Source organism: Hoeflea sp. CAU 1731 (assembly GCF_039888615.1).
Taxonomy (GTDB): Bacteria; Pseudomonadota; Alphaproteobacteria; order Rhizobiales; family Rhizobiaceae; genus Flavimaribacter.
This window is the reverse complement of sequence record NZ_JBDQQS010000011.1, coordinates 56338-168430: the sequence shown is the minus strand read 5'-3', so window position 1 is coordinate 168430 and position 112093 is coordinate 56338. Positions and strand designations below refer to the sequence as shown.

Annotated in this window: 116 protein-coding genes (2 of these 116 running past the window's edge); 54 read left to right on the top strand and 62 right to left on the bottom strand. The window is 59.8% G+C overall.

Annotated elements, in window-relative coordinates; all coding sequences use genetic code 11:
* On the bottom strand, nt 1-241 hold the 5' portion of the coding sequence (gene pdxH, locus AAFN47_RS18490; protein ID WP_499810721.1) for a pyridoxamine 5'-phosphate oxidase. It extends 383 nt beyond the left edge of the window; 241 of the gene's 624 nt are visible here — the first part of the coding sequence; it begins with the start codon at nt 239-241; the stop codon falls past the left edge of the window.
* A 76-nt stretch (nt 242-317) separates the two neighbouring features.
* On the opposite strand from pdxH, the gene AAFN47_RS18485 reads away from it, so the two are divergent.
* The 5 genes from AAFN47_RS18485 (at nt 318) to ribB (ending at nt 4620) form a co-directional block, all read left to right on the top strand.
* Nucleotides 318-740, top strand: a complete 423-nt coding sequence (locus AAFN47_RS18485; RefSeq protein ID WP_499810720.1) for a hypothetical protein — start codon at nt 318-320, stop codon at nt 738-740.
* A 128-nt stretch (nt 741-868) separates the two neighbouring features.
* Nucleotides 869-1690, top strand: a complete 822-nt coding sequence (fabI, locus tag AAFN47_RS18480) for an enoyl-ACP reductase FabI (RefSeq protein WP_499810719.1) — start codon at nt 869-871, stop codon at nt 1688-1690.
* Nucleotides 1691-1710: 20 nt separating this feature from the next.
* Nucleotides 1711-2331, top strand: coding sequence for a histidine phosphatase family protein (locus AAFN47_RS18475; RefSeq protein ID WP_499810718.1), 621 nt, complete (start codon nt 1711-1713; stop codon nt 2329-2331).
* Nucleotides 2332-2391: 60 nt separating this feature from the next.
* The gene (aroC, locus tag AAFN47_RS18470) at nt 2392-3495 is read left to right on the top strand and encodes a chorismate synthase (protein WP_499810717.1); all 1104 of its coding nucleotides are present in this window, start codon (nt 2392-2394) and stop codon (nt 3493-3495) included.
* Between the two features lie 9 nt (nt 3496-3504).
* Complete coding sequence (gene ribB, locus AAFN47_RS18465) at nt 3505-4620, top strand: 3,4-dihydroxy-2-butanone-4-phosphate synthase (RefSeq protein WP_499810716.1); 1116 nt, start codon at nt 3505-3507, stop codon at nt 4618-4620.
* Between the two features lie 6 nt (nt 4621-4626).
* On the opposite strand, the gene AAFN47_RS18460 is transcribed toward ribB, so the two are convergent.
* Genes AAFN47_RS18460 through AAFN47_RS18450 form a run of 3 tightly spaced genes read right to left on the bottom strand, consistent with a single transcriptional unit; the run spans nt 4627 to nt 6552 of the window.
* Nucleotides 4627-5421, bottom strand: a complete 795-nt coding sequence (locus tag AAFN47_RS18460; RefSeq protein WP_499810715.1) for a DUF1206 domain-containing protein — start codon at nt 5419-5421, stop codon at nt 4627-4629.
* Nucleotides 5405-6085 carry a phosphatase PAP2 family protein gene (locus AAFN47_RS18455; RefSeq protein ID WP_499810714.1) on the bottom strand — a complete coding sequence of 227 codons (681 nt, stop codon included), beginning with the start codon at nt 6083-6085 and terminating at the stop codon, nt 5405-5407. The genes AAFN47_RS18460 and AAFN47_RS18455 overlap by 17 nt, the downstream gene beginning before the upstream one ends.
* A gap of 56 nt (nt 6086-6141) precedes the next feature.
* Nucleotides 6142-6552 (bottom strand): hypothetical protein, encoded by a 411-nt coding sequence (locus tag AAFN47_RS18450; RefSeq protein WP_499810713.1) that lies wholly within the window; start codon nt 6550-6552, stop codon nt 6142-6144.
* Between the two features lie 119 nt (nt 6553-6671).
* On the opposite strand from AAFN47_RS18450, the gene AAFN47_RS18445 reads away from it, so the two are divergent.
* The 3 genes from AAFN47_RS18445 to dxs all read left to right on the top strand — a co-directional run bounded on the left by AAFN47_RS18445 (nt 6672) and on the right by dxs (nt 9926).
* Nucleotides 6672-7598, top strand: coding sequence for a histone deacetylase family protein (locus tag AAFN47_RS18445; RefSeq protein ID WP_499810712.1), 927 nt, complete (start codon nt 6672-6674; stop codon nt 7596-7598).
* Between the two features lie 3 nt (nt 7599-7601).
* Nucleotides 7602-7859: an exodeoxyribonuclease VII small subunit gene (locus AAFN47_RS18440; protein ID WP_220230880.1), complete on the top strand. Its 258-nt coding sequence runs from the start codon at nt 7602-7604 to the stop codon at nt 7857-7859.
* A gap of 147 nt (nt 7860-8006) precedes the next feature.
* Nucleotides 8007-9926 (top strand): 1-deoxy-D-xylulose-5-phosphate synthase, encoded by a 1920-nt coding sequence (dxs, locus tag AAFN47_RS18435; protein ID WP_499810711.1) that lies wholly within the window; start codon nt 8007-8009, stop codon nt 9924-9926.
* Here dxs and nagA read toward each other — a convergent pair whose 3' ends face one another.
* From nagA to AAFN47_RS18420, 3 genes are read right to left on the bottom strand one after another with little or no spacing between them, the layout of a single operon-like run.
* Nucleotides 9927-11090, bottom strand: a complete 1164-nt coding sequence (nagA, locus tag AAFN47_RS18430) for an N-acetylglucosamine-6-phosphate deacetylase (protein ID WP_499810710.1) — start codon at nt 11088-11090, stop codon at nt 9927-9929. It lies immediately after the preceding gene.
* Nucleotides 11087-12109, bottom strand: coding sequence for an SIS domain-containing protein (locus tag AAFN47_RS18425; RefSeq protein WP_499810709.1), 1023 nt, complete (start codon nt 12107-12109; stop codon nt 11087-11089). The genes nagA and AAFN47_RS18425 overlap by 4 nt, the downstream gene beginning before the upstream one ends.
* The gene (locus AAFN47_RS18420; protein ID WP_499810708.1) at nt 12106-12984 is read right to left on the bottom strand and encodes a glucosamine kinase nucleotide-binding domain-containing protein; all 879 of its coding nucleotides are present in this window, start codon (nt 12982-12984) and stop codon (nt 12106-12108) included. The genes AAFN47_RS18425 and AAFN47_RS18420 overlap by 4 nt, the downstream gene beginning before the upstream one ends.
* A 328-nt stretch (nt 12985-13312) precedes the next feature.
* Between AAFN47_RS18420 and AAFN47_RS18415 the strand changes: the two genes are divergently transcribed.
* Genes AAFN47_RS18415 through AAFN47_RS18405 form a run of 3 tightly spaced genes read left to right on the top strand, consistent with a single transcriptional unit; the run spans nt 13313 to nt 16420 of the window.
* Nucleotides 13313-14455 (top strand): MFS transporter, encoded by a 1143-nt coding sequence (locus AAFN47_RS18415; RefSeq protein ID WP_499810770.1) that lies wholly within the window; start codon nt 13313-13315, stop codon nt 14453-14455.
* Nucleotides 14439-15197: a TlyA family RNA methyltransferase gene (locus tag AAFN47_RS18410; RefSeq protein ID WP_499810707.1), complete on the top strand. Its 759-nt coding sequence runs from the start codon at nt 14439-14441 to the stop codon at nt 15195-15197. The genes AAFN47_RS18415 and AAFN47_RS18410 overlap by 17 nt, the downstream gene beginning before the upstream one ends.
* Nucleotides 15191-16420, top strand: a complete 1230-nt coding sequence (locus tag AAFN47_RS18405) for a class I SAM-dependent RNA methyltransferase (RefSeq protein ID WP_499810769.1) — start codon at nt 15191-15193, stop codon at nt 16418-16420. Before AAFN47_RS18410 ends, AAFN47_RS18405 begins: the two co-directional genes overlap by 7 nt.
* A gap of 19 nt (nt 16421-16439) precedes the next feature.
* Here the strand turns inward: AAFN47_RS18405 and AAFN47_RS18400 are convergent, their stop codons facing one another.
* The 3 genes from AAFN47_RS18400 to AAFN47_RS18390 all read right to left on the bottom strand — a co-directional run bounded on the left by AAFN47_RS18400 (nt 16440) and on the right by AAFN47_RS18390 (nt 19554).
* Nucleotides 16440-16826: a hypothetical protein gene (locus tag AAFN47_RS18400; protein ID WP_499810706.1), complete on the bottom strand. Its 387-nt coding sequence runs from the start codon at nt 16824-16826 to the stop codon at nt 16440-16442.
* A 147-nt stretch (nt 16827-16973) separates the two neighbouring features.
* On the bottom strand, nt 16974-17750 hold the full coding sequence (locus AAFN47_RS18395) for a crotonase/enoyl-CoA hydratase family protein (RefSeq protein ID WP_499810705.1): 777 nt from the start codon (nt 17748-17750) through the stop codon (nt 16974-16976).
* A 10-nt stretch (nt 17751-17760) separates the two neighbouring features.
* Nucleotides 17761-19554 (bottom strand): acyl-CoA dehydrogenase family protein, encoded by a 1794-nt coding sequence (locus tag AAFN47_RS18390; protein WP_499810704.1) that lies wholly within the window; start codon nt 19552-19554, stop codon nt 17761-17763.
* A 184-nt stretch (nt 19555-19738) separates the two neighbouring features.
* Between AAFN47_RS18390 and AAFN47_RS18385 the strand changes: the two genes are divergently transcribed.
* From AAFN47_RS18385 to AAFN47_RS18370, 4 genes are all read left to right on the top strand, one after another.
* Complete coding sequence (locus AAFN47_RS18385; RefSeq protein WP_499810768.1) at nt 19739-20713, top strand: L-threonylcarbamoyladenylate synthase; 975 nt, start codon at nt 19739-19741, stop codon at nt 20711-20713.
* A 46-nt stretch (nt 20714-20759) separates the two neighbouring features.
* The gene (locus AAFN47_RS18380) at nt 20760-22178 is read left to right on the top strand and encodes an FAD-binding oxidoreductase (RefSeq protein WP_499810767.1); all 1419 of its coding nucleotides are present in this window, start codon (nt 20760-20762) and stop codon (nt 22176-22178) included.
* Nucleotides 22179-22294: 116 nt separating this feature from the next.
* Nucleotides 22295-22897, top strand: coding sequence for a HupE/UreJ family protein (locus AAFN47_RS18375; protein WP_499810703.1), 603 nt, complete (start codon nt 22295-22297; stop codon nt 22895-22897).
* Nucleotides 22894-23475, top strand: a complete 582-nt coding sequence (locus AAFN47_RS18370; RefSeq protein ID WP_499810702.1) for a HupE/UreJ family protein — start codon at nt 22894-22896, stop codon at nt 23473-23475. Before AAFN47_RS18375 ends, AAFN47_RS18370 begins: the two co-directional genes overlap by 4 nt.
* A gap of 6 nt (nt 23476-23481) precedes the next feature.
* On the opposite strand, the gene AAFN47_RS18365 is transcribed toward AAFN47_RS18370, so the two are convergent.
* The 4 genes from AAFN47_RS18365 to AAFN47_RS18350 form a co-directional block, all read right to left on the bottom strand.
* Nucleotides 23482-24474 carry a HupE/UreJ family protein gene (locus AAFN47_RS18365; protein ID WP_499810701.1) on the bottom strand — a complete coding sequence of 331 codons (993 nt, stop codon included), beginning with the start codon at nt 24472-24474 and terminating at the stop codon, nt 23482-23484.
* Nucleotides 24471-25343, bottom strand: coding sequence for a peptidyl-prolyl cis-trans isomerase (locus tag AAFN47_RS18360; protein WP_499810700.1), 873 nt, complete (start codon nt 25341-25343; stop codon nt 24471-24473). Before AAFN47_RS18360 ends, AAFN47_RS18365 begins: the two co-directional genes overlap by 4 nt.
* A 77-nt stretch (nt 25344-25420) precedes the next feature.
* Nucleotides 25421-27361, bottom strand: a complete 1941-nt coding sequence (locus AAFN47_RS18355; protein ID WP_499810699.1) for a DUF3604 domain-containing protein — start codon at nt 27359-27361, stop codon at nt 25421-25423.
* 181 nt (nt 27362-27542) lie between these two features.
* Nucleotides 27543-28496: a LysR substrate-binding domain-containing protein gene (locus AAFN47_RS18350; protein WP_499810698.1), complete on the bottom strand. Its 954-nt coding sequence runs from the start codon at nt 28494-28496 to the stop codon at nt 27543-27545.
* Nucleotides 28497-28690: 194 nt separating this feature from the next.
* Between AAFN47_RS18350 and katG the strand changes: the two genes are divergently transcribed.
* From katG to AAFN47_RS18325, 5 genes are all read left to right on the top strand, one after another.
* The gene (gene katG / locus AAFN47_RS18345) at nt 28691-30865 is read left to right on the top strand and encodes a catalase/peroxidase HPI (protein ID WP_499810697.1); all 2175 of its coding nucleotides are present in this window, start codon (nt 28691-28693) and stop codon (nt 30863-30865) included.
* A 283-nt stretch (nt 30866-31148) separates the two neighbouring features.
* The gene (locus tag AAFN47_RS18340; RefSeq protein ID WP_499810696.1) at nt 31149-31559 is read left to right on the top strand and encodes a metallopeptidase family protein; all 411 of its coding nucleotides are present in this window, start codon (nt 31149-31151) and stop codon (nt 31557-31559) included.
* Nucleotides 31560-31720: 161 nt separating this feature from the next.
* Complete coding sequence (locus tag AAFN47_RS18335; protein ID WP_499810695.1) at nt 31721-31873, top strand: hypothetical protein; 153 nt, start codon at nt 31721-31723, stop codon at nt 31871-31873.
* Between the two features lie 230 nt (nt 31874-32103).
* Entirely contained in the window at nt 32104-32226 is a 123-nt protein-coding gene (locus AAFN47_RS18330) for a hypothetical protein (protein WP_499810694.1), read from the top strand.
* A 330-nt stretch (nt 32227-32556) separates the two neighbouring features.
* Nucleotides 32557-33309 carry an ankyrin repeat domain-containing protein gene (locus AAFN47_RS18325; protein ID WP_499810693.1) on the top strand — a complete coding sequence of 251 codons (753 nt, stop codon included), beginning with the start codon at nt 32557-32559 and terminating at the stop codon, nt 33307-33309.
* A 3-nt stretch (nt 33310-33312) separates the two neighbouring features.
* Here AAFN47_RS18325 and AAFN47_RS18320 read toward each other — a convergent pair whose 3' ends face one another.
* Nucleotides 33313-33912: a TetR/AcrR family transcriptional regulator gene (locus tag AAFN47_RS18320; protein ID WP_499810692.1), complete on the bottom strand. Its 600-nt coding sequence runs from the start codon at nt 33910-33912 to the stop codon at nt 33313-33315.
* A 158-nt stretch (nt 33913-34070) separates the two neighbouring features.
* Here AAFN47_RS18320 and AAFN47_RS18315 point away from each other — a divergent pair, with 158 nt between their 5' ends.
* From AAFN47_RS18315 to AAFN47_RS18295, 5 genes are all read left to right on the top strand, one after another.
* Complete coding sequence (locus tag AAFN47_RS18315; RefSeq protein WP_499810691.1) at nt 34071-34565, top strand: (2Fe-2S)-binding protein; 495 nt, start codon at nt 34071-34073, stop codon at nt 34563-34565.
* On the top strand, nt 34562-35620 hold the full coding sequence (locus AAFN47_RS18310) for an FAD binding domain-containing protein (RefSeq protein WP_499810690.1): 1059 nt from the start codon (nt 34562-34564) through the stop codon (nt 35618-35620). Before AAFN47_RS18315 ends, AAFN47_RS18310 begins: the two co-directional genes overlap by 4 nt.
* Nucleotides 35613-37874 carry a xanthine dehydrogenase family protein molybdopterin-binding subunit gene (locus AAFN47_RS18305; protein WP_499810689.1) on the top strand — a complete coding sequence of 754 codons (2262 nt, stop codon included), beginning with the start codon at nt 35613-35615 and terminating at the stop codon, nt 37872-37874. Before AAFN47_RS18310 ends, AAFN47_RS18305 begins: the two co-directional genes overlap by 8 nt.
* A 155-nt stretch (nt 37875-38029) precedes the next feature.
* Nucleotides 38030-38989 (top strand): MBL fold metallo-hydrolase, encoded by a 960-nt coding sequence (locus AAFN47_RS18300; RefSeq protein ID WP_499810688.1) that lies wholly within the window; start codon nt 38030-38032, stop codon nt 38987-38989.
* 235 nt (nt 38990-39224) lie between these two features.
* Nucleotides 39225-39791, top strand: a complete 567-nt coding sequence (locus AAFN47_RS18295; RefSeq protein WP_499810687.1) for a DUF6101 family protein — start codon at nt 39225-39227, stop codon at nt 39789-39791.
* Here the strand turns inward: AAFN47_RS18295 and ubiA are convergent.
* Nucleotides 39788-40741, bottom strand: coding sequence for a 4-hydroxybenzoate octaprenyltransferase (ubiA, locus tag AAFN47_RS18290; RefSeq protein ID WP_499810686.1), 954 nt, complete (start codon nt 40739-40741; stop codon nt 39788-39790). The two genes, AAFN47_RS18295 and ubiA, sit on opposite strands and share 4 nt — an antisense overlap.
* Before the next feature lie 146 nt (nt 40742-40887).
* On the opposite strand from ubiA, the gene purD reads away from it, so the two are divergent.
* Entirely contained in the window at nt 40888-42162 is a 1275-nt protein-coding gene (gene purD / locus AAFN47_RS18285; RefSeq protein ID WP_499810685.1) for a phosphoribosylamine--glycine ligase, read from the top strand.
* Between the two features lie 79 nt (nt 42163-42241).
* Nucleotides 42242-42766 (top strand): hypothetical protein, encoded by a 525-nt coding sequence (locus AAFN47_RS18280; protein WP_499810684.1) that lies wholly within the window; start codon nt 42242-42244, stop codon nt 42764-42766.
* Here AAFN47_RS18280 and AAFN47_RS18275 read toward each other — a convergent pair.
* From AAFN47_RS18275 to pdxR, 11 genes are all read right to left on the bottom strand, one after another.
* Nucleotides 42741-43745, bottom strand: coding sequence for a ribonuclease T2 family protein (locus tag AAFN47_RS18275; protein WP_499810683.1), 1005 nt, complete (start codon nt 43743-43745; stop codon nt 42741-42743). The genes AAFN47_RS18280 and AAFN47_RS18275 overlap by 26 nt on opposite strands.
* Before the next feature lie 5 nt (nt 43746-43750).
* Complete coding sequence (gene glyS / locus AAFN47_RS18270; protein ID WP_499810682.1) at nt 43751-45889, bottom strand: glycine--tRNA ligase subunit beta; 2139 nt, start codon at nt 45887-45889, stop codon at nt 43751-43753.
* Nucleotides 45890-45908: 19 nt separating this feature from the next.
* A complete protein-coding gene (locus tag AAFN47_RS18265) occupies nt 45909-46859 on the bottom strand; it encodes a glycine--tRNA ligase subunit alpha (RefSeq protein ID WP_499810681.1) in 951 nt (316 codons plus the stop codon).
* Nucleotides 46860-46955: 96 nt separating this feature from the next.
* Complete coding sequence (locus AAFN47_RS18260) at nt 46956-47153, bottom strand: hypothetical protein (RefSeq protein WP_499810680.1); 198 nt, start codon at nt 47151-47153, stop codon at nt 46956-46958.
* 49 nt (nt 47154-47202) lie between these two features.
* A complete protein-coding gene (locus AAFN47_RS18255) occupies nt 47203-48063 on the bottom strand; it encodes a S49 family peptidase (RefSeq protein ID WP_499810679.1) in 861 nt (286 codons plus the stop codon).
* Between the two features lie 91 nt (nt 48064-48154).
* The gene (locus tag AAFN47_RS18250) at nt 48155-49777 is read right to left on the bottom strand and encodes a GMC family oxidoreductase (RefSeq protein ID WP_499810678.1); all 1623 of its coding nucleotides are present in this window, start codon (nt 49775-49777) and stop codon (nt 48155-48157) included.
* Between the two features lie 16 nt (nt 49778-49793).
* Nucleotides 49794-50654, bottom strand: a complete 861-nt coding sequence (locus AAFN47_RS18245) for an ABC transporter permease (protein WP_499810677.1) — start codon at nt 50652-50654, stop codon at nt 49794-49796.
* A 3-nt stretch (nt 50655-50657) separates the two neighbouring features.
* Nucleotides 50658-51527: an ABC transporter permease gene (locus AAFN47_RS18240; RefSeq protein ID WP_499810676.1), complete on the bottom strand. Its 870-nt coding sequence runs from the start codon at nt 51525-51527 to the stop codon at nt 50658-50660.
* Nucleotides 51524-52633, bottom strand: coding sequence for an ABC transporter ATP-binding protein (locus AAFN47_RS18235; protein ID WP_499810675.1), 1110 nt, complete (start codon nt 52631-52633; stop codon nt 51524-51526). Before AAFN47_RS18235 ends, AAFN47_RS18240 begins: the two co-directional genes overlap by 4 nt.
* A gap of 87 nt (nt 52634-52720) precedes the next feature.
* Complete coding sequence (locus tag AAFN47_RS18230) at nt 52721-53791, bottom strand: extracellular solute-binding protein (RefSeq protein WP_499810674.1); 1071 nt, start codon at nt 53789-53791, stop codon at nt 52721-52723.
* A gap of 104 nt (nt 53792-53895) precedes the next feature.
* On the bottom strand, nt 53896-55395 hold the full coding sequence (gene pdxR / locus AAFN47_RS18225) for a MocR-like pyridoxine biosynthesis transcription factor PdxR (RefSeq protein WP_499810673.1): 1500 nt from the start codon (nt 55393-55395) through the stop codon (nt 53896-53898).
* A gap of 123 nt (nt 55396-55518) precedes the next feature.
* On the opposite strand from pdxR, the gene AAFN47_RS18220 reads away from it, so the two are divergent.
* Both AAFN47_RS18220 and AAFN47_RS18215 read left to right on the top strand, forming a co-directional pair.
* Nucleotides 55519-56616, top strand: a complete 1098-nt coding sequence (locus AAFN47_RS18220) for a mandelate racemase/muconate lactonizing enzyme family protein (RefSeq protein ID WP_499810672.1) — start codon at nt 55519-55521, stop codon at nt 56614-56616.
* A gap of 194 nt (nt 56617-56810) precedes the next feature.
* The gene (locus AAFN47_RS18215; protein ID WP_499810671.1) at nt 56811-58265 is read left to right on the top strand and encodes a uracil-xanthine permease family protein; all 1455 of its coding nucleotides are present in this window, start codon (nt 56811-56813) and stop codon (nt 58263-58265) included.
* A gap of 264 nt (nt 58266-58529) precedes the next feature.
* On the opposite strand, the gene AAFN47_RS18210 is transcribed toward AAFN47_RS18215, so the two are convergent.
* Both AAFN47_RS18210 and AAFN47_RS18205 read right to left on the bottom strand, forming a co-directional pair.
* The gene (locus AAFN47_RS18210) at nt 58530-59306 is read right to left on the bottom strand and encodes a tRNA1(Val) (adenine(37)-N6)-methyltransferase (RefSeq protein ID WP_499810766.1); all 777 of its coding nucleotides are present in this window, start codon (nt 59304-59306) and stop codon (nt 58530-58532) included.
* Between the two features lie 20 nt (nt 59307-59326).
* Nucleotides 59327-59497 carry a putative signal transducing protein gene (locus tag AAFN47_RS18205; RefSeq protein WP_499810765.1) on the bottom strand — a complete coding sequence of 57 codons (171 nt, stop codon included), beginning with the start codon at nt 59495-59497 and terminating at the stop codon, nt 59327-59329.
* A 260-nt stretch (nt 59498-59757) separates the two neighbouring features.
* Here AAFN47_RS18205 and AAFN47_RS18200 point away from each other — a divergent pair, with 260 nt between their 5' ends.
* The 4 genes from AAFN47_RS18200 to moaB all read left to right on the top strand — a co-directional run bounded on the left by AAFN47_RS18200 (nt 59758) and on the right by moaB (nt 64334).
* Entirely contained in the window at nt 59758-60774 is a 1017-nt protein-coding gene (locus AAFN47_RS18200; RefSeq protein WP_499810670.1) for a polyprenyl synthetase family protein, read from the top strand.
* 117 nt (nt 60775-60891) lie between these two features.
* Complete coding sequence (locus AAFN47_RS18195; protein ID WP_499810669.1) at nt 60892-62883, top strand: tetratricopeptide repeat protein; 1992 nt, start codon at nt 60892-60894, stop codon at nt 62881-62883.
* Nucleotides 62884-62904: 21 nt separating this feature from the next.
* Nucleotides 62905-63792, top strand: a complete 888-nt coding sequence (locus AAFN47_RS18190; protein WP_499810668.1) for a 4-(cytidine 5'-diphospho)-2-C-methyl-D-erythritol kinase — start codon at nt 62905-62907, stop codon at nt 63790-63792.
* Nucleotides 63789-64334, top strand: a complete 546-nt coding sequence (gene moaB, locus AAFN47_RS18185) for a molybdenum cofactor biosynthesis protein B (protein WP_499810667.1) — start codon at nt 63789-63791, stop codon at nt 64332-64334. Before AAFN47_RS18190 ends, moaB begins: the two co-directional genes overlap by 4 nt.
* A 3-nt stretch (nt 64335-64337) precedes the next feature.
* On the opposite strand, the gene AAFN47_RS18180 is transcribed toward moaB, so the two are convergent.
* On the bottom strand, nt 64338-65114 hold the full coding sequence (locus AAFN47_RS18180) for a crotonase/enoyl-CoA hydratase family protein (RefSeq protein ID WP_499810666.1): 777 nt from the start codon (nt 65112-65114) through the stop codon (nt 64338-64340).
* 211 nt (nt 65115-65325) lie between these two features.
* Here AAFN47_RS18180 and AAFN47_RS18175 point away from each other — a divergent pair, with 211 nt between their 5' ends.
* Both AAFN47_RS18175 and rnhB read left to right on the top strand, forming a co-directional pair.
* Nucleotides 65326-66483 carry a PA0069 family radical SAM protein gene (locus tag AAFN47_RS18175; protein WP_499810665.1) on the top strand — a complete coding sequence of 386 codons (1158 nt, stop codon included), beginning with the start codon at nt 65326-65328 and terminating at the stop codon, nt 66481-66483.
* A 324-nt stretch (nt 66484-66807) separates the two neighbouring features.
* Complete coding sequence (gene rnhB, locus AAFN47_RS18170; RefSeq protein ID WP_499810764.1) at nt 66808-67398, top strand: ribonuclease HII; 591 nt, start codon at nt 66808-66810, stop codon at nt 67396-67398.
* A gap of 101 nt (nt 67399-67499) precedes the next feature.
* Here the strand turns inward: rnhB and AAFN47_RS18165 are convergent, their stop codons facing one another.
* From AAFN47_RS18165 to AAFN47_RS18125, 9 genes are all read right to left on the bottom strand, one after another.
* Nucleotides 67500-67979, bottom strand: coding sequence for a F0F1 ATP synthase subunit B (locus AAFN47_RS18165; protein WP_499810664.1), 480 nt, complete (start codon nt 67977-67979; stop codon nt 67500-67502).
* Nucleotide 67980: 1 nt separating this feature from the next.
* Nucleotides 67981-68544, bottom strand: coding sequence for a F0F1 ATP synthase subunit B (locus tag AAFN47_RS18160; RefSeq protein ID WP_499810663.1), 564 nt, complete (start codon nt 68542-68544; stop codon nt 67981-67983).
* A gap of 122 nt (nt 68545-68666) precedes the next feature.
* The gene (locus tag AAFN47_RS18155) at nt 68667-68894 is read right to left on the bottom strand and encodes a F0F1 ATP synthase subunit C (RefSeq protein WP_035521724.1); all 228 of its coding nucleotides are present in this window, start codon (nt 68892-68894) and stop codon (nt 68667-68669) included.
* A gap of 62 nt (nt 68895-68956) precedes the next feature.
* Nucleotides 68957-69706, bottom strand: coding sequence for a F0F1 ATP synthase subunit A (locus AAFN47_RS18150; protein WP_499810662.1), 750 nt, complete (start codon nt 69704-69706; stop codon nt 68957-68959).
* Nucleotides 69707-69720: 14 nt separating this feature from the next.
* Nucleotides 69721-70131 carry an AtpZ/AtpI family protein gene (locus AAFN47_RS18145; protein WP_499810661.1) on the bottom strand — a complete coding sequence of 137 codons (411 nt, stop codon included), beginning with the start codon at nt 70129-70131 and terminating at the stop codon, nt 69721-69723.
* Nucleotides 70132-70402: 271 nt separating this feature from the next.
* Entirely contained in the window at nt 70403-71578 is a 1176-nt protein-coding gene (locus tag AAFN47_RS18140; RefSeq protein WP_499810660.1) for a cell wall hydrolase, read from the bottom strand.
* A gap of 150 nt (nt 71579-71728) precedes the next feature.
* Nucleotides 71729-73141, bottom strand: coding sequence for a ribosome biogenesis GTPase Der (gene der / locus AAFN47_RS18135; RefSeq protein ID WP_499810659.1), 1413 nt, complete (start codon nt 73139-73141; stop codon nt 71729-71731).
* 57 nt (nt 73142-73198) lie between these two features.
* The gene (locus AAFN47_RS18130) at nt 73199-73873 is read right to left on the bottom strand and encodes a tetratricopeptide repeat protein (protein WP_499810658.1); all 675 of its coding nucleotides are present in this window, start codon (nt 73871-73873) and stop codon (nt 73199-73201) included.
* 374 nt (nt 73874-74247) lie between these two features.
* Complete coding sequence (locus AAFN47_RS18125) at nt 74248-74826, bottom strand: NnrU family protein (protein WP_499810657.1); 579 nt, start codon at nt 74824-74826, stop codon at nt 74248-74250.
* A gap of 101 nt (nt 74827-74927) precedes the next feature.
* Here AAFN47_RS18125 and AAFN47_RS18120 point away from each other — a divergent pair, with 101 nt between their 5' ends.
* Nucleotides 74928-75266: a TraR/DksA family transcriptional regulator gene (locus AAFN47_RS18120; protein ID WP_499810656.1), complete on the top strand. Its 339-nt coding sequence runs from the start codon at nt 74928-74930 to the stop codon at nt 75264-75266.
* A gap of 157 nt (nt 75267-75423) precedes the next feature.
* Complete coding sequence (locus tag AAFN47_RS18115; protein ID WP_499810655.1) at nt 75424-76413, top strand: polysaccharide deacetylase family protein; 990 nt, start codon at nt 75424-75426, stop codon at nt 76411-76413.
* Between the two features lie 24 nt (nt 76414-76437).
* On the opposite strand, the gene sbmA is transcribed toward AAFN47_RS18115, so the two are convergent.
* From sbmA to AAFN47_RS18100, 3 genes are all read right to left on the bottom strand, one after another.
* Entirely contained in the window at nt 76438-77715 is a 1278-nt protein-coding gene (gene sbmA, locus AAFN47_RS18110) for a peptide antibiotic transporter SbmA (protein WP_499810654.1), read from the bottom strand.
* An 86-nt stretch (nt 77716-77801) separates the two neighbouring features.
* Nucleotides 77802-79004, bottom strand: a complete 1203-nt coding sequence (locus AAFN47_RS18105) for a YbfB/YjiJ family MFS transporter (RefSeq protein WP_499810653.1) — start codon at nt 79002-79004, stop codon at nt 77802-77804.
* Between the two features lie 103 nt (nt 79005-79107).
* Nucleotides 79108-79569: a MarR family winged helix-turn-helix transcriptional regulator gene (locus AAFN47_RS18100; RefSeq protein WP_499810652.1), complete on the bottom strand. Its 462-nt coding sequence runs from the start codon at nt 79567-79569 to the stop codon at nt 79108-79110.
* Nucleotides 79570-79640: 71 nt separating this feature from the next.
* Here AAFN47_RS18100 and AAFN47_RS18095 point away from each other — a divergent pair, with 71 nt between their 5' ends.
* The gene (locus AAFN47_RS18095) at nt 79641-79787 is read left to right on the top strand and encodes a hypothetical protein (RefSeq protein WP_499810651.1); all 147 of its coding nucleotides are present in this window, start codon (nt 79641-79643) and stop codon (nt 79785-79787) included.
* 83 nt (nt 79788-79870) lie between these two features.
* On the opposite strand, the gene AAFN47_RS18090 is transcribed toward AAFN47_RS18095, so the two are convergent.
* Nucleotides 79871-80350, bottom strand: a complete 480-nt coding sequence (locus AAFN47_RS18090) for a PaaI family thioesterase (RefSeq protein WP_499810650.1) — start codon at nt 80348-80350, stop codon at nt 79871-79873.
* Between the two features lie 126 nt (nt 80351-80476).
* Between AAFN47_RS18090 and AAFN47_RS18085 the strand changes: the two genes are divergently transcribed.
* Nucleotides 80477-81034: a TetR/AcrR family transcriptional regulator gene (locus AAFN47_RS18085; RefSeq protein WP_499810649.1), complete on the top strand. Its 558-nt coding sequence runs from the start codon at nt 80477-80479 to the stop codon at nt 81032-81034.
* Here the strand turns inward: AAFN47_RS18085 and AAFN47_RS18080 are convergent, their stop codons facing one another.
* On the bottom strand, nt 81035-81580 hold the full coding sequence (locus AAFN47_RS18080) for an NADPH-dependent FMN reductase (protein WP_499810648.1): 546 nt from the start codon (nt 81578-81580) through the stop codon (nt 81035-81037).
* 126 nt (nt 81581-81706) lie between these two features.
* Between AAFN47_RS18080 and AAFN47_RS18075 the strand changes: the two genes are divergently transcribed.
* Nucleotides 81707-82165, top strand: a complete 459-nt coding sequence (locus tag AAFN47_RS18075) for a DUF3237 domain-containing protein (protein WP_499810647.1) — start codon at nt 81707-81709, stop codon at nt 82163-82165.
* Nucleotides 82166-82201: 36 nt separating this feature from the next.
* On the opposite strand, the gene AAFN47_RS18070 is transcribed toward AAFN47_RS18075, so the two are convergent.
* The 4 genes from AAFN47_RS18070 to AAFN47_RS18055 all read right to left on the bottom strand — a co-directional run bounded on the left by AAFN47_RS18070 (nt 82202) and on the right by AAFN47_RS18055 (nt 84886).
* Complete coding sequence (locus AAFN47_RS18070) at nt 82202-82360, bottom strand: hypothetical protein (RefSeq protein WP_499810646.1); 159 nt, start codon at nt 82358-82360, stop codon at nt 82202-82204.
* A gap of 123 nt (nt 82361-82483) precedes the next feature.
* On the bottom strand, nt 82484-82888 hold the full coding sequence (locus AAFN47_RS18065) for a YciI family protein (RefSeq protein ID WP_499810645.1): 405 nt from the start codon (nt 82886-82888) through the stop codon (nt 82484-82486).
* A 27-nt stretch (nt 82889-82915) separates the two neighbouring features.
* Entirely contained in the window at nt 82916-84061 is a 1146-nt protein-coding gene (locus AAFN47_RS18060; protein ID WP_499810644.1) for a CaiB/BaiF CoA transferase family protein, read from the bottom strand.
* A 3-nt stretch (nt 84062-84064) separates the two neighbouring features.
* The gene (locus tag AAFN47_RS18055) at nt 84065-84886 is read right to left on the bottom strand and encodes a citryl-CoA lyase (protein ID WP_499810643.1); all 822 of its coding nucleotides are present in this window, start codon (nt 84884-84886) and stop codon (nt 84065-84067) included.
* A gap of 137 nt (nt 84887-85023) precedes the next feature.
* On the opposite strand from AAFN47_RS18055, the gene AAFN47_RS18050 reads away from it, so the two are divergent.
* From AAFN47_RS18050 to AAFN47_RS18040, 3 genes are all read left to right on the top strand, one after another.
* Nucleotides 85024-85971, top strand: a complete 948-nt coding sequence (locus AAFN47_RS18050) for an IclR family transcriptional regulator domain-containing protein (RefSeq protein ID WP_499810642.1) — start codon at nt 85024-85026, stop codon at nt 85969-85971.
* A gap of 233 nt (nt 85972-86204) precedes the next feature.
* Entirely contained in the window at nt 86205-87065 is an 861-nt protein-coding gene (locus AAFN47_RS18045; protein ID WP_499810641.1) for a DODA-type extradiol aromatic ring-opening family dioxygenase, read from the top strand.
* Nucleotides 87062-87427: a hypothetical protein gene (locus tag AAFN47_RS18040; protein WP_499810640.1), complete on the top strand. Its 366-nt coding sequence runs from the start codon at nt 87062-87064 to the stop codon at nt 87425-87427. The genes AAFN47_RS18045 and AAFN47_RS18040 overlap by 4 nt, the downstream gene beginning before the upstream one ends.
* Before the next feature lie 71 nt (nt 87428-87498).
* Here the strand turns inward: AAFN47_RS18040 and AAFN47_RS18035 are convergent, their stop codons facing one another.
* Nucleotides 87499-88119, bottom strand: a complete 621-nt coding sequence (locus tag AAFN47_RS18035) for an alpha/beta hydrolase (protein WP_499810639.1) — start codon at nt 88117-88119, stop codon at nt 87499-87501.
* Between the two features lie 22 nt (nt 88120-88141).
* Nucleotides 88142-89071, bottom strand: coding sequence for a VOC family protein (locus AAFN47_RS18030; RefSeq protein WP_499810638.1), 930 nt, complete (start codon nt 89069-89071; stop codon nt 88142-88144).
* A gap of 129 nt (nt 89072-89200) precedes the next feature.
* Between AAFN47_RS18030 and AAFN47_RS18025 the strand changes: the two genes are divergently transcribed.
* Complete coding sequence (locus AAFN47_RS18025) at nt 89201-90124, top strand: LysR family transcriptional regulator (protein ID WP_499810637.1); 924 nt, start codon at nt 89201-89203, stop codon at nt 90122-90124.
* Nucleotides 90125-90146: 22 nt separating this feature from the next.
* Here AAFN47_RS18025 and AAFN47_RS18020 read toward each other — a convergent pair whose 3' ends face one another.
* Complete coding sequence (locus AAFN47_RS18020; protein WP_499810636.1) at nt 90147-91037, bottom strand: helix-turn-helix domain-containing protein; 891 nt, start codon at nt 91035-91037, stop codon at nt 90147-90149.
* A gap of 94 nt (nt 91038-91131) precedes the next feature.
* On the opposite strand from AAFN47_RS18020, the gene pobA reads away from it, so the two are divergent.
* On the top strand, nt 91132-92304 hold the full coding sequence (pobA, locus tag AAFN47_RS18015) for a 4-hydroxybenzoate 3-monooxygenase (protein ID WP_499810635.1): 1173 nt from the start codon (nt 91132-91134) through the stop codon (nt 92302-92304).
* 7 nt (nt 92305-92311) lie between these two features.
* Here pobA and AAFN47_RS18010 read toward each other — a convergent pair whose 3' ends face one another.
* Entirely contained in the window at nt 92312-93334 is a 1023-nt protein-coding gene (locus AAFN47_RS18010; RefSeq protein WP_499810634.1) for a permease, read from the bottom strand.
* 94 nt (nt 93335-93428) lie between these two features.
* On the opposite strand from AAFN47_RS18010, the gene AAFN47_RS18005 reads away from it, so the two are divergent.
* The gene (locus AAFN47_RS18005; RefSeq protein ID WP_499810633.1) at nt 93429-94265 is read left to right on the top strand and encodes a LysR family transcriptional regulator; all 837 of its coding nucleotides are present in this window, start codon (nt 93429-93431) and stop codon (nt 94263-94265) included.
* 61 nt (nt 94266-94326) lie between these two features.
* Here the strand turns inward: AAFN47_RS18005 and AAFN47_RS18000 are convergent, their stop codons facing one another.
* The 9 genes from AAFN47_RS18000 to AAFN47_RS17960 form a co-directional block, all read right to left on the bottom strand.
* Entirely contained in the window at nt 94327-95622 is a 1296-nt protein-coding gene (locus tag AAFN47_RS18000) for a TRAP transporter large permease (RefSeq protein ID WP_499810632.1), read from the bottom strand.
* On the bottom strand, nt 95609-96094 hold the full coding sequence (locus AAFN47_RS17995; RefSeq protein ID WP_499810631.1) for a TRAP transporter small permease: 486 nt from the start codon (nt 96092-96094) through the stop codon (nt 95609-95611). Before AAFN47_RS17995 ends, AAFN47_RS18000 begins: the two co-directional genes overlap by 14 nt.
* On the bottom strand, nt 96078-96938 hold the full coding sequence (locus AAFN47_RS17990; protein ID WP_499810630.1) for a VOC family protein: 861 nt from the start codon (nt 96936-96938) through the stop codon (nt 96078-96080). The genes AAFN47_RS17995 and AAFN47_RS17990 overlap by 17 nt, the downstream gene beginning before the upstream one ends.
* Nucleotides 96931-98733, bottom strand: a complete 1803-nt coding sequence (locus AAFN47_RS17985) for an AMP-binding protein (protein WP_499810629.1) — start codon at nt 98731-98733, stop codon at nt 96931-96933. The genes AAFN47_RS17990 and AAFN47_RS17985 overlap by 8 nt, the downstream gene beginning before the upstream one ends.
* Nucleotides 98730-99743: a zinc-binding dehydrogenase gene (locus AAFN47_RS17980; protein WP_499810628.1), complete on the bottom strand. Its 1014-nt coding sequence runs from the start codon at nt 99741-99743 to the stop codon at nt 98730-98732. Before AAFN47_RS17980 ends, AAFN47_RS17985 begins: the two co-directional genes overlap by 4 nt.
* Nucleotides 99740-100432 (bottom strand): aspartate/glutamate racemase family protein, encoded by a 693-nt coding sequence (locus AAFN47_RS17975; RefSeq protein WP_499810627.1) that lies wholly within the window; start codon nt 100430-100432, stop codon nt 99740-99742. Before AAFN47_RS17975 ends, AAFN47_RS17980 begins: the two co-directional genes overlap by 4 nt.
* Before the next feature lie 15 nt (nt 100433-100447).
* Nucleotides 100448-101557, bottom strand: a complete 1110-nt coding sequence (locus AAFN47_RS17970) for a type 2 periplasmic-binding domain-containing protein (RefSeq protein WP_499810626.1) — start codon at nt 101555-101557, stop codon at nt 100448-100450.
* An 86-nt stretch (nt 101558-101643) separates the two neighbouring features.
* Nucleotides 101644-102159 (bottom strand): MarR family winged helix-turn-helix transcriptional regulator, encoded by a 516-nt coding sequence (locus AAFN47_RS17965; RefSeq protein WP_499810625.1) that lies wholly within the window; start codon nt 102157-102159, stop codon nt 101644-101646.
* Between the two features lie 295 nt (nt 102160-102454).
* The gene (locus AAFN47_RS17960) at nt 102455-103405 is read right to left on the bottom strand and encodes a LysR family transcriptional regulator (RefSeq protein WP_499810624.1); all 951 of its coding nucleotides are present in this window, start codon (nt 103403-103405) and stop codon (nt 102455-102457) included.
* Between the two features lie 100 nt (nt 103406-103505).
* Here AAFN47_RS17960 and AAFN47_RS17955 point away from each other — a divergent pair, with 100 nt between their 5' ends.
* The 4 genes from AAFN47_RS17955 to AAFN47_RS17940 all read left to right on the top strand — a co-directional run bounded on the left by AAFN47_RS17955 (nt 103506) and on the right by AAFN47_RS17940 (nt 107634).
* Nucleotides 103506-104372, top strand: coding sequence for a dioxygenase family protein (locus tag AAFN47_RS17955; protein ID WP_499810623.1), 867 nt, complete (start codon nt 103506-103508; stop codon nt 104370-104372).
* A complete protein-coding gene (locus AAFN47_RS17950; RefSeq protein WP_499810622.1) occupies nt 104369-105436 on the top strand; it encodes a maleylacetate reductase in 1068 nt (355 codons plus the stop codon). Before AAFN47_RS17955 ends, AAFN47_RS17950 begins: the two co-directional genes overlap by 4 nt.
* Before the next feature lie 29 nt (nt 105437-105465).
* Nucleotides 105466-106353 (top strand): intradiol ring-cleavage dioxygenase, encoded by an 888-nt coding sequence (locus AAFN47_RS17945; RefSeq protein ID WP_499810621.1) that lies wholly within the window; start codon nt 105466-105468, stop codon nt 106351-106353.
* 132 nt (nt 106354-106485) lie between these two features.
* A complete protein-coding gene (locus AAFN47_RS17940) occupies nt 106486-107634 on the top strand; it encodes an NAD(P)/FAD-dependent oxidoreductase (protein WP_499810620.1) in 1149 nt (382 codons plus the stop codon).
* Here the strand turns inward: AAFN47_RS17940 and AAFN47_RS17935 are convergent.
* Complete coding sequence (locus tag AAFN47_RS17935) at nt 107594-108013, bottom strand: nuclear transport factor 2 family protein (protein WP_499810619.1); 420 nt, start codon at nt 108011-108013, stop codon at nt 107594-107596. The two genes, AAFN47_RS17940 and AAFN47_RS17935, sit on opposite strands and share 41 nt — an antisense overlap.
* 125 nt (nt 108014-108138) lie before the next feature.
* On the opposite strand from AAFN47_RS17935, the gene zigA reads away from it, so the two are divergent.
* The 4 genes from zigA to AAFN47_RS17915 form a co-directional block, all read left to right on the top strand.
* Complete coding sequence (zigA, locus tag AAFN47_RS17930; protein ID WP_499810618.1) at nt 108139-109368, top strand: zinc metallochaperone GTPase ZigA; 1230 nt, start codon at nt 108139-108141, stop codon at nt 109366-109368.
* A gap of 65 nt (nt 109369-109433) precedes the next feature.
* On the top strand, nt 109434-110564 hold the full coding sequence (locus AAFN47_RS17925) for a CobW family GTP-binding protein (protein ID WP_499810617.1): 1131 nt from the start codon (nt 109434-109436) through the stop codon (nt 110562-110564).
* Nucleotides 110561-110866: a hypothetical protein gene (locus AAFN47_RS17920; protein WP_499810616.1), complete on the top strand. Its 306-nt coding sequence runs from the start codon at nt 110561-110563 to the stop codon at nt 110864-110866. Before AAFN47_RS17925 ends, AAFN47_RS17920 begins: the two co-directional genes overlap by 4 nt.
* 106 nt (nt 110867-110972) lie before the next feature.
* A protein-coding gene (locus tag AAFN47_RS17915; protein WP_499810615.1) for a thiolase family protein crosses the window boundary here: on the top strand, nt 110973-112093 show its 5' portion. It continues 61 nt past the right edge of the window; 1121 of the gene's 1182 nt are visible here — the first part of the coding sequence; its start codon is at nt 110973-110975; its stop codon lies off the right edge, out of view.

The following is a 112093-nucleotide window of genomic DNA, read 5'->3' as shown; positions in this document are numbered from 1 at the left end:
GCAGTTCCTCGCCCTTGGCGCTTTCAAAATTCGTGTAGATCGTGAAGCCGGCGTCATCGAAGCCTTTCAGCAAGACCATTCTGACATTCGGCATGCCGGCGTTGTCGACGGTTGCAAGCGCCAGAGCCGTCGGGTCGTTCACCTCGCGCTCGGCTGCATCCGCCAGCCATTCGCCAAACAGCTTGATTGGTTCTTCCGACAGGGTAAAGTCACAAGTCTGGGTGTCAGTTTCGGTAGCCATGACTTCTTCCATCATTAAATCCAAAACCGCGGTCCGGCCGCAGAGTAGCCCAATTCGATTGGGCCGCTCAGAAATAATGCGGGCGCCTGCAAGAGACAACCGGAAATTCTGCATCGCCGTATTGTTGGCCGTCGACGTAATTTCGCCCGGATGCGCGGCAAACGGACCAGACCACGCATCCCTCGCCGACACCTTGGTTCAACCGGCGCCCGCGGGAATCGCGATCGAACCGGGCAGCGACGAGAATTCCATTCTCACGACCGTCGCCGGAGCCGAAGCCGGAACGCCTCCAACTGTCGCTCTTGCCTGGACAAACGAGCAGAACGGCAATTCAGGCTCCGTTACGATAGTAGAAGAAGAAGGAAATGACACGCAACTATGCAGGTCTTTCATCGCTTCCAGGCAATCCTATGACGGCGTTTCACAATTTACCGGGGAAGCGTGCCGGAACAGCCGCGGCGCAAACTGGTTCCTGAATTCCATAGAAATGCGAGAATAGGAGTTGAGGTCGGCGCGTTCTGACCGCTCTCGAAATTCTCAGATCCGCCGCCGGTTATGCCGCCCTTCAGCTTGAACCCTTTTGCCGGCTGTGCCATAGGCTTTGCACGAACAATCGAGGAGCTGAGCATGGGTCTGACCGCCGGTTTGATGAAGGGTAAGCGCGGCATCATTCTAGGAGTCGCCAATAACCGCTCCATAGCCTGGGGTATCGCCAAGGCGTGCGCCGACGCCGGAGCCGAGTTGGCCATGACCTACCAGGGCGACGCCTTGCGCAAGAGGGTCGAGCCTCTGGCCAGCGAATTGGGCGCATACGTCGTCGGCCATTGCGACGTCACCGATCCGGATACGATGGACGCCGTATTCGCCGAGGTTGAAAGACGGTGGGGCAAAATCGATTTCATGGTCCACGCCATCGCCTTTTCCGACAAGGACGAGCTGACGGGTCGCTATGTCGACACCAGCCGCGAGAACTTCAACCGCTCGATGGAGATCTCGGTCTATTCGCTGACGGCGCTTGCCCAGCGCGCGGAAAAGATCATGAATGACGGCGGATCGATCCTGACGCTTACCTATTACGGCGCAGAAAAGGTCATGCCCCACTACAACGTCATGGGCGTCGCCAAGGCCGCGCTTGAAGCGAGCGTGCGCTATCTTGCCGTCGATCTCGGAGACCGCGGCATTCGGGTTAACGCCGTTTCGGCCGGCCCGATCAAGACACTGGCGGCTTCCGGGATCGGTGATTTTCGATACATTCTCAAATGGAACGAATACAATTCGCCGCTGAAACGCACGGTGACCATAGACGAAGTCGGCGAATCGGCGCTCTATCTGCTCTCCGATCTATCGCGCGCCGTGACCGGCGAAGTGCATCACGTCGACTCGGGCTATCATACGATTGGCATGAAATCGGTGGATGCTCCCGACATTTCCGTCGTCAAGGACAGCTGAGCGAAACTCAGGCTCCAAACATGCTGAACTTCACATCGCCGATCTACGTGATTCGGCACGGCGAAACGGACTGGAATGCCGAGGTCCGGTTCCAGGGCGCCAAGAACATCGACCTGAACGCCAAGGGGCGGATTCAGGCTCGACAGTATGGCGAGGCGCTGTCCCGTCTTCTGGGTGAGGAGGCAACCGATTTCGACTATATTTCGAGCCCGCTCGCCCGCGCCCGCGAAACGATGGCGCTGTTGCGGCAAGCCATGCGGCTGCCGCCGGACGCCTACAAGATTGACGAACGGCTGATTGAAATAAGTTTTGGAGACTGGGAAGGTCGAACCCTTTCCGAGCTCGAAAAGAACAGTTCCAAAAAAATAGCCGAACGGGCGGCAAACAAATGGAGCTTCCTGCCTCCCGGCGAGAATGCGGAAAGCTACGAGATTTTAAGCTGGCGCGTGGCCGCCTGGCTGCAATCCCTGGAGAAACCCGTCGTCTGCGTTTGCCATGGCGGCGTTATCCGCACACTGTTTCATCTGATCGCCGGGCTCGACGGCGACAAGGCGGCGGAGATTTCGACGCCGCAGGATCAGATCCTGAAAATTGAAGGCGACTCGATGAGTTGGCTTGCCGCCAATGCCGACGGGGTTTGACCAGAACCTCAAAACTGCATAGATCAGGCGATCTTTTGTCGACAACCTCCGGACACCTGCATGTCGCACAACACTTTCGGTCATCTGTTCCGCGTCACGACATGGGGTGAAAGCCATGGTCCGGCGCTCGGTTGCGTCATCGACGGCTGCCCGCCAGGAATCGTCTTTACCGAAGCGGAGATCCAGCATTGGATGGACCGACGCAAGCCCGGCCAGTCACGATTCGTTACTCAGCGCCAGGAGGCTGACCAGGTGCGCGTCCTTTCCGGCGTGCTTGCTCGCGAGGACGGCGCCCTGATCACCACCGGCACGCCGGTCTCGATGATGATCGAGAATACCGACCAGCGGTCGAAGGACTATTCGGAAATCGCAAGGCGCTATCGCCCGGGTCACGCCGACTACGTGTATGACCAGAAATACGGATTGCGCGACTATCGCGGCGGGGGTCGCTCCTCCGCGCGCGAAACGGCGGCGCGCGTGGCCGCCGGAGGGCTGGCCCGCAAGGTGCTGCCGCAGGTGAGGATTCGCGGCGCACTCGTGCAGATCGGCAAGAAAACGATCGACCGCCACAACTGGAACTGGGACTGCGTCGACCAGAATCCGTTTTTCTGTCCCGATCCCAAAATGACATCGGAATGGGAATCCTATCTCGATGACATTCGCAAGCAGGGCACTTCCGTCGGCGCAGTGATCGAGGTTGTGGCCGACGGGGTTCCGGCCGGGCTCGGCGCCCCGATCTATGGCAAGCTCGATCAGGAAATCGCCGCCAATCTGATGTCGATAAACGCGGTCAAGGGAGTCGAAATCGGCAACGGCTTCGAGGCGGCCGAGATCACCGGCGAGGAAAACGCCGACGAAATGCGAATGGGCGATGACGGCAAGCCGGTTTTCCTTTCCAATAATTCCGGCGGCATTGCGGGCGGCATTTCCACCGGGCAACAAATCGTCGCACGCTTTGCCGTCAAGCCGACTTCGTCTATCCTGACCGAGCGCAAGAGCATTGACGCAGACGGTAATGAAGTGGACATACGCACCAAAGGCAGGCACGACCCCTGCGTTGGCATTCGCGCGGTTCCGATCGGTGAAGCCATGCTTGCCTGCACGTTGGCGGACCACTATTTGCGACACAGGGGCCAGACCGGGCGTTCCGGATTCAAGGAGTAGACCTTTCCAATGACGTTTGATTCAAAACGTGTCGTGGAGGCGTTGCGAGCCTTCGAAGCTGGCGAAATCGTCGTCGTCACGGATGATGACGGCCGCGAAAATGAAGGCGACCTTATTGTCGCCGCCGCACACTGTACACCGGAAAAGATGGCCTTCATCGTGCGCCACACCTCAGGCATCGTCTGCGCGCCGATGCCTAGATCGGAGGCAAAGCGGCTAAACCTCACCGCCATGGTCGCCGAGAATGACGCGCCGCATGCAACGGCGTTTACCGTGTCTGTCGATTACAAACATGGCACGACGACCGGAATTTCGGCGGATGACCGGACTCTGACCGTCCGCAATCTGGCCAATCCCAACTCTGGAGCAACGGATTTCGTACGACCGGGCCATATCTTCCCCCTGGTCTCCCGCGAGGGCGGCGTTCTGATGAGATCCGGACACACGGAAGCGGCCGTCGATCTGTGCCGGCTCGCCGGACTGCCGCCGGTCGGCGTCATTTGTGAACTCGTCAACGATGACGGAACCGTGACGCGCGGGCCTCAGGTCGCTGAGTTCTCGAAAACGCACGGCCTGAAGCAGGTCAGCGTCGCCGATCTCATCGCCTATCGCCAGCGCAAGGAAACGCTGGTTAACAGGGGCGATGTGATGCCTGTGGAGACGGCGTGCGGACCCGCGATGGTGCATACCTATTCCCTGACCTGGGACCCGATGCAGCATGTCGCCGTCGTCTATGGCGATATCCGTGACGGCGTCGACGTTCCCGTCAGACTGCATCTGGAAACGGTGGTGGACGACGTTTTTGGCAAGAAACCGCCTATCCATCACTACATGCGTACGATTGCAGAGCGCGGACGCGGCGTCATCGTATATTTGCGGGAAGGATCGGTCGGAGTCGGCAATTTCGGCAATGAGAGAACGGCTGCTGGCGAACGCGATAACGCCGAGGAACATCGGCAGGCACAGGAACGCAAGGGCGAATGGCTGGAGATTGGCCTCGGTGCACAAATCCTCAAGGATCTCGGCATATCGTCAATCGAACTTTTCTCCTCCAGAGAGCGACATTATGTCGGCCTGGAAGGGTTCGGCATCGCGATATCGAGAACGATCCTCGTGGACGACTGACAAGCGTCAGACGGATACCCGTCGCCATCGCGCTTCAACCAGTGAATACGATGCGAACAGCGCAATGCCAACTGCCAGCAACGCCAAAAGCAACCATCCCATTGGCAGCGACTGGACGTAGTCCAATGCGGACTTCAGGTCTGGAACGCTGACTTCGCCAACGCCAATGTGCGGCAGGCGGGTGAAGAGTATGATCGCAATAACCGCAAAGATCAGGCCGCGCGAGGCCAGGCCGATGATCGAAATCACATCGACCAGGATTTGATACTTGGTCGGCGCCTGTATGTGATCGTTATATTTCTTCATCCAGGCCTTGCGAAAATGCGCAAAGGCGACCCCGCTGAACACGAGTCCAAGAGCCAGGGTGACGATGATCGGCCCGACGGCGTTGACCGCCGTTGAAACCACGCTGCTTTTTCCACTGGAACTGGATAACGACCACAGGCCGAGAAGCGACAAGGCGTAGAACGAAAGAGCCAGGTAGGTGAAAGCGCTCACCAGCAATGCCCCGCGGATGACGAGGCCCTTGGGATCCACGCCGTGATTGTCGGCGTCGGCGATCGCCTGCAGGAGGCGCCAGGCCGCATATCCAAAGAAGCCCAATACAACAAGCCCGAGCAGAATAGCGCCGAAGCTTTGTTCCATGAGGGTCTGCAGCGCGCCTTCTGTGCCCGTCTTGCCGCCATTGCCGATGGCTGCGAGAAAGGTGAAAAAGGCAATAATCAGATAGACGACTCCGCGGGTCGCATACCCGGCTCTCGCCGCGACCTGTATGCCGCCATTGTCAGTAAAGGCGTTCATTGGAAACACCTATCTTGCTGCGCGCGATGAGCCAGGCGGCTCCCGCCCAGGCAAGTCCAATGCACCAACCGGCAAGAACATCGCTCGGCCAGTGAACGCCAAGATAGACCCGGCTCAGCCCGATGATGATGGCGAGGAGAAATGCGGCGCAGAGAATGAAGACGCGCAACGCGCGTCGCGGCACATAGCAACTGACCACCACGGCTAACGTCATCCAGGACACCATGGAAATCATGGCGTGACCGCTCGGAAAACTGGCCGTAAATGTTCGATCCATCGGCTCCGCGAAATCGGGCCTTGAGCGATCAAACATCAGTTTCAGAAGGGTGGAGGCCAATGCGCCGCTCGACAGGGCGGCGACAAGCAGGATAGCCCCTGACTGTTTGGAGGCGAGCCACAGGACAATCGCCGCAATAACCGTCGCCAGCACGATCACAGGATAGCCGCCGAGCGCGCTGATCTCGACGACCGTTTCCTCCAACCAGGGCGGCCCCCAGGGATCGGAGCTCATCACGGTTTCACCCATCGAATCCAGGATCGCTTTATCGATCGGATCCATCCAACCACGGTCGACAGCCAGGGCAATGGCGACGAAACAAAGCAGAGCAGAGACGATCATCAGCAGAATAATCCACCGAGCCGGTCCGAATTTGGATCCCGCCATGTGTACAGCACGGAATTCATTGCTTTGTCCGATTTTTGATTGCGCCATGTGCCCGGTCAGTTGACTGTGGTATCCGGATTAAGCGTCATCGAAAGGCGCTTCGGCTGCTCTTTTGTACCGGCAATCTTCAGTTCCGCCGTCCTGAGCGGTTCCTGCTTCACGGTTTCAGCCTCTGGCGCCGTTGAAGACCCCGCGTCGGCGGTCTGTATGGAAGCCCGTTCGACAAAACCGATCGAATCTCCCGCCCAGTTCAATGCCCACTCCTTTTCAATGGTCTCTTGTTGCATCGCAACGCATTTGCCGACGATTTTGTATCCCGGAGCCAACGGTTCGCTTGCGAGGATGTTCAGTTCTTCTGTGCACCGTTGAACAGTTTCATATGTCGATATACCTTGCGGATCTTCCCGACAAACGAGATTGTTCTGCGTGCAGATGAGAGCGATGAGTGCTATTGCTGTCGTTTCCATGACACAAAAACGCCAGAATTTGAAATTGGTTGCACGGCCCGGCAGCGAAAGACATTCAATCTCCTACCTGGCATGCTGAATATGCTATGTGGTTGGCCCCCGATCACCAGCGAGGTCTCATGACGACCAGGCTCTATACCAACGCTATCCATGCAGAACACCTGACGCCGCCCGGTCATCCTGAAAGACCCGACCGGATGAAATCCTTGGAAGCCGCTTTCGCCGACGAGGCGTTTGCAGACTTGCAGCGCGCGGAGTCCGCCGTAGCCGACAGGGACGTCGTTCTGCTCGTCCACACAGAGGATCATCTGCAAAATATCGCAGGCAGTATTCCTGACGAGGGAATCGTCGCGATCGACGCCGACACCAGCGTCAGTCCGAAAAGCCTTGAGGCCGCGCTGACGGGCGTCGGCGCGGCGCTGGAAGCCGTCGACAGCGTTTTTGCGGGAGAGGCGGACAACGTTTTCGTAGCGGCGCGCCCGCCCGGGCATCACGCTGAAAGGCATCGGGCTATGGGTTTCTGCCTGTTCAACCAGGCCGCCATCGCCGCCCGCTACGCACAAAGAACCCATGGTGTCGAACGCGTCGCCATCGTCGACTGGGACGTGCATCACGGCAATGGCACGCAGGACATATTCTACGACGATCCGACCGTCGCCTATTTCTCGACCCATCAGATGCCACTTTTTCCGGGCACCGGCGCATTGTCGGAAACTGGCGCCGGCAACATTTTCAACGCGCCGCTCTCTCCTAGAACCGGAAGCGATCATTTCCGGGAAGCATTCCGCACCCGAATCCTTCCCGAACTCGAAAACATGCGTCCCGACCTGATTATCATATCGGCCGGGTTTGACGCGCATCATCGTGATCCGCTCGCCGAGATCAACCTGACCGTCGACGATTTCGACTGGGCCACGGGCAAGATCATGGGGGTCTCCGAACGCCGGTGCGATAACCGGGTCGTCAGCCTGCTTGAGGGCGGTTATGATCTTGAAGGCTTGGCCGAGTCGGCCGCCGTGCATGTGACGCGCCTGATGAGAGGATAGGATATGGCCGAAGCCGCGAAGAAGAACGAAGACATAGCGGCGATGAGCTTCGAGCAAGCGCTCGCCCAGCTTGAGACCATTGTCGGCGACCTTGAAAAGGGGGACGTGCCCCTGAACCAGTCGATCGAAATCTACGAACGCGGCGAAGCGCTCAAACAGCATTGCGAGAAACTGCTGAAGGCGGCGGAAAGCCGTATCGAAAAGATCCGACTCGACCGGTCTGGCCGTCCGGAAGGCGCAGAGCCTCTCGATCCGGAATAGTGGCCGTCCGTGTGTTCGGCATGCTGCAAACGCCGACGCGACAGCCTGTCAGGGGGCTTGACCTTGCTCTTGGGGCTGCATTGCATTACCTGAACCTTTAGCAGCGGCCCTTGAACAGGCTGCAGGCCAGCGAAGCAAGGCGAACATTTGAGCACCAGGCCGGACACACCACTCCTCGATCGCGTGAAAATTCCCGCCGATCTCAAACAGATCGAAGACAGGGACATGAATCAGCTTGCAAGCGAATTGCGGGCGGAAATGATCGACGCTGTTTCGATTACCGGCGGGCACTTGGGCGCAGGCCTCGGCGTGGTGGAATTGACGCTGGCGATCCACAAGGTTTTCGATACCCCAGAAGACCGGCTGATATTCGATGTCGGCCACCAGTGCTATCCGCACAAGATTTTGACCGGACGCCGCGATCGCATCAGGACATTGCGCCAGGAAGACGGATTGTCCGGCTTTACGAAACGCGATGAAAGCGAATACGACGCCTTCGGCGCCGCCCACTCCTCGACGTCGATATCGGCGGGCCTCGGCATGGCTGTGGCCGCACAAATCCAGGACAGGCCGCGCAACGTAATCGCGGTGATCGGCGACGGCGCGATGTCGGCCGGCATGGCCTATGAGGCCCTTAACAACGCCGGCGCTCTCGACGCGCGGCTGATCGTCATCCTCAACGACAACGACATGTCGATCGCTCCGCCGACCGGCGCCATGAGCGCCTATCTGGCGCGGCTTGCCTCCGGCAGGACCTATATGGGCTTTCGGGAATTCGGAAAGAAACTGACCGGATATCTCGGCAAGGCCGTCGACCGCGCGATCACCCGCGCCGTGGAGCATGCGCGCGGCTATGTCACCGGCGGCACCCTGTTCGAGGAGTTGGGCTTCTATCACATAGGCCCGATCGACGGTCACAATTTCGAGCATCTGCTGCCCGTGCTGCGTAATGTGCGGGACAACGCGCAAGGTCCCGTGCTGATTCATGTCGTGACCCAGAAAGGCAAGGGCTATGCGCCCGCCGAAGCCGCCTCCGACAAGTATCACGGCGTTTCCAAATTCGATGTCATCACCGGCGCCCAGAGCAAGGCGAAGGCGAATGCGCCGAGCTACACGAAGGTCTTCGCACAGGCGCTGATCCGCGAAGCCGACGAGGACGACCATATTGTCGGGATTACCGCAGCCATGCCGTCCGGCACGGGGCTAGACCTGTTCAAGGACGCGCATCCGGGCCGCTGCTTCGATGTCGGCATAGCAGAGCAGCACGCCGTCACCTTTGCGGCGGGGCTCGCCACCGAGGGCTTGAAGCCGTTCGCGGCGATCTATTCCACCTTTCTGCAGCGCGCCTACGACCAGGTGGTGCATGACGTGGCGATCCAGAAGCTGCCTGTGCGTTTTCCGATCGACCGCGCCGGTTACGTCGGCGCCGACGGCGCGACGCACGCCGGCTCCTTCGACGTGACTTATCTTGCCACCTTGCCGGGGTTTGTCGTCATGGCAGCCGCGGACGAAGCCGAACTGAAGCATATGGTGCGCACGGCCGCGGCCTATGACGAAGGCCCCTGCTCCTTCCGTTATCCGCGTGGCGAAGGCGTCGGCGTCGAATTGCCGGAGCGTGGCTCCATACTGGAAATCGGCAAGGGTCGCATCGTCAGGCAAGGCGGCAAGATCGCCCTGCTTTCGCTTGGAACCCGGCTCGCCGATTGCCTGCTGGCTGCTGAAGACCTGGACGCCGCGGGACTTCCGACGACGGTCGCGGACGCCCGCTTCGCCAAGCCGCTCGACACCGATCTGATCATGCAACTGGCGCGTCATCACGAGGTGCTTGTCACGGTCGAGGAAGGCGCGATTGGCGGCTTCGGCGGCCACGTGCTGCACTTCCTGGCGCATCAGGGTCTGCTTGAAAACGGACTGAAGGTCCGCCCTCTAATAATGCCGGACGTCTTCATGGATCAGGCGAAGCCAGAGACCATGAACAGCCGCGCCGGCCTCGACCGCACGGGCATCGTCGACACCGTGTTTCGGGCGCTCGGTGATTCCGGAAAGCTTACCTCCACGCAGGCCTGATCAGGCCGCTTCGAACACCGCCGTTCCGCCGATCCAGGTCCTCATAACCTGCAAATCGTCGTCGAGTTCGATGAAATCGGCGTCGAAGCCGGGTTCCAGCTTTCCCTTCCGGTCGGCGACGCCGACGGCCTCGGCCGGATATTGCGAGGCCATTGCAATCGCCTCCTCCAGCGGCAAACCGATCTCGGTCATCAGATAGCGGACAGACGAGGCCATATCGATGTCGGCGCCAGCCAGCGTTCCATCTTCCAGTGTCAGACGTCCATTCTCCCTGCGAATATGGCGTCCGTTCAGTGTCAAGGATTTAAGATCCGTTCCGATCGTCGACATGGCGTCCGTGACGACAAAAATCCGGCCCGGGCCTTTTTTTGCGCGCAGCGCCGCGCCGAATGCAGCCGGGTGGACGTGGAAACCATCGGCGATGATACCGGCGTAAAGAACGCCACTGTCGAGAGCCGCGCCGACCAGTCCCGGCTCGCGATGGGCCAGCGGACTCATGGCGTTGAAAAGATGCGTGACCATGTTGGCTCCGGCGGCAAAGTACTCCATGGCCGTGGCGTAGTCGCAGTCGCTGTGGCCCAGACTGACGGAAACGCCAGCCGCCGCCAGCCTTTCGACTTGCTTGAGCTTCGTGTTTTCAGGCGCAATGGTGGTTATCAACACCGGCAATCGCGTCCTTGCGTCAATAAGGCGTTTCAGGTCGCGCTCGGTCATGGCGCGAATAAGGTCTTTGCTGTGCGCGCCCCTCTTCGCCTTCGACAGGTGCGGGCCTTCCAGGTGCAAGCCGAGAAAACCCGGGACGCCTGTGCGATGCGCCTCGAAGCCTGCTTTGAGCGCTCGCCGAGTCACATCCGTATCATCGGTGATCAGCGTCGGCAGGATCGCTGTCGCGCCAAAGCGCGCATGGGCCGAACAGATTGCCCTGATACCGTGGACGTTCGGCTTATCGTTGAAAAGTACGCCGCCGCCGCCGTTAACCTGCAGATCGACGAAACCCGGAACCAGCATCGCGCCGGCTGCCTCGACGGTTTCAAAATCCGCCGGAGCCAAGCCTGCGGACGCGATGCCGACGCAGCGGTCGCCATCGACGAGCAGAACCGCCTTTTCATGCCACGCGCTTCCGTCGTAGATTCGCGGGCTCGATATGGCGCGTTTCACCGTCATAGCGTCACCGTGACCTTGCTCAGACGTTCCGGCCGATCGGGATTACGTCCAAGACGCCGAGACAGTGCTTCAATCAGGCCGTAATATGGCGCGATTGGCAGCAGCGCGTTGAGCAGCGGGTGGCCGCTGTCCGGAACCGGCAAAGAACGCGCATTTTTGCACAAGAACGAGGTTGCGAATACCGAGGCGCCCTGCGCCGCCAAGGCGTCGGCTGTAACGACGATGGAAGTTTCGGCGCCGTCCCGCGCGGCGATCGCGAGAACAGGAAAGGCAGGCTCGACCAGTTCCACCGGCCCGTGCATGACTTCCGCCGCTGAATAGGCTTCCGCATGCACGCCGCAGGTCTCCTTGAATTTCAGAGCCACTTCGCTGGCGATCGCCAGCGTCGGACCGCGGCCAAGAACGAAGACGGAGCGCGCGTCCTGAAGCATCTGCTCCATTCCGCTCCAGTCGCAGACAATCGCCTCTCTCAAACGATCGGGAAAACGGTCCAGCGCCTGGCCCAGCGCCGGCGACGGCGAAAGCCGCGCGATGATCGCAAGGCCGGCGACAACGGAGCAGACGAAAGATTTTGTCGCCGCGACACTGCGCTCCGGGCCGGACACAAGGTCAATGACGTAATCAGCCGCATCGGCCAGGGGCGACGGCAGTGTGTTGACGAGGGCGATCGTCGTGGCGCCGCCTCGCTGCAAGGCGTTTGTCATGGCGACGATGTCCGGACTCTGTCCTGACTGCGATATTGAAAAGCTTACAGCGTTCGCTGCTTTCGGCGTGACGCCGTACAGGGAGGAAAGCGACGGCCCGACGGAAGCGCCGAGAAGTCCAAGCTCGATTTCGCAGGCAATCTTCAGGAAATGCGCCGCGTGGTCCGACGATCCGCGGGCGACCGTAACAATATAGCCAGGGTCCGCGGCGCGGAATGCGTCAGCCGCATTCATAATCGCATCCGCAGACTGTGTAAGCATTCGCTCGACGACGTCCGGCATCTCATCGATTTCACGCCTCATATTTGTCGTCATTTGGCTTGTCCGGTTTCTCGGAATTCATGCACCGCAAGCTGTACGGCGCCGACAAGCGCATCGGTTTTCGGCGGTTTGAGAATTGCTCTGAAGCGCGCTCCGATGCGGGACTTATAAAGCTCTGCAAGCCCACCAAGCAAACAGAGCGCTTCGCATTCGGGCCACAAAAACGCTTGCAGTTGCGCTTCCACCTCCACAAGCGTCGCATCCAGAATGTCCAGCGCCACGGCGTCGCCTTCATTGGCAGCCGAGAACACCCGCGGAGCGAAGCGCGCGAAATCGGCAGGCCTGGCCTGCTGGGCGAACTCGGCGAGGCGCATTGGATCGCGATCGAATTCCGCCAACACCGCGGTCGTCAGGGGCGTATGCGCCCGGACATGGTCATAAGCCAGCAGTGTCTCCTGCAAGAGCTCCCGACCGATCCTGGCGCCGCTTCCCTGATCGCCGACGGCGAAGCCCCAACCTCCTGCGCGGAAAATCGAACCGTTTCGGCGTCCAAAAAGCACCGAACCGGTTCCCAGCACAATGACCGCTCCGTCCATGTCGCCAAGCGCGCCCTGCAGGGCAGTTCCGGCGTCGTCTTCAATAACGCACCGCTCGAACGGCAGATGCCCCCTGACCGCTTCGGCCGCGGAGGCAAGGTTGGCGCCGGCGAGCCCCAGAAAGGCGGGAAGCGAGGTGAGCGTCGCATCACCGTGTCCGGCGTCGGCGAGCGCCGCGCGCGCTGCTTTCACGATATTCGCCGCAGCGCCTTGCGGGTCGGTTGAAACATTGGCCGGACCGGAAACGGCGCGCCCGAGGATCGCGCCGCCATGATCGGCCACGGCGGCCCTGCAACTTGTGCCTCCACCATCCACTGCCAATATCAATGTCATACGAATCCTCGATTACGCGGCGATACTATCAAAGAAATACCCACCACCAAGTGGGAAAGCGCGCGCCTACTTATTTTTACCCTTAAATTTCATGGATTTGGCTTCTTTTCCATAGTGCGAATACTCTGCACTTACGCCACTCTGAACTGACAGCAAGAAACTGGAAATTTGGTCAAAGGGAATCTCTTGCAAAACTGAATATACAATGATGCGGGACTCGGAGCAGCATCGAAGGCGCGCTATCGACATGCATAGACCCGTCTGCTAAACGTTCCGCCCTCCGCGACGCCATGTCCGCGACACCCCAAACCGGCTCCTACACACGATGATGAACAACGCCCGCGTCCACGTGTCATTGCTGTTTCTCGTCAACGGCTTCCTGATCGGCAACTGGGCGCCCAAGATTCCGGAATTCGCCGAAAGGCTGCTGCTCGACGAAGGGCAGCTCGGCGTCATGATCGCGGTATTCGGCATGGGCGCCCTTGTCACCATGCCGATGACAGGCGTCGTGATCGCCCGCATCGGACCCGTTTTCGCCGTACGGCTTACGGCGCTCGTCGCAGCATCAACACTGTTGTGGGTGACATTGGCGCCCAACCACGGGCTTGCCGCCCTGTCGCTGTTCGTGTTCGGCGGTTCGATCGCCGGCATGGATGTGGCGATGAACGCCGTGGCAGTGGAAGTCGAGCGCAGGCGCGGTGCGCCGATCATGTCTTCGTGCCACGGCTTCTGGAGCCTCGGCGGACTTTTCGGCGCGGTCGCAGGCGGCTATCTCTTGCAATATTCAGGCGTCATGCAGCATACGCTGTTCGTCACCGCGATTTCGGTGGCTCTGGTCGGATTCGTCCTGCTCGGCCTGCGCCTTGAGGATGCGCCGGCGGAAGCCGAACAACGCCAGCCGATCCGTTTTCCGCGCACGCTGCTACCCTACATGATCGGGCTGCTGGCGCTTTTTTCAGCAATGCCAGAAGGCGTCGTCATCGACTGGAGCGCTCTCTATCTACGACAGGAGTTGAACGCCGACGCCTTTGTTTCCGGACTGGCGTTCGGCGCATTTTCGGCGGCCATGGCGACTGTGCGATTTTTCGGCGATCCCGTTCGCAAGCGGCTCGGCGCCGTCAGGACTGTCCAGATCTGCGCCAGTTCCGCCTTTGTTGGCTTCCTTATCGCCGGCACGGCGACATCACCCGAAATAGCAGTCGCGGGCTTCCTGATTACGGGCCTTGGCCTCTCCAACCTCGTGCCAATCGCCTTCTCCGCAGCCGGCAATCTGCCGGGCATCGCTCCCGGAATTGCCCTGTCGTTGACCACGACGATCGGTTATTCCGGCATACTCGTCGCTCCGGTGTTGATCGGCTATGTCGCGGAATACACCAGCTTCAGCGCCATTTTCACCGGGCTCTCGCTGATGCTGTTCGCAATTCTACTCATGGCCCACAATTCCCGTTACGCCGATGTCGGAAAAACATGACGCCAAACGCCAACGGCTCGACCAGTTGCTGACCCAACTCGGCCATTTCGACAGCCGCGCCCGGGCGCGCGACGCCATTCTTCGCGGCACGGTTTCGGTTGATGGCGGGGTCTGTGCGAAACCCGGCGCCAAAACCCCGGAGAACGCCGTGATTGCTATCGATGACCCTGCGCGGGGTTATGTGTCACGCGCCGCTCTGAAGCTGGTCGCAGCGCTCGATCATTTCGATTTCCAACCGGCTGGACGTTGTTTACTCGATATCGGCGCGTCGACTGGCGGTTTCACCCAGGTGCTCCTCGAACGGGACGCTTCACATGTGATCGCCGTGGACGTGGGACACGGACAGCTCCATGGTTCGCTGCTTGCTGACGAGCGGGTGACAAACCGCGAAGGCGTGAACGCCCGCGATTTGCCGGAGTCTATTGCCGACGGACGAACAGTGAGCGGCGTTGTCAGCGATGTCAGCTTCATCTCGCTGCGTCTCGCCCTGCCCAAGGCGCTTGGAATGGTTGCGCCGGGAGGTTTTTGCGTGCTGCTGGTCAAACCACAATTCGAAGCCGGAAAGGAGGCGATCGGCAAGGGCGGTATTTTGCGTGATCCCAACGCGGGTCTAAAGATCGCAGACGACCTGTCTACGTGGCTCGATAGCCTGCCGGGATGGAAGAGCTTTGGCTTTATCCCCTCCCCCATAGAAGGCTCCGACGGAAATCGCGAGTTCCTGCTTGGCGGCGCAAGATTATGACTGAGACGGTTTTGATTGACGCCATGGGCGCACAGGGTGACGGCATCGCCGAAAACGGCGGTTTCGTTCCCTTTACACTGCCGGGAGAAACCGTCTCGATCGAACGTCACGGCAAGGAAGTCATCCTGACTGACATTGTGAAGGCTTCGGAAAGCCGCAGGGAACCGCCCTGCTCACATTTCGGACCATCTGGCGATCTGTGCGGCGGATGCGTTACCCAGCATGCCAATGACAGCTTCTACCGACGCTGGAAACGCCAACTCGTCGTGGACGCGCTCGCATCCAGAGGCATCCAAACCGAAATCGCTGACCTGCATATCTGTGAACCGGGCGAACGGCGGCGCATCGTGCTGACGGCGCGCAAAACCGGAGAAGGCCCAGTGCTCGGATTCAATCAGGCGGGAAGCCACACTGTCTTTGCGCTTGAGCGATGTCACGTCGCGACCGACGGTCTTAACCGCAAACTCGGAGATCTCAAGGCGCTCGTACAGCACATTCCCGGAAAGTCGCTACGGCTTACGGCCCTGGAAACAGAGACCGGTCTGGATGTCGCGATTTCTGGCGGACCTGCATTGCGCGCGCCCCAACGACAAGCGGCCGTCGCCGAGGCGTTGAAGCGTGATATCGCGCGTCTTTCCTGCAACGACGAAATTCTGATCGAGCCGCGCAAACCAGTTCTGCAATTCGGTAAGGCTTCGGTGACCCCGCCGCCCGGCGGCTTCGTCCAGGCCGTATTGCAGGCTGAAAAGACCATGACCAGCCTCGTGCTCAGCCATCTGAATAAGTCGAAACGCATCGCTGATCTCTTTAGTGGCTGCGGAACCTTTGCGCTGACTCTTGCCGCACAGTCAGCAGTCCACGCAGTTGAGAGCGACACCGCGTCACTCGCCGCGCTCGATCGCGCGGCGCGTCATACGCCGGGACTGAAACCTGTCACGAGCGAAAGGCGAGACCTCTATCGTCGGCCGTTGACAAGAAATGAATTGAAGACCTTCGACGGCGTGATCCTTGATCCGCCGCGAGCTGGCGCCGAGCAGCAGTGCCGGGAACTTGCAGCGTCAACGGTCCGAAGGATCGCGGCCGTCTCCTGCAATCCGGTGACGCTCGTCCGCGATCTCGAAATCCTGACGGCGGCAGGTTTTGCAGTGAGGTCCGTCACGCCGATCGATCAGTTTCTCTGGACGCCTCACGTGGAGGCAGTAGCGCTGCTCGAACGGCGTTGACCGATCAGGCCGCGCGTCGTCATGTCTTCTTGTGATCAACGCTTTCCATGTCAGCAGGAATACAATTGATCGCGATCGTCTCCATGCCGGTGTCGGCCTTGCCGTCGCAGTCAAGAGCGGTGGGGGCGCCGGATGGCGGATCGATATTGAACACCGTGTGCCCCGGGTCGTCTTCCGGTTCGCTCGACCGCAGCCCGGAAACGCCGTTATCGCAGGTGACTTCACTGTGCTCGCTGAAAATTGCAGCGGGCACCACAAAGATGTGCGCGGCCTCGTGGCTGGCGGAGCAGAAAGCACTGCTGAAACTTTCGAAACTGTCAGCTTCCGCGACGATGGACTGTGCTAATGATGGCGTTGCAGCGACAACTGACAGAACCATCAAGGATGTACAGACTGCTCGTGACATCGCGTCACCCTCCCTAGCTGTTCGATACTTACGAAAGAACTATCTAGGCGTGCAATGTTCGCACATAAGCTCAGAAAATCAAGCACAGGTCTCGCCAGCGCCGCTCTTGGACAGGGCGAGGCGAGAATCCTTCTCGTAGAAAGACCGTCAGCCCGCCTTTCGGCTCTTTGCGAGAAACGCCTCGAACGCGGCGCGCGCCTCGGCGGAGCCCAGCCGTTCGCTGAACCTGGTCGATTCTTCTCGTATCCGCCCGACTACCTCTTCACGCGTTCCACCGCGCATCAATTCACGGGCGATCTGCATGGCTTCCGGCGGTTTGGACGCAATGGTTTCCGCCGCAGCAAGCGTCGAAATCTCGAGTTCTTCCTCGCCCACGACCTTGTAGACCAAACCCGCGTCACGGGCGTCTTCGCCGCTAAACCCGACACCGGCGGCAAGCATCGCGAAGGCGCGCTGATAGCCCATCACGCGCGGTCCGAGCAAACTGGAGCCGGCCTCCGGCACCAGCGCCAGGTCTACGAAGGGCGTTCGAAATTCAGACCGCGCGGTGGCGAAGGTCATGTCGCAGTGGAAATGCATCGTTACACCGACGCCAATCGCCAGACCGTCCACCCCGGCGACGATCGGTTTTTTGGCGTTCGCAAGCCACATCAGGAAACGGCCGACCTCGCCTTCGCCAATGCGTCCATTCATGGCGTAGCCTAGAAAGTCTGACAAATCGTTGCCGGCGGTAAAGCAGCCCGGCGTGCCGAGAAAGACGTGAACGCGAACGGCGTCGTCTGCGTCGCCGGCCTCAAGCGCGTCGGCCATGATGCGGTACATGTCTTGCGTTATGGCGTTCTTCTTGTCAGGCCGGTTGAAGCGGATTACCTGAACCGCGCCGCCATATTGCTGTGGTCGCTCGACCAGAACGTGTTCACTCATCATCTTCCCCCTAGACAGCCAGCGCCAGTCGCGCGTTGAACAGACTTTCAGCGCCGCCGGTCACGGCCTGACGAAGCGCCGCCGTTTCACCGAGAAGATTTTCGGCGCAGAACCGGCAAAGAGCGATGCGGCGCGGCTCGTTTCCGTCTCCTGCATCGGCAAGCGCGCCCTTCGCCAGGTAGACGGAGCCGGCGGCAAGACCGAACAGACGCTGAAAAGGTGTGGCGCCAGCGAGCGCTTCGCTCATCTTGCCCTCGCTATGCGCCGTCATCAGCCAACGCGTCGCGTCTTCCAGATCATCGAGCGCAGCTTCCAGGCGATCGGCGGTGGTGCCGAACTCCGGATTGTTACGCCGCGCCACATCTGCAGCGATCTCGCGGAGTTCGGCGATATATCCAAGAACGTGCTCGCCGCCGGACTGCGGCAGCTTGCGCATGACAAGATCGATCGCCTGAATGCCGTTTGTGCCTTCATAGATCGGAGCAATGCGCGCGTCGCGCAACAGGCAGGCCGCGCCCGTTTCCTCGATGAAACCCATGCCGCCATGAACCTGCACGCCGATAGACGCCGCCTCGACGCCGATATCGGTCGAAAAGGCCTTGGCGATCGGCGTGAGCAGGTTCGCCCGTTCCTGCCAGAACTTTTGCGCATCAGCGTCGCCCTGCTCTTTGGATGCGTCCGCCATATCGATTGCGTGGGCGCAACAATAGGAAATGGAACGCGACGCCTGAACCATCGCCTTCATCGTCAGCAGATCGCGCTGGATGTCCGGATGTTCGATGATAGGGCTCATGCCATCACCGGTCCAGCCGGGCGCGCGGCCCTGGGTGCGTTCCTGGGCGTAGGCCAGCGCATGCTGGTAGGCGGCATCGGCCACGGCGACGCCCTGGATGCCGACATTGAGACGCGCATTGTTCATCATGGTGAACATGCAGGCGAGGCCCTTGTTCTCCTCGCCGATCAGCCAGCCTATAGCGCCGGGTGTATCGCCCCGGCTGCCGTCGCCATAAATCATCGTGCAGGTTGGCGAGCCGTGAATGCCAAGCTTGTGTTCCACGCCGCTGCAGAAAAGATCGTTGCGCGCGCCGGGAGCGCCGTCTGCGTCGGGAATGAATTTCGGGACGAGGAAAAGCGATATGCCGCGTGTTCCGGCCGGCGCATCCGGCAGACGGGCAAGAACGAGATGGACGATGTTGTCTGCGAAATCATGTTCGCCATAGGTTATGAAAATCTTCTGGCCAAAAATACGATATGTCCCGTCGCCGACAGGTTCAGCGCGGGTTTTGAGCGCGTTGAGATCGGAACCTGCCTGCGGCTCGGTCAGGTTCATCGTGCCTGTCCATTCGCCGGTCACCAGCTTTTCAAGATAGATGGACTTGAGCTCGTCGGTGGCGTGTTTTTCCAGCGCCTCGATCGCGCCCATGGTCAGAAGGGAGCAAAGACTGAAGGCCATCGAACTGCCGTTCCACATTTCGCTCGCCGCGATCGAAAGCATCATCGGCAGACCCTGCCCGCCGAAATCCGGTGATCCGGTCAATCCGTTCCATCCGCCGTCGATCCAGTTGCGGTAAAGTTCCTTCCAACCTTCCGGCGTTGTCACAACGCCGTCGGACAGCGGCGTGCCAGCCTCACCGGCGAGCGCCAGCGGTGATATCTCTTCAGATGCAAATCGCCCCGCCTCGGTCAGGATTGCGTCCACCAGATCGTCGGAAAGATCGCCGAGCCGTCCTTCGTCCAGCGCGGTTTGCAGGCCGGCGACATGCTTGAGCGTAAAGGATATTTCGTCAACGGGCGCGCGGTACATATGCCGATCCTCTGCCTTGTCGACGCTTTGATGCGCGCCGATGTCTTGCTTCCGGTTTTGCGAACCGGCCTAAGTTATTTTTACGTAAACGTCAATCAGCGGCTTCACTGACGACGCCTCCCTGAAGCAGCCGCTTTTAACGTTGAGCAGCCGCCGCAAGGCTGCTATCAGCCTCAACATAGATATGGTAAAAGTCTCCATCATCCACAACCGATCTGAAGCGCTTGATGAAGCCTGCTCTATGCTCGCCAACGGCGAACTGGTGGCGCTCCCCACGGAGACCGTTTACGGGCTTGCCGGTGACTCGACCAATGGTGAAGCCGTGGCGCGTATTTTCGAAACCAAGGGACGCCCGCGGTTCAATCCGCTGATCTGCCACATGTCGGGCATCGACATGGCGCAGCGCCACGTTGTGTTCAATGATCTGGCTCGCAAGCTCGCCGAAACATTCTGGCCAGGCCCGCTCACATTGGTGGTTTCAAAACGGCAGGATTCCCTAGTTCATCCCCTGGCGAGCGCGGGTCTGGAAACACTGGCCGTAAGGACGCCAACCGGCTTCGCCAACGAACTGATCGACCGCTTCGGCAAACCGCTCGCCGCGCCCAGCGCCAATCGCTCCGGCAAAGTCAGCCCGACATGGGCCGATCATGTCGAGGCCGATCTGGGAGATAGCGTTGGACTGATCCTGGACGCGGGACCTGCGACCGTGGGCGTGGAATCGACGATCGTAAAGGTGGACGGCGACGAGATCTCGCTGCTGCGGCCAGGCGGACTGGAAGCCGAAAGCATCGAGTCCGTCGCCGGCGTACGCTTGATCCGGCCGGCATGGGGCGAAGCCGCAATCGAGGCGCCGGGCATGCTACGCTCGCACTACGCCCCGAAGGCCCGGCTGCGAATGAACGCAACGTCCATCGAGCCCGGCGAGGTGCTGATCGCCTTCGGCGGCGTCGCTGTGGGAGGTTTGGAGCATGCTGCCCGCGTGTTCAATCTCAGTCCGAACGCCGACCTGGTAGAAGCGGCGGCGAACCTGTTCGACACCATCCATCAGGCCGACTGCATTGGCGCCGGCATGATCGCCGTTGCGCCGATTCCCGAGCAGGGGTTGGGCGAAGCGATAAATGATCGGCTGCGTCGCGCCTCTGCGCCGAGGAACACGTGAGTATTTGAGTCTCGACCAGCGGTCCCGATGCCGCTATGTCTCGGTCATGATCAGCGACGCAACCATCGAACGATTCAAGACCATTGTCGGAGACCGCTACGCCGTCACCGACGTGAATGAAACAGCGCCCTATCTGCGTGAGCCGCGCGGATTGTACCACGGCACGACACCGCTTGTTCTGCGCCCGGCGAACGCAGGCGATATTTCGCAGATCCTCGCGCTTGCCACGGAAACCGGTACTCCGATTGTCCCGCAATCCGGCAATACAGGCCATGTCGGAGGTCAAGTGCCGCTCGACGAGCAGCCGGCGATCATCCTGTCGCTGTCCCGTCTCAATGCGGTGCGTTCAATCGATCTGTCGGCGAATGCGCTGACGGTCGACGCCGGTTGCATCCTGCAGGACATCCAGAGAGCGGCGACGAACGCAGACCGGCTGTTTCCGCTGTCACTCGGATCGGAAGGCTCCTGCCAGATCGGCGGCAATCTGTCGACGAACGCTGGCGGCACCGGCGTACTCGCCTATGGCAATGCGCGCAATCTGTGTCTCGGACTGGAGGTTGTGCTGCCAACCGGCGAAATCTGGAACGGGCTCAGAACCCTGAAAAAAGACAACACCGGATACGATCTGCGTGACTTGTTCATCGGCGCGGAAGGAACGCTCGGCGTCATTACCGGCGCGGTGCTGAAGCTGCTACCGAGACCAAAAGGCAGACAAGTGGCGATCGCCGGGCTTAAGTCGCCGGATGATGCGCTTGCTTTCCTGAGTATTGCGCAGCAGCAATGCGCCGGCGAACTTACAGGCTTTGAACTGATGCCCCGGATCGGCATCGAATTCACCAGCGCCTATATTCCGGGCGTCCGCGACCCGCTGGAAGGCACGCATCCGTGGTATACGCTGATAGACCTGTCGTCCATGCGATCCGAGGAAGAAGCGGCTGCCACGATGGAAACCCTTCTTGCGACTGCATTCGAAAAGGATCTTGTTCAGGACGCCGTGATCGCCCAGTCGGAGGTCCAGAGGGACGCGTTCTGGCATATACGCGAGACCATGTCCGAGGCGCAGAAGAGCGAAGGCGCATCGATCAAGCACGACGTCTCTGTGCCGGTGTCTGCAATCCCGGAATTCTTCCGTAAGGCGGATAAGGCAGTGCATCAGGCAATGCCGGACGCCCGGATCTACGCTTTCGGCCACATGGGCGACGGCAATATCCACTACAATATCCAGCAGGCGAAAAACGCCGACGGCTCGGCGCATCTCGCCCGCCGGCACGAGATTAACGACATGGTCTACGACATCGCGCTTGGGATGGGAGGATCGATCTCGGCCGAACACGGAATCGGACAGATGAAGCGCGACAAGCTGGCGGCCATTCGTCAGCCGATCGAGATTGACCTGATGCGCCGCATCAAGACGAGTTTCGATCCGGCCAACATCATGAACCCCGGCAAGATTGTATGTCCCTGACAAACAATCGCGCGTTCTCAATAACCGAACGCGCTGGACAGCAATCGGCGCGCGGGTAAAGTACCGAATATTCGTTTGTGCTTCGCGCCAGTTATGCAGATTCAGGGTAAATGAAGATGAACAACAGCCTTTCAACCAAATTCCTGCTTCCTTCGATCGTCTGCCTGTGCGCGCTGGCGGCCAATCCGGCGATGGCCCATGAGGGCGCAGGAGTCATTGGCGGTTTCGCCTCCGGTTTCATGCATCCAATTCTCGGCTGGGATCACGTGGCGGCAATGGTCGCCGTCGGCCTGTGGGGCGCATTTCTGGGCGCTCCGGGAATATGGCTTCTTCCGATTGTCTTTCCACTCGTGATGGCGGTGGGCGGCGCGATGGGAGTCGCCGGTGTACCGCTTCCGGCGGTCGAGACCGGCATCGCAGCCTCGGCTGTCGTGCTCGGCATCATGGTCGCGCTCGGCGCGCGGCCGCCTCTTTGGGTCGCTGCGATCATTGTCGGCGCCTTCGCGATATTTCACGGCCACGCCCACGGCACGGAGCTGCCAGCGGCGGCGGACGCTGTTTCCTATGCGGTCGGTTTTGTCATCGGCACAGGTCTCCTGCATCTGGCAGGAATCGCCCTTGGCATGACGACGCGCTGGGAGACCGGCAAGGTGGCCGTGCGCGCCGCCGGCGGTGCGATCGCGGTCGCCGGACTTGCTTTCCTGACCGGAGTTGCATGAGCCGACTTCTTTTTCTGACGGTCTTTTTGGGCGGGGGCGTTGTCTCCGCTCGAGCGCACAGTCCGGTTGCGGGCGTCGGTGAATTCTACAACGGCATGCTGCATCCGCTTCTTGTGCCGGCCCAGCTTGTCACGCTTCTGGCGCTCGGGCTCGTCGTCGGACAACACGCGCCGAAATCCAGCAATATTGCCCTTCCGGCCTTCGTTTTCGTTTTGCTCGCCGCTCTGGCCATTCCGACGCCGCCCGTGTCGGAAGTCACTCTTCTCTATCTCGCCCTCGCCTGCGGTCTTGCAGCCGTCCTGGCCTTTGACGCCGGCGCCATCGGACCCGCGGCATTCGCGGTAGTCGTCGCTGCGATCATTGGCAATACGGTCAACGCAGACATTCCCTCGGAACAGTCGCCCTGGTTGCTGCGGGCCGGATCGGCGCTCGGCGCCACATTGATCCTCATCATTTTCGGCGGAGTGGCGGCGCTTCTGAAAAGCCGCTGGAACGGAATTGCGACCCGGGTTCTCGGATCGTGGGTCGCCGCCGTCGCCCTGATGATCATCGCGCTGAGCTTTGCTCCCGGCGCTTAATCCGGTTCAAAAGGCCGCGACCCGCTCCACGAACCAGAATGCAGCGACCGAACCGACGCCGTATGCCGCAATCATCTGCGGCATACGACTGTTCAGGACGACAAGCTTGCGGATCAGAGCGATAGCGATCAACACGACAAAAATGAACAGGAGTTGCCCCGCTTCAACGCCGAGATTGAAGGACAGAAGCGCCATCGGCACATCCTTCTGCGGCAATCCGATTTCCCTCAGAGCGCCTCCGAAACCAAAACCGTGCAGCAACCCGAAGGCAAAGGCGATCAGCCAGGGATAGCGGATCGAGATATCCCGGCGTCCGCGCTCCCGGTTGATGATTTTGGCCGCGACTATGACGATGCTCAAGGCAATCAGGGCCTCCACAGGCTGTTGAGGAGCGCTCGCCCAACCGAAGGCGGCGAAGGCAAGCGTGATGGAATGCGCCACCGTAAAGGCGGTAACTGTCTCGACGAGTAGCCTGACACTCGGAATCAGCAGGAGCAAGGCCAGCACGAACAGCAGATGATCGACGCCTTGCAGGATATGCTCCATACCCAGCAGGAAATAGGTTCTTGCAGTATCGAGCAGCGACGGGCTGGATGCGACGGTTATTTCAGGTCTTTCAGGCGTCAGCCGAGACGTCTGGACCGTGCCGTCGCGCCGTGTAAATCGAAAGAGCACATCGGTATATGTCGCCGAGAGGCCGCCAATGCCAATCGTCCGGTTTTGCAGCCCGTCGACGCATCGAATACGCCAGCGATTGACACGGGCGCTGTTCGTTCGTTCGCTGGTCACGGGCGATACGTCTTCGCACGCTTGCGGAAACTCGACATCGAGCGACAGGCGGAAATCGCCGCGCGCCGGCGTTTTCCAAAGCACGTCGTACAGATTTGCACCCTCTTCACGGATATCCAGAAAGGCCGGCCGCAACTCATGCGCGGCGGCCGCGCTGGAGAGGGACAGAGCCAGCATCAGTCCGGCCAGCCGCAGCAGAGAAGATTTCACTGTCTCGCCTCTTCGGCGGAACCTTGCGGCCAGTCGACAATGACTTCGTAGTTCTCCTTCATGGCATGGTAACGCTGCTCGGCGATTTTCCTGCGGCGCTCGTCACGCCAGTCTCGAAGAACTATTTCCCGAATTTCATCGAGACCGGGTTGTCTTTCAGGCTCGAACGCACCCAGACGCACGAGGTGAACGCCATAATCCGACCTGACCGGTCCGGACCACGCGGCGAGCGGCAATGTCTCGAGCGCAGACGCGAATTTCGGTCCGAACAAGGCTTCGATCTGGCGGCGGCCGCTCAGCGCCATCGACCGAGGAAGCATGGTCGCGTCCCCCAAACCGCTGTTTCCCGTCGAGACGTCCTCTTCTTCCAGTGACGACAGCAAGGCGCGGGCGTCGACCATGGCTTCACCGTCGCGCCGCGCAGGGTCGAAATAGACCTGTCGAAAGGATGCACGATAGGGAACAACGTAATTCTGTCGGTTCTTTTCGAGCCATGCAGCGAGTTCACCCTCGTCCGGAATCATTTCCTGCTCGTCGGGTTCGACAAGGAACTCCATTTTCTGCTGCAGACGCCGCCGAAAGATCGTGTCGTCCTGGTCGAGCCCAAGTTTCCGGCCTTCACGGTAATAGATTTCCTCCTTTACGAAGGCCTGGACAAGGCCCTGCAATTCCTCCTCGGTCGGCGGTCTCTGCCATGTTCGCGCGAAGATTTCCGAGATCTGGGCAATTCGACCGGCTCCGACCTGTACGATTTCGCGTGGAGGTTCGGGCGGCGCGCGGTCGAGATAAAGATACGCGCCAAACGTTGCTGCGCCGATCAGCAGGAACTGGACGACAGGTTCGCGAAGCATCTGGCGCAACAAACTCATGAGAACACCATTTCCGACGGTGGACACAATTCGCCAGTCAGTCCTTCATCTCCGCGCGGAAGCAGGACCTCGCAGCGTCATTCCTCCGGATTGTACCAGATCGGCGAGGTGTAGGCGCGTTCCTGCAGCGTCATGCGTGTGCCCTCCAGAGGTGTGGAGCCAAAGCGATTCGCATCGTAGGCGGTCCATCGCGGTGTCGGTATCTCGATAACGCGGCCGTAGTAGAATGCGGGTTGGGCGGGATCGAAATCGGGGTCTTCCCAAACCGCGATCAGTTCGGGCGCGCCGATGGTATTGGTCCAGTTTGCAGCTTCAACGTCGACGGTGCTGCCAACTGCGGGAACCTTCCCGTCGTCTCCGGGCTCACGGTCGCCCGACCACGCCACATCATAGATCTTTTCGTGCAGGTCTCCATTGGCGTCCATCCAGCCCTTGATAATCTGATAGCGATCGAGATTCGCGCCAATCGGGTCTTTCAACGCGGCGATAAGGAATGTCGGCGCTTTGCCGTCAGGCGCATTTCCGAGATCGCCTCCCATCGGCACGCCCTTCGTGTAACCAATATCGGCCGGCAGACGGTCCTCGGCGTCAGCCTGTGCGAAATCCCATCCTCCGAAAAATCTTACGACCATTCGCGGGCCTGTGGTCGCATAGGTTTCCCTGCGATACATGGCGTCCCAGAGAGCCTCTCGGGTATTGTCCTCGGCCCAGACGGCGGCATATCCGGACGCGCCGACTTCCCAGTCCATGATCTTGATTCCTGTGGCCGGATTATCGACGAACACAGCCTTCATGCGCTCCGGGCTCGGCTCCTGCGGCGTTGTCTTGCCGAAGAAATTTTCTTCGGCCATGGCCGCTAGTCCTGTGTGCGCGTCGCTGCTGCCAATGAGGCCGAATTTGTACGGATTGACGCCAAGCTCCTTTTCCAGCTTCAGGCCGTTCTTGAGAGCGGAGCGCGAATATTCGAACTCAAGCATGGCGTCGGTCTTCGGAACGCTACCGTCGAGATTGCCCTTGTCCCAGAGTTCGAAATCCGCGAATTCGTCATTGGGAGAAAGATAGGGGTGGGCTTCGCCCGTACCCTTGGTCTGCGTCGTCTCGTAAAGGCGCTCCCATTTCGCTCTCGTTTCGGCGTAGCCGCTGTCGAGTTGCTTGCCGAAGGCTTCTTCGACCGGAAACATGACACCGTTGCTCAGATTTCCGTTGTGCGGAATTGCAAGCACATTGCCGCCGGTCTTGTCTTCATAGGCCGCCATCCATTCCCAGAGGTGAACCGGATTGTCGCTTCCAGGCGCATACACCGTGAACGGCACGACCTGGCTGGCCTTGTCGCCATTGTCGCGAAAGATGACGTTGCGGTGGAGGTTGTTCCCATCGGTGTTTGACGTCCATTCGTAGCCGATGAAAGCCGTGAAGCGTCCGGGATCGTTGTAGGCCTCAGCGGCGTCGATCGTTTCCTGCCAGGCGTGCTTGTAGGCAGGCTGGCCAGGACCGTAGTAAATTTCTTGCGGAAAGGTGTTATGCGAAAAGGCCGTAATAATCTCAATCGCAGCTTCGTTTCCTTGGCCGTTCTTGACCATGTTGTACCATTTGCGGCCGGTGGGATCGGCGAGCACGTTCGGCTTGCCGGCGAACAGATCGGGGAAGAAACCCATATTGTCGGAATGGTCTGCAACGACCAGGAAATCGAGTGGGCGCGACAACTTCACCGGCTGTCCGGAAGACGCTGTCACCTGTTCGCCGCGGGCGAACCTGTAAGCATCGCGCGGCGTCAGACGCGCGCCAAATGCTCCCGCATCCATCGAGAAAGAGGTATGGAGATGAGTGTCGCCGAACAGAGGCCTCGTCGGGAAGTTCCGATCAGCATAGGGCGAGTACGCCTTTTTGTCCTGAAAAGCGCGCTCGGCCTTCAGGTCAGTCAGACTGCCGGAGTCCGACTGAAAATCCTGAGATACAGCGGGTAAAGGCGCCCCTATTACAAATGACGCCATTGCCAACGAAAGCAACCATCGTGTCATTGCACTCCTCCATAGATATGATCCTGTTCAAGAATATTATGAACTATAAATATACCACAATCATGGCCAAGACCAACGAGGACTATTTACAGCAAAACTCGAATAATTCGATTTTAATGTTTCATCGCCTTTGTTTCCCGCACAGAGATATGATTTGGCACGACGTGTTACGCTCATGCATCTATGCAGAAAGACCAGCAGACTCGTCAGTCTTCGTCGGAGGCGCAGCCGGCTGCTGATTACGCAACGCATCGGCTGACTCCCTCACGATTTCGGCGATCTGCATGAGTTGCCCTGCCAGCGGATTCGTTTTCCGCCAGATCATGCCGATCGTGCGGGAGGGCTGCGGATCGGCGAAGCGCACGACGGACACCGAAGCCGAGCGCGTTTCTACAGGAACCGCCATTTCAGGAATGAGCGTCACGCCTATACCGGCGCTAACCATCTGAACGAGCGTCGAGAGCGAACTTCCGTCGAGCAGTTCTCGCGACAGGCCCGTATGGATGTTGCAGAAGGAAAGCGCCTGATCGCGGAAACAATGCCCTTCCTCGAGCAGCAGCAGCCGCATTTCCCGCAGCATGTCGCGATCAGGAATGGGCTTGCCCTCGTCCTCGCCCGGTCGAACCAAAACGAAACTTTCCTTGAAAAGCGCAACCTCCGTTAATGACGGCTCCGACACCGGCAGCGCCACGATCGCCGTGTCGATCCGACCATCCTCCAGTTCCTGGATCAGCTTCTGGGTCTGGGTCTCCCGCAAATGGATATCCAGACCGTCATGCGCCCGGGCGAGATTTCCGATGATCGTCGGCAGAAGATATGGCGCAATCGTTGGGATCACACCGATCCGAAGCCGTCCCACCAAGCGGTTCTGCGAAGCGCGGGCAAGGTCGCTCAGTTCATCGACCGAACGGAGAATATCGCGAACGCGACCGGCGAACACCTCTCCGAAATTGGTCAGCCGTATCTGGCGAGCGCCTCTTTCAAAGAGTTCCGTGCCGAGAGAGTCCTCCAGTTCGCGGATCTGCATCGACAGGGCGGGCTGCGAAATTGCACATGCGTCTGCGGCATGTCCGAAATGTCCATGCTGCGCGAGCGATTCGAAATATCGAAGCTGTTTGAGTGTCAGATTTTTCATAAGAAAATCTTATCGCAAAAATCAGAAAATACAACTTTATCTAATCAACAAGAATTATTATAGTTCAAAGGAAGTCAGGACTCAGTCGGCGCCCAGACCGGCGAGCGAGGTGGCTTTTGTTTTAACCAAGCCCGGTGTCCGGGCGCCTGACACCCTCGTAACAACAACCCACGCGACCACGACGGGAGAGAAAAATGGACAAGAAAGTCGACGAATCGGGCAAGTGCCCGGTCTTGCATGGCGGCGTCACCGCCATGGGCAGCAATGTCATGAGCTGGTGGCCAAATGCCCTCAATCTGGAAATCCTGCACCAGCACGATTCCAAGACCAATCCGATGGGCAAGGAGTTTTCCTATCGCGACGAAGTCAAAAAGCTTGATTACGACGCCGTCAAGAAAGATCTGCACGCCTTGATGACCGACAGCCAGGAATGGTGGCCGGCCGACTGGGGCCACTATGGCGGACTTATGATCCGCATGGCGTGGCACGCTGCTGGCTCCTATCGCCTCGCCGACGGCCGCGGCGGCGGAGGCACGGGCAACCAGCGCTTTGCTCCATTGAACTCCTGGCCGGACAATGTGAGCCTGGACAAGGCGCGGCGCCTGCTGTGGCCGATCAAGAAAAAATATGGCAACAAGCTTTCCTGGGCGGATCTGATCATTCTCGCCGGCAATGTCGCCTATGAATCCATGGGGCTGAAAACATTCGGTTTTGGTTATGGTCGGGAAGACATCTGGCATCCGGAAATGGACGTCTATTGGGGCGCTGAAAAGGAATGGTTGGCGCCTTCGGACGGTCGCTACGGCGATGTGGAACACCCCGAAACGATGGAAAATCCGCTTGCGGCCGTTCAGATGGGCTTGATCTACGTGAATCCCGAAGGCGTCAACGGCAAGCCGGACCCGATGAAGACCGCGGCGCAGGTTCGCGAGACCTTCAAGCGCATGGCGATGAATGACGAGGAAACCGCGGCGCTGACGGCCGGCGGACACACCGTCGGCAAGACCCATGGCAACGGCAACGCCGAGCTGCTTGGTCCCGATCCCGAAACCGCCGGACCGGAGGCGCAGGGCCTCGGCTGGGCCAACCCGGAAATGAAGGGCCAGGCGGCGAACGCCGTGACGTCCGGCCTCGAAGGCGCCTGGACGACGCAGCCGACGAAATTCGACATGGGCTTCTTCGACATGCTGTTCGGCCACGAATGGGAACTGCGCAAATCGCCGGCAGGCGCCTGGCAGTGGGAGCCGGTCGACATCAAGGAAGAAGACAAACCGGTTGACGCGAGCAATCCTTCCATCCGTCACAATCCGATGATGACCGACGCCGACATGGCGATGAAGGTTGACCCGATCTACAATGCGATCTGCCAGAAATTCATGGCAGACCCCGAGTATTTCAAGGACACGTTCGCCCGCGCCTGGTTCAAACTCACCCACCGCGACATGGGACCGAAAGTTCGCTACATCGGCCCGGAAGTCCCGCAGGAAGACCTGATCTGGCAGGATCCGATCCCGGCCGGCTCGACCTCATACGACGTCGAGGCCGTGAAGGTGAAGATCGCCGCTTCCGGCCTTTCGCTAACCGATATGGTTTCTACAGCTTGGGATAGCGCACGAACCTATCGCGGCTCGGACATGCGCGGCGGCGCCAACGGCGCGCGCATCCGGCTGGCGCCCCAGAAGGATTGGGAAGGCAACGAGCCCGCCCGCCTGGCAAAGGTGCTTTCGGTGCTTGAGCCGATTGCCGCCGAAACCGGCGCTTCGATCGCCGACGTCATCGTTCTGGCCGGCAATGTCGGCGTGGAACAGGCGATCGCCGCCGCCGGCTTCGACGTGACAGTTCCCTTCACGCCTGGTCGCGGCGACGCCACCGACGAGATGACGGATGCGGAAAGCTTCGACGCGCTGGAGCCACTGGCTGATGGATACCGCAACTGGCTAAAGGACGACTACGTTGTCAGCGCCGAGGAACTGATGCTCGACCGCACGCAACTCATGGGCCTGACCGCGAACGAAATGACCATCCTGGTTGGCGGCATGCGCGCAATGGGCGCAAACCATGGCGGCACAAAGCACGGTGTCTTCACGGACCGTGAAGGCGCGTTGACGACGGATTTCTTCGTCAACCTGACCGACATGGGCAATAGCTGGACACCGGTCGGAGATGGCACTTACGAGATCCGCGACCGCAATTCCGGCGCCGTCAAGTGGACCGCGACGCGCATGGATCTCGTCTTCGGCTCCAACTCGGTGCTGCGCGCTTACGCCGAAGTCTACGCCCAGGACGACAATGCGGAGAAGTTCGTACACGACTTCGTCGCCGCCTGGACCAAAGTGATGAACGCGGATCGTTTCGATCTGATCGACTGATCCGAACCATCGGTTTTTGAGACCATCGGGGCGGCGCTTCAATTGTTCGAAGCGCCGCCCTTTTTCGTGAGTTCTGTTGGCTCTTCAGAACACGATCGCCGTCGTCCTGCCTGATCAGATAGGCCGGCTCCTCTTCACTTGATCTCGACCAGGGAGGAATGCCTGTGAGGCGCGCAAGTTCCCTACGGCGGACGGCAATCGGCGGTGGCGTCCGAAAACGATCCGTCCCATATTGAGCATACCGGTTCAAAATACGTATGAGCCTATGCATGGATGCGAATTGATGGAATTACATCGCAACGATAGCAGTACGCCCAGCCTCGATGAATTCGAATCACTTGGCCGCGCGGCGATGAACGGCCTGCCGGAGGAATTTTCGGCTCTCTGCCGAGATGTCCAGATCGTGGCCGCAGATTACGCATCCGCAGACGTCCTGGACGAACTGGGCCTCAAGAATCCGCTGGACTTGCTGGGCCTGTTCGAGGGCGTCGGCATGGCCCAAGGGGCGATGGAAGTTCGGACTGGACAGATGCCCAACCGGATTTGGCTCTACCGCAACGCCATCCTGGAATATTGGCGTGATCATGACGATACGCTCGAGGCGATCGTTCAGCATGTCCTGGTACACGAAATCGGCCATCATTTCGGTTTCTCGGATGACGACATGGAAGAGATCGAAAACACGACTGACTGAAATCTGAGGTGCAATTTCAACGCTCTTTGCCTGAAATTACCACTACACCTTCCACGCACGCTTACACGCCTGCATTGGATTTCACCTGCAATTGGCAAGCCGCATTTGATCGGCCTGCGAGCGGCCGCCTACCAAGAGCCGCGTAGAAAGGAAAACCCAAGATGGAATGTACAACAAGAACGACAGGCTCGCTGTCAATCGTCGAGATCGCTAGCGCCGTAGACAGCCGACCGGCGGGACAACTCTACGGCGTTCTCGTGGACATTGATCGCGACAGCCAGTCAATACTGATCGTCGATCTTTCGAAGGTGTAGTCGATGACCCGCCCAGGCGTTCGGGGACTGGTCGTCGCTGCGAAACTGTATATGCCTGCAAAGTACAAGTTGCGGATTTGCGGCGCGAACCGCGCAACGGAAGACATGCGACGGGGCCTGAGGCTCGATCATCTTCTGAATATTGATCCGTCGCTTGAAACTTCCCTTGCGACGCTGTTTCCACAGGTAAACGGACCGGGCGTGTTTTCGTCTGCAGGACGCCCGCGGGCATGCCGGCGGACCGGAAACGCGTCCAGATCGACCCCGGCATGGTCTCGGTCGATTTCCACGAAGCCCGGACGCAGGCGAATGGCGAGACGGAGAAAATCTCCTCTCTCGTGCAGGCATGGTAACGCGCGAACTATCTCCTGATGGAGGATTGCGAACTGCCCAACCAGTCGGTTTTCGAAGCGTGGCTCGAACATAAGCGCGGCGGGGCCTAAAGGTTTCGCATCCGGCTGGCGAGTCACCTGGCGATGTCCGGCGACGCCGCCCCGGAAAACACGACGATCAAGGGCGATTGGAACGGCGCCGGCATGCACACCAGTTTCTCGAAGCTACAAACGCGCGCGGAAGGTGGGGCATCGACCATCAGTTCGGCCGTTGTCCAATGCCAAATGTTGATGAACCGTTAACGGCATGTTACGTCTCGTGAAGTCCTGATGTAACGAGTATCTGCCTGCATGAAAAGAAACGTTATCTGCCTTTGCGCCGCGATTGGCCTTCTGAGCGGCTGCAACACGACCACGTCAACCGGTGAACTCAACTACGCCATCATGAACGAAAATCTGGTCGCCGTGCGCGCCGGTATCGAAAACGGCGCAAACGTTAACGGGACCAACAACAAGCTCGATTCCCGACCGATCCACACGGCCGCTGGCAAGGGCAACATCGCGATTTTGCGCGAACTGGTTGCCGCAGGCGCCGAGGTGGATGTTCCCGATTGTGCGGGGCGCACGCCGCTGATGTATGCTGTCAAGGCGAATTCGCTGGCGGTGTCGCGCTACCTTGTCGAGAAAGGCGCGGAGGTCAATCGCACGGCAAAGGACAGCAATCGCACCTGCAATGTCGGCAGCCCCGAAGACACGCCGCTGGTCATTGCATCGGCGACAAATAATACCGAAACGGTCCGCTTTCTCATGAACAAGGGAGCGACAGCCGGTGGGCAGCGCGCATTCGCCTTTTCGCTGCTCGACGAGTCGCGTGAACCGGTCGCGAAACAGTTTCGCGCAGCCGGGTACAAGGTAGATGAGCAAACAGTGCGGATGGTGGCGGATATTTCAGCAGACCTGAAATCCGGCGGAGCGTCGCAACAGGCTGCGAACCAGACCCAGACTGCTCAGTCGAAACAGCCTGACGACGATTCCTACGGACTGGCGGACGCAGCTCTTGATGCGGCGGCGACAGGCGCCGTGCTCGCTCTGATCGGTTTCTGAATCCTATCCTGACTTCCTGGAGTCCCGATCCGTCGTAAGACCGTCGACGAACACATCGAGCAGCCGGACAACCGTGTCCTGCCAGCCGGGCTTTTCCGGAATGTAGCAAATGCCCAGAAAGGCGCGCATCAATTCATCGGCCGTGATGTCGTCGCGAAGTCTTCCGGCGGCGACGCCGCGATCCAGAAGACCTGAAATGGCAGACATCAACCGTTTGGACGTATCAGCGAAGAAATCCGTCGAACCGTCCATCGCAGGTGAGAGCGCGGCCAGCATGCCGCGCTTGGTCGCCACCATCCTCACGCTCGCATGCATCCAGCGCTTCAACGCATCCGCGGGATCCGCCTCCGTCGCAAGCCTGTCGGCCAATTCGACCATCTCGTCCACCTCGCGACGATAGACGGCCTGGAAAATCGCCTCACGGGTCGGGAAATGACGATAGAGCGTGCCAATCCCGACTCCAGCCTTTCGTGCTACCGCTTCGAGGCTGGCGCCTGGACCGCCGATCGAAAAAATTTCACTGGCCGCTTCAAGCAACCGCTCGCGATTGCGGATTGAATCGGCGCGCGGGCGCCTGGAAGATTTCTGCGTTTCAACGCCCATTTGACAAAATCGGAGAGACCCTCTTGATAAACGGAGGGTGCCTCCGTATATTTCCTTTCGATGGACTTCCAGCCGTAAACCCATATTGCACCGAATGAACCGGGAACGAAAGAGCCCGCGTAATCTGCTGCAAGGTTGCACCCAGCATCGGAGATACTATGCCCCTTTCCATCAGCCTCACCATAAATGGAACTAGACATAAAATGTTGCTCGAAGACGCGCGAGCGACACTGCTTGACGTGCTTCGCGAGCGCATTGGCCTGACAGGAACGAAAAAAGGCTGCGACCGCGGACAGTGCGGCGCCTGCACCGTCCTCGTCGACGGCCGAAGGATCAACGCATGCCTGACGCTCGCCGCCAGCGTTGAAGGCGTTGCCATAACCACGATTGAAGGTCTGGCTCGGAACGGTGAACTTCATCCCGTGCAGGCTGCCTTTATCGAAAATGACGGGTTCCAATGCGGCTACTGCACGCCGGGCCAGATAATGAGCGCCGTCGGCCTGATCGCCGAAGGCGACGCAGGCGATGATGCGGAACGCATCCGTGAGGGCATGAGCGGCAATATCTGCCGCTGCGCCGCATATCCCGGAATTACGCAGGCAGTGCTCGACGCACAGAGGCGTCTTGCGGACGACGAAAGGATAAGCGCATGAAAAGCTTCGACTACATCCGCCCCGCCTCCCTCAAAGACGCTATCGCCGCCGGATCACAGCCTGGAGCATCCTACCTCGCCGGCGGCACCAATCTGCTCGACCTGATGAAAGTCGACATAGCGCGTCCCGACAAGATCGTCGACATCACCCGGTTACCGGGCCTAGACCGGATCGAGATGCAAGATGACGGAACAATCCGCATTGGAGCGCTGGTGCGCAATGCGGATCTTGCCCGCGACCAGGCCTTTGCGGCTGCGTGTCCCGCTGTCGCCGAGGCGTTGCTTTCCGGCGCTTCGCCGCAGCTCAGAAACGCGGCGACCGTGGGCGGCAACCTGATGCAGCAGACGCGCTGCGCCTATTTCCAAGACCTGCGCAGCGCTTGCAATCGTCGAAAGGAAGGGACTGGGTGTGACGCTCGTGGCGGCGATACGCGCAATCATGCGGTGCTTGGCTGGAGCGACAGTTGCATCGCCACCCATCCGGCCGATTTCTGCGTCCCACTCACAGCGCTTGATGCGGTGCTCGAGATCGAGGGTCCGGAGGGCGCGCGCGAGACGCCCCTGACCCACTTCTATTCACTTCCTGACGACACGTCGCCCGGCGGCGTCGATCTTGCGCCAGGCGAAATCATCACCGCGCTGCGTTTGCCGCCGGACGTGGCCTCGTTTGCAAGCCATGCCCGCTATCTGAAACTGAGGGAGCGCACATCCTACGCCTTCGCCATCGTTTCGGCCGCAGCTATGCTGCGTATGGAAGACGGCACGATTGCCGAGGCCAGGATCGCACTTGGCGGCGTCGCCGCCCGCCCCTGGCGATCGGTGATTGCCGAAGAAAGATTGCGCGACGGCGCGCCGGACGCCGATCTGTTCGTCGAAGCCGCCGAAGCCGCCCTGCAGGGCGCTAAACCTTCGGGCGCAAACGCTTTCAAGATCGAACTCGCAAAACGCCTCGTTATCCGCGCTCTGGAGCGCGCCGCAGAGGGTACGCCCGCGCGCATGCCCGCCCTGCCCGCCTCCGTCTTCGCTTCCGACACCGGAGTTTCCGCCCATGTCTGATACCCATACGCCAACCGTCTCGACCGCCAGTCACGTCCGTCTCGGATCGAACGCCGGCCAGCCGATGTCCCGTCGCGACGGCGTCGCAAAGGTGACCGGCTCCGCCGCCTACGCGGCTGACAACCGGCCCGAGGGATTGCTTCACGCCGTTTTCGCCTCCGCTGGGATTGCCCGCGGTCGCGTGACCCGCCTGGATGTTGACGCCGCGAAATCCCATCCCGGAGTAGTCGAGGTCCTCACGCCGCAAAACCGTCCGCCGCTGCAGATAGATCCGGACGCCAAACCGCACGCCTTTTCCTGGCGCATAGAAGCACTGCAGGACGATACGGTGCGTTACGCCGGCCAGCCTATCGCGCTTGTCGTCGCCGAAACGCTGGAAGCGGCCACTGAAGGGGCAAGGTTGCTTGCGCCGACCTACGAGGAGGAACCTGCCCGCATTGGCTTCGACAGTGGAGCGCCCTACGAACCATCGGCTGTCGGGATCGGCGCCGCGCCGTCATTCACGAAGGGCGACATCGACGCCGGCCATGCAGCCGCCGAACACAGCACGGAAACCAGTATCGAGACGCCGATACAGTATCACAACGCGATGGAGCCGCACGCCATCGTCGCGGAATGGAACGGCGACCGGCTGACCCTCGATACGCCAAACCAGGCGATCATCATGGCGCGCGGCATGTTCGCGGGGTATTTCGGCGTCCCGCCGGAGAACGTGACGCTGCGCAGCCCGTATCTCGGCGGTGGTTTCGGCTCCAAGGCCATCCCGATCGGGCCACAGCTTCTCGCGATCATGGCGGCGCGCATGTTGCAGCGTCCTGTCAAGCTGGCGCTGCGCCGAGACCAGATGTTCGGCCCCGTGCAACATCGCGGCGCAACCCGCCAGACGCTGAAACTCGGAACCGACGCCGATGGGCGTCTGACCGCCCTCGAGCATCATTCAACAGGCATGACCAGCAGCTTCGACGAATTCATCGAACCCGCCGCCAATGCCTCGCTCAATATGTACGCCAGCCCGGCAATCGCCACGCGCCACATGGCTGTGCGCGCCGATATCGGCACGCCTGGCCCGATGCGGGCTCCAGGCGAAGCGTCGGGGTCTGCTGCTCTGGAATGCGCGATAGACATCGCGGCCCAGGCCGCCGGACTCGATCCCCTGGAATTCCGATTGCGGAATTATGCAGAGACTGACCCGGCAAGCGGAAAACCGTTTTCCTCCAAAGCGTTGCGTGAGTGCTACACGGCCGCCGCCAAACATTTCGGCTGGGCCTCGCGACCGCTTGCACCCGGCCAGATGCGCGACGATGCGGGGCGCCTCGTCGGCTGGGGCATGGGTTCCTGCCTGTTCCCCAATCCAATGTTCCCGGCACGGGCGCGAGCCGTATTGCGCCGCGACGGAACCGCGCTGCTCGAGACGGCAGGCGCGGACATGGGCCAAGGCGCCTGGACCGCGCTAGCCCAGATCGCCGCAGACGGCGTGGGGCTGCCTGCCGACAGGATCGAGTTCCGATCGGGCACGTCGGATCAGCCCGATGGTGGAATAGCAGGCGGGTCCGGACACACGGCGTCGGCCGGCGGAGCTCTGTACTCCGCCGGCGCCAACGTGATCGCGAAATTGGCCGGACTGGCGACCAACGACCCCGCCTCGCCGCTCTTCGGCGCTGGCAATGTCGGCGTGGAGGCCCGTGACGGCCGTCTTTTTCGCGCCGATGACGAAAACCGAAACGAAAGCTACGAGGACATTCTTGCCCGCGCAGGCCTCGACGAGATCGAGGAAACGGGCGCCGGCGGCCGCGATCCGGCTGAAGCAGAGGCGCGGGCCATGTTTTCGCACGGCGCGGTTTTCGCGGAAGTGACCATCGATCCCGACCTCTACCAGATCCGCGTTAGCCGTCTTGTCGGCGCGTTTGCAGCCGGACGCATCATCAACCCTAAACTGGCGAGGAGCCAGTTGACCGGCGGCATGATCTGGGGCGTCGGATTCGCTCTTCATGAGGAGGGTCTGCACGAAACACGCACAGGCCGTCCAATGAATGCGGACTACGCCGGCTACCATGTGCCGGTCAACGCCGATGTGCCATCGGTCGAGGCGTTCATTGTCGAGGAGGAGGATCCATACGTGAACCCTCTGGGAATCAAGGGCGTCGGAGAAATCGGCATAACCGGTACAGTCGGCGCGATCGCAAACGCTGTCTGGCATGCCACCGGTGTGCGAATAAAGTCCTTCCCGATACACATAAACGCGCTGATGCGGTGACATCGCAGCACGCCCCGGCGTCAATAGCGCCGGGCGTTTTCTGGCTGGGTTCATCTCGGCATTGTGAACGCCAATGATCCGGTTCCAATGGAACCGGTCGGCATATCCCGCTAGTTTCATTCCAGATGCGTCAACATTCATCAGGAGAAATAATCATGCGCAACGCTACCAGACGGGAAGTACTGTATCTCTCAGGCGGCGCGGCGGCGCTCGGCCTGTCCGGCTCGCTCTCTTTCATTCCAAGCGCCATTGCAGATGAAATCCGTGAAAAGGGCTATCACAGTTACGCGGTCGGCGACATTGAAGTGACGGCCATCTATGACGGCGTCTGGGAGAAGGGTCACGATGACGGCTTCATCCGCAACGCCACGGTCGATGACGCCAGGGCGGCGCTCGAGAAGGGCGGTCATTCGACGGATTTCATCCCGATCGAGTTCACTCAAACGGTGATCCGCTCCGGCGACGACGTCATTCTGATCGACGCCGGCACCGGAGGACAACTCAGTCCGAAGGCTGGCGCGATGATGGACAACATGAAGGCCGCCGGCATCGATCCGGCCAGTGTGAACAAGATTCTTGTTTCGCACTTCCATCCGGACCACGTCTTTGGCCTTATGGAAAAGGAAACGAACGCGCAGATATTCCCCGACGTGGAAATAATCGTTCCCGAAACGGAATATGCATTCTGGAGCGATCCGGCGACGCTCGAAAAGATGCCCGATTCCGCCAAACCGCTCGTTCAGCGGCTCCAGGCGACTTTGGCAAAGTGGGACAACGTCACGCGTGTCGATGGTGAAAAGGAAGTTGCCCCCGGCATCAGCATGCTGCCGGCCTATGGTCACACGCCAGGACATACGGCCTATCTTGTCGGTTCAGGGTCTGACGAACTCATCGTCATGGGCGACATTTCCAACATCCCTGCTCTATTCGTAGCAAATCCGGGTTGGCACGCAGTCTTCGACATGAACCCCGAACTTGCGGAACAAAACCGCCGGGCGATGTTCGACAGGGCGGTCGCTGACGGAGCCACCGTCGCAGGATATCATTTCGGCCTGCCAAACGCCGGCAAGATAGAAAAGGACGGCGACGGCTACGCATTCGTGCCGCTTTCATAAAATCAGGCGGCGCTGCGTACGATATACCGTGGCGCCGTCGCATCACCGCTCGCCGACCAATTTTCCTCAAACCTTCATCACCGCGGTTCCGTTTTGATAACCATTTCAAAATTCAGTCTTTTCTTAACCCAAAACGTTAAGACGGGCGGTAACCGTTTGCGCTAGAGTAGCCGTCACAAGAGGACAGAAGTCCCGCGCCGGGCAACCGGCTCTCAGAAGTGACAGAGGCTACATAATGAAGAACACGCTGCGCAAACCCGCCTGGGCGGGCGATCTGCTTCGGCTGGATCCTACAAATCTTCCGCAACAGGTGAGCTATGCATCCCGTCACGACGCCGCGGACGTCACCTTTACGCTCAGCCATCGTGGCGCGGTGGTTCGTAAAGTGCTGCCGCAGAGCGGTCTTCCGCTTTCGATCGCGCTGCCTGCGCGTGCTTTTGAAGGCGTCGCTGCCCGCGCGATCGATCACGGCGACGGACAGATCACCGTTACGCTGGAACTGCACCACAAGGACGCCGACCTCTGCGTGCCGCTTCTCGTCGCGCATGATCTCTGCGACATCGCAGCCGACTGGCGATCCTGGACGAGCCTCTACAATCTGCCGATGCTGATGATCGAGGCGGACGGAAGCGCGTCTAGGCTCGACAAGCCTCTGACGCCGGTCAGCAAGGCGATGGTACAACCGCGCCGGAGAAAGACAGTGCTCAAGTCGCGCAAGCCCGGCATCCGCATGCGCCGCGGAGGCAAGCCGACAGGCGTCCGTCTGGTGATCGGCGGGATCGAGATGATCGCGCGGAATTAGAGCCAGTTCTCAACCGCGCCCGCGACAAGTCCCAGAAAAATGATCCACCCGACTATGTGATTGGCCTTGAAAAGGGCCAAACACTGGTCGGGATCTGCGATGTCGAGCACAACGATCTGGCGCGCCAGCAGGACTGCGGCCACAATGAGCCCGACATGGGCGGGCCATCCTGCGCCCGCCGCATAAACCGAAAGCGCCATCAGCGCCACCGAAGCGGCGTAAATCCCTGCAAGCCAGGGTTTTGTCTGCTCTGCAAACAGGCGCGCCGTCGATCGCACGCCAACCAGCGCGTCATCTTCCTTGTCCTGATGGGCGTAGATCGTATCGTAGCCGATCGTCCACAGAATGGCTCCCGCGTAGAGAAGCAGCGGCGCGGCGGAGAGACCGCCGAACATCGCCGCCCAGCCCATCAACGCGCCCCAGGAAAACGCCAGTCCCAGGAACAGTTGCGGCCAGTCGGTGAAACGCTTGGCGAAGGGATAGATAGCCACGATAGCGAGCGAGCAGATCCCGAGTACGATTGCAAAACCGTTGAACTGAAGCAGCACGCCGAGCCCGACGAGTGACTGCAGCGCCATGAAAATCTTGGCCTGCATGCGGCTGACCCGGCCCGACGGCAACGGGCGCGACCGGGTGCGCGCGACGCGAGAGTCGATTTTATGGTCGACGAGATCATTGTAGGTGCATCCGGCGCCGCGCATCGCGATCGCCCCGATTGCAAACAGCGCCAGATAATAGGCGATGCGCCACCGCTCCACCGGCTGTCCCGGCGCATTGGCGGCAAGCATGACCGACCACCAGCATGGCCATAATAACAATTGCCAACCAATGGGCCTGTCCCAGCGGGCAAGCTGGGCGTAGGGGCGCAAGCTCGCCGGAAGGGCGGAATAGACCCAGCTTCCCGATGTGGCGTCCGCCACGCGCCCCGTTTTCTCGTCCGAATGCGTCATCGCTTCTCGTTGCAGCCTCGCCGCCGCTTCGTCAAGAGGGCGTGGATAAGCCCAGCCGCAACGCCGCCATCCGGCCACTCGCACTTGACCCGTTGCGAGCCGCTGCTTAGGTGAACATAAACTCTGCGCTGGCACGGGGAAGACGCATGAACGTATTGCTGATCGGATCGGGCGGACGGGAGCATGCGCTCGCCTGGAAACTGGCCGCGTCCCCGATCCTGCAGATACTTTATTGCGCGCCCGGTAATCCCGGCATCGCCCATGACGCAATCTGCGTCGATCTCGACATAAACGATCACGCGGCGGTCGTCGACTTCTGCAGAGACAAGGAGATCAGCCTTGTGGTCGTCGGCCCTGAAGCGCCGCTGGTCACCGGCATCGCCGACGATCTTGCCAAAGCCGGGATTCCGGTGTTTGGACCAACAGCCGCCGCTGCGCGTCTGGAAGGGTCGAAAGGCTTCACCAAGGATCTCTGCGACCGATACAGCATTCCGACCGGCGCCTATATGCGGTTCAATAATGCGCCGAAAGCCAAGGCCTATATTAGAGCCGCGGGCGCGCCTATCGTCGTCAAGGCGGACGGACTCGCCGCCGGCAAGGGCGTAACGGTCGCCCGTACGGTTGAGGAAGCCTGCGCGGCAGTAGAGGATTGCTTCGAGGGCGCGTTCGGCGAGGCGGGCGCGGAGGTCCTGGTCGAAGAATTTCTGGAAGGCGAGGAAGCAAGCTTCTTTTGTATTTGCGATGGCGAAAACGCCCTGCCCCTGACCACGGCGCAAGACCACAAGGCGGTGGGCGAAGGCGACACCGGCCCCAATACAGGCGGCATGGGCGCCTATTCGCCGGCGCCTGTAATGACCGACGCGATGATCGAGCGCAGCATGGACGAGATCATTCGCCCGACGTTGAAGGGCATGGCCGAGATGGGCGCGCCATTCACCGGCGTTCTCTACGCCGGTCTGATGATCACGTCCGAAGGACCACGCCTGATCGAGTACAATGTCCGTTTCGGCGACCCCGAATGCCAGGCGCTGATGATGCGGCTGAAGGACGATCTGCTGCTGCTGTTGAAGGCCGCGACCGACGGAATGCTCTGGACGACCAGCGCCCGCTGGCGCGATGAGGCAGCGCTCTGCGTCGTCATGGCGTCAAAGGGGTATCCCGGACCCTACGCCAAGGGATCCGTGATCCGCAATCTGGATAAGGCCGGGGCGGCGGAGGACGTCGAGATTTTTCACGCAGGCACGGCGAGGCGGGACGGCGAGACCGTCGCCAATGGCGGCAGGGTGCTCGGCGTAACGGCGCTCGGTCGCACAGTCGGCCAAGCGCAGCGCAAGGCCTATGAAGCCGTGGACTCAATCGAGTGGGAAGACGGCTTCTTCCGCAGGGATATCGGCTGGCGGGCGATCGGTCGAAAAGACTAGACGCATCCGCCTGTTAACCATGCTTGCACACGGGATGAAAACTCTTCCGTGTTATCATGTCGGAAAACCGGAGTGTGACATGAGACGTCTTGCGCTTATCCTGATCCCAACGCTGCTCGTCCCGGCCGCGGCAGTGGCCCAGAAATCGATCATCGAGATCAAGTCGCCCGAAATTCAGGCAGGCGCAATCCTCGAATTTCACTGCAAGAGCTGCTCTTCCGATGACGAAGACAAGGACGACAACCAACCGGCCGTTCAGGTGACCGAAACGAGCGTCGACGGCGACCGGAAGGCTGTCCAGGTCGATAACATGATGGGCGGAAGCCCCGTGCGCACATTCCGCGACCTCGATGACGCCGAACCGCCGGTCGTCGTCCAGAAAACGCAGGAAAATGAAGGATCCGCCGTGACATTCAGCGGCGGCGGAGATTTCGGCGTCGAGGAAGTCGGCCCCTCGTCAGGCGAGACTGTCGATGAAGGCTCCCGAACTTCCTCCGTCAACATGGAAAACGCCGAGCACGACAATGTCGACGGCCCGTCCAATTCCGGCCCCGAAATTCTGGAACTGCGCCCCGGAGCTACTGTAGTCCCGCAGGATCAATAACGCCCTCCCTGCAGCCGATCGCCACCGGATCTGCTGCCAGAAGCAAATTCTGCACTGGCACGCTGTCATCCAGCACGCCCCGAAGATTGATCAGCACCTCATTCAGCAGAATGCGGCCATTGTAGTCCGTGCACCGAAACCGCACCCGTGCGCCCGCCCCTTCTCCGAAAGCTTCGTCGAACAAATCCCTGATATCAGCGGTCGACACAGGCCGGCCGATATTGTCCGCCAGAAACCCGCTGATCGGCGTATCGTTGATCGCTGCATGCAGCCGAAGCGTGTCTCTGTAGTATCCGTTGGCGTCTTCCTCGCCCGGATGACACGTGCCGTGCTTGTACCATTCGTGCCGATCGAGGTAACTCGCCGTGCCAGGCATCGTGAATTCCAGGGCCTTGCGCGTTTCATCATCAAGGTCGAGTTCGGGTAGCAGCCACCAGCGTCCGGCCCTGTCGTGTTCGACAAGTCTTCGCGGGACGCCGCAATATTCCTCATGGATCGGTTGCGGCCACAGGCCGTGGATCGACAACTGCGTTTGAGTCTCGGGCAGGAGGCCCCTATTGAGCTTTTTGCATTCCGACTTACCTGGCTGTACCTGACAGTAGGAGGGTTGCCAGTTCAGCGCCAGAACGAATTCGCCACCTGCTTCGCCATGTTCTGACGGCGCGTCGCGAGACGCAGCCTTTTGCGGTATTCCCTTGTCGACAAAGGTTCCGCAATCGGCGCGAACCCAGCGATCCGTAGCGCCTGGCGCATCCGGCAGCACGATCTGGACGTAATCCCCGCCGGGCGCGTTGACGCCCTTCATCTCGTAGGTCCGGCCCGGCTCCGTCATGACGTTTCCGGGATTGGTGCGCTTGTTCTTCGATTGCCAGGCTTCACACGCTTTACTGGCGACGAAATTGCCTTCGCGTTTTTCGAACGCCTGCGCCGGCAAACACGCGAAAATCAGGCAGACTGATACGACCATCAACCTGCGCATCGCTGTCACCCGCTGATGCGGGAAAAATCCGCGACCGTTTGCGTTGACGTTCGGATACGATCCAGCAAGGCAAGGCGGTTCGCCCGCACAGCTTCGTCTTCCGCATTGACAAGCACGTCGTCGAAGAAGCGATCAACAGGCGCGCGCAAACCGCCGAGCGCAGTCATCGCTGCCGTGAAATCCTCTTTTGCGACAGCATCCGCAGCATCCTTTTCGGCAAGAACGATCGCGTCCAGCAGGATTTTCTCCGCCTCGTCGCTCAACAACGCGGCGTCGACCGTATTGGCGATCCGCGTTTTCTTTTTCTCTTCGGCCGCCAGGATATTGGCCGCGCGCCTTGCGCCCGTCAGCAGGTTCGCGCCGTCTTCGGTGTCAAGCAGTACGCCCAGCGCCTCGACCCGCTTGACGATCATCAGGAGATCATCGGCCTCGGGCGAGATAACGGCGTCTATCAGATCGTGGCGCGCGCCCTTGTCGCGCAGATAGACCTTCAACCGGTCATGGAAGAAGGCCAGCAGGTCCGCATCGACCCCGGCCTTGGTCAGCGGCAGGCGCAGGTCGTTCTCGAGCGTCAGCCGGATAACGCCAAGGGCCGCGCGGCGCAGCGCATACGGGTCCTTCGATCCTGTCGGCTTTTCGTCGATCGACCAGAACGAGACAAGCATGTCCAGCTTGTCGGCCAGCGCCACGACGATGGAAACCGGCGCCGTCGGCGCATCGTCCGACGGGCCCTGCGGCTTGTAATGCTCTTCGACCGCGGCTGCGACAGCATCATCTTCGCCTTGCAGAAGCGCGTATTTGCGCCCTATCAGGCCCTGCAATTCGGGAAACTCTCCAACAACCTCGGTGGTAAGATCCGCCTTGGCGAGCAGCGCTGCCCGATCGACCTGACCGGCAATTGCGTTGAAATCCATCTGTGCGGAGCCCAGGAGCGACAGCAATTCACCAGCCATCTGCCGTATCCGTTCGACGCGCTCTCCTTGCGTTCCAAGCTTCGCATGGAATGTCACCTTCAGCGCATCGAGTTTCGCCATGCGCTGATCCAGCGGCTTTTCGAGATCGAGATCAAGCCTTTGCTGAGAACTGCGCAGGGTCTCGAGGTCGGGAAGATTGGCCTGGTCGGTCTTCCAGAAATGCAGCGCGTCTGAGAGGCGCGCCCGCACCACTTTGCCGTTGCCGTGTGCGATGACCGCGCCGCCGTCGCTTGCCTCGATATTCGCCGTGAGGATGAACCGGTTTGCAAGGGCATCCGCATCGCCCTGCGGCCGCAACACGAAGCACTTCTGATTTTCCTTTATGGTCAGGCGGATCACTTCAGCGGGAATCGCTAGGTAGGCCTCCTCGAATTCGCCCAAAAGCACCACTGGCCATTCGACAAGACCGGACACCTCGTCGAGCAATCCCTCGTCATCAACCAGTTCCAGCCCTTGCGCGAAAGCAAGATTGCGGGCGTCTGTGCGGATGATCTCCTTGCGCCGTTCGGCGTCGAGCACGACCTTCGCCTTTTCGAGCTTCTCGACATAATCGCCGAAGCGGCGAACGCTGATCGGCTCGGGCGCGTGAAACCGGTGGCCGTAGGTGACATTGCCAGCGACTATCCCGTCGACCTCGAACGCGATGACTTCCGGCTCTTCGGTCTCGGGTCCGAAGGTGCACAGGATGGACTGCAGCGGCCGGACCCAGCGCAATGCTCCGGGTTTCGCGGACGCCTCGCCCCAGCGCATTGACTTCGGCCAGGGAAAATTGCGGATGATGCCCGGCATCGCCTCAGCGATGATCTCTTCGGCCGCCCTGCCCGATTTTTCGATGACAGCGACGTAGAAATCACCCTTCTTGGGGTCGGAGCGGACAGTCACTTCCTCGACGGAGGCAAGTCCAGCGCCTCTCAGAAAGCCAGCGATCGCCTTTTCAGGCGCGTCGGTGCGCGGTCCCTTGCGTTCTTCGCTCACATCGGCTGAGCGCGCTGTCAGACCGCGCACGTCCAGCGTCAGCCGACGCGGCGTCCAGTATTCGCGCGCGCCCTCATAGGTCAGGCCGGCTTCGACCAGCGCATCCGTCACCAATTTTCTCAGGTCGCCCGCGGCTTTCTTCTGCATGCGGGCGGGGATTTCTTCGGAACGCAGTTCCAGCAACAGGTCAGGCATCGAAGGACTTCCGGTAAACTCAGAGGCGGTTGTCGAAGCCGCCTGCATCGGTCAGGAGGTAGGCCTCGCCGCACATTTTCGAAAGGTTGCGAACCCGCAGAATGTAGCTCTGCCGTTCGGTCACCGAGATCACGCCGCGGGCGTCGAGAAGGTTGAAGACGTGCGAAGCCTTGATGCACTGGTCATAGGCCGGCAGCACGCATTTGTGTACGGAATTTTCATCGTCCGCCGCGCCCAGCGCGAGAAGCGCCCGGCATTCGGCTTCTGCGTCATCGAAATGCCTGAGCAGCACCGACGTATCGGCGAACTCGAAATTGTGCCGCGAATATTCCTGCTCCGCCTGCAGAAACACGTCGCCATAGGTGACTTTGCCATTCTCGCGGCCGTTGAAATTCAGATCGTAGACATTGTCCACGCCCTGCACATACATCGCGAGACGCTCCAGCCCATAGGTCAGTTCTCCGGCGACCGGCGAACATTCGATGCCGCAGACCTGCTGAAAATAGGTGAACTGCGAAACCTCCATGCCGTCGCACCAGCATTCCCAGCCGAGGCCCCAGGCGCCGAGCGTCGGACTCTCCCAATCGTCTTCGACAAAGCGTATGTCGTGCAGCAGAGGATCAATGCCGATGGCCTTCAGCGAACCGAGATACAGGTCCTGCAGATCCGGCGGCGAAGGTTTCAGCAGCACCTGATACTGATAATAGTGCTGAAGGCGATTTGGGTTTTCACCGTAACGCCCATCGGTCGGTCGGCGTGAAGGCTGAACATAGGCGGCGTTCCAGGGCTTGTGTCCGAGCGAACGCAATGTCGTCGCAGGATGAAAAGTGCCGGCGCCGACTTCCATGTCATAGGGTTGAAGGACCACGCAACCATAGTCCGCCCAGTAGTTGTGAAGCGCAAGTATCAGTCCCTGAAAGGAACGGGTCGGCTGCATATGCGGCGGCAGGTCGCCAGCGTGCACGGTCATGGATAGGGTCCGGATTGATCTGGTCTCGTCTGGAATGCGCCGGACAGGTGCCACTTAAGCCGCGCCCGGTCAAGGCCTTCGCGCCGCAACGGCCCGTCACATATCGTCGGATTTCTCTTCCAAACGGTATTCGCCGGTTTTGGGATCCTTCACGAGCGTGCCCTGTGCGCCGGTCGTCGCTTCCTTTTCGGCGCGCCGCACGGAAGCCGAAACGCGCTTGGCCTCTGCCAGGAATTTCTTGTAGCCCCACCAGGCGACGATGCCGACTGCGGCAAGCATCATCAGTTGCGCCATGTCGCCGCCTCCTCCGTTTCGTGTGCGGCTGAACGCCGTCGGCCGGATTTTACAAACCGTAGCGGTTCCAAAGGCTCTTCTCCTCCAGTGAACCGATCAGCCCGTCCGTGGCGTTGGCGCCCAGCGCGCCGGCCCAGCTCTCCACTGACGCTCCGGTGGCGCGCCGTCCAAAGAGACCGCGCGACGCCGAAATCAGCCGCAATTCAGTCTTTTCGCCGAATTTTTTCTTCAGAACCGACCGCATGTCGCCCAGTTCGTCGACAAGACCGAGTTCCTTGCCCCGCAGGCCGGACCAGAACAGACCTGTAAACAGATCGTCATCGTCAGCGAGTTTCTCGCCGCGACGATCCTTCACCATGTCGATGAACACCTTGTGAACCTCGAGCTGCAGAGATTTCAGGTGCTCGACATCGGCCGGATTTTCCGGCTGGAACGGATCAAGCGTCGCCTTGTTCTTGCCCGCGGTATAGACCCTGCGTTCGACGCCGATCTTGTTGAGCATCTCGGGAAAACCGAAGCTTGCCGAAACGACGCCGATGGAGCCCACGATGGATGACGGGTCGGCGTAGATTTCATCGCCGGCGATGGCGATCATGTAGCCGCCCGAAGCAGCGACGTCCTCGACGAACATCAGGACCTTCTTTTCCTTTTCCGCGGCGAGATCGCGAATTCGCCGGAAAATTAGCCGCGACTGGACGGGTGAACCGCCGGGCGAGTTGATCGAAATGGCGACGGCCGGCGCCTTCTTGTCGCCGAACGCCTTGTCGAGCAAAGGCGCAACGCCTGCCAGGTTGAGATTCGGACGGAACTGGTTACCGCCGGGCATGATCGCGCCCTGCAGCCGAATGACCGGTATCACGGTTCCTTCGTTTCGAAATCGCTTCGGGACCAGTTTCTTGAATCGCGCCATCGTCAAAGTGTTCTCCGGAATCAATTGCCATCCAGATGTATGTACTATTGTCGCAAACGCAATGGTCAAAGATTACGCCAACGCTGCAACGTCAGGCGTCGCCCTGATCCTCGAGGATGAGATCGGCGGCCCGCTCTCCGATCATCATCGTAGGCGCATTGGTGTTTCCGGATATTACGGTCGGGAAAATCGAAGCATCGACGACACGCAGGTTCCGGGCTCCGTAAACGCGAAGCCGCGTGTCGACGACATCGGTTTCCGGATCCGGACCCATGCGGCAGGTGCTGACCGGATGGAAGACCGTCGAGCATCTTCGACGTATGTCGGCGAGCAAATCCGCGTCGCTCGACGTGGCGGGCCCCGGAACGATTTCCTCATCGATCACCGTTTGCATCGCCGGGCTTTCTGCGATCTTCCGCATCAGCCTGCTGCCTTCAATCATTTCGACCCGGTCATGTTCCGTGCTCAGTGAATTTGGATGGATCGCCGGCGCTGCAAGTGCATCGGCGGAGCGCAGGGCGATATGACCACGACTGGTCGGCCGTGTTGGTTGGTAGCCGAGCAGAAATCCGGGAAACGGATCCGGGCTCATGAGCGGGCGCTTGCCTTTCGGCGCCTTCGTGTAACTGACGGGAGAGAAGTAGAGTTGCATGTTCGGCCGCTTGCGTTCAGGCGACGACCGGACGAAACCGCCGGCCTGGTTGACGCTCAGCGACAGCGGACCCGAACGGGTCAAGACATAGTAAAACCCGTAGCGCATCTTGCCCCACCAGGGCCGAAGCATATTATTGAGTGTCGGCGCCTTGGACCGGTAGAGAAAGTCCAGCCCGAGATGATCCTGCAGGTTCTGGCCGACGCCCTTGCGGGCGATAGCGACCGCGAGGCCGTGGTTCTTCAGCTCCTCCGGCGGGCCGATACCGGACAGCATGAGGATCTGTGGAGAGTTGACCGCCCCGGCGCTCAAAATCACCTCGCGACGGGCCGTAACCGTGTATTGCTTGCCGCGTCTCTGAAAGGCGACGCCTGTTGCGCGGGTTCCGTCCATGATCACCCGGGTCGCATGCGCCTGGGTCACCACCGTCAGGTTCGGACGCCGCTTGGCCGGAGCCAGATAGGCGCGAGCAGTCGACATGCGATAGCCGTTTCTCGTGTTGATCTGGTAGCAGCCGATCCCTTCCTGGTCGGCGCCGTTGAAATCCGCATTGTCGCTGAAGCCGGCCTGTCGCGCGCCTTCCAGAAACACATCGCAAAGCGGATGCAACAGATCTTTCACCGTCGAAACGTGGATCGGGCCATCGCCGCCGCGATAGTCGCTCGCGCCCTGGTCGAAGGATTCGAGCTTGCGGAAATAGGGCAGGAGATCGTCCCAGCCCCAGCCGGCATTGCCCATTTCCTTCCAGTCCTCGTAATCGGCGTGCTGTCCCCGGATGAACACCATCGCATTGATCGAACTCGATCCGCCCAGCACCTTGCCGCGCGGCCAGTAACCGACGCGTCCGTTGAGCTCCGCGTCCGGCTCTGTGCGGTACATCCAGTTGATGCGCTCGTTGTAGAACGCCTTGCCGTAGCCGATCGGCATCCAGATCCAGAAGTTCTTGTCGGTGCCGCCGGCCTCCAGCAGGCATACGCTGTACCGGCCATTCTCCGAAAGCCGGTTGGCGAGCACTGCTCCAGCCGATCCCGCTCCGACAATGACGAAATCAAACGACTGCATTGTTGAGTATCCGTAATTACCGGGCGGTCTTGTCGCGCTGAACGAGAATGGAAATGATGGCCAGAAGTCCGGAACCGAGCATCAGGAAGAAGGAAACGGCGTTGAGCACCGGCGTCGAGCCACCCTTGGCCATACGATCGAACATGGTGATGGTCAGCGGCGATTCTGACCCGACAAGGAACAATGTCGTATTGAAATTCTCGAACGAGACCAGGAAGGCGACGATGCCGGCGGCGATCATGGCCGGTCGCAGGAAGGGAAGCGTGATTGACCAGAGAACCCGGACACGGCTGGCGCCAAGATTGTAGGCAGCCTCTTCCATCGTGGCGTCGAACTTCCTGAGGCGGGCTGTAATCACCAGCGACGTAATGGTCGCGATGAATGAAAACTGGCCGAGAACCACAAGCACAATGCCAGGTCTTAAAAACCCAAGATCGATACCGTAGGAATCATCGAGCGTGTTTGCGACTGTGCTGGCCAGCACCAGGATCGAGATGCCCAGAATAACGCCGGGAATGACCAACGGCAGGACCATGATGATGTAGAAGAAATTCTTCGCGGGCAGGCTGGATCGCACGAACAGAAACGCATTGCAGGTCCCGACGAAAACCGACAGCAGCGCGACCGATACTGCGATGACGAATGAATTGTAGAGGCCCTGAAGCAGCCGTCTGTCGTGGAACATACCGAGTTTCGGCTCCGACGTTCCGAAAAACCAGTCGAGCGTGAAGCCCTTCCACGGCAGAGATGGGAACACGGAATCGTTGAAAGCAAAGATCCCGGCAGCGATCAGAGGCGCCACAAGAAAGATGAAAAAGGCCGCCATATAGAGCCGGTAGCCCACTGCAAAAGCCTGGTTTCCGCCTGTGCTCGCCATATTCTAGCTCCGCGCCACGGTGCTGGAGAGCGACTGGCCGGAAAGCTTCAGTCCGATCCAGACGACCAGCGACGTGAATATCAGCAGAAGGAAGCCGAAGGCGGCGCCGGACTCCCAGTTGTAGCGGGTGATGAACTGATCGTAGATGGTCTGGGTGAACCAGCTCGAATATTTCCCTCCGAGCAGCACCGGCGTCAGGTAACTGCCGGCCGTCAGCATGAACACAATGATCGAGCCCGACACGATGCCGGGCATTGCATAGGGAATAATGATGCGCCTCAGCACGGTCAGGCCGTTTCCACCGAGATTGTATCCCGCCTCGATCATGGAATCGTCCATGCCGTCCATGGTCGATGTCAGCGGAACGATCATGAACAGCATGACCGTGTAAACCAGGCCGACGATTACGGCCGCGTCGTTGTACAGCAGTTCGATTGGCTCGCTGATCAGACCGGACCATTGCAACACGCCCGAAATCACGCCGGTTTCGCGCAAAAGCAATATCCATCCGAAGGCGCGGATCAGATCACTGACCCAGAGCGGGATCAGGCAGAACATGAACATAGCGCCGCGCGTGCGCGGACCGGCGATCTTGGCGATGTAGTAGGAGACAGGAAAACCGATAACCAGCGCCAGGGCTGTCACGATCAGCGACATGATGGCGGTGCGCGCCATGATGTGCCAGTAGATCGGCTCGATAAAGAATTCGATGTAATTGTCGAAGCCGAATTCATACTGGCGCGGGGCGATCTTTTCACGAAGCGACAAGACCCCCATGCCGATATGCGGCAACAGGATAAGAAGCAGGATCCACAGCGCAAAAGGCATGAACAGCAGGATTAGCGACAGTCGCCGGGCGTCCCGTTGGTTCATCGCCCTTCTCCAGCCGCGAAACAGATCGCATTGTCAGCCGACCAGGAAAGCGCGACTTCGTCCGTCGGCTTCACGTCGTTTGCCCCGCCCTTCAGCGTGACGTCGACTTCGACCAGTTCTCCCGATCCGAGCCGGACGAGGGCCCGGCTGTTGGCGCCGTTGAACAAAAGGTTGTCCACCCTGCCCTGCAAACTGTTCTCGCCCGACGCCTTACGACCCTGGGCGAGATGTACGAACTCGGGCCGAACGAACAGCGTGACCGTATCGCCCGCCGCGACCGAGGCTCCTTCTCCCGGACGGCAGCGAGCGCTCATGCCGCCGTCAGTCTCGACAATGACTTCATCGCCCTGAACTGCAGTCACCTTGCCGGTCCAGCGATTGGAATCACCGACGAAACCGGCCACGAAGGCAGTCTTGGGATGATGATAGAGGTCCTGCGGCGTGCCGATCTGCTCGAACCGACCATTATTCATCACTGCGACGCGGTCGGACATGACGAGCGCTTCCGACTGGTCATGGGTGATGTAGACGAAGGTCGTGTCGAACTGATTTTGCAGCAGCTTCAGTTCGATTTTCATGGCTTCGCGCAACTTCAGGTCTAGCGCGCCCAGAGGTTCGTCGAGCAGCAGCACGTCGGGATCGAGCACCATGCAGCGGGCAATCGCGATACGCTGCTTCTGGCCGCCGGACAATTGATAAATTTCGCGACCGCCGACATCCGGCAGGGCCACGCGGTTGAGCACATCCTGGACTTTGCGCTTGATTTCGTCGCGATCCGCGCCGATGCACCGCAAGCCATAGGCGATGTTCTCGAAGACGTTCATCATCGGAAACAGGGCGAGATGCTGGAAAACCATCTTCACGTTGCGCCGGTTAGGCGGAACGTTGAGAACCGAGCGCCCCTTGATGCTGATATCGCCGGAGTCAGGTTCCTCGAAGCCGGCGATCATGCGCATCAGAGTGGTCTTGCCGCATCCCGAGGGTCCGAGAATGGAGAAGAACGAGCCGCTTGGTATTTCGAACGAAACATCCTTGACGGCCTGAACGGAGCCGAAATTCTTGCAGACATTACTGCATTCGAGGTCGGAGACTGCAGAATCGGTCACGTGGCGGCCTGCTTGGATGGCGTTATATTTGCAAGTTGGCGGACGGCCCCGCAAAGGGAGCCGTCCACCGGATCGAGGAGAACCGGATTAGCCTCCGGTGGCGGCCTGAATTTTCTCCAGCGCTTTGCCTTCCATGTCCTCGACGCCCGGAGGAATGTTGGCGAAGAACTTCAGGTTGTTGATATCTTCGTCCGTAAAGGCCGCATTGACGGCTGCCTTGAGATGATCCGGCAGAAGATCCTTGCCGCCCTTGACTGCGACAATTGCGCCGGTGCTTTCAGACATCATCTGGGAGATCTCCGGCTGCAGCACGAAATTGATCCACTTGTAGGCGGCGTCATCGGCTTCGCCCTTGCGCGGAATGACGAAGGTGTCGATCCAGGCAAGCGCACCCGTTTCAGGCGGGACGAAAACGATATCGTTGTTTTCATTGTAGAGCTTGTAAGCCGTCGAATCCCACGTTTCGGAAGCAACGATCTCACCCGAAAGCATCATGGCCGAAAGGTCGTCGCCGCCCTTCCAGTAGGCCTTGATATTGTCCTTGCAGGCGCTGAGCTTCTCGACCACCTTGTCGAGCAATGCCTGATAGGCGTCGAGGTCCGAATAGGTTGCAAACGGATCCTCGCCCATAGAATAAGCGGTGCCGAGCAAAATCGTGCGCTTCAGGCGCATCGAGGTCTTGCCCTTGTACTTCGGATCACAGAGATCGCCCCAGCTTTTGAAATCCGGCGCTTTCGACTTGTCGGCCATCAAGCCGGACGTGCCCCACTGGTGCGGCACGGCGTAGACTTCGCCGTCAATCGTTGTATTCGCCTTCACGCCGTCGAGCAGTTTCGGCTCGAATACGGACGTATCGATCTTGCTTATGTCGAGCGGCTTGTAGATGTCATATTCGAGCTGCGGCGCGTAGATGCGGTCGTGGCTCGGTTGCGCGAGGTCAAAACCGGCGCCGCCAGTAGCGCGAAGCTTGGCGACCATTTCCTCGTTGTTGGAAAGCGTTACCTCGACATCGATGTCGGGATACATTTCTTCGAACTTGGCGATCACGTTCTCCGGCGCATATCCGCCCCATGTCAGCAATCTCAAGGTCTCGGCCTGTGCGCTGCCCATTCCAGCCAGCGTTGTCGCGGCCAGTAGCACAGCGGTTTTCATAGTCATCCGCATAGTCGTCTCCCTCTTGTCGTTTTCAGCACCGTCGGAGCCTAACTCCGAAACTGTATGGGCTGATTGGACTGCAAAATATATCCATTGCAGAATTTTTCTTAGACCAATTGCCGGGTTTTTCCAAGCTGGCCCATCACACGTCCAAGCGTCTCCATTCCGGATTTGATATCTTCCGGCAGCGTGCTCCCGAAACCGAAAACCAGCCCTTTTCGCCGGTAAGGGGCTATCGCATATCTCCCCAGCGGCGCAGTCGTTACACCGGCGGCTGCGGCGGCGGACACGATGTCTGCTTCCTCGATTTCCGCCCGCAGGAAGCCCGTCGTGTGAAAGCCGCCCCCTGTGGGCTGCAAATCCACCCACTCGCCAATCCTGTCTGCGGAATCCATGAGCGCTTCGTAACGCGCCTTGTAGATCTGCCGCATGGTCCGGACGTGGGTTGCAAAGAATCCTTCATCCATGAAATCGGCGACAATCGCCTGATTGAAGGTGGGCGCGCCGCTCTGCCAGGTGGTGAACAGACGTTCGAAACTCTCCACCAGTCCTTTCGGCGAGAGAATGTAGCCGAGCCGTAACGAGGGAAACAGCGATTTGGAAAACGTGCCGACATAGATGACCCTTTCCTGGGTGTCGATGCTCTTGAGGGTCGGCGGCGGCTGTTCTCCATAGTAGAATTCGCCATCATAATCATCCTCGACAATCATCGCGTCAGCGTCTTTCGCCGCCTGCAAGAGGGCAAGCCGGCGCGCAAGACTCATCACGAGACCAAGCGGCTGCTGGTGCGAGGGCGTGACGAAGGCCAGACGGAAATCGGGCTCCTCTTCCAGCGCCTCCTCGACGCAGAAGCCTTCGGCGTCGATGTCAACGGGCACAAGTCGCGCTTCGCAGGCGAGGAAAGCGTTGCGCGAGCCGACGGCGCCCGGATTCTCGAACCAGATCGCTTCACCGGGATTGACCAGCATCAGACCAATGGTGGCGAAGGCGTGTTGCGCGCCATTGACGATAAATATCTGCTCCGGACCGCACTTGATCCCGCGCGCTGCATTCAGTTGTTGCGCGATCGCCGAGCGAAGCCGACCATATCCGAACGGCTCTCCATAGCCTCCGATATGGTCACGCCCCTTGCGCCAGTGCCGCGCGGAGAGCCGGGCCCACTGCGCCATCGGAAAGGCGTCGAGCGCCGGCAGCGCGGTGATGAACGGCTCGGATTTGTGCGGAAGGCGACTGCGCGGCGTAAATGCATTCGCGGCGCGGGCCGTCATCCGCGAGAGTCTCGGGGGCGCCATAGCGCCGACATCGCCTTGCGCCGAATCCGACAGTCGGATCTGCACCGCGAGCGTTTTACTGACGAATGTGCCGGCTCCAACGCGTGATTCCAGCAAGCCTTCAGAAACCAGACGATCGATCGCATCGATCACCGTCGTCCGCGATACGCCGATTTCCAAAGCAAGCGTGCGGGTCGCGGGCATCCGGTCGCCGATGTTGAACGCGCCCGAGAGCAGAAGTTCGCGCAGAGCCATGTAAAGCTGCACCGAAAAGCGCCGGTCAGATGTCCGGTCGATGCGGATTGACGAGAGGAGCGCGCCTCCATGACGTTTCATGCATGTCTCGATTGGTATGTGATTTTATGCAAAACGGACCTACTATAGAGGCCAATTCCGCATATTTTGGCAAGCCGAAAACCGATCCGCGCTGTTGTGGGCGCCATCACGCCAGGGTCCGAAATGAAAATCAGCTCTATCGAAACCTTTACTGACGCATTTGTGTGTTTCGTCCGGGTCACCGCCGAAGACGGATCGCAAGGCTGGGGACAAGTGGCCCCCTACAACGCAGACATCACGGCTGCGGTGCTTCATCGCCAGGTTGCGCCTTATTCATTGGGTCAGGACGCATTCGACATTGCTCGCCTGATGGAGATCATTCCGGAGCGCGAGCACAAATTTCCAGGATCCTACCTGGTGCGCGCCATGGGCGGCGTCGACACCGCGCTTCTGGACCTGCGCGGCAAGCTCGAGGGCAAGCCGGTCTGCGAACTGCTTGGAGGCTCGCCGGGAACCGTTCGCGCCTATGCGTCTTCGATGAAGCGCGACATAACGCCGGCCGACGAGGCTGAACGGCTGAAAAAATTGCAGCAGGACTACGGCTTTACCGCCGTCAAGTTTCGAATTGGGTCCGAATGCGGACATGACAAGGACGAATGGCCCGGCCGCACCGACGAGATCGTGCCAGCGATCAGCAAGGCAATGGCTGACGGAACCGCACTTTTAGTCGACGCCAACTCCTGTTATTCGCCGCAAAAGGCTATAGAGATTGGCCGGTTCCTTCAGGATAACGGCGTCAGCCACTACGAGGAGCCATGCCCCTACTGGCGCTACGAACAGACAAAGCAGGTCACCGAGGCGCTCAATATCGACGTGACCGGCGGAGAACAGGATTGTTCGCTGGTCGACTGGGAACGCATGATCGATGGCCGCGTCGTCGATGTTATCCAGCCGGATGTCTGCTATCTGGGCGGCATGTACCGGACAATGCAGGTCGCGCGCGTGGCGCATGAAGCCGGCATCCCCTGCACGCCTCATTGCGCTAATCTGTCCATGGTCACGATCTTCACCATGCATCTTCTGCGAGCGATCCCGAACGCCGGAAAGTATCTCGAGTTTTCGATCGAGAAAGAGGACTATTATCCATGGCAGGAGGGTCTTTTCCGGTCATCCCCCTATGAGATCGTGGACGGCCAGGCCCGCGTCACCGACGAACCCGGCTGGGGCGTTGAGATCGAGCCGGCGTGGCTGGAACGCTCGACACGCCAAGTCAGCGAGTGAATGTCCTGACGGGCGCCGATACAGAAAATAGCGCGCTCGTTGATATAGTATCGTCTGATACTTGTTCAAAACCTGGAGTTTCCTGAGGAAAACATACTGAGATCATCAAGATTTCTGCGACTCCATTGAAAATTGGTGGTTGCATGGACTCTGACGGGCCGCATTTCTGGTCCGTGCTAAAAAGGGGAAGCCGGATGTCCACATCAACCGCACTTGGGACACCTGAACAACTCAGGGATCCGAATTACACACCACCGCTAGCATCGGCCGTGCCGCTTGGCATTCAACACGTATTGGCGATGTTCGTCAGCAACGTCACGCCGGCAATCATCGTAGCCGGCGCCGCTGGTTTCGGATTCGGATCGAATTCGCCGGACTTTCCCAACATGATTTACATGATTCAGATGTCGATGCTGTTCGCCGGTATCACGACACTGTTTCAAACCGTCGGAGCCGGCCCCATCGGCGCGCGTCTACCCATCGTGCAGGGCACGTCCTTTGCCTTCATTCCCATCATGATACCTCTGGTGGCAGGAAAGGGCGTCGAAGCCATGGGCGTGCTGATGTGCGGCGTGATTGTCGGCGGACTGTTCCACGCCTGCCTCGGCTTTTTCATCGGAAAAATCAGATTTGCGCTGCCGCCGCTCGTGACCGGCCTCGTCGTCTCAATGATCGGACTGGCGCTTGTTCAAGTCGGCATACAATACGCTGCCGGCGGCGTGCCTGCGATGAACCAGCTCGCCAATGAATTGGCTGCCGCCAAGGCAAGCGGCGATGCAGCGGATTTTTCCGCCATCGAATACGGATCGCTGCTTAACTGGTGCATTGCCTTGCTGGTGGTTGTCGTCACGCTCGGCGTCAAGTTCTTCACGCGCGGTATGATTTCGGTTTCGGCGGTCCTGATCGGACTGATCGTCGGCTATGTTGTTTCCTGGATGTTCGGCATGGTGAGTTTCGCCAATGTAGCCGGCGCCGCCGTCTTCGCCTTGCCGAACCCGTTCCATTTCGGCTTCGAGTTCTCGATCGCCGCGATCATCGGCTTCTGCCTCATGGCTTTCGTGTCCGCAGTCGAAACCGTCGGGGACGTCTCGGGCGTCACCAAGGGCGGCGCTGGTCGCGAACCGACATCCGACGAGATCCGCGGCGCAACGTTTGCAGATGGTGTCGGCACCGCGGTCGCTGGCGTTTTCGGCGCATTGCCCAACACATCCTTTTCGCAAAACGTCGGGCTGATCGCGATGACAGGCATCATGAGCCGCAACGTGGTGACGATTGGCGCGATTTTCCTGATCATCGCCGGCTTCATTCCGAAAATCGGAGCCGTCGTCTCCTCGGTCCCGATCGAGGTTCTCGGTGGCGGCGTGATTGTAATGTTCGGCATGGTCGTGGCCGCAGGCATCTCCATGCTTTCGGATGTGAACTGGAACCGCCGCAACATGGTGATCTTCGCGATCTCGATCTCCATCGGCCTCGGTCTTCAACTGGAGCCGAACGCCTTGTTCTTCATGCCGGGCACGGTGAAAGTTCTGCTGACGTCGGGAATTCTGCCGGCGGCGTTCATCGCCATCGTTCTGAACCTGCTTCTGCCGGAAGATCTGGATGAAGAACAGACGGACGAGATTGCAGGCGGACACGCCGGTCACAAGTAGACCAATCGCCCGCTTCTAACTTCGCGGGCAGATTGGCTTTGAAATGCACGGCCGCCCGGTTCGGGAAACCGGCAGCCGTCTCGTTTTGAATGATGCCAGAAGCACTTGCGCTGCCTGCGCCACACGAACCCACATGAACAGCGGCGCAACGACGAGAGGCCAGAAAAGCTCCCCGAACCATTTGAGCAGGATGGAGAAGTTGTATCCGGCAGCGGCGGTCTTCTCGCGGAACCGGATGAAAATACGGAGACGATCGGACAAATTCTACCGTCGTGGCAGATGCGCCTTGCCGTTGTTCAGGGCGGCGGCGCGTGCCGTAAACCGGTGACCGTCGCCATCGTGGACGATTAGCGGCGGGCGGAATTCCAGTCGCGCCCGGCTTCCCTTGACGCCGGAGAGCAGAAGCCGGGTGGCGTTGGCGTCGCGGCGCGGATGAACGAGCGTGATGCACAGACCGCCGAAGCGGTTCTGACAGGCAGAGAGGATTTCCGCGACAGATTGCGGGCGCGCAATCAGGGAAAGCTGACCGCCGGGCTTCGCGATGGCGTTGGCGGTTCTCAGCCATTTGTCGAACATCTCCGCCTGCATGGCGTGCGCCTCGGCCTTGAGCGCGTCGGGGGTCTTGCGATCGGCCGGCAGGTTGAATGGCGGGTTCATGATTACATGATCGTAGACGCCGTCCTGCAGACCCGACGCAGCGCGCGCCTTGCCGGTCAGCGCCACATCCGCCTCAATCACATTCATACGGGGTTTCAGCGCCGCGTTGGCCTCGAGATCGACGGAGCGTCTTGCAAACTCCGCCATCATTGCAGACCGCTCGACGAGCGTCACCTCGACAGAGGCCACGCGCGACGCCACGGCCATGCCTGCAGCGCCTGAACCCGCCCCGAGATCGGCCACTTTTCCGCGAGCGTCGCCAGGCACCATGGCTGCAAGAAACATGGCGTCGCTTCCCGAGCGATGTCCCTGCCCCTTCGGCTGGATCACATGAAAAGCGCCGTAGTGGAAGGCGTCAACTGTTTCGCTATCGACGCCTTTCAGCCGGTTGCCCGTCATCGCCGTCATTTCGGCGGCTTCAGTTCTTCCGCCAGTCCGGCGCTTTCAACAAGGCTGCGCGCCTCGTCCATTCGGTCGGGATCAACGAGTATGCGGCGCGGCAATATGCCGATGGAACCATCCAGCACGCTCATATTCTCGTCGGCGACGAAACAGGCGATGCCGGCGTCTTTCATCAAGCTTGTGACGAAAGATATGGTCACGACATTGTTGGTTCTCAGCAGTTCCTTCACCCACTTCCCTTTCCTGGCGCGGATACGCGCGACATGGATACATGATCGAGGCGCTGCCTTTCAACTGCGGGCTCGACTCAACGTTCACGCCGACGCATGGCTTTTAATACACGATAGATTGTCCGGTGGTCACTATTAACCCTTGTCGCCGCACGTGCCTGTTTCTATTGTTATCGGGTAGAGGAAACAGGAGTTTTTGAAAATTGGGCGTTGTAATACCCCTTGAGAAAAAGAACAGGCATGCCGCGTCGATAAAGAAGCTTGTCGATCTTACGAAACCCGGCATGGAAAGGGTAAACCAGCTCATCCTGTCGAAGGCCGGCTCCGACGTCGAAATGATACCGGAGGTCGCCAATCATCTGATCTCGTCCGGCGGTAAGCGCCTGCGGCCGATGCTGACGCTGGCTTCGGCGACGATGTTCGGATACGAGGGCGCAAACCACGTCAAGCTCGCAACCAGCGTCGAATTCATGCATACGGCGACGCTTCTGCATGACGACGTGGTGGACGAGAGCGACCTGAGACGCGGCAAGTCGACGGCCCGAATGATCTGGGGCAACCAGGCCAGCGTTCTTGTCGGCGATTTCCTGCTTGGACAGGCTTTCCGGATGATGGTCGATGTCGGCTCCATGGACGCGCTCGACGTGCTTTCAACAGCCGCTTCCGTCATTGCGGAAGGCGAGGTCTTTCAGCTTTCCGTAGCGAAGAACATGGAGACAACGGAAGACGACTATCTCGCCGTTATCCGCGCCAAGACGGCGGCGCTGTTTTCGGCGGCCGCGGAAGTGGGCCCGATCGTCGCGGGAACCGGCAAGGCGGAACGGGACGCGCTGCGGTCCTACGGCGCCAATCTCGGTCTGGCATTCCAACTCGTCGACGACGTGCTCGACTATGGCGGCTCGGCGGCGGCTCTTGGCAAGAATGTCGGCGACGACTTCCGGGAAGGAAAAATCACGCTTCCCGTCGTTCTGAGCTACCGACGCGGAAGCGAAAAGGACCGGACCTTCTGGCGCTCTGCAATCGAGGAAGGGAAGAACGACGATGAGGCCCTCGAATCGGCGCACAAGCTGCTTCGCGCGACGAACGCCCTGAACGACACGATCGCGCGTGCGGAGCATTACGGAGCAATTGCGCGCGATGCTCTTGCGCCTTTGCCGGAAACGGCGGAAAAAGACGCCTTGCTGGATGTGATCGAATTTTGCATCAGCCGCGTTTATTGACCAGCAACTTGCGGCGCAAAAGCAAGAGATCCGGCGTCTTGACGAAAAATAGCCATGCTTGAAGATCACGTTTGGCGAAGAATCTGTAACAAGCATGCAATTGCGGGAATAAACAATATGTTGCAACGGAAATTGAAGCGGCTACTCGGTGCAGCGACGATTGGCGCGTTCATCGCCCTTCCCGCTTCGGCCCTTGCCCAGACGTCCGACGCCGGTTTCGATACGACGATAGCCAATAGCTATGCAGGCGCTGTTCTCGCCGGCCAGAGCGCGGAAGCCGATCTTGAACTGGACACGGCGATCGACCTTTACGCAAAAGCGCTTAGCTACGAACCGGATAATATTGATATCAAGCAGAGGCTGATGCTCTTGCTTTTCAAAAACGGCCGCTTCGAGGAAGGCGTGGAACTCGCCCAGGAACTCAAGACGGAAACTGATGTCGCAACCGTCGCGGCCCTCGCGCTTGGCGTCGACGCCATGAGGAAGCGAGAATTCGGACGCGCGCAGACGCTGTTCGACCCAGGCAGCGCCGTCGATCTCGAGCGCCTGCTCAACGGACTTCTCACCGCTTGGGCGATTTATGGCGAAGGCGACGCCGATAAAGCCATTTCCCAGGTCGAATCGCTTTCGGGACCGGATTGGTACGACATCTTCAAGATGTTTCACATCGCATCGATTCGCGAACTGAACGGCGACAAGGACGCGGCGCGACGCCTTTACACGTCCCTCATTCTCGACCAGCAAGCCGCCCGGACTGCGCCTGACACCTTCATCCGCGCCACCATGGCGCTCGCCGGCATGGAAGCGCGCAGCGGAAACAAGCGCGCCGCTCTTGACGCGCTTGCGTCCGGAAGCGCTTTTGCAAATGGGTACATGCCGCTTGAAACATTGCATGACATGATCGAGGCGGACATGCCTCCGGCGGCCGAAATCGCAAGCCCCGAGCAGGGAGCAGCCGCTGTGCTGTTCACAATCGGCAGTGCACTCAACCGCGAAGGCGCGCAAGACTATGTTGCCTTGTATCTGAATTTTGCGCGGGCCCTCGATCCGGACAATGCCTCGACGCTGATCATACTTGGCGATCTTGCCGCCAAACTCGAGGATATTGAAGGCGCAAACGCGATTTACCGCGCTATACCCGATAACTCCGTCATGCACCGCGTCGCACAATTGCAGCTCGGGCTCAACCTGGCCGATCTCGGACAGGTAGAGGAGGCAAAGACCTATCTGAACGGCCTGGTGGCGGAAAACCCTGACGATCTCCGCTCCTATCTGGCTCTGGGCAGTGTCCTGTCTGAAGCCAAGGAGTACGACGAGATGGCGCAGAACTACGACAAGGCCGTCAAGGCGATCGGCGTCCTGCCGAACCGGTCGCACTGGAATATCTATTTCCAGCGCGGAATCGCCTATGAGCGGATCAAGGAATGGGAAAAGGCCGAACCGAATTTCAAACGCGCCCTCGAACTGTTTCCCAATCAGCCGCAGGTCATGAATTACCTTGGATATTCATGGGTCGACATGAACATCAATCTCGAAGAAGGCATGGCTCTGATCCGTGACGCCGTGCGGCTGCGCCCCAATGACGGCTACATCGTCGATTCGCTCGGCTGGGCCTATTATCGCCTCGGTGACTATGACAACGCTGTGGAGGAACTCGAGCGCGCAGCCGAATTGCTGCCGGGAGATCCCACAATCAACGATCACCTGGGAGACGCATACTGGCGCGCCAACCGCAGAACCGAGGCCAGGTTCCAGTGGGAGCGTTCGCTGACGATGGAGCCGGAACCGGAAGAAATCCCGAAAATCGAGGCAAAGCTGGAGAAGGGACTTCCGGACGTTGCCGAAGTAAAACCGACGACGGCGGACACGGACAAGACCGATACTCAGCCGGACACCGAATCAGACGCTCCGCAGAAGGAAAGCATGACGGTTCCGGACACCGCAAGCCAGGCGGCGCAGTACAAGGTGAAGCCGGGACAGACCCTGTGGAACATCGCCGCCGAAATTCTTGGAGACGGGGCTCTCTACGAGCAGATCCTGCAGGCCAATCCTGAGCTCAACGGCAGGCCCGACCTTATCCATCCAGGCCAGGTCATTAATCTGCCGTGACCTGCGCGGCATGATCAATTCATGGCCCGAATAGAAGAATTCGCTCCAGCGAAGATCAATCTTTGTCTGCATGTCACCGGACAGCGCGAGGACGGCTATCACCTTCTGGAAACAATCGTCATGTTCGCTGATATCGGCGACCGTGTTTTTGTCGAGGCGGCGCCCGAAGACCGTTTCTCCCTATCCGGCCGTTTCGCGCCGGAACTGGACGCCGCGCATGACAATATCGTTGTTCGCGCGCGCGACAGTCTACGCGACGCCTTTCCCGAGATAACGCGTCCGGTTTCGATTCATCTGGAAAAGAACCTTCCCGTCGCGTCCGGAATAGGCGGCGGATCGGCCGACGCCGCAGCCTGCCTCAGGGCGTTGCGCGCGCTCTGGCGAATTCCTGAAAACGCAGACCTTGCCGCCGTCGCCCTGAAGCTTGGCGCGGACGTTCCGATGTGTCTTGCCGGCCAGCCTCTGGTTGCGCGCGGGATCGGGGAAAGGATCGCATTGCTTCCATCCGTCGCGCCGATTCCGATCGTGCTGGTGAATCCCTTGAGCGGCGTTTCGACCCCGGAAATATTCTCTCGCCTCGCCTCCAAAACAAATCCCGTAATATCGGAGATCCCGTCGATCAGCGGCTTCCAACAACTGATCAAATTTCTCAAAGGCCTGAGAAACGATCTGGAGATTCCAGCGCGCACAATCGCCCCTGAAATCGATACAATCAATCGAGCCTTGCAGGACACCGGCGCCGCGCTGGCTCGGATGTCCGGATCCGGCGCGACCTGTTTCGGCCTCTATCCTCCGCTCGAAGACGCGCAATCGGCTGCATCCGAGCTTCAACGGCGCTTCCCGCGCTGGTATGTCGCCGCCGGACGGTGTATCGGCTCACAGGACGCAACCGGAAAGGCCATGCAGTGATGAGGATCGATGAGAACCGCCCATTCATTCCGGTCAACATAGCCGTGTTGACAGTTTCCGACACACGGACGATGGACGACGACCGGTCAGGCGATACGCTGGTCGCGCGAATCGAGGCCGCCGGACACCGGATTGCCGCGCGGGACATCGTAACGGATGACCGCGACAGAATAGCAAGCCTCGTCAAAGCCTGGGCGCAGGATCCGCAGGTGGACGTCATCATCACCACCGGCGGCACCGGCTTTACCGGGCGCGACGTGACACCGGAAGCGATCACCCCGCTGTTCGACAAGCAGATGGACGGCTTTTCGGAAGTCTTTCACCGGATAAGCTATGACAAGATCGGCACGTCCACGATCCAGTCCCGCGCGACGGGCGGCGTGATTGACGCCACTTACGTATTCGTCCTTCCAGGATCGCCCGGCGCCTGCAAGGACGCCTGGGACGGCATTCTGAAACAGCAGCTCGACTATCGCCATATGCCCTGCAATTTCATCGAGATCATGCCGCGGCTCGACGAGCACCTGAAACGCGGCTCCTGAATATCAGTCGTCAAAGTTACCCGAGCGTCCGGCGCCTTTTGTAAAGCGCGCGGCGCCTTTCACCGCCTCTTCGGCCAACGGCTTTACGCCTTCGACCGCCTCCATATGAAGCGCTTCTTCAAGCGGCATTCCCCACTGTCGATGCGCCGTCATCCTGTCGGTCCTCATGCAGGTTTGGGGAAAGCTTGCAATGCGCATGGCCAGGCCCTTTGCCGCCGCCAGCGCCTCACCCGCTTCCACCACCTGATTGGCAAGGCCGAATTGCAGGGCCTCGTCCGCGTTCACCGGACGTCCAGTGAGAATCATGTCCATGGCCCTGCCGTGCCCGATCAGGCGTGGCAGGCGGATATTGCCGCCGTCGATGAGAGGCACGCCCCAGCGGCGACAGAAGACGCCGAATATCGACGTCTCCGATGCAATTCGAAGATCGCACCATAGCGCCAGTTCCAGGCCGCCGGCCACGGCGTGTCCTTCGACGGCGGCGATGACAGGCTTCGACAGCAGCATGCGCGTCGGCCCCATCGGCCCGCCGGCATCGGGGTCATAGGCCAGCGCGCCGTCCGAAACCGATTGCAGATCGTAACCGGCGCAAAACGTATTCCCCGCGCCTGTCAGGATCGCGACCGAACTCTGTTCGTCCGCCTCGAACGATTCGAACGCCCCGGCAAGCTGCACGGCTGTCTCGGCGTCGACCGCATTGCGTCGTTCCGGGCGATTGATCGTCACTGTCGTGACCGGTCCATCGCGTTCGATCAACACCCTGTTGGATAAGCTCTGCATCACAACCGCCTCCCTGCCTTCGGCAACCGCATGTAACCGTTGACATATTACTAGGCCGGGCGATCCGGGAACAGTCAGACGCGGAACGATCGGCGACCTTTCGCCGTTTACCACTTGTTTGATAAGAGACAAACTCCATATTTGTTCTTGTTATGTTCTTTTCTTCGTGATAGGAATATTTTCACAATTCGAAACGGGAAGATCTGGTAAAATGAGCGAACTGGCGCACCTGAGACAGACTGCTCTTGATCACGGCAACAGGGCCGAACTGGCCGACGCCATGGTGGCGCGCTCCGGAATGCGCGTGGAGATCGACAGACGCCGCGGACGCGGCGCGGGCCTCAATCCGGCCGGCCGGTTCGAAACCGAATCCCGTCATGTGTTCGACGATGGCTGGTCGACGCTGGAAGAGCTGCCTCCCGCGAAAACCGAAGTGCAGATCGAGAAACCGCGCAAGATCATCACCCGCAATGAATCGCCGGACATTTCCTTCGACCGTTCGATCAATCCCTATCGGGGCTGCGAGCATGGCTGCGTCTATTGTTTCGCCCGACCCACCCATTCCTTCATGGGACTATCGGCGGGCCTTGATTTCGAAACGAAGCTGTTCGCCAAGCCCGATGCGCCGAGACTGCTCGAACGCGAGCTTTCCAGGCCGGGATATACACCGAAGCCGATCGCGATCGGCACGAATACAGACCCTTATCAGCCGGTCGAAAAGACCTGGCGGATCATGCGGCAGATACTGGAAGTCATGAACGCCGCCAATCATCCTGTCACCATCGTCACCAAGTCGGCGCTGGTCATGCGCGATATCGACCTTTTGGGGCAGATGGCCGAGAAAAATCTTGTCAAGGTCGCCATTTCCGTGACGACTCTTGACCGGAAGCTCGCCCGGGCGATGGAGCCCCGCGCAGCAACGCCCGTCAAAAGGCTTGAGACCATACGCGCGCTGTCCGAAGCGGCGGTGCCGGTCGGCGCCATGCTTGCGCCGGTCATTCCAGGGCTGAACGATCACGAGATGGAGCGCATTCTTGACTCGATAAAGGCCGCCGGCGCTGTCACCGCCAGCTACATCCTGTTGCGCCTGCCGCATGAGGTAAGCCCGCTCTTCAGGGACTGGCTGCTTCGCCACTATCCCGATCGTTATCGACATGTCATGTCGCTGGTGCGCTCGATGCGAGGCGGCAAGGATTACGACGCAGAGTTCAACACCAGGATGAAAGGCGCAGGCCCGTATGCCTGGCAGTTGATGCGCCGCTTCGATTTGACAACCAAGAGGCTTGGCTTTGAAAAGAAGGCGCGCGCGCTTCGCACCGACCTTTTCACGCCTCCCAACGGCTCGGGAGTTCAATTGTCGCTTTTGTAAAAGCCGCTTCCGTCGCCTTTGCCTGTCCCCTGGCAATCCCGACGGCTTTCCCTCCGGCGCCGCTGCCGGGTCCGGTGCGTACGAGCCGCATGCACCGGGCCGGGTCATCGGAGCGTCCAGCGCTGCGACACCCCGTCGTCGACGCGCCACGCCATCCGGTGACAGGAGGGACTTGCGGGGAATCGGAGGGTCGTGCGATTGTGCCGCACCATGTCGCGCAGACCTTCCGATTCTCCCAGCAAACCAAAGTCAAAAGACTGCAAACAGGCGTCCGCAAAGCGCCAGAAGCGACTGTTCGAGGATCGGCCCTCGGTTCCCGACTATATGCTGGAGAAAACCAATGGCAGTCCCGATCAGCTGATCGCCGGCGTCGACGAAGCCGGACGCGGGCCCCTGGCCGGACCGGTCGTGGCGGCCGCCGTCATCCTTGATCCGGCCAATATTCCCGAAGGACTCAACGACTCAAAGAAACTGTCGGAGGGTGTTCGCCACTCCCTGTTTACGCGGATTCTGACCACAGCGGACGTTGCTATCGCCAGCACCGGTCCATCCGGCATTGACCGGACCAATATCCTGCTTGCAAGCCTGGACGCGATGCGGCGGGCCCTGGACGGACTCATACGACAACCGGATCATGCGCTGATTGACGGCCGCGATGTTCCACAAGGGCTATGTTGCGCGGCCAGCGCCGTTGTCCGCGGCGACGCGCGTTCCTTGTCGATTGCAGCGGCCTCGATCGTCGCAAAGGTCACACGCGACCGGATGATGCGGCATTCCGCATTGATATATCCAAATTACAGCTTCGAGAATCATGTCGGCTACGGAACCAGAGCCCATCTCGCAGCGCTCTCCGACCACGGTCCCTGCGTCCTCCACCGGATGAGTTTCCGCCCGATCCGGGTGGATGCTGATTGAATAGGCTCACGACGCCTCCGTACAAAGCAGCATGAGCACCCAAAAAAATAAAAGCCGGAGCGTGAACCCCGGCTTTCAAAACGCGTAATGCTTTGCAGAACTCAGTTCAGCCGGCTTTTCACGTCAGCGACCGAATCCTTGAAAAGCTGATTCTGTGTCTTGGCGTCAGCCTTTTCGACGATCAGCTTTTCGGCGGCGGCGACGGCTATATCGACGGCGCGGCGGCGCACTTCGTTGACCGCCTCCGTTTCAGCCAGAGAAATCTTCTGCTCAGCCATGGCAGTACGGCGCGCGACGTATTCCTCGGTCTTCTGACGGGCTTCCTGCACCAGGCCGGCGGCTTCGTGCTCGGCAGCGGAAATCAGTTCGCTCGCTTCTTTCTCAGCGTCCTTGCGCTTGCGCTGATATTCGGCCAGCAACTGCTGGGCCTCCTCGCGCAGGCGACGCGCCTCATCCAGTTCGTTGCGGATTTTTGCCGCCCGCTCGTCAAGCGACGAGGAGAGCATTCCCGGAACCTTCAGGTAGACAATGAGAGCAAGAAAGATGATGAGGGCCACTAAGGCCCAGAACGTTGCGTCCATGTCAGTCTCCCTTGCCCGACGCCGACTTGATGGCCGAGTCTAGGCTTTCTTTCGAAACCTGATCGCCAATCAGTTGCTCGACAATGGCCGAGGTCGTGTCTGAGGCAATCGAGTCGACATTCGACATCGCCTGCTTTTTTACATTGGCGATCTCGGCTTCCGCCTTGCCGATCTTTTCGGAAAGTTCGGCCTCGACCTTCGCCCGTTCAGCGTCGGCGTCGGCCTTGGCCGTGTCACGCGCTTTCTGGGCAATGCCGTGGGCGCGCGACCGCGCATCCGCCAGTTCCTTTTCATAGGTGGCGATGGCGAGGTCGCCCTCTTCCTTGAGGCGATTGGCCTCGTTGAGGTCCTGGGCGATCCGGTCGCGCCGCGTTTCCAGAATACTGCCGATACGCGGCAGGACGACGCGCGACAGGAACAGGTAGAAAAGGCCAAACGTAATGATCAGCCACAGAAGTTGTGATGCGAAATAGCCCGGATCAAAAGGCGGGAAGCTCCCACCACCGGCGTGTTCGCCGGCATGCTCCGCTGTTTCCGTCGCTGCATACGCTGTTGAGACCAGCATATCTGCCTCCAAAAAACCCGTAAGCGCCAATCCGCGCGTGCGGATCAGGCGCTACGGCTGATTAAGCCCGGCGCCGCGCGAGCGACGCCTCGGACCGCAGTGCGGTCCAGCAACCTGATTAATCAGACTGCGAACAGGAGCAGAAGTGCGACGAGCAGCGAGAAGATGCCCAGGGCTTCCGTCACGGCGAAGCCGAAGATCAGGCGGCCGAACTGGCCGTCGGCGGCCGACGGGTTACGCAGGGCTCCGGCGAGATAGTTGCCGAAGATGGTTCCGAGGCCGATGCCTGCGCCGCCCATGCCGAGACATGCGATGCCTGCGCCGATGTATTTTGCTGCTTCCGCTTCCATTGTGAACTCCTTCGAATGGGAAATTTGCGGTTGATCCTGGCGACTGCGCGCCGTGTTTTCTCCTAGTGACCCGGGTGCAGGGCGTCGTTGAGGTACATGCAAGTCAGCACCGCAAAGACATAGGCCTGCAGAAAGGCGACCAGAAATTCGAGGCCGGTCAGGGCGACTGTCATCAGGAGCGGCAGGATTGCGCCGCCAATGCCGATCGCTCCAAACGCGCCGAGCGACGTGACGAAGCCGGCGAAAACCTTGAGGGTGATGTGGCCCGCCAGCATGTTGGCGAACAGACGAACCGAAAGGCTGATCGGGCGCGAGAGAAACGAGATGATCTCGATCGCAACGACCAGGGGCATCAACACGCCCGGAACGCCGCTCGGAACGAACAGGTTCAGGAAATGCAGCCCGTGTTTCATGAAGCCGTAGACGACCACGGTGCCGATCACCAGCATCGCGAGCGCGAAGGTGACGATGATGTGGCTGGTTACGGTGAAGAAGTAGGGGAACATGCCAATGAGGTTGGCCACTAGCACGAACATGAACAGTGAGAAGACCATTGGGAAAAAGCGCATCCCGGCCGTCCCCGCCCCGTCTCTCAACATGGAGGCAACGAACTCATAGGCCATCTCGGAGACGGATTGCAGCCGGCCCGGCACCATACCCCGGTTCGATGTGGTGAAGAACAGGAATGCGGAAGCGCAGGCGACGGTCGCGACCATGAACAGCGACGAATTGGTGAAGGAAAAATCAAGTCCGCCGACCTCGATCGGAATCAGCGTATTGATCTGGAACTGGTGGATCGGATCGTTTGCCACCGGATGCCTCTTTCTCAGTCGCCGGAATTCGCGCCGGCGTCGTGTTTGTCCCCGTCATTTGACCGAAGGACGCGATTTTCTTCAATCACACCCGCCGAACGCATGACATTCAATACCCCAGCCACGAACCCCAGAAGAAGCAGAATGATCATGCCCCAGGGCGTCGTTCCGGCAAACCTGTCCAACCAGTACCCCAGAAAGGCGCCGACGAAGATGGCTGCGACGAATTCCGTGGAGAGTTGAAACGCTCGCGCGTATGGCGATGCCCCGTTCTTCTCCGCTTCCTTCTTCTCGGCAACCCGGCGTGAAGCAAGTTCCGCTTCCAGCCGTTCACGGCGTCCCTCGAGATCGTTGGTCGGCAATTTCCGCTCTTCGCTGCCCGCGCCGGGATCGTTCGATCCGCTGTCTTGCGACGATGTGTTCATCTGTGTCGCACTCCAGAAGGCGCCAGGCAACTTCGAACGGGGCCGTCTCGAAGTCGGGCGCAACATAGTTTTACGCCCCCGCCAAGTCAAGGCGGGTCAGCGACCATCCCGCGAACTAAAATTCACATAAATATCATATATTTACAAGACATTCGGAATTCTTCCCTGCGGAAGTTCGGAAGAATCGCGCCGCGCTGCAGCACTTTGGCGCATCGCAGGGCGCCAAAGCTGCTCACCGGGAGGTCGTTTTTTGAAGAGATTCGCCGGAAGCCTAGCTCCAGCCGCCGCCATAGGTGCGGTAGAAAACGTGCAGCCCGATCCGGCCGACCTTCTTCATCGTCCGCGCCCATTTCGGCCGTACATAGACGGCGTGATAATGCGTCGCGGAGCCGACCTCTTCCAGCCAGATCTTGCCGGCAGTCACGGCCATCGCCACATCCTGAGCCATCTCCCAATGGGTTTTCGAGCGAACCCTGTCGCGAATGCCGTCACAGGCGAAGGAGAACTGGCAGCGGTTGCGCCAGCGCTTGTTCTGGTAGACGACGCCGCAGGCGGTGTTCGGGTAGGCCGGATTGCGCACGCGATTGAGAATCACCTGGGCGACGGCTGCCTGCCCCTTCACCGGTTCGCCGCGGGCTTCGAAGTAGATGCCGGACGCCAGGCACTGCTGCTCGCTCTCGGAGAACACAGTCTCCGGAAGCGCAGTCCCGGCCCAGCCGTGGTCGTGTTTCAGGATAGGCGGCAGAAACCGTCCATGCTCCTCTTCGGTGTTGAGGATCGATGCGAAGGGGGAATTGCGGACATAATCAGGCTCGTTTGGCGCATAAGCGGTCGCGAGCACGTCGTATTTGTCGTTGTTGACGAGTTCGGCCAGCATGACCGGCATTTTGGCTTTCGCGTCATCTTCGACCGGATGGTGGAAGGCCATGGCGATCTCCACCTCCCGGCCCATGATGTCCGGCTTGACGAAGGCCATGTGCGGATTCTGACCGGTCGAAGGCGTGTCGAGAAAGCTGGTGCGCTCGTAAACCGATCCGGCCGTAAAGCTTTTCGGCGGCGATATCGGCGTTGTTGATATGACGCGGCGCATTTTCTGCTTGCGATTGACGCGTTGTTCGTCGGGCAGCGCATCCGGAGTTCCGTATTTGGTGGCGCCCACGTGACGGGATGTCTTTTCCGGTTGGCTGTCGGAGTTGATGGAACCCGTCGTCACCGGATCGGGAGCAGGAAACACTTCCTGCAACTCGGCGGAAGCATCCACCGGACGCGCGCTCAGATAGCTTTGCCAGCGGACCTTGCCGGCATGCTGGCCATCCAACGGCGCGATTTCCGAATGCGCCAGTTGAGATGTCGAGAAGATCACCGCCAGCGCGCCGAACGAAAGAGATACGAACCAGCCGCTGCCAAAGGCGGCAAGCTGTCCGATTGCAGCGATTTTGTTACGCAAACCCGTCTCCACAGTACGCAATACGACCCAAATCCCAGTGGAGGATGGTCTATTAACCTTTATGGAGCGTTAATCGGGCGAGATTCACTAAAAACTGTTCGGGTCGATAACTTTTTATTACCAAAAGAAAGCCCTGGCGCTCAGATGAGATCAGCGCCGCTTCTTTTTCGGCGCAAAGGGATTGTCGCCCTTGCGATAGGATATGCGAATGGGAATGCCCGGCAGCTTGAAGTCCTGCCGCAGACCATTCACCAGATAGCGCGTATAGGATGTCGGCAGGGCTTCCGGGCGCGAACACGAAATTATGAATCCTGGCGGCCGCGCCTTAATCTGCGTCATGTATTTGAGGCGAATGCGCCGGCCTGACACCGCAGGTGGCGGGTGCTGGACCTGCATCGTCTCAAGCCAGCGATTGAGCCTGGCCGTCGATACTCGCGTGTTCCAAAGGCGGTGCACATCGGTGACGGCTTTCATCAGCTTGTCCAGGCCCTCTCCGGTCTGGCCGGAAATCGGGACCGCGCGGATGCCGCGCGCCTGCGGCAGCAGGCGCTCGGTTTCTTCGTGCAGTTCGGTCAGGGTTTCCTGCCGGTCTTCGACCATGTCCCACTTGTTGAAGGCGATCACCGGCGCCCTGCCCTCGCGGATCACGAGGTCGGCGATCTGCAAATCCTGCTTTTCGTAGGGAATGGCGGCGTCCAGAACGACCACCACGACTTCCGCAAAGCGGATGGCCCGCAGCGCGTCGGCCACCGACAGTTTCTCGAGCTTTTCCTGAACACGCGCCTTGCGGCGCAGGCCGGCCGTGTCGAACATCTTTATTCGGCGGCCCCGCCAGTTCCATTCAACCGAGATGGAATCGCGCGTAATGCCGGCTTCCGGCCCGGTAAGCAGGCGATCTTCGCCGACAAACCGGTTAATCAGCGTGCTCTTGCCGGCGTTCGGACGCCCGACGATCGCAACGCGCAAGGGCTTGCTCTCGTCGTAGGTCGGCTCTTCCTCACCGTCCGCCGCATCCGCTACATCGACATCCGTTTTAGCCTCGGCTTCCTCGTTGGCAAAAGCCGCTTCTTCGCCGATCGTCGCAACGATGGCGTCGTGCAGATCCAACATGCCCTCGCCATGCTCGGCTGAGATCGGACAGGGTTCGCCAAGTCCGAGGCGCCATGCGTCATAGAGGCCCGCCTCCGCGCCGCGCGCTTCCGCCTTGTTGGCGACGAGCACAACCGGCTTGCCGTGGCGTCTCAGAATTCCTGCGAGCGTCTCGTCCGCGGGCGTCAGGCCAGCCTTCGCATCAACCAGGAACAGCGCCAGATCGGCTTCCGCAATCGCCGCCTCCGTCTGCGACCGCATTCGGCCTTCAAGGGTGTCCGGCCCGGATTCCTCCAGACCGGCCGTGTCTATGACATGAAACTTGAGGCCGGCGATGTGCGCCTCGCCTGGCCGCCGGTCGCGGGTTACGCCGGGCGTATCATCGACAAGCGCCAGCTTGCGTCCAACAAGCCGGTTGAAAAGCGTCGACTTGCCGACATTGGGTCGCCCCACAATGGCAACGGTAAAGCTCATAGGTCCATCCAGGGGTCCATCAGGGACTCAGCACAGGAATGTCTGAAACGTATTGCGTCAGGTCTGCTTTGTATCATGCCCGGCCGCGGCCATGACGTCGAGCATGACTTCGGCGCGTTGCCGGACATTTGACGGCGCATCCGTGTCGCCGACGATCAGGGAAAACCATTCGACGGCCTGGGAAAAATTGCCGTTCTTCCATGCTGAAAGCCCGAGCGCCTCGCGCGCGGAGTGCCGCATGGGGTTGTCGGCCCCGCTCAACACCTCGACCTGCGCCGACACGTCTTCATAAGAACCGTGGTCGACAAGCAGATAGGCCGCCCTTACGCGGGACACGTCGCGAATGGCTTTCGGAACGTCATTGTCGCGTCCGACGTCCACGAATTCGGCGATCGCGCCCAGATAATCTTCCTTGTCGGCCAGAACGGTCGCCGCGCGCATCCGGGCAAGCACGTCATAGGATCCGTAACCGTCGACCTCCAGTTCGCGAAGTACGCCGAGGGCTTCGTCCAGTTCGCCCTGGTCCGACAGTGTGATTGCTTCCAGAAAGCGATCTCCGGATTTCGAAGCCTCGCTTTTGCTCCAGTATTCGTAGCCGCGAAAACCGGCGGTCGCCAGCACGATCAAAATCGCAAGTCCAATCAGATATTTGCCAAACCGCTGCCAGATGCTCTTCATCCGGTCGGAACGGAGCTCTTCATCGACTTCGCGGAAAAAACTGTCGTCTGACATCTGCAATACCGGCGCGCCGGCCCTCAAATCTGTGCGATCCGCTCAAGCCGAGCGATCGGGTTAGCCGCGCCTTTTATCCGATTTTACCGCTGATGTAAGGGGGGCAAACGCAAATTGCGCGGCTAGTGGTCCGATTCCGACATTTGGATCCGGATGTGAATCGTTCTGCAGCAAATGTCGGAATCTACAGAACCACTAGCTGTATTATATTTCTGGTGGAGTTCTAAATTTGAATTTGAAAACGAGTTCGCGTCTTGCGGGACTCAAATGTCAAATTTACTCCACCAGTGTCCCGAGTCTGAAGTTCCTTCAAGAGGGTGCTGCAACAACGTGAGGAACTTCAAAATCGACCACACTATGTCGGCGTCGTTGTCTCAGGCGTGGACCGGAACGCCAATCAACCAGTAATGCAGTTTCCAAATAAACAGACCGTAGACGACCACACCGACGATGACGGCGATGACGTCATTGCGCACCGGGCCCGGTTCTGTCGGCTGCGTGATCCCGGCCTTCAACCGACGCTTTTCCGAAATCCGGTCCGCCACGGCCCAGATAAGGAAGGATCCAAAGAGCAGCAACGACGCAAGGTCGCCATTGGCCAAAAGATGCGCCAACGCCCAGATCTTCACCGAAAGCAGCATCGGGTGCTTCAGCGCCGGTTTCAGCTTTCCAGCCGGGACGGAGGAAACAGCAAGCGAAATGAAAGCGAACAGCATCAACAGTTCGGTGATGTAGCGCATCCAAAGCGGCGGATCGTAGACGATCGGTCCGTATCGCGCGATCGAGAAACCCCAGATAATGAGAATCAACCCGACAAGGGATATGAGCGTGTAGAGGCCTTTCCAGGCGTTGTCGCCGCGGCTTTCGATAAAACGCTGACGAAAGTCGGGGGCGAAAATCCGTACGGAATGCGCGCCCAGAAACAGTATAAGCCCTATGATGAGCCAGAACATGGTCTTCCCCTCTGCTTGCCGGCGTCTTGCACATAGCTGAACGGCCGGCTGGCGATCGTTCGCAACTTGCCCGAAGTTCGCGAACGACATAGCATTTAAAGATGGCGATTGACATCGACATTGCAAGACAGCGCCTTGCCGCACGAAAGGCTGAACTGGAAGAGATATCGGAGCTCTCTGAAGGCGCGCGCGCGACCGTCACGCTCGACCAGCAGGCGGTCGGTCGCCTGTCACGTATGGACTCCATGCAGCAGCAGGCGATGGCGCAGGCCCAGGAACGTCACAGACAGCGCGACCTGTTGCGGATCGAGATGGCGGAACGCCGGCTGAAAGACGGCGATTACGGCTATTGCGTGGAGTGCGATGCGGAGATCGTCGACGGGCGCCTCGCCATTGATCCGATGGCCGAAAAGTGCGTGCGCTGCGCCTCCGCCCGTTAGGTTCGCAGATGTGAGGAACGCGTCAATATCACGGTCCGCCCGTATTAAAACCAATGTGATTTTAACTTTGCCGCTGAAAGTTTTAGTGAATGTGTGAACCGCCCGAATCACGCTGATCGCGTGGCGCTCCCTTTCACGAGACGGATTTTACACTTCTATGATGCGCGTACCTGGTATTGTTCTCGGCGGCCTCCTCGCCGCATCCGTTCCACTCCAGGCAACCCCACACTCCGGCGACGATCCGAAGCAACTTGTCATCATTTCCTTCGACGGCGCGCATGACAACGCGCTGTGGGACAAGAGCCGGGCGATCGCGAAGAAATCCGGCGCGCATTTTACCTACTTCCTCTCCTGCACTTTTCTCATGACCCGCGATGACGGCAGGTCCTACCATCCGCCGCGCCAGCGCGCGGGAAAGTCGAATGTCGGCTTTGCGTCTTCGCATGAAGACGTGCGTCTACGCCTTGGCCATATCTGGAAGGCGCGCAAAGAGGGTCATGAAATCGCCAGCCACGGGTGCGGTCATTTCGATGGCAAGGACTGGAGCGAACGCGACTGGAACCAGGAGTTCGCGGCCTTCTCGCAGGCGCTTCGGGACGCCTGGGCGCGCAATGGCGACGGCGAAAGCGAGCCGGAAGGCTGGCGCGAATTCGCGAGCGAGGAGATAAAAGGCTTCCGGGCCCCCTACCTTTCCACCAATGGCGGTCTCTATTCCGCGCTCAACGCAAACGGCTTCGCCTATGACGCCAGCGGCGTGTCGCGCGGCCCGGTCATGCCCGGCAGAAACGGCGCGGTCACGACCTTCGATCTGCCGCTTATTCCCGAAGGCCCGGGAAACAGGCGCATCATCGCGATGGATTACAATCTCTTCGTGCGCCATTCCGGAGGCTTCGAGAACGCCAAAAACACCGAACAGTTCGAGGCGCGCAGCTACGCAGCTTTCCGTCGCGCCTTCGACGAACAGTATAATGGCGAGCGTCGCCCGCTGCAGATCGGCTTCCACTTCGTGGAAATGAACGGCGGCGCCTATTGGCGCGCGATGGAGCGTTTGGCCACGGAAACCTGCGCCCTGCCGGACGTCGCCTGCGTCACCTACAGCACGGCGATGCGCATGCTGCAGGAAAGCGCGGAGGATGGCGGGGCGTAGTCAAACCACGCCCCTTTGCACGTCCTATTGAGCAGGCTGCCCCGGAGCAAACTCGTCCGGCGCCAGATCGTCCGGTCCAATGACCGACTCAAACGCCATGAGCCGTTTGTGAACGGACATGAGTTCGACGATCGTCGACCAGGAATTGATCAGGAATTGAAAGGAGCTTTCTACCCGACCGAATGCGCGGATGATCTGCTGCATGACGCCGAGCGTAATGGCCCCGGAAATGATTGTTGGCCCCAATGCAATGTACGGGATCAGATTGCCGAATTGCAGATAGAATATCCTGACCAAATTAAAATATACGTAGTGGAAATAGAGCCTGAAATAGCTGTGTCTGACATTGTCGAACAGTTCTCTGACCGTCAACGGCTGCGCCCGATCCTCGTGGTCTTCCCCAAACACCAGTTCCTTTCGGTACGCCGCTTCCGTCAACTGAATATTGAATTGCAAGCCGGGAAGTTTGATTCCAGCTACTGCCACCAATGCAGTGCCGAAAACCGACCAGATGATCACGACGAAGACCAGACCTTGGCCGACTTCGCCGATTATCGGCAACTCCGTTACCTGGGCTGAAAGTCCCCACAAGAGTGGAAGGAATGCAATCAGGGTCATCAGTGAGTCGACAAAACTCAATCCCAATCCCTCGGTGATCGACGCAAATCGTTGTGTGTCTTCCTGCACACGCTGGGAGGCGCCCTCGATATGACGCAGTTTTGGCCAATGTCGCATGTAGTAGTCGTTCATGGCGTTGCGCCATCGAAACACGTAGTGGCTTACGAAAAAACGGAAGATGGTCGCTACGAAAACGTAGACCATTGCGATCTGCAGGAATGTGAAGATTGTCCAGTAATATTCCTCTCCGGTCACGGAGTTGGGCGCGCCCAATGCCTTCTGGATCAAATTATAGAAATCGCCGAACCACTCGTTGATCATCACGTCGAGCTGAACGAGGAACCAGTTGACGAAAATAATCACCGCCGAGCCAGCAACGGACCAGCGTTGCCACTTGTGCGGTGAATACCAGAACCAGAACCCGCAAAACAACAGAATTGTTATTATAAAGTACTGATAGAAATAGAAATTTTCCGCATAGATCTGCGCGCTCTTCAATGCTTCGGATATCTCGGCGTTGGGTTCAGTGGGAAGTTCCTGGAACCCCATTCCGAACAGGGGGCCTAGGCTAAGGCTGTCACCCAAGTCGCGGAATATGAAAAACCATGCGCAAACACACAACAACGACCATACCGCGAATGACGCGAAGTACAGCTTGGGTCTCGGAAAGAAAGATTTGAACACGGCTTGTTCTCTCGGTTAATGGCGACCGCCCCGGCCGGGGCGGCGATTGGTTGAACCCTGCGCTGTTCGGTAGCCAGGCGTTATGGTCATGTTCCGGTCCTGTACGCCCTGGTCAGCATCGCGAAAACTGCAGAGACGACAAGTGCAAACGCCGCCGCCAGACTGCCATGCACGAAACTTCCCGTGATATCGGCGAGATATCCCGCGATCAGCGGTCCGATGATTTGGCCAAGACCAAAAGCGGCGGTCATGACGGCGAACGCCCGGCGCGGCGCTTCCGGCGCAAAGATGCGGCCGATCTGCAGCCCGTAGGCGGTTATGGCGACGAATGTCGCGCCGAGCAGCGCTCCGCCGATTAAGGGGCCATATGGCGGCGGAACTACCACGCTCGCGGCGACTCCCACAGCCTCGACGAGGCATCCCGCGACAAATGTGGTGACGAGCCCCATATTCCGTCTGAAGGGCGCCCACAGGAACACCGACGGCATGGCGGCCAGTCCGGTGACAAGCCATACCGGGCCTTCGAGCCACGCGTGTTCAGGACCGCCGCGGACAATCGCAACCAGAAACGTCGCCGTCACGACATAGCCGATCCCGAACATGCCGTATGCGACGGTGATCATGGTGAAGGCCGGATTCCAGCGTAGCGGTGGTTCGCGCGCAGGCGCGCTCGCAGACGTTGCCGGCGCCGTGTGGAGAAGGCTGACCGCGATAACAGAACCCAACCCGGCTATGACGGCGGACACGTACCAGCCGGCGCGCCATTCGTGTTCCACACCGCTGAGGATGATCAGCAGTATGGCCGACATGGCAAGCCCGATGCCAACCCCCCCGAAATGCAGCGCCTGGAGTTCGTTGCGTCTCGCGACCTCGAGATGGCTGAAAAGGATCGTCGATCCGAACACCATCGCAAAGGCGCTGGCGACGCCGGCGAGGAAACGAACAATGCTCAGCGCCGCAAGTGAGGTGAATTGCGGCATGAGCGCCAGAAGCAGCGTCGTCGACGCCAGCGCCAGGATGAAGACCATGCGTTCGCGCGTGGACGCCCAGCCATAACCGGCGAGAATTGCGCCGACCAGATAACCGACATAATTCGCCGAAGCGATGGCGCCTGCCTGTGAAAATGACAGCCCCAGCCCTTCCATGAGGTCCGGCAACAGTGGCGTATAGACGAAGCGGCCAACGCCCATGGCGACCGCCATCGCCATCATGCCGCCAAGGGCAAGCATCAATGGCGATTGCGGGGAGAAGTGCGACGGCTGCGCCGGATCGCTGCTGGCGGCGTTCATGCCGCAGCTATTGCACCGTGAAACAACAGGCGCAAGCGCAAATACCTTACGATTTTGTCATATTACTTGCGATCTTGAGGAAGGCGCCTCGCGATCTTGCAGCTTAGTCCTGTAGCGCTTCGGTAATGCGGTCGATCGCAGCCAGAAGCCCTTCTCCGTCCGTCTGTGCGATCAGGGCGTCCACCTCTTCATGGGCGCCGCGCCAGATGGGCGCCGCCTTGTCGAGCAGTCCACTGCCCTCCTCTGTCAGTCGCAGCCTGCGGCTGCGCCTGTCGTCCGGATCCCGGCCTACCGCCACGAGACCGCGCCGCTCCAGCGCCTTGAGCGCGGCCGTCAGCGTCGTTCGATCCATTGCCAACAGCGATGCGACGGAGCCCATGGTTGGCGGCTCCGGCTGGTTGATGGCGTTCAGCAGCGAAAACTGGCCGTTGGTCAGACCGAGAGGCCGGAACGCCTCGTCGAAATGACGCGCGAGCACGCGCGCAACCCTCTGGGTTTTCAAACAAAGACAATGATCGCGTATATGACGCGTGGTTGCGTATTTTTCAAAATCCGATTTCGACATGCTCCATTTATGTTGATATCAACATTATAGTCAAGCCGTTCCGCCGGTCTGACTTGTCGAAGGAATTCTCCATGAACAGCCCTACGCCTCTCACCCCTGCAAAGGTGCTTGCGTCCCGCAACAAGAGCCGTTTTCCATACGAGAGCCAGGCCTATCGCGAGGCCCGCAACGCCTGCTGGCCGACGAGATCGAACTGCGGCGGCAATTCGAACGCGTAGCCGCAAAGCGGCGCGGTGACAACCGACTATCACTTTGTCGGCGCGGCCGCGATCCGAAACTGGAATATTGAGGGCTGCGCCAATCATCCCGCGCCCGCGCGCGGTTTAGCCTGGTTGAGATCGAACACAAGCAGCGTCGACGTAGCCGACGCGCAGAGCCGGCCTGATGCGTCTGTGAGTTTCGCTTCAGCAAATGCTGCCTTTCGCCCGAACGTTAAAACCTTGCCCTCTGCCCTGACCACGCCGCTCGCATCCGTCAGCGCCCGGTGATAGGCGATCTTGAGTTCCAGTGTCGTATAGCCCTGCTCCGGTGAAAGCATGGTGTGCACGGCGCAGCCGCAGGCGCTGTCGAGAAGCGTCGCGGCATATCCGCCGTGAACCGTTCCGATCGGATTGTAGACATTGCGTCCTGGCGCTCCTTCCATCACGACCTTACCCTTTTCAAGTTTGATCATGTCGAAGCCCATCGTTTTCGCGATCGGAGCAATCGAACCGGACTCGAACTGCGCGCGCAATTGTTCGAGCCCGTCGAGACGCTTTTCATTGTTTCTGATGATATCCATTGACCAAACCCCTTTAAATATTGCGCAACCGGAATTCATATATGATTATCATCATAGTTGATCATACATGACGAACATCATATTTAAAGTCAATCCTTGTCTCCATCACGTGGAAGGAAGACGATCATGCGTTACCCAGCCGGAGAGACCGCCGAAAAACATGAAAGAATTCTGGATGAAGCTGCGCGCCTGTTCCGAGAGCGTGGGTTCGCAGGCGCCGGCGTCGCGGACATCATGAAGGCGGCCGGGCTGACCCATGGCGCGTTCTATGCGCATTTCGACTCGAAAAACGAACTTGCGGTGGAGGCGATCGGCCGCGCTTTCGAACAGTCAGGCGCCGCCCTCGAACGAAAAATGGATCGTTCGCAGAATGCGCAATCAGCCTTTCTCGACGCGTATCTCAACGCGGCGCATCGCGATGCTCCCGGACGAGGCTGTGCAATGGCTGCGCTGGCGCCTGAGGTCGCGCGTGATCCGGCTGTCCGGGTTTCGTTCACGATCCATGTCAAGAACATGCTGTCGATGATGACGCGCCGTTTTGGCTGGAAGAGAAATGATCGAAAAAAGGCGATACACACGCTTTCGGCCGCAGTCGGCGCCCTGGCGCTGGCACGCGCCGTCGATGATCCGGAACTGTCGAATGAAATCCTGGAAAGCATACGCGACAGCCTCGGTTCGATTTGATTATTGGTCTAGCGACGCCGCAAAGCCTGTCACGAAATCCCGAAGTTTCTTGCGTGTGTCCTCGTCGGTCAGGTTGCCGTCATCGTCGAAGAGGGTTTTGGCGCGCGAGACCATCAATCGACCTTCCAGCCAGGGTTTCGTCCGCAGAGTCCGGAGCACCGGCAGCCAGTGGCTCTGGGAGAGGATCGTGCCGAAACTTCCCGGCGACGCACCGATCACCGCGACCGGCTTGCCCTTGAAATAGCCGAGGCCGTCACCGCGCGACATCCAGTCGATCGCGTTCTTGAACACGCCGGGCACCCCATTATTGTATTCAGGCGTCACCATCAGCAATCCGTCGGCGGCCTTCAGTTCGGCTTGCAGGGTCTCGACCGCTCCCGGCAGGCCGTTCGCCGATTCCTCGTCGGCGTCATAGAGCGGAACGCCGTGGATTGATCCTGCCTTGATCGTGACGCCGTCCGGCGCGACGTCAATGGCGGCGCGCAGCAGGCCGGCGTTGAAGGACGCACGGCGCAGGCTTCCCGACAGTCCTAAAATCGTCTTCATATTCTTGCCTCTCCTTTAGTGTCTTCAGTTTCATCATATCGGGTATCCTCCGATACGCGAGGCTCTTTCGCATTTGCGGATTCGCATGTTTACTGGAAATGAGGAAACGTCTGGAGGGACAGCAAGATGCAACAACCCGAACTGCGACATGTCTGCGAAATCGTGGCGAAACTCTCGACCCCGATCGAAAACGGAGAGGGGCCGGGCGGCCGGTGGCGAATCATCCCGATCATCGGCGGCGAAGTGCGCGGCGAACGGATTTCCGGACGAGTGCTCAATCTCGGCGCTGACTGGCAGACGGTCTTCGACGCCGGATACGCCGAACTCGACACGCGTTACGCCATCGAAACCCATGACGGTGCGCTGATCGACATTCGGAATTTCGGCTATCGGCACGGCCCGCCTGAAGTCTTGAAAAGACTGGCCGCTGGCGAGGAGGTCGATCCCTCCGAATACTACATGCGGACCTTGCCGCGCCTGAGCAGCGGCGACCCGCGTTACGCCTGGGTCAATCGCACCATCTTCATCGGGACCGGAGCGCGACAGGCCGACAGCGTCGTGATCCAGGTCTTCGAGGTGTTGTAGGGATCTCTCGCGCCGTCCACAATTCCAGGAACGATCTCACAACCGCGCAAGCGCGACGATCAAAAGCAGGTTAAGGATCAGGCATCCATACGGACCGTTCGGCCCCGTCAGCGACAGTTCGGCCAGGCTGCGCGGCGCGCCGGAGAGCGTCAGCATGCGGCTGCAAAAAGTCGCCGCGAGGATCAGGATAAGCACCGAAACGGTGGTCTGGCCGGATTGTAATTCCCCATTTCGGCCAGGATTTCGTCGGTCTTGGCGATCATGCCGGCAGTCATCAGTCCGAACAGAATTCTCGTTGGTTTATTCCCTATGAATTGTTCAGGCTAGCGTGAATTTTTGTGTCGAAAAATCGAGCCGCAACGACAGTGTCCCCTCGTTTATGAGCCAGGGCCTGACGCGAAAGCTGCGCGCCCCGCTGACATGCATCGGATCGCGCTCCGCGATAGCGATGGCGCCCTCCCTGGATTCGGCGCGGGCCACAACAAGTCCCTCGCCCTCCCAACTTTCCTCATCGTCGGTCCACAACGGACCGGCCGCAAACATGACGCCTTCGCACTCCAGCTCCACCTGGTGCTTCAGATGCTCTTCGATATTGGCGAATATCGGCCCAAGGCCGTCGACCGGGCTGACGAGAATCGCGAGAAGCTGCTTCTGCAGCATTGCGCCGCTTGCCGCCATCACGTCCTTCACCGGAACTGATTTTGGATTGTTGTCTGTGCTCATCTCTCTCCTCCCTCAAGATAAGCCGGATCAGCCGGTCTTCGTGCGTTTGAGCTCGCTCCGGATCTCCTCGCTGTGCTGATCGAGCGTCGGCGGCGGCAGGACATCCAGATCCGGCTCGTGATCAAAACTATAGGGTGCGCGCACGGTTTTGGAGTCACCCATTTCCGGATGGTGCGTGCTGACCGCCAGCTTCAGGTGTTTCGCCTGCGGATCTTCCAGCGCCTCGTCGGAATCATAGGCAGGCGAATGCGGCGCCTCGTGTGCGAGAAGCTTCTCGCACCAGGCGTCGCGCGAGTCGGACAGGAAGATGGGCGTGAAGACTTCAATCAGGTCGTCCTGGTGCTTGATGCGCTCCAGCCGCTCGGAAAAGCGGAGATCCGTCGCAAGCGCCTGCTGGCCGGTCGCTTCAAGCAGACCTTCCCAGAATTTCGTCGGCGAAGACATGTGGATGGCGATCCATTTTCCGTCGCTGCATTCGAAAGTGTAGCTTTGAGACACGACAGGACGCGACAGCGGCCCCATGATTTCGCCAACGGAATAATAGTGGGTGAAACTGTCGAGGTTGAAATGCGCCATGGCCTCGAGCATCGATATGTCGAGCCGCCGGCCTTTTCCGGTCTTCACGCGTTCATGTAAGGCCGCCATTATGCCAAGCGCCGCATACTGGCCCGTCACAGCGTCGGCGATCGCCGGTCCGATCACCCTCGGGTTGGCGGGCGGCGTCAGCAGTCGCAAATAGCCGCTGGCAGCCTGCGCGACGGTGTCGAAGGCGGGCCAATCGCGTGAGAGACCCGATTGACCGAAGCCGGAAATCGCACAATAGATCAATGGAGGATTGACCTTGCGCAGATCCTTTTCGCCAACGCCGAGCTTCTCGGCGACGCCAGGCCGGAAGTTCTGAATGAAGACATCGGCTCCCGCAACCAGGTCGAGAAAAGCCGCCATATCGTCGGCGTTCTTCGTATCGAGCGCAATCGACCGCTTGTTGCGGTTGTATGTCTGGTAATGCGGCGAATAGAGCCCGCCCTTGAAGGCGCGAAATGGATCGCCGGTTTCCGGCCGCTCGACTTTTATGACGTCGGCGCCGAGGTCGGCCAGATGCATCGCCGCTGCAGGACCTGTGATGTAGGTGCCGAGTTCAATGACCCGGATGTCCTTGAGGATCTTGACCATGGATTACCCCTGAGCCGATTTCTGCTCTTCCGGATCGCTGGTGCCGGGTCCGTCGTAAGTGATCGCAAGGTCCGCCTTGTGCGACATGATGAATCCGATCGGGCGCTGTGATTCCTCATAGAGATGCGCCGAAAGGCCCGCGGCGCGGGCAAGTAGCGGCACGGCTTTGAGCGCGTCGAGCGGCCAGCCGGCGTCGACGATGGTCGCGGGGATTGCGCCGGAAACATTGATCGGCAGTGGCCGCTCCATGATGTCCGGCGCATGTTTCGCCAACAAATACAATGTCTCGATATACTTGCCGCCAATGCCGAGGTCCTTCGCAATCTCGAGCAGGCGATTGGCGCGGGGATCGCCGGCGCTGTGCTGCGGGTGGCCGAGACCCGGAACCTTCTTGCGGGCTGCTTTCAGGCCCTTCAGACTCTCAATCGTCGCGGCCTCGAGGTCGACGCCGTCCTTTTCACCCGTCTCGATAATCTCGGCGAGATAGCGGCCGGCGATCTCGGAACTGCCGGCGACGACGCTACCCATACCCAGAAGTCCGGCGGCCATTGCGCCCTGCCAGGCTTCCGGCCCCGAAACAAGCGTCATTCTCGCCGCCTGAACGCTCGGCACGAGCCCGTGTTCGGCAATAGATACAAGGCATGCGTCCATCATGGAGCGCTGCTCACGGGTGGGGCGGGAGCCAAGAACAAGCAGCCAGAAGTAGTCAGTGAAGTCGATCTTGCCGATCAAATCATTGCAGAGATCCAGACCCCTTACCGTGATGCTGTCTGCATCGGAAGTTGCAATCGCTGTATATGACTGCTCTTGCTTGCCAATTCGCATACCATTTCTTATTTTCGCTTAGCGAATTTATTTACTCTTGCCGAAAATTTAGTGACCAATTAATCTATCGTCAAGTCACAATGAGCCAGTCGCCCTATGCGCATGCAAGTTGTGAGGGACGGAACCGGAGGAACCGCATGCAGGCCCGCCGCCAGAAACTGGACGTCGACGCCACGATCGTCGCCGAGGTCGCCTCGGGACATGGTGGACTGCGTGATATAACGTTGCCAGACGCGGCAATATCCGTACGAGGAGCAACGAACGTGAACGACACCACAATCGATCTGAAATCGGAGGAACGCCCGGCCGAATTCGTGGAAGGCCTGGCCAAGGGACTGGCGGTCCTTGAATCCTTCGACGCAACCCACCCCGAGATGACGCTTAGCGAAGTCGCACACCGGCTTGGCCTGTCGCCGGCCACCGCGCGACGCAGCCTTATTACCCTGCAGACGCTGGGATACGTTGGATTGAAAGAAAAGCGGTTTCATTTGAGGCCGAAGGTCATGACGCTTTCATCGGCCTTCTATTTCTCGGCGCGCATCGACGAGGTGATCCAGCCAAGCCTCAGGGAGCTTGTGGGCCGTTTCGGCGACGCGTCCTCGGTCGCCACACTCGATGGCGACGACGTCATCTATATCGCGCATTACAGCGTTCAGAGAGCCCGGCGCGCGGCAGCGGTCGTGGGCGCGCGTTACCCTGCCTGCGCCACTTCGCTCGGCCGCGTTCTGCTCGCTGGTCTTTCGGACAAAGCGCTCGACGGATACATCGCCAATGTCCGGCCACAGCCGCTGACATCCATGACCCTGACCGACACCGCGAAGTTGCGCGATGAAGTCCTCGCAGTCCGCGAAACCGGATATTCGACAACCGTCGACCAGCTTGACTACGGTATCACGGCGTTGGCCGTGCCGATCAGAGATCTCAATGGCAGGACGATCGCCGCGCTCAACACCTCAGGATACACCGGCAAGGTGACGCCGGAATCGCTCGTCAGCGAGCGCCTGCCGGAATTGCGCGAGACGGCGTCCTACATCGCCCATGAAATAAGCCGCTATCCCGTACTTCAATCGATCATAAGAAGCTGACTGTCACACGGATACAGTGAGGAACACCATGTGCAGAATATGCGATGCAGAGAAACCGGACCTGCCCAGCACAACGCGGCGGCGCAGGAAGCAACAGCCAAAACGCTGCCCGAAGGGATTGGTGACCCGGACCGGCGCGTCCTCATCGAACGCAATTTTTTCGCACAACTGAAAACCGGGAGCGGGCCGTCCAGGTCCGCTTTCGACAATGACCGAAGGGAAGGAGTACGAAATTGGCCAAACTTGTCGCCACACTGGCGTCGACACACCATCCGTTTTATCTGAAAGCGACCACAATGCCGCCCGAGCAGCAAATGCCGGAAGCGCCCGAGTGGAAGCGGAAGGTCGAGGCCTATCGCGAGACATTGGCCCGCGCCGAACCCGACATCCTCGTGATGGTGGGCTCCGACCATTTTCATCAGATATTTCTCGACAACTGCCCGCAGTTTCTTATCGGCAAGGCCCCGCTCTACGACGCGACCTTCTATAACGAGGTCCGTGAATTCGGCATCCCGACCTATGTTCTGGAAGGCGACGAGGACATGTCGCGCTTCATGCACCAGTCGCTGATGGACCAGAATTTCGACTTCGCCTTCTCCAACGAACTGAAGATCGACCATTCGATCATCTGCCCGATCATCACCGTGCAGCCGCAGAACGATCTGCCCGTCGTTCCGATTTACACAAACATTTTCGCTCCACCCCTTCACACACCGAAACGCTTCTACGATCTTGGTCGGGCGATCAGGAAGGCGATCGACGACTACCCGTCGGACCTTCGCGTGGCGGCCATCGGCACCGGACACCTGTCTCTGGAGCTCGGCGGTCCACGCCAGTTCATGGAAACGGGTCCGGACCCGGAATTCGACCGGCAGGCGATCGAATGGCTGCGCGCCGGCGATGTCGACGCTATCCTGGAAAACGTAACGCATGAAAGCATGGCGCAGAGCGGCGACGCCACGCACGGCTTCCTCAACTTCATTCTGATGCTGGGCGTCGCCGGTCCCGAAGGCGCCGACTATGTCGACAATCTGGACCTCTTCCACACGATGGAAGCCTATTTCACATGGTACCCGAAGGAGCAGGCGGCATGAGCAAATATTGGGTCGACAAGTTCCTTTTCACTGTAGATCGCGATCCGGATTACCTGAAGCGCTACACCGAGGATCCACTGACCTTCGTTGCGACCTGGGAGCAATCAATCGGTCCGAAGCTCAACGACGCGGAAATGTCCAATATCCACAGCTTTACCGACGAGGAGCGCGAAGCGCTGGTCAATCACGACTATGTCGCGCTGTTCGAAATGGGCGCGCATTTCTTCCTCAACCTGACGATCTTCATCGGCATATACGACGAGCCTTATATGGAGAAAAGCGGGCCGCTCTCCTTCCAGCGTGAATTTGCGAGCAAACTCCAGCACTGGCGCGGCAAGGAATATCCTTCCGTCGAGACCTGATCTGTACGCGGCGCGTCTGAGCGAGAAAGGCCGATCGAACACGACTGGCCTTTCTGTTTTAAAGCATCTGCTTACGAAACCGCCGCCTGCCGCGCCAGAAACGCCGCGACGTCCTGCAGTTCCGTCATCATGATTTCGTGCCCGCCCGGCTGCACGCTGGTTTCGACGGCGCTTCCCTGGGCTTTGAAATAGTCGACCAGCCGGTTCGTCAAGTTCCACGGACAGATCGGATCCTTCTTGCCGGCTGAAATCAGAATTTTCAGTCTGGCCAGACGCGCGTCGGGCGACGGCCTCCAGGGAATCAATGGATGCATCAGCGCCGCTGCCTTGAACAGCGTCGGCTCCTGAAAGATCACGGACGCCAGAATATTGGCGCCATTGGAATAGCCGAGGCCATAGATCGACGAATCCGGATAAAATTCCCTGTGGGCGCGCACGAAGCTGGTCATCTTCTCCGTCCGCCGAGCAAGATCTTCCATGTCGTAGACGCCCTCCCCGGTGCGTCGGAAGAAGCGGTTTGCGCCGTGCTCCGACACGTCTCCGCGCGGCGCGATCACGCCTGCGTCGGGGAGCATCTGCCGGACGAGGTCGAAAAACTGGTTCTCGTCCCCGCCTGTTCCGTGAAAGGCAAAGACAAGCGGCGCGCCCGGGCGGGGTTCGTGCTTACGGTACGTGTAGGCGTCGACAGACATGTCAATCTCCAGGATCGCAGTTCTAGCCAAGCAGCGGCAGATGCGCCTCGATTTTCGAGCGAAGCGGTTCGTAGCGCGTCGGAAGCTTCAGCGCTTCACCCAAATGCGCCGCATCCTCGTCCCGGTCAAATCCGGGCTCGTTGGTCGCGACTTCGAACAGCACACCGCCGGGCGTGCGGAAATAGATCGCCCAGAAATAATCTCGGTCGATCACCGGCGTCACCTGGTATCCGGTGTCGAGCAGCGCCTTGCGCACCTCGAGCTGTGCGGCGCGATCCTCCACCGCATAGGCAATGTGGTGCACAGAGCCGGCTCCTTGCCGCGCGGCGGGCGCCGAAGGCAAGGCTTCCAGGTCAATCGCATCAGCGCCGTTTCCGCCAGGCAGCACATGGCGCACGAGTCCGTCGCGGGTTTCGGCTTCCTCGTACCCCATGAACCGCAGCAACTCTGCAGTCGGTCCGATATCGCGAAGCCGCATCCTTGCGCCGCTGAAGCCGCGAATGGCGACATCGTTGGGAACGCCTGCGCCAGTCCACTGCGGGCGGGCATCATCTGGCGCCTCGACAAGAGCAAAGCCGTCACCATCCGGTCCCCGGAATCGCAACCGCTTTGCGCCAAACGCTTCGTCGTCCTCAAGACCGGCGACGCCGTCGGCGGCAAGACGATCGCGCCACCAGGAGAGCGCCCCTTCCGGTATCGCAAAGTCGGTTTCGCCAACCTCGCCCGTTCCGGGCTTGCCCGGGGCAATGTGCGGGAAGGGGAAATAGGTCATCACGGAACCGGGCGTCCCGGCTTCGTCACCATAATACAGATGATAGACATCCGGGGCGTCGAAATTCACCGTCTTCTTGACTCGTCGCAATCCCAGGGTCCGGGTAAAGAAATCATTGTTTTGACCGGCGTCGCCGGCCATCGAGGTCACATGGTGCAGACCTTTGATCTGATTCAGCATCTCGCTATCCTCCAGTCGTCCGCGGACGACGTTTTGAAAATCATGGTGCACTGAATCTGGGGCTGGCGCGGCATGTTTGGAATAGCTACAATACCCAAGATATTATTGCTGGATATGAAATAATAAGCAATGGACGAACTCGGAACGATCCGAACATTTCTCGCTGTGGCGCGGAACCGGAGCTTCGCAGACGCCGCTCGGCAGTTGCGCGCGCCTCCAGCCACGGTTACACGGGCGGTCTCGTCGCTCGAAAGGAGCCTCGGAACCCAGCTTCTGGTAAGGACCACCCGACAGGTCTCGCTGACATCGGCGGGCGCCGCCTATGCAGCCCGCGTCGAGCCTCTGGTGCGGGATATCGACAGCCTGGCCGATGATTTCCGCAGTGGCGCGGAAGCCGATTCCGGTCTGCTGCGCATCAATGCTCCGATGTCATTGGGCCTGAAACTGCTGCCGCCGATATTGTCCGGCTTTCGCACGCAATATCCGCGCATCGAACTGTCGGTGAGCCTGTCTGACGAATTCGTCGATATCGTCGGCGCGGATTTCGACCTGGCGATCCGCATATCGGAACCGCCGACCGACAAGTCCACGATCTGGCGCAAGATCTGTCCGGTCGAGCGCATTCTTGTGACGGCGACGGGGTCAACAACCGCCAATGTTGAAACCCCGGAAGATCTGGATCCGTCGCAGTGCTTTGCATTCAGCGCAGCCGGACGCGAGGAAACCTGGATGCTTGGTCGAAACGGTCAGACCCGGAGCGTGCGCGCAGGCGGCCGGTTCAGCGCCAACAGCGGCGACCTTCTTGCGCAGCTTGTGGAAAGCGACGGCGGCGCAGCTCTCCTGCCGCGTTTCATCGTGGAAGATGCTATTGCGAACGGTCGCCTTGTCCAGATCCTTCGGGGCTGGACGCCGCCTCTCCTGTGGCTTTCACTCTACTATCCGCCCTACGAAAAACTGCCGCCGCGCGTGGCGGGTTTTTCCGATTACTTCGAGGAATACGTGACCGTCACGTCGCCCGTCAGCCCCGCCGAAAAGGTTCCCGAGTTTCCCTGATGTCTGTTGCCTGACGTGGCCGTCAACTGGCGAGGGTTTCCCGATAGGCCTTGGGCGTCACGCCGGTTCGCTTGCGGAACGCACGACTGAAATAGGAGGGGTCTTCAAAGCCGACGCTGAAACCCACCTCGGCGATCGACATCCGCGTATAGGCGAGCATTCTGCGCGCCTCGCGAAACGCCACATCCTCTATGAAACGCTGCGGACTCACTCCAAGATGAACGCGGCACAGCCTGATCAGGTGATTGGGCGACAGCCCCACTTCCCGCGCATAGTCGGACACCCGCCAGCCCCGTGTGTCCTCGTCGCGCACGAGCTGTTCGAAACGTTGTATACGCGCGTCGCTGCCGGCGCCGGGCGCCGGGCCGGCCTCCGTGGGCGCCAGACGGGCGACGACACAGGCGATCTGCCGGCTCATCGCCCTGAGCATCGGCGCGCGCAATTGCCGATGTCCGGTGAATTCGGAATGAACCGCCCGAAACATGTCGGTGACGCCGCGATCGGCGTTTGCCTTGAAGAAGCCGGCAAGCGCGGAAGAGCCGAGCGGAAGCCGCTCCCGCGCATCGGCAAGCTCAAAGACGGGAATGGTCAGCACGTAACCCTTGATCCCCGGTTCGAATGAGAAACTGTGCACGGCGCCGGCAGGCACATTGAGAACGCTTCCCTGCCCCAGCTCATAGGTTTCGCCGTCCAGACGACAACGGCCCCTGCCCGCCACGATCAGGAAGAACTGATGAAGTCGGCCGTGACGGTGTGGTGTGATTCTCCAGCCATGCGCCGGCGCCCGATCCTTCAGGAGCTCACAATGCAAAACGTCCGGAAAATCCGTTTCTTCGCCATAAAGCTCGAAATCCGGAACGAAACCTGTGCGTCCGGATCGTGTGGTTTCGGCAAGGGAAACAATCTGGTTCATGGTGAAATAATGCTACTTTTTGCAGAATGCGTCCATTCCAATTTTTGCGTCCGCCATCATGATTGGGTAAATTCAGGGTCAGGGAGGAAACGCAATGCGCACCCAGGTTTGCATTATCGGCGGCGGGCCATCCGGCATGTTGCTCGGACAACTGCTCCACAAAGCAGGCATCGACAATGTCGTTCTGGAGCGCACAACGAAGGAACACGTTCTGTCCCGAATTCGCGCCGGCGTTCTCGAACGCGGCTTCGTGGACCTGATGCGGCAGGCCGGCGTCGGCGAGCGCATGGACCGCGAAGGCCTCCCCCATGACGGCGCCGTCATTTCTTTCGACCATCACGAAATCCGAATTGATTTCGACGCGCTGACGGGCGCGCATGTGCTGGTTTACGGTCAAACGGAACTGACCCGGGACCTCTACGAGGCGCGCGAAAGCGAGGGCCTGCCTATTATCTACCAGACCGACGAGGTTATGATCTGCGACGCGGATACGGACTCCGCCTATGTAACCTACGCAACCCCGGACGGCGAAAAGCATCGCATCGATTGCGACTACATCGCCGGCTGCGATGGCTTTCACGGTGTCAGTCGAAAGACCGTGCCAAGCAATGTCCGTCACGAATATGAAAAGACCTATCCGTTCGGCTGGCTCGGAATTCTGGCCTTTACGCCGCCTGTCCATGACGAACTGATCTATGCGACCTCGGAACGCGGCTTTGCGCTCTGTTCCATGCGAAGCCACACGCTCAGTCGCTACTACGTTCAGGTCCCCCTCACAGACACGCCGGAAGAATGGTCCGACGATGATTTCTGGTCGGAGCTGAAGCGCCGGATTCCGCCGCAGGCCGCCGACCGCCTGGTCACCGGCCCGTCGATCGAGAAATCCATCGCGCCGCTGCGATCCTTCGTATCGGAGCCGATGCGCTGGGGGCGTCTGTTCCTGTGCGGCGACGCCGCGCATATCGTGCCGCCAACCGGCGCGAAGGGTCTGAACACCGCAGCCTCCGATATTCACTATCTCTACGAAGCGCTGGTCGCCGCCATCATCGAAAAGGACGCGTCCGGCCTCGATCATTATTCGGAGAAGGCCCTGGCGCGGATCTGGAAAGCCGAGCGGTTCAGCTGGTGGATGACGACGCTGCTGCACCATTTCCCGGATGACGGCCCATTCGAACAGCGGATGCGGAGGGCCGAGTTCGAGTTCCTGGGCGAAAACCGGCACGCACAAGCGGCTCTCGCGACCAATTACGTCGGACTACCGTTCTGAAGAACGGTCAGTAGAACAGATCGAAAACCCAGCCGGCGATCATCGATCCGCCAAGCGCGAGCACCAGAAAGAGCAGAAAAGGCTTTAAACGTAGCACCGGAAAGATCGCCATTGCGCCCCAGATGCTGACGACGCCGCCGGAAACAAGGAAAGCCATTGCCGCTCCCGGCGACAGGCCGTGGTCCATCAGTGACCGTGTCAACGGCAATGCGGCGTACCCGTCGATATAGGCCGGTCCGCCGATGATGACGGCCAATGGCACAGCCAACGCGCTGTCGCTGCCGACAAAAGGCTCAAGAGCATCGGGTTTCAGCCATGCGTTCAGGAGATACTCCGCAGCGAACGCCGGCGCCAGTACGATAACCATCAGACGCGCAATTGACCGGAACTCCAGCCAGAATCTTGTCCGGCGGGCGGCGTCGTTCCAGATACGGAAATTGAAGCCGCCGTCGCCACCGCAGCACGCCGTTGTCAAGGCGTTTACGAGTCGGTTGGATCGCAGAGGTGACCGGACCCATGAACGCCGAAAGAAAACACCGGTCACACATCCGCCGAGAAGTCCGAGGCCGAGCGCCGCCAGGGTCTTGCCCAGCGCGAACTTCCAGCCAAGCGTCGCGGCGGTCACAGAGATCAGTTCCGGACCGGTGATGGGAGAAGCGAGCCAGAACGCCATGACAGGCGCCAGAGGCACGCCGGCGGCAAGGAGCCCGGTCATCAGGGGAAGAACCGTGATGCCGCAAACCGGAAGCAATGCACCGAAAAGAGAAGCGACCATGACTGCACGAACAGCTCTGCCCTCGAACAGAACCGAAATGCGATCGCTTGCGCCGCTTGCGACGAGCCAGGCCGCAAGCGCCATGCCCGGTATTACGATCGGCGACACATGGAGCATCGACCAGAAAACGTAAGCAGCGATTTCCGCGAATGCTCCGGGTTTCCAGAACACCAGCGCGGCGAGAGCTGCTGCAACAAGCCCATAAACGTGACGCGCTCCTGGTCTGACTGCCTCGATAATTGCCGGGATGGACATTGCCTGCTCCATTCTTGCCTTTGATCATGGGCGATGGACAGCCATCTGTAAAACGGGTATTTTGACAAGCAGCAATCGGTTTTCCAAATATCTTATGACTCCATTCAACAGCGATCAGTTGCGTACGTTCCTTGCCATCGCCGATGCGGGAAGCGTCACCGCTGGCGCGAGACGGATCAATCGATCCCAGTCGGCGACGAGCCTCCAGATACGACAGCTCGAAGCGGCTGTCGGCAAACCGCTCTTCCACCGTCATGGGCGCGGAATCATGCTCACGCCAGTCGGCGAACGATTGCTTCCCGTTGCTCGAAAGGTGTCGCAGACGATGGACGCTGCGCTGGCGGAGCTGAGAGATGAGGGCATGCGGGGGCGTTTGCGGATCGGCGTGACAGACAATCACCGTCATTCATCACTGACGAGCATAATCGCCGATTTCACCGCTTTGCACCCCGATGTGGAACTGGAAGTGTATTGTGCGTTCGGCGCCGGCTTCGACGCAGCACTGAAAACCGGGCGGCTGGATCTAGCGATCTACGAAGTGCCGGAGCCTGATCGCCGGGACGAGGTGTTGCGCGAGGACAGCCTGATATGGATGTGCAGCAGTGAACGCGACATTGCTTCCGAAGAGATCATGCCGGTCGCCCTTTTTGACCGCGATTGCTGGTGGCGGGAAGCTGCGCTGTCAGGGCTCGAGGAAGCCGGTCGCCGCTACCGGATCGTCTTCACGAGCGAGAGCACACTGGGGGTTCGCGCGGCGGCTGGCGCCGGCATTGCGGCGGCCCTCTTTGCTCGACAGCAAGACACCTCCGGACTGACGCCCGTTCGCGGGTTGGACATCAGACAAAAGTCTTTTCTCGTACTGCGAAAGGCGCAGGCAGCACAAAATGCGACCGCCGACGCGATGTGCGACGCAATTCGCAACGCCTTCTGAACGTCATCTCTCCATGCGCCGACGGGTTTGAAAGGCGCCGATACCGATTGTGATCATCGCATCACAGCAGATTGTTCGGAAGCCACAGCGTGAGCGCGGGAAACAGGAAAAGGATCGCCATCACGACGGCTTCCGCGAGCAGAAACCAGCTCACTCCGCGGAAGATGACTGTCAGGCCGATTTCGGGCGGCGCCACTGATTTGGCTGCGAACACGTTCAGGCCAACCGGCGGCGTGACAAGACCGATCTCAATGAACTTGACGATGATGATTCCCATCCAGATCAGGTCGAAGCCGAGGCGCTCGAAGGCCGGCAGCAAAACGGCGACGGACAAGAGCATGACGCCGAACGGATCGAGCACCATCCCGAGCAGCAGAAACAGCACGGAGGATGCCAGGATCAGCAACAGCGGCGATACGGACCATGTCTGGACGAGATCGGCGAGCGCGTTCGGCAGGCCGGTGAGGGCCATCGTTCGGGTCAGCATGAAGGCGCCGGCGGCGACAAACAAAATAGCGGCCGTCTGGCGCGCCGCCTCGGCCAACGCCAGTGCAAGTTCGCGCCAGTTGAAGCCGGGCTGACAAAAAGCCAGAGCGATCGCGGCGAGCGCACCCACGGAGCCGGCTTCGCTCGGCGAAAAGTACCCGCCATAGATTCCGCCCAGAATGACGATCGCTATGACGGGAAACGCTGCAACGCTCCATCCCACGGTCTCGTCGGACTCCGTTTCCGAGCGCGGCGCGAGATCCGGGTTGAACCGGCAGCGCAGATAGATCATCGCGCCGTAGGCGAATGCGGTCAGAAGTCCGGGCACAATGCCTGCGAAGAACAGTTTCGCAACGGAGACCTCCGCCAGAATTCCATAGACGATCAGCGGTATTGACGGCGGAATGAGAGCCGCAAGCGTGCCGGCGCAGGCCGTCGTCGCAGTCGCGAGGCCGGGATTGTATCCGGCGCGCAGCATCTGCGGGATGGCCATGCGGCCAAGCGCAACCGTTGTCGCCAGGCTTGAACCCGAGGCCGCGCCAAATCCTGCGCCAGCGAAATTCGTGGCGATTGCAAGCCCGCCCGGCAGTCGCCGCAGGCTTCTTTCCGCCAGTATGATCAGGCCATCGGCCATGCCCGACCGGGTGATGATCGTCCCCATGGCAAGAAACAACGGCACCGCTGCGAATTCCCAGCTCGCCGTAAACTCGTACGGAACCCGGCTCATGAGGCTGATCGCGGCGGTCGCAGGCAACAGCGCAAACGCGCCTGCAAAGGCGGCGAGGCCCAGAGCAAGCCCGACCGGCGCCCGCAGGAAAATCATCACAAGCGCGGCGACGAGAACCGTTCCGCCTGTCTCAAACGGACCCATTGTCTGCCTTTCCAAACAGGCGGACCAGAGCCGCGACAGCAAGAAGCACAAAACCGGTGGTGACAATCGCCTTTCCCGGCCAGAGCGGAATGACGAGAGAGCCGGCTTCAATGCGCTGGCCGATGTCGAAGGCCCGCATTGCATGGCTGGCGGTCAGCCAGGCCAGCGCCGCGGCGCAAATCGCCATCAGCAGTTGAGCGGCCCGGTCAAGCAACATCACAGCGGTCTGCGGCAGGAAATTACCGACGAGATCGACACGGATTTCCTCCCGGTTCAAATGCGTGGCCGAAAGCGCCGCGAACACGACGAACGGCATATAGAGGCCGGCGACGACCTCCAGGGTTCCGTCCAGCGGCCGCGCCGCGATATTGCGCAGCAGGATATCGGCGCCGAGGTGAACCATCATCGCGACCAGGGCTGCGACGGCGAGCCACTGTCCGGCTTGCGTCGCCCATCTACCGATCCGGTTCATGACGCTCCTCGAAAAGGAGAGCGCATCCAGCCGCATCGTCCGCCTTGACCGCAAATCCGTTTTCCAGCGTAATAGTCGACACCCCGGTCTTCCTGATAACCGCTTGCGCTTTGGCGAGATCGTTCACCGTGACGCCCATCGCCTTGATGCCGGGACTGTCGCTGGCGACCAGCTCAACCGGCAAGACCGCGCCAATCTTGTCCCTGCTCATCAGCCGCAAAGCCGGACCTTCGGGCAACAGTAGACGGTCGCCTTCTCGCTGAGCCAGCCAGTGCTCGACATAGTGCGCGGCGGCCGCGTCCGGATCGTCGACAGCCAGATAAACCTCGTCGAACGACAGGGCCGTGTTTGGGTGTTCGGTGAATTCCAGCCGGATATAATGCTGCGCGGTCTTGTGCAGGCAGTAGTTCCAGTAGACCGGCGCCTGGCCGAGTTCAGGTATCGCAACAGAAAACGCCGGCGTGACGACCGAGCCGTCGGGAAGCGTCCAGTCGCGCTGCAGATCGAGAACGGGTCCGATCTTGATTCCCTCTGCGATCAGGCGCGCATGGACCGCATGGGCGTCATCCACCGACAACACCGTCGACACCGGACCGTACTCCTTGAGCAGCCGAGGCATCGGCGGCGGCGCGATGGCAGCGTCGTCCAGCGACATCAGCTCGATATAGTTGCACACGCCGCGTTCGTAGGGCGTATCGCCGAAACAGATCAGGCGGTTCGACAAGCCCGGCAAGTCGCTTTTCGGCGTTACGACAAATCCCAGCCTTTCGAAAACAGCTCCGGCTTGCTCGCTGTCGGCAACGTGAATCATCAGGTGGTCAATGGCCAGTATCTTGTCAGTCATCAGCTTGATCCCTTTCTTCGGCCAGCACAAGGCCGAGCGAAGACAGCACTTCGCTTGCATTTTCCGGAACAGGAGACAGCGACATCACGATCCGCCCGCTGCTGTCGGTCCGCGCCGATACGATGTCGACCGCAGGAAACTCCTCTCGAACGGCGCGAACGGCGGCGTCCCTGCGCAAGGCGACCTTGTCGATCTTCCCCACCGCCGTCAGCGGCATGGCGGAAAGCACGTGAACCGCTTTCGGATGGGCCGCCCGTTCCGCGATCGTGGTCACTGCGCGGGCGAGCAAATCCGACGGATCGATGGTTTTTCCGGGAGCCGCCGAGACATAGCAAACCGGCAACTCGCCCACCCTCTTGTCGGGACGACCGACTGCGGCGACCGCCGACACGTCGTCGAGCGCGCCAAACGCCTCCTCGATGGTCGAGGGGTCGATGTTGTGACCGCCGCGCAGGATCATGTCCTTCGCCCGTCCTGTGATGAACAGATAGCCCTCCTCGTCGAAATAACCGACGTCGCCGGTGTTGAGCCAGCGCCCGTCGCCGAGACCCGGCGCGGTTTCCAGGCCGTCCGTGTCGCGACCGAGATAGCCGGCGAACAGGCCGGGCGAACGGCCCATGATCACCCCGGCTTCGCCTGATTTTGCCTGACCGGCCCCTGGCGTCAGGGAGACGATCCCCAGTTCGCAATAGGGCAACCTGACGCCGACCGAGCCCGGACGGCTTTCGCCGAGCGCCGGCATGAAGGTGAGGACGAGGCTCGCTTCCGTCAGCCCCCAGGCCTCCTTCACGGCGATTCCCGTCGTATCGGTAAATCTGCGATGCGTCGCGGCGGGAAGCGGCGCCGCAGATGACACCCAGTGCCGTACTTTTGACGGCGCGGGCGGTTCGAACATGTCTATTGCTGCGATCGCGACCGTCGGCGGCCCGAACAGGATATCGGCGCCCTCGCGCCTGGCGATCTCCCACAGCGCTTCGATCATCGCCCTGTCGCGATAACCGGCGGGGCCGAGCTGAACAACACAGGCGCCGGCGGCAAACGGCGCCAGTCCGCCGAAGATCAGGCCTCCGACATGAAACAGCGGCATGCCGCACGGGATGACGTCGCCGGCGCGCATATCGCCGCCCCAACCGGCAAGAAAGGCCATATAGGCGAGATTGGCGTGGGTAAGTCGGGCGATTTTCGGCAACCCGGTCGTGCCGCCGGTATGAAAATAGGCGGCGATATCAGTAGGTTCAGGCATGGGTGGGGGCGCTGTCGCCTTGCCTTCGAGCCAGTCTTCCAGACGCCCCTCGCCTTCTGCTTCACCGCACAGGACGATTTCGAGATCCGGCAACGCCGCGGCGATCGCTACCAGTTTTTCCGCGACGCCCTGTTTGCCGGAGCGTCCCTCGGCGAGCAGAATATTGGCGCCGGTGCTTTGCAGCATCCCGATGATCGCGCCAGGCTCCAGAAACGGATTGATCGGAAGATAAATCCCCGCCCACATTGCCGCATAACCAAGCGGCAAGGCCTCTGGCAGCGCCGGCAGCAAACTCGCCACGACCGGCTTCTCCGTCACGGAAGCGAATGCGGCCGCAAAGCGTTGCGTGCGTTTCGCGATGTGAGCGAAACTCTGGTCGACGGGAGCGTTGTCGGGGGTTGTGAGGAACCGGTGGGCGAGCGCCGCGCCCCGCGCTTCGCCGGTATTCAGCACAATATTCGGAACCGTCGAGCCTTGCAGCCAGTGCTCAAGGGGTTCGCGTTCGATTTGCGCTACCGATTTCTCACCGGAAAAAACAGGTCTGTCGCTCATGTGTCCGGCGCCACGATAACCTTGCCGAAGACCTTGCGGTCGCGAAGCATGGCGACGCCTTCGGCTGCGCGCGAAAGCGGCAGAGTCTTGTCTATGACCGGGTCAAACTTGCCTTCCGCGACCAGGTCCAAACAGGCGACGATTTCCTTCGCGGTGAACCCCGTGGAGCCGAGAATATCCATTTCCGACATGAATATGAAACGCAGATCGGTTTTCGGGTCAAAGCCGGCCGTTGCCCCGCAGGTCAGCAGGCGCCCGCCACGCTTGACTGAGCGTAGCGATTGCGGCCAGGTCTCGCCGCCAGTGAAATTTACCACGACATCGAACCCGCCGCCGCGAAACAGCGATCCCGTGGTGCGTCGCGTATAGGCGTCGACCGGTTCGGTTGAATAATCATAGGCCTCGTCGGCGCCCAGTTCGATCAGCCGCTTGCACTTTTCTTCAGATCCCGCCGCAGCCGTCACCGTCATGCCCAGCATCTTCGCCAGAAGAACGCAGGCCGTCCCGACCCCGCCGCTTGCGCCCAGGATCAGGATGGATTCGCCTGCGGCCGCCCGGCCGCGGGTGACAAGCATGCGATAGGCCGTGGCGTAGGCGACGGGCAGTGACGCGGCTTGCGCATCGCTGACCCCGTCGGGAATCGCGATCAGTTGCCCCACCCGCGCCATGACAAACTCGGCAAGCGCACCGGGCCGAGTCTCTCCCATCATTTCAAAATGACCCGACTTGTCGTCGATATGGGCGGGATTGACCAGCACCCTCTGGCCCACCGTCCAATCCCCGCTCTCGCCGTTGATCTCGACGATTTCTGCTGCGCAATCTCCGCCTGTAATCATCGGAAAGGGAACTTTGATGCCAGGCATGCCGCGCAGGGTGAAAACGTCAAGATAGTTGAGCGACGCCGCCTTCATGCGAAGCAAGGCCCAACCGGGCGCCGGGACCGGGGTTTCGATGTCGCCGTATTTCAGAGCATCGATATCACCATGCTGCTCGAAATATAATGCCTTCATGCTGTATTCTCCATTGCTGAAAGGGCGAATGCGACATGCGCCTCCACCCCGTCGATAAGCGGAATTCGCGACTGCCGCGGCAAAAGCAGCGGCAATTCCGTGCAGGCGAGCGCTACCGCGCGCGCTCCGCGTCCTTCGAGGTGACCGACAGCCTCATCGAAAGTCTCGCCTGCTTTCTCAGAAAGAATTCCTCTGGTCAGCTCGTCCTGGATCATCGCATTGACGCGTGTCGCCAACTCGGCGTCCGGCAGGAGAGTCTCGATCCCGTTTGCCGCCAGCCGTCCAGCCACATGACCGGCTTCCAGCGTATAGGTCGTGCCGAGCATTCCGATCCGATCCAGCTTTTGGTAACGACAGGCCTGTGCAAGCGCGTCGCCGACATCGATCAACGGGATCGAAATCGCGTCACGCACCACATCCACGGCAAAATGCGCCGTGAAAGCGGTCAGCACGACACAGCCCGCGCCGGCGGTCTCAAGCTGGATGGCGGCCTCGGCAATCCGCCGGGCGACCGCGTCGCTGTCGCCTCTCTCCATCGCCGCGACGAGCGGGGCGAATGGCAGCGTGACAACGATACTGGCGGCGTTTTCGAGACTGCCGTGACGCGCCTCTGAGATTTCGTTGAGCAAGCGATAGTAGAGGGCGGTAGAGCGCCAGCTCATCCCGCCCACCAAACCAACTGGACGCATCCGATTTGTGACCGATCAGAAGTCGTATTTCGAGAAGATGCGATCGTTTGCGATCTTGATGAACGCTTCGCGGTCGCCTTCGAACTCCGGCAGGAGTTCCTCGTGCCAGACACGGAAGACCTCGACGACCTGGTCGATCAGTTCATCGGCATTTTCGATGCCGCGGGATGCCGCCACTTCCTTCAGCGCGGCCGCTTCTCCGGCGTAGAACGCGGTCCAGGCCTCTGCCAGCGCCTCGTCGCCCGGACTGAAGGTCACCTTTCCGGCCAGCGATTCCTTGACCGCCGTATCGGAGTCGACATAAGCGCCGGTGACATAGTCCCAGAGCGTGGCGGGCATCAGGTCGACAATCTTCTGGCGGTCCTCTTTCGAGATCGACTCCCACGACCCGGCATTGAAGGCCAGCGGCACGGCGCCCGAGATGATGCCCTGCGGCATCTCGATGACCGACTTGATCGTGTCTTCCAGGCCATAACTGCGAATCCAGGCGGCGCCGATAAGCGCGCAGTCAGTGGCGCCGAGTTGCAGACCAGAAAGAATATCGGAAATCGACGTGCGCACCGGCGTCATCCCGATGGACGTCGCCCAGCGCATTTCCGGACGACCGATCGTCGCGACCTTCAGGCCGGCCAGGTCTTCCATCGACGACACTTCGGTCGTGCACTGCATCGTCAGCGGCGTGGCGGACTGTATCAGGGCCGGAACGACGCCGATCTTGCGAAAGTCTTCCCGGCACTGTTCACAGACCACGAAAAAAGCCTCGTTCAACGCGCCCATCGTTGCGTAGGGGTCGATCCCCAGTCCGGTGACTTCGGACATGAGAGAGGCGGCGGGAAGTTCGGCCGGATGAAACTGGGTAATAAAGAAACCGCTGTCGACGACGCCGTCGGCAATGCCCTGCAGCGCACCGGGAATGGACACCAACTGCCCGCCCAGCACCGGCGTGAAGGCGACGTCGCCATTGGTCGCCTCGGAAATCTTCTCCAGCAGCGGCAGCACCCCTGCCCTGTTGGCGGAAGATCGTTCGGGCACGCCGGATCCGTACGTCAGCGTTTCGGCGAATACGGGTGAAGTCGCCAGGCCCAATGCCAGTGCAACACCAATTCTCTTCATGAATTTAGACATCAGCGCCTCTCCTTTTCAGCGATCGTTTGCCGCCGAATGGAAAGATGGACTGGACTCGAAAAATTGTCAACTTTGTTGACGATTTTTTATGCACGCCGCCGTCGCCAGGCAGATGAACGGCCGGTCGCGGCTTCCGCCGACGTGGCGGCGCGCAGCAATAAATCGCGGAGAACTTCCCGTTCCGCCTCCGACAGTTCACTGAAATAGGCGGCTTCCGCCTCCTGCAGGGCCTCGATGCCGACCGAAAGCAGACGGCGTCCTTCTTCGGTTGCATGAACCAGCCGCGCCAGTCCGCCCTCAACGGTGCGCCATTCGACGAAGCCCATCTTTTCGAATGCGGCGACAAGCTTGCTCATGGCCTGTTTTGAAATGCCGGCGTTCTCGGCCATGTGGGTAATGCTGTCCCCTTCAATGCGCATGGTCCGCAGGACATGGGTGTGCGCGGCGGTGATATCGGGATAACCGGCGGCATGAAGATAACTGAGCGCGCGCCGGTCGAAGTTCACGTGTACTTCGTCAAGCAGGCGACCGAGATTTTTTCGCCGCATATCCTCCAGAATTGCATCATCCAGAACATTATTCCGCAGCTTCGTCTTGCTCATTCGATACCTTTTCCTGCTTCACTTCCCGTCCAAGCCATGTTGGCGAAATCCTCAGCACCAAGCAATGACTTGAGTGCGTCGTTGACCAGCCGCACAGTGCCCTGCGTCATCGCGGCGTCCCTTCGCCTGCATTCACAAGTGTAAACATAGTTGACAATCTTCAACGCTCTTGAGCACGCCGTGTCAACGGTTTGACGCCGTCGCAAATATCTTTGTCCGGTTCGCAGGGTTTCCCGCTGCGGCGAAAACAGCGCTCATGCCCGGCCGCTTTCCCGTGCTGAATTTTCCCGGAAGGTCACGCCCCCCAGACGATCGCCTGCTCGTGACGTTTGATCAGTTGGCCGAGATCGGCAAAGGCGTCGATGATATGATTTGCAAAGGTGTCGACCGCCGGAATTCGCGGCGCCGCCGTCAGACGAAGCAGGCCGAGGGAGCGGTCCGGATGCGGGATATTGATCGGAAGCGCGGTGATCTGGCGCTCGTTTCGAAAGGCGAAGACGACGCTGTGCGGCAACACAGTCAGTGCGTTTGACGCCGTCATGTAATTGAGCACACTGGCGAGTGACCCACCCGAAAAGCGAATTTTTGTCTCCGCAAAGCCCAGGGAATGCAGAATGGATCGCAAGTCGGCCAGAAGCGGGCTGCCCGGCGGCGGAGCAATCCATGGATATTCCAGCAGATCGCAGGAGGTCGGTTTGCGCTTTATTAGAAGCGGATGCGTCGAAGAGCAGGCGACGACGTTCCTGCCGGGCAGGATTTTCCGGAACTCAAGACCCGACCCCTCGTCAAGTACGTCCACCGGACAGACCGCGATGTCGATACGGCCCGACAGGAGCAAAGCCCTGAGTTCCGTGAGATAACCGTAGGACTGCTCGATGCTGATATCCGGGTAGTTGTCCTGGAAGCCGGCGATCATGCGCGCAATCAGGCCGTCCATGAAAAACGGACTGCCGCCTGCCCTCACCACGCCGCTTGTTCCCCGGCGAAAACTGTCGATGGTTTCGGAAGCCGCGCGTGAGGCCGACAGGATAATCTGGCCGTGCTCCGCCAGCGCCTTGCCGAGCGGCGTTGGCGCGAGCGGTCTCCTTCCGCGCACGAAAAGCGGCTCGCCGACGCGGCTTTCGAGTTGCGCAAGCGTGCGGGAGATGGCCGGTTGCGACAGTCCGAGAGCCGCCGCCCCTTCCGTCACTCCGCCTGCCTGGACCACCGCCGCCAGTTGTACGAGATGTCTTTCATCCAGCTTCATAACAATATGTTATGTTAAATCAGAATAAAATTATGATCCACCCAACAATCCGGCGCTACAATTCAAATCACATCACGCGTGACCAACGCGCGGAGGAGTGATGAGGCTGGTGACGGACAATCTCGATTTCAATGAACGCACTGCATCGGCCATCGTTTCCGGCAGGTTTCGACCCGGAAATGATCGGCTTGGCGTCGCCGTTTCCGGGATCGTTTCGCACATCCACGCGCTTGTCAGCGAAGTACGGCCCACTCGCGAAGAATTGCGTGAAATCATCGCGTTCCTGACGGATGTCGGCCACGCCACGGAAGATAATCGGCAGGAATGGGTTCTTCTGTTCGACGTTCTCGGCGTTTCCACGCTCGTCGAAACCATGAACAGCGCCCGTCCCGCAGGAGCTACGCCCAACACGCCGCGCGGTCCATTCTATCGGGCGGACGCGCCGTCCTTGCCGCTCGGCGCCTCCATATCGCTCGACGCCAGGGGCGAGCCGCTGACTGTTCACGGTCGCGTCACCGATCTTGACGGAAAGCCTCTCGCCGGCGCCCTTCTGGAGGTCTGGCAGCCCAACGCGGACGGGATATTCGAGAACCAGCAACCGGATTTGCAGCCAGAATTCAATCTGCGCGGCAAGTTCGTCTGCAACGAAGACGGCGGCTTCATATTCAGGACGGTCAAGCCGGGCGGATACAGCATTCCCGGCGACGGGCCGGTCGGCAGGCTGCTGCAAAGGCTGGATTATCCGTTGACTCGCCCCGCGCACCTGCATTTCCGGATATCTGCGCACGGATATGAGACCCTGGTCACCCAGATCTTCGACGCCGATGATCCCTGTCTCACACAAGACGCTATCCTCGGCGTGCGACGCGTTCTTGTGGGAGAAGTCCGCAAATCCGGCGCCGACGAATGGGAATTGGCGTATTCATTTGTCCTGGGCCCCGTAAGAACACAGGAGCAGCCATCGTGAACCTTCCCGATTTATTTGTTTTCTCCGGTATACCGTCCCGCGTCGTTTTCGGCGCCGGATCGCTCGCAAAAACCGGAGAGGAAATCGAGCGACTGGGCTGCAAAAGCGCGCTGGTTCTGTCGACGCCCCAGCAGGAGGAGCAAGCGCAAGACCTGTCTGACAAGCTCGCGAAATTGAGCGCCGGCGTGTTTTTCGGCGCCGCCATGCACACGCCGTTCACCGTTACCGAATCCGCCCTTGAGGCCTTCCGATCATCCGGCGCGGATTGCGTCGTATCCCTCGGCGGCGGATCCACGACCGGTCTCGGAAAGGCGATCGCGACGCGCACCGGCGTCGATCAGGTGGTTATTCCCACCACCTACGCCGGTTCTGAAATGACCGACATCCTCGGTGAAACGCGAGGCGGGCGGAAGACGACCCGTCGCGACCCGTCGATCCTGCCGGAGACGGTGATTTACGACGTCGATCTGACCCTATCCCTGCCCGTCGCCATGAGTGTGACCTCAGGCCTGAACGCCGTCGCCCATTCCGCAGAAGGGCTTTACGCCAGCAACCGCAACCCGGTCATCAGCCTGCTCGCAGTCGAATCCATCCGCGCATTCAAACAGGCCTTGCCCGCGCTCGTCGAAACGCCGCAGGATGCTGAAGCCAGAAAGCTCGCGCAGTACGCGGCCTGGCTGTCCGGGATCGTGCTCGGCGGCGTCGCCATGGCGCTGCATCACAAGATCTGCCACACGCTCGGTGGAATGTTCGACACGCCGCACGCCGACACGCATGCGATCATGCTGCCGCACACCATCGCCTACAACGCCGTCGCCGTGCCCGAATTGCTTCAACCGCTTGAGGACATCTTCGGTATGAAGCCAGGCCGGGGTCTGTTCGATCTCGCAACGAGAACCGGCGCGCCGACACGGCTTATGGATCTCGGCCTGTCCGAGGCCGACCTGGACAAGGCGGCCGACATAGCCGTCGAAAACCCTTACGAAAACCCTCGCCCCGTCGAACGCGAAGCCATCCGGCTACTCCTTCAGGATGCCTTCGAAGGTCGCGAACCTCAAAATTGAGAAGTCATAGAATACGCCGGAAGAGAAAAATGGACACTCAGGAACAGCGATACTTCACCGAGGCGGACTCCGTCGAAGTTGTCACGAGCAGCAACGTCAATGCGGAAAGCGAGCGACTGAAATTCATCATGGAGGTCGTCACCCGCAAGCTGCACGAGGCCGTCAAGGAGATCGAGCCGACCCAGGACGAGTGGTTCAAGGCGATCATGTTCCTCACGGAGACAGGCCATATCAGCAACGAATGGCGTCAGGAGTTTATCTTGCTCTCGGATATTCTCGGCGTTTCGATGCTTGTCGACGCGATCAACAACCGCAAACCTTCAGGCGCTTCGGAATCCACCGTCCTCGGCCCCTTTCACGTCGAGGGCGCGCCGGAACTCGACATGGGCGCGAATATCTGCCTCGACCAGAAGGGCGAGGACATCGTGGTCAGCGGCCGCATTCTCGACACCGCGGGCGAGCCGATCGCCGATGCGGTGATAGACGTCTGGCAGGCCAATGATGAAGGCTTCTACGACGTTCAGCAGAAAGGAATTCAGCCGGATTTCAACCTGCGCGGCGTTTTCAGGACCGGCGCTGACGGTCGCTACTGGTTCCGCGCCGTAAAGCCGAAATTTTATCCTATTCCGGATGACGGCCCGGTCGGAAAGCTGCTGGGAGCCCTTGGCCGCCACCCCTACCGGCCGGCGCATCTGCATTATATCATCAAGTCCGATGGTTTTGAGACGTTGACCACACACATCTTCGACCCGGACGACCAGTATATCAATTCCGACGCCGTGTTCGGCGTGAAGAAGAGCCTGCTCGCCGAGTTCAAATGGGTCGAGGATGCGGCGCGATCAAAGGAACTGGAGTTCGAGAACGGCTTCTGGGAAGTCCAACACGACTTCGTTCTGGCGAGACCTGGCGACGCCTGATCATCCGGGCGTCGGAAAATCGCTGGTGTGAGAGACGGTTGATGTAATATCAGTGCAGGAGCCGATTGATTGCCCAAGAGACAGGTCAGAACAACAGCGACACATGCCAAACGCGCGGATAGCTCCGGTAGGATGAAGGACGTCGACGTCGATATCGTCGTCGTGGGAGCCGGTGTTGTTGGCCTCGCCGTAGCGCGAAGCCTGGCTTGGAACGGCTTTGACGTCGTGGTTCTGGAAGCTGCAGGCGCAATTGGAACGGAAACGTCCAGCCGAAACAGCGAGGTCATCCACGCAGGCCTCTACTATCCCCAGCATTCCATGAAGGCCGCGCTCTGCGTAAAGGGACGCAACCAGCTCTATCGTTATTGTGAACAGCACGGTGTCGAGCACAAACGCATCGGCAAGCTTGTCGTCGCGACCAGATACCACGAACTGGCCGCGCTGGAGGAGATTTCGCGCAACGCCGCTCGCAACGGCGTGGACGACCTGGAGATGCTGGACGCCACCGCCGTCCGCCGGATCGAGCCCGAATTGAACGCCTGTGCAGCGTTGTTTTCGCCCAGCACCGGCATTATCGACACGCACGGATACATGCTGTCACTGCAGGGCGAGGCGGAAGACCACCACGCCGTTATCTCCTTCTATTCGCCGGTTCTGTCCGGCCGGACCGACGGCAACGCCGTCGAAGTGGACGTCGGAGGAAAGGAGCCATCGACGATCGTCTGCCGCGTTCTCATCAATGCGGCGGGTCTGGGCGCGGCCAGGGTCGCGGGAAGCATCGAAGGGGCGAATTGCGCCATTCCGGAAATGCGCTATGCAAAAGGCAACTATTTTGGCCTGACGGGCAAGGCGCCGTTCTCCCACCTCATATATCCGGTTCCCGAACCCGGCGGCCTGGGCGTTCACCTGACCCTCGATCTTGGACAACGCGTTCGCTTCGGTCCGGACGTAGAATGGCTCGACTCCCCTGACCTCGACTATACGGTCGACGAGAAACGCAGAGAGCCCTTCTATGACGCCATTCGCAAATATTGGCCGGGCCTGCCCGACGGCGCCCTCTACGCCGACTATTGCGGCATTCGCCCAAAGGCCATGAAGGACGGCGGCGCCGATTTCGTCATCGACGACCAGGCGGACGCCGTCATCAATCTGTTCGGCGTCGAATCACCCGGTCTGACTGCGTCGCTGGCGCTGGCCGAAGAGGTCTCGCGGCGTATTCAAAGGAAAATTCAGGCAGCGCCTATATCGCCTCGGAAAGGCGAGAAGAGTGATGTCCGGTGATCAACCATCGTCCTTCGATCTCTTCAAACGTGAAGAGAAACCGCGCCGGCACACAATGATCCCGGCCATCCCTGCGAAAGTCGAATGTGTATAGGCCTCCGATAACAACAGTGCCGAGCTTGCGGCTGGCCCGCTTCATGCGGGCGTTGATCGTGCAACGCAGGTTTTCATTTGACAGGAAATTCTCGAAGTAACGGCGTCGTTCCTCCTCGCGATCTCCGATTTCGTTGGAAAGAGTCGGCACCAGAATTGCGTCTGCGGCATACAGCGAAAGCACTATTTCAACATTGCCCCTGGAGATCACCTCCGCCCAATTAAAAAGCGCTGCTCGCGCAGCAGCAAGATGCGGGGCCAACATCTGGTCATTCTGTGAATTCATAAATTTTTTCCTGGCTTAAACGCACGACTTGCCGCCAAAAAAGATGCGAACCATTCCAGTCTTGACAGTCGTGTCTTCGAGTCACTATTTAAATGATATGTTATAACATTGCACAGGGATAGACGATGTCGCAACCCCAAACTGGTAGCAAACTATTGCCTGTAACCGTGCTGTCAGGCTTCCTCGGATCAGGCAAGACAACCCTTCTGAATCATGTGTTGAACAACCGTGCAGGCAAGCGCGTGGCGGTTATCGTCAACGACATGAGCGAGGTCAATATCGACGCCGATCTCGTGCGTGACGGCGGGGCGGATCTGTCGCGCACGGATGAAAAACTGGTCGAGATGACCAATGGATGCATTTGCTGCACATTGCGCGACGACCTGCTGGTCGAGGTTCGGAGGCTGAGCGAGGAAGGCAAATTCGAATATTTGCTGATCGAAGGCACCGGCATCGCCGAGCCGCTCCCGGTCGCCAGCACGTTTTCATTTCGCGACGAGAACGGGCAAAGCCTGTCGGATATCTCCCGCCTGGACACGATGGTGACCGTTGTCGATGCTGTGAATCTGCTTCGGGAATATGCCTCGAACGAATTCCTGAGTGACCGCGGCGAAACAGCGGGGGAAGACGACAATCGCACTCTCATAGACCTGCATGTCGAACAGATCGAATTCGCCGATGTCGTCGTCATCAACAAGAAATCCGATGTTTCCCCCGAGCAGCTCGAAAATGTTCGCAAGGTTGTCAAATCGCTGAACGCCGATGCGCGGATTATCGAGACCGACTTTGGACAGGTCGGTCTCGATGATGTCCTTAACACCGGCCTGTACAGTGAAGAGAAAGCCGAAATGCATCCGCTATGGGCAAAGGAGCTCTACGGCTTTGCGGATCACGTCCCGGAAACCGAGGAATATGGCATCAGCAGTTTCGTCTACCGGGCCCGCAAACCGTTTCATCCCGAACGCTTCAACAACTTCATCGGTGAGACGTGGCCAGGCCTTGTGCGGGCAAAAGGACATTTCTGGATGGCGACGCGTCCAGACTGGGTTGGTGAATTTTCACTCGCTGGCGCCCTCGCCCGCGTAACGCCCATGGGGCGATGGTGGAGCGCGATACCGGTATCGCGCTGGCCGGACCATCCGGAATGGCGCGACATGATTCGCCGCAACTGGCATCAAACCAGGGGCGACCGTCGTCAGGAGCTCGTTTTCATTGGCGCGGGCATGGACAAGGCGGCTATTCGCGCCGCACTCGACCGCTGTCTGATCGAGGGCGAGATCGACGATTTCGATCCGTGCGCCTATCGCAATCTGCCGGATCCGTTCCCGCGGTGGGGTGTTTCCGACGCAGCCTGATTTTTAATAGCGTTTCGCCGAATATCGCTCAAACCGGCGCCCTTCGAAGGAGCACAGAGCCTTTCATGCTTTCCCGGCTTTTCGGTCGATCTTCAAAGGGCGCCGACACCGAATCGCCGGGTCTTGCGCCGAGCAGAAACGCCACTCCGATAACCTTGCTGACGGGCTTTCTCGGATCAGGCAAAACCACGCTTCTGAACGAATTGCTTGCCAGCCCGCGCATGCGCGACACCGCGATCATCGTCAATGAATTCGGATCCATATCGGTCGATCACGATCTCATTCGCAAGGGAAGCGAACAGTACATCGTGACAAGCACGGGCTGTCTTTGCTGCACTGCCGCCAGCGATATCCGCACCTCGCTTTACGAAATGCACGAAGATCGCCGTCAAGGCGAGATTCCAGCCTACAAACGGGTCATCGTCGAAACGACCGGACTTGCGGATCCGACGCCGATCGTCAACAGCCTCATTCCTGGAGGCGCGCCGGCCTTATCCGTGGGAGACCATGTTGTGGCGCGTGCGTTCCGCCTTGCCAATGTGATCGCCACCTTCGATGTCGAGAACGGCGAAAGCGCGCTGGCTGGGCATTTCGAATGCTGGAAGCAACTCGCTTTCGCCGACAAGATTGTCCTGACCAAGACCGACATTGCCTCGGGCGCAGGCTGGCGCGAAACGCTGCGGAAGATCAATCCGTCCGTCACCGTCCTTGATCGAAACAGCGCGGATTTCGATCGGGCCTCCCTGATCGAAACAGGCGCGTATTCAATCTCGGAAAAACCCGAAGACGTTCTTGGCTGGCTCGCCATGGAGCAACTGGAAGATCCAGCTGCGCATGACCATGCGCATGACGTCAATCGTCACGGCGAAGACATTGAAGCCATGTCCCTCTACCACGACGCGCCGCTTGATCCGCGCGCCGTTGACACGTTTCTCAATGTCATTACGGCGCAATCCCACTCGGGCCTGTTGCGGCTCAAGGGGATTTTCGCGCTCGCGGATGATCCTTCGCGGCCGCTTGTAGCCCATGCGATACAGCACAGGCTATATCCGACTGTGCGCCTTGATTATTGGCCCAGCATCGATATTCGCAGCCGGGTCATGATCATCGGTTCCAAAATGCCGATGGATCCGATCCGGGACCTGTTCCTGTCGCTCAAATCAAAACCCGCGGGACAACGGACTCCTGGCGCATGAGCACCTTCCTCAATCCCTTTTACTATGAACGCCCGGCCGGCGTTCCGGAACATGCGGCGAAGATCAAGTCATGGGTGCGCCAGGCGCTACGGCTGGACAAGGACACGGTCATTTCAGTGAACGACCTCGCTTGCAACCAGCCCGATTGCCCTCCCAGGGTGACAGTTGTCCTCGTTCTGCAGAAAGACGCCCCGGCCCGAAAGTTCGAAATTCACAAGGCGCTTCTGGAAACGAACGAGCAGGATGTTCTGTCGGCGATTACAGATGAAACGGCCGCATCTTCAGAACACATCGAATTCTAACGCACCCAAATGATGTAGCCGCGTAACGCCCATCTGCGCTTTATTGACACTGCAGATGTGAATTGTGTTAAAGCGGCCAGCGGCAATCAAATCGGGAGGAGAATGGATGAGCCTCAAGGGCCAGGCCTACATTGCAGGCGCCTATGAACACCCCACCCGCAAGGCGGCGGACAGGTCGGTCGCGCAACTTCACGCTGACGTCGCTATAGGCGCTTTGGAAGACGCCGGGCTCAGTCTCTCGGATGTGGACGGGTATTTCTGCGCAGGAGATATCACCGGATGGTCGGCTCCCGGTACGGGCCCCTTTTCCATCGTCGAGTATATGGGTCTCAATCTGCGCCATCTGGACTCGACCGAAAGCTGGGGCTCAGCTTATGTCAATCACGTGGCGCACGCCGTACAGGCCATTGCGGCCGGCAAATGCCGCGTGGCTCTCATCACTCTGGCCGGGCGCCCCCGTGCGGAAGCGACACGCCCGGACCTGACGCAGGGAAGCGCCAACGACACGACGGAATCTCCCTTCGAATCGCCCTACCGCCCGGTGGTCACCAACATGTATGGCATGGTGGCCAAACGCCACATGTATGAATACGGCACCACGTCGGAACAACTGGCCTGGGTGAAAGTCGCAGCCTCCCACCACGCGCAGCACAATCCTCACGCCATGCTGCGCAACGTAGTGACCGTCGAAGACGTCATCAACTCCCCCATGATAACCGATCCGCTGCACCGGCTGGACTGCTGCGTTGTGTCGGACGGCGGCGGCGCGCTTGTGGTCGTGCACCCGGATGTCGCAAAGAGCCTCAACCGCCCGCTGGTCACGCCGATCGGCACGGGTTTTTCCGTGAGACAGCTCAATGGCGGCTATTTCGATATTCTGGAATCGGGCGGCGTCAAATCCGGAGCAGAAGCCTTCGACGAAGCCGGCGTGACGCCGGATGACATTCAGTACGCCTCGCTCTATGACAGCTTCACCATCACCGTCATGGTGCAACTGGAAAATCTCGGCTTCTGCAAACAGGGCGAAAGCGGGAAATTCGTGTCGGACGGCGGCCTGATTTCCGGGGTCGGCAAATTGCCAGTCAACACGGATGGCGGCGGTCTTTGCAGCAACCACCCGGCCAATCGCGGCGGCATGACGAAGATCATCGAAGCAGTGCGGCAGTTGCGCGGCGAGGCTCATCCCGCCGTGCAGGTTCGCGATTGCGCCCTTGCGCTCGCCCACGG

Excerpts from the sequence above, each read along its gene's own strand:
- AAFN47_RS18360 (WP_499810700.1), bottom strand. The coding sequence starts at position 25,343 with ATGAGTTTGTTGCGCCAGATGCTTCGCGAACCTGTCGTCCAGTTCCTG.
- AAFN47_RS18050 (WP_499810642.1), top strand. The coding sequence starts at position 85,024 with ATGCAGGCCCGCCGCCAGAAACTGGACGTCGACGCCACGATCGTCGCC.
- AAFN47_RS18120 (WP_499810656.1), top strand. The coding sequence starts at position 74,928 with ATGGCGATTGACATCGACATTGCAAGACAGCGCCTTGCCGCACGAAAG.
- pobA (WP_499810635.1), top strand. The coding sequence starts at position 91,132 with ATGCGCACCCAGGTTTGCATTATCGGCGGCGGGCCATCCGGCATGTTG.
- AAFN47_RS17960 (WP_499810624.1), bottom strand. The coding sequence starts at position 103,405 with ATGAAGCTGGATGAAAGACATCTCGTACAACTGGCGGCGGTGGTCCAG.
- AAFN47_RS18310 (WP_499810690.1), top strand. The coding sequence starts at position 34,562 with ATGAAAAGCTTCGACTACATCCGCCCCGCCTCCCTCAAAGACGCTATC.
- AAFN47_RS18375 (WP_499810703.1), top strand. The coding sequence starts at position 22,295 with ATGAACAACAGCCTTTCAACCAAATTCCTGCTTCCTTCGATCGTCTGC.
- AAFN47_RS18265 (WP_499810681.1), bottom strand. The coding sequence starts at position 46,859 with ATGACCGTGCACGCTGGCGACCTGCCGCCGCATATGCAGCCGACCCGT.
- AAFN47_RS18420 (WP_499810708.1), bottom strand. The coding sequence starts at position 12,984 with ATGACATTGATATTGGCAGTGGATGGTGGAGGCACAAGTTGCAGGGCC.
- AAFN47_RS18395 (WP_499810705.1), bottom strand. The coding sequence starts at position 17,750 with ATGAGTGAACACGTTCTGGTCGAGCGACCACAGCAATATGGCGGCGCG.
- AAFN47_RS17945 (WP_499810621.1), top strand. The coding sequence starts at position 105,466 with ATGGACACTCAGGAACAGCGATACTTCACCGAGGCGGACTCCGTCGAA.
- AAFN47_RS18350 (WP_499810698.1), bottom strand. The coding sequence starts at position 28,496 with ATGAAAAATCTGACACTCAAACAGCTTCGATATTTCGAATCGCTCGCG.
- AAFN47_RS18245 (WP_499810677.1), bottom strand. The coding sequence starts at position 50,654 with ATGGCGAGCACAGGCGGAAACCAGGCTTTTGCAGTGGGCTACCGGCTC.
- AAFN47_RS18105 (WP_499810653.1), bottom strand. The coding sequence starts at position 79,004 with ATGAACGCCGCCAGCAGCGATCCGGCGCAGCCGTCGCACTTCTCCCCG.
- AAFN47_RS18180 (WP_499810666.1), bottom strand. The coding sequence starts at position 65,114 with ATGCAGAGCTTATCCAACAGGGTGTTGATCGAACGCGATGGACCGGTC.
- der (WP_499810659.1), bottom strand. The coding sequence starts at position 73,141 with ATGAGCTTTACCGTTGCCATTGTGGGGCGACCCAATGTCGGCAAGTCG.
- AAFN47_RS18040 (WP_499810640.1), top strand. The coding sequence starts at position 87,062 with ATGAGCAAATATTGGGTCGACAAGTTCCTTTTCACTGTAGATCGCGAT.
- AAFN47_RS18385 (WP_499810768.1), top strand. The coding sequence starts at position 19,739 with ATGGTAAAAGTCTCCATCATCCACAACCGATCTGAAGCGCTTGATGAA.
- AAFN47_RS18215 (WP_499810671.1), top strand. The coding sequence starts at position 56,811 with ATGTCCACATCAACCGCACTTGGGACACCTGAACAACTCAGGGATCCG.
- AAFN47_RS17925 (WP_499810617.1), top strand. The coding sequence starts at position 109,434 with ATGCTTTCCCGGCTTTTCGGTCGATCTTCAAAGGGCGCCGACACCGAA.
- AAFN47_RS18370 (WP_499810702.1), top strand. The coding sequence starts at position 22,894 with ATGAGCCGACTTCTTTTTCTGACGGTCTTTTTGGGCGGGGGCGTTGTC.
- AAFN47_RS18280 (WP_499810684.1), top strand. The coding sequence starts at position 42,242 with ATGAGACGTCTTGCGCTTATCCTGATCCCAACGCTGCTCGTCCCGGCC.
- AAFN47_RS18230 (WP_499810674.1), bottom strand. The coding sequence starts at position 53,791 with ATGACTATGAAAACCGCTGTGCTACTGGCCGCGACAACGCTGGCTGGA.
- AAFN47_RS18475 (WP_499810718.1), top strand. The coding sequence starts at position 1,711 with ATGCTGAACTTCACATCGCCGATCTACGTGATTCGGCACGGCGAAACG.
- AAFN47_RS18335 (WP_499810695.1), top strand. The coding sequence starts at position 31,721 with ATGGAATGTACAACAAGAACGACAGGCTCGCTGTCAATCGTCGAGATC.
- AAFN47_RS18095 (WP_499810651.1), top strand. The coding sequence starts at position 79,641 with ATGAACAGCCCTACGCCTCTCACCCCTGCAAAGGTGCTTGCGTCCCGC.
- AAFN47_RS18275 (WP_499810683.1), bottom strand. The coding sequence starts at position 43,745 with ATGCGCAGGTTGATGGTCGTATCAGTCTGCCTGATTTTCGCGTGTTTG.
- AAFN47_RS17980 (WP_499810628.1), bottom strand. The coding sequence starts at position 99,743 with ATGAAGGCATTATATTTCGAGCAGCATGGTGATATCGATGCTCTGAAA.
- AAFN47_RS18320 (WP_499810692.1), bottom strand. The coding sequence starts at position 33,912 with ATGGGCGTTGAAACGCAGAAATCTTCCAGGCGCCCGCGCGCCGATTCA.
- AAFN47_RS17940 (WP_499810620.1), top strand. The coding sequence starts at position 106,486 with ATGAAGGACGTCGACGTCGATATCGTCGTCGTGGGAGCCGGTGTTGTT.
- AAFN47_RS18145 (WP_499810661.1), bottom strand. The coding sequence starts at position 70,131 with ATGAACACATCGTCGCAAGACAGCGGATCGAACGATCCCGGCGCGGGC.
- katG (WP_499810697.1), top strand. The coding sequence starts at position 28,691 with ATGGACAAGAAAGTCGACGAATCGGGCAAGTGCCCGGTCTTGCATGGC.
- glyS (WP_499810682.1), bottom strand. The coding sequence starts at position 45,889 with ATGCCTGACCTGTTGCTGGAACTGCGTTCCGAAGAAATCCCCGCCCGC.
- AAFN47_RS18155 (WP_035521724.1), bottom strand. The coding sequence starts at position 68,894 with ATGGAAGCGGAAGCAGCAAAATACATCGGCGCAGGCATCGCATGTCTC.
- AAFN47_RS18325 (WP_499810693.1), top strand. The coding sequence starts at position 32,557 with ATGAAAAGAAACGTTATCTGCCTTTGCGCCGCGATTGGCCTTCTGAGC.
- AAFN47_RS18410 (WP_499810707.1), top strand. The coding sequence starts at position 14,439 with ATGTCGGAAAAACATGACGCCAAACGCCAACGGCTCGACCAGTTGCTG.
- AAFN47_RS18485 (WP_499810720.1), top strand. The coding sequence starts at position 318 with ATGCGGGCGCCTGCAAGAGACAACCGGAAATTCTGCATCGCCGTATTG.
- AAFN47_RS18205 (WP_499810765.1), bottom strand. The coding sequence starts at position 59,497 with ATGAAAGACGCCGGCATCGCCTGTTTCGTCGCCGACGAGAATATGAGC.
- AAFN47_RS17975 (WP_499810627.1), bottom strand. The coding sequence starts at position 100,432 with ATGCGTCCAGTTGGTTTGGTGGGCGGGATGAGCTGGCGCTCTACCGCC.
- AAFN47_RS18425 (WP_499810709.1), bottom strand. The coding sequence starts at position 12,109 with ATGACGACAAATATGAGGCGTGAAATCGATGAGATGCCGGACGTCGTC.
- AAFN47_RS18090 (WP_499810650.1), bottom strand. The coding sequence starts at position 80,350 with ATGGATATCATCAGAAACAATGAAAAGCGTCTCGACGGGCTCGAACAA.
- AAFN47_RS18125 (WP_499810657.1), bottom strand. The coding sequence starts at position 74,826 with ATGTTCTGGCTCATCATAGGGCTTATACTGTTTCTGGGCGCGCATTCC.
- AAFN47_RS18255 (WP_499810679.1), bottom strand. The coding sequence starts at position 48,063 with ATGGCGCGATTCAAGAAACTGGTCCCGAAGCGATTTCGAAACGAAGGA.
- AAFN47_RS18075 (WP_499810647.1), top strand. The coding sequence starts at position 81,707 with ATGCAACAACCCGAACTGCGACATGTCTGCGAAATCGTGGCGAAACTC.
- AAFN47_RS18455 (WP_499810714.1), bottom strand. The coding sequence starts at position 6,085 with ATGGCGGGATCCAAATTCGGACCGGCTCGGTGGATTATTCTGCTGATG.
- AAFN47_RS17970 (WP_499810626.1), bottom strand. The coding sequence starts at position 101,557 with ATGTCTAAATTCATGAAGAGAATTGGTGTTGCACTGGCATTGGGCCTG.
- AAFN47_RS18065 (WP_499810645.1), bottom strand. The coding sequence starts at position 82,888 with ATGAGCACAGACAACAATCCAAAATCAGTTCCGGTGAAGGACGTGATG.
- AAFN47_RS18100 (WP_499810652.1), bottom strand. The coding sequence starts at position 79,569 with ATGTCGAAATCGGATTTTGAAAAATACGCAACCACGCGTCATATACGC.
- AAFN47_RS18415 (WP_499810770.1), top strand. The coding sequence starts at position 13,313 with ATGAACAACGCCCGCGTCCACGTGTCATTGCTGTTTCTCGTCAACGGC.
- purD (WP_499810685.1), top strand. The coding sequence starts at position 40,888 with ATGAACGTATTGCTGATCGGATCGGGCGGACGGGAGCATGCGCTCGCC.
- AAFN47_RS18025 (WP_499810637.1), top strand. The coding sequence starts at position 89,201 with ATGGACGAACTCGGAACGATCCGAACATTTCTCGCTGTGGCGCGGAAC.
- AAFN47_RS18030 (WP_499810638.1), bottom strand. The coding sequence starts at position 89,071 with ATGCTGAATCAGATCAAAGGTCTGCACCATGTGACCTCGATGGCCGGC.
- AAFN47_RS18390 (WP_499810704.1), bottom strand. The coding sequence starts at position 19,554 with ATGTACCGCGCGCCCGTTGACGAAATATCCTTTACGCTCAAGCATGTC.
- aroC (WP_499810717.1), top strand. The coding sequence starts at position 2,392 with ATGTCGCACAACACTTTCGGTCATCTGTTCCGCGTCACGACATGGGGT.
- AAFN47_RS18000 (WP_499810632.1), bottom strand. The coding sequence starts at position 95,622 with ATGGGTCCGTTTGAGACAGGCGGAACGGTTCTCGTCGCCGCGCTTGTG.
- AAFN47_RS17955 (WP_499810623.1), top strand. The coding sequence starts at position 103,506 with ATGAGGCTGGTGACGGACAATCTCGATTTCAATGAACGCACTGCATCG.
- nagA (WP_499810710.1), bottom strand. The coding sequence starts at position 11,090 with ATGACGGTGAAACGCGCCATATCGAGCCCGCGAATCTACGACGGAAGC.
- AAFN47_RS18460 (WP_499810715.1), bottom strand. The coding sequence starts at position 5,421 with ATGAACGCCTTTACTGACAATGGCGGCATACAGGTCGCGGCGAGAGCC.
- AAFN47_RS18160 (WP_499810663.1), bottom strand. The coding sequence starts at position 68,544 with ATGCTGGTCTCAACAGCGTATGCAGCGACGGAAACAGCGGAGCATGCC.
- AAFN47_RS17990 (WP_499810630.1), bottom strand. The coding sequence starts at position 96,938 with ATGACTGACAAGATACTGGCCATTGACCACCTGATGATTCACGTTGCC.
- AAFN47_RS18450 (WP_499810713.1), bottom strand. The coding sequence starts at position 6,552 with ATGGAAACGACAGCAATAGCACTCATCGCTCTCATCTGCACGCAGAAC.
- AAFN47_RS18300 (WP_499810688.1), top strand. The coding sequence starts at position 38,030 with ATGCGCAACGCTACCAGACGGGAAGTACTGTATCTCTCAGGCGGCGCG.
- AAFN47_RS18035 (WP_499810639.1), bottom strand. The coding sequence starts at position 88,119 with ATGTCTGTCGACGCCTACACGTACCGTAAGCACGAACCCCGCCCGGGC.
- AAFN47_RS18250 (WP_499810678.1), bottom strand. The coding sequence starts at position 49,777 with ATGCAGTCGTTTGATTTCGTCATTGTCGGAGCGGGATCGGCTGGAGCA.
- AAFN47_RS18445 (WP_499810712.1), top strand. The coding sequence starts at position 6,672 with ATGACGACCAGGCTCTATACCAACGCTATCCATGCAGAACACCTGACG.
- AAFN47_RS18220 (WP_499810672.1), top strand. The coding sequence starts at position 55,519 with ATGAAAATCAGCTCTATCGAAACCTTTACTGACGCATTTGTGTGTTTC.
- pdxR (WP_499810673.1), bottom strand. The coding sequence starts at position 55,395 with ATGAAACGTCATGGAGGCGCGCTCCTCTCGTCAATCCGCATCGACCGG.
- ribB (WP_499810716.1), top strand. The coding sequence starts at position 3,505 with ATGACGTTTGATTCAAAACGTGTCGTGGAGGCGTTGCGAGCCTTCGAA.
- AAFN47_RS18330 (WP_499810694.1), top strand. The coding sequence starts at position 32,104 with ATGCCGGCGGACCGGAAACGCGTCCAGATCGACCCCGGCATGGTCTCG.
- AAFN47_RS18305 (WP_499810689.1), top strand. The coding sequence starts at position 35,613 with ATGTCTGATACCCATACGCCAACCGTCTCGACCGCCAGTCACGTCCGT.
- AAFN47_RS17985 (WP_499810629.1), bottom strand. The coding sequence starts at position 98,733 with ATGAGCGACAGACCTGTTTTTTCCGGTGAGAAATCGGTAGCGCAAATC.
- zigA (WP_499810618.1), top strand. The coding sequence starts at position 108,139 with ATGTCGCAACCCCAAACTGGTAGCAAACTATTGCCTGTAACCGTGCTG.
- AAFN47_RS18380 (WP_499810767.1), top strand. The coding sequence starts at position 20,760 with ATGATCAGCGACGCAACCATCGAACGATTCAAGACCATTGTCGGAGAC.
- AAFN47_RS18340 (WP_499810696.1), top strand. The coding sequence starts at position 31,149 with ATGGAATTACATCGCAACGATAGCAGTACGCCCAGCCTCGATGAATTC.
- AAFN47_RS17920 (WP_499810616.1), top strand. The coding sequence starts at position 110,561 with ATGAGCACCTTCCTCAATCCCTTTTACTATGAACGCCCGGCCGGCGTT.
- AAFN47_RS18010 (WP_499810634.1), bottom strand. The coding sequence starts at position 93,334 with ATGTCCATCCCGGCAATTATCGAGGCAGTCAGACCAGGAGCGCGTCAC.
- AAFN47_RS17935 (WP_499810619.1), bottom strand. The coding sequence starts at position 108,013 with ATGAATTCACAGAATGACCAGATGTTGGCCCCGCATCTTGCTGCTGCG.
- AAFN47_RS18190 (WP_499810668.1), top strand. The coding sequence starts at position 62,905 with ATGGCCCGAATAGAAGAATTCGCTCCAGCGAAGATCAATCTTTGTCTG.
- AAFN47_RS18085 (WP_499810649.1), top strand. The coding sequence starts at position 80,477 with ATGCGTTACCCAGCCGGAGAGACCGCCGAAAAACATGAAAGAATTCTG.
- AAFN47_RS18175 (WP_499810665.1), top strand. The coding sequence starts at position 65,326 with ATGAGCGAACTGGCGCACCTGAGACAGACTGCTCTTGATCACGGCAAC.
- AAFN47_RS18020 (WP_499810636.1), bottom strand. The coding sequence starts at position 91,037 with ATGAACCAGATTGTTTCCCTTGCCGAAACCACACGATCCGGACGCACA.
- AAFN47_RS18315 (WP_499810691.1), top strand. The coding sequence starts at position 34,071 with ATGCCCCTTTCCATCAGCCTCACCATAAATGGAACTAGACATAAAATG.
- AAFN47_RS18400 (WP_499810706.1), bottom strand. The coding sequence starts at position 16,826 with ATGTCACGAGCAGTCTGTACATCCTTGATGGTTCTGTCAGTTGTCGCT.
- ubiA (WP_499810686.1), bottom strand. The coding sequence starts at position 40,741 with ATGACGCATTCGGACGAGAAAACGGGGCGCGTGGCGGACGCCACATCG.
- AAFN47_RS18080 (WP_499810648.1), bottom strand. The coding sequence starts at position 81,580 with ATGAAGACGATTTTAGGACTGTCGGGAAGCCTGCGCCGTGCGTCCTTC.
- AAFN47_RS18055 (WP_499810643.1), bottom strand. The coding sequence starts at position 84,886 with ATGCGAATTGGCAAGCAAGAGCAGTCATATACAGCGATTGCAACTTCC.
- AAFN47_RS18005 (WP_499810633.1), top strand. The coding sequence starts at position 93,429 with ATGACTCCATTCAACAGCGATCAGTTGCGTACGTTCCTTGCCATCGCC.
- AAFN47_RS18165 (WP_499810664.1), bottom strand. The coding sequence starts at position 67,979 with ATGGACGCAACGTTCTGGGCCTTAGTGGCCCTCATCATCTTTCTTGCT.
- AAFN47_RS18240 (WP_499810676.1), bottom strand. The coding sequence starts at position 51,527 with ATGAACCAACGGGACGCCCGGCGACTGTCGCTAATCCTGCTGTTCATG.
- AAFN47_RS18060 (WP_499810644.1), bottom strand. The coding sequence starts at position 84,061 with ATGGTCAAGATCCTCAAGGACATCCGGGTCATTGAACTCGGCACCTAC.
- AAFN47_RS17965 (WP_499810625.1), bottom strand. The coding sequence starts at position 102,159 with ATGAGCAAGACGAAGCTGCGGAATAATGTTCTGGATGATGCAATTCTG.
- AAFN47_RS17995 (WP_499810631.1), bottom strand. The coding sequence starts at position 96,094 with ATGAACCGGATCGGTAGATGGGCGACGCAAGCCGGACAGTGGCTCGCC.
- AAFN47_RS18195 (WP_499810669.1), top strand. The coding sequence starts at position 60,892 with ATGTTGCAACGGAAATTGAAGCGGCTACTCGGTGCAGCGACGATTGGC.
- AAFN47_RS18355 (WP_499810699.1), bottom strand. The coding sequence starts at position 27,361 with ATGACACGATGGTTGCTTTCGTTGGCAATGGCGTCATTTGTAATAGGG.
- fabI (WP_499810719.1), top strand. The coding sequence starts at position 869 with ATGGGTCTGACCGCCGGTTTGATGAAGGGTAAGCGCGGCATCATTCTA.
- AAFN47_RS18260 (WP_499810680.1), bottom strand. The coding sequence starts at position 47,153 with ATGGCGCAACTGATGATGCTTGCCGCAGTCGGCATCGTCGCCTGGTGG.
- AAFN47_RS18115 (WP_499810655.1), top strand. The coding sequence starts at position 75,424 with ATGATGCGCGTACCTGGTATTGTTCTCGGCGGCCTCCTCGCCGCATCC.
- AAFN47_RS18440 (WP_220230880.1), top strand. The coding sequence starts at position 7,602 with ATGGCCGAAGCCGCGAAGAAGAACGAAGACATAGCGGCGATGAGCTTC.
- rnhB (WP_499810764.1), top strand. The coding sequence starts at position 66,808 with ATGCTGGAGAAAACCAATGGCAGTCCCGATCAGCTGATCGCCGGCGTC.
- AAFN47_RS18295 (WP_499810687.1), top strand. The coding sequence starts at position 39,225 with ATGAAGAACACGCTGCGCAAACCCGCCTGGGCGGGCGATCTGCTTCGG.
- AAFN47_RS18130 (WP_499810658.1), bottom strand. The coding sequence starts at position 73,873 with ATGTCAGACGACAGTTTTTTCCGCGAAGTCGATGAAGAGCTCCGTTCC.